The sequence below is a fragment of the Glycomyces sp. TRM65418 genome, assembly GCF_019710475.1.
Classification (GTDB): domain Bacteria; phylum Actinomycetota; class Actinomycetes; order Mycobacteriales; family Micromonosporaceae; genus Glycomyces.
Genome location: NZ_JAJFAX010000002.1, coordinates 171,521 through 285,945 on the forward strand (window position 1 = coordinate 171,521; position 114,425 = coordinate 285,945).

Here is a 114,425-nt window from a genome sequence, read left to right on the forward strand (position 1 = left end):
CCGCGCAGTTCTCGAAGCCGAGAGCGGCAACCCGGCCTCGAACCTCGGCGATCTGGTCCTTCGTGTTGCCGAGTTGCGTGAGGAGTTCGCGGGAGCGGTCGATCATGGACCGGATCGTGGTGATGAGGGTGTCGATGGAGGGCATGGCGGGGATTCCCTGCGTAAGTCGCGCGGCTTGATCGCCTAGGAGCGGGTCACGGCGTGGTTCCTTCGAGCGCTCGTGTGGCAGGACTCGCTGGCGAAGGACGATCCGGTCCGGCCAATTCGTGCAAGGTGTGTCGCCCTTCTTCCGCGATGTCTTCGAGGCCGCGGACGCCGGTAGCGACGCGAATGACTCGCTGAATTTGCTGCGGCAGGCGGCAGGCTCTGGCAGCAGTGATCGCCTCGGGCAGGAGTCGCGCGGCGTCGGCCGTCTCCCCGGTGGCGGCGAGGGCTTCGCAGGTCGTGATCAGAGCTATCGCCTGCCATTGCGGCGCGGAATTTGGGGCTCGTTCGCTCTGGCGCCACAAGGCGTTTGCGGCTTCGGACCGGCGGCCGAGGTGCAGCAGTCCACGTAGGCGTACTTCGGCCACGATCTCCTCGTTGAACAGCGGAGAGGGAGCCGCGATGGCGGCGAGCTGTTGGGCATCGGTCACGGTGGTATCGAAGAGATCATCAGCGCCTGCGTCAGCTGCGGCGCGGGCGAGGGCGACCAGCACCGTCGGTCGCATGCCATCTCCAGCGATTGCCGCGCTTTGTCGCAGCCTGCGCACCGCTCCGTCGAGGTCGCCTGCTTTGCGGAGCTCGTTGCCGTGCGAGCGTAGTGCTTGGGCGTGGAGATCAGCATCCGCTAGATGCTCGGTCAGCTGCAGCGCCCGACCGGTCCATTGCGCCGAGATCGAGAGGGCCTGGACGGGCAGGATGTCGCCGAGGTACACCCCGAGGGCGCTGCGGGCCCGAGCCAGGAGCGAGATCATGGCAGGCTCCACGTGGCCTCGCTGCACCCGGTCTTCCAGGCGCAGGACCAGCGGCCACAATTCGTTGAGGGCCGCGGCGGGGCGACCGGCGTTGCGGGCGATGCCGGCCAATCGCAGGGTCGACTCGCCGAAGGCGAGCATGCCGCGGTAGTCGGCGTCCTCTTGGTCGGTGACGCCGAGGACGTGCGGTGCGATCCCGAGGTATTCGGCGATGCGGCGGCGTTCACCGACGTTGGTGATGTCGCGGCGACTGTGCTCGATCTGGGAGATGTAGCTGTCGGTGTAGCCCAGGTCGTTGGCGACCTCGGCCTGTGTCGCGCCGGTGATTTTCCTCCAGGCCGTGAGGATGCGCGAGAGGTGGCCGGTCGCGAGCGCGGCTTGGGCGTCGGGGCGCAGCCACGGCAGAATGGTGATGCGGCTCGCTGAAGTCCCTGGGAGGTCGAGGGGCTGGCCGCCTGAAGCCCGGCAGGCGACGCATGGCGAGCCGTCGTGGAGTTCGGTGCCGCAGGTGCCGCAGACCAGCGCCATGGGGCCTCACTCCAGGCCCAGCTCGGTGCACCACTTGGCGATCGCCGTCTTGTAGTCCTCGGGCATGTTCAGCCCAGGCACCTCGGACGGCTTCCAGAGCTGGGCGCGCTTGTGCTCGTTGCTGACCTGGGGCGGCTGATCGGACAGCACCGGGCAGCCGTAGACGACTACGAAGACATCAACGGCGGGCCGGTCTGCGGGCTCAATGTGGTAGAGCCAGCTATGCAGGATGCTCCCAACCGCCGTGCTCCAGCCGGTCTCCTCGTAGATCTCCCGGATCAGACATGCCTCCGGAGTCTCGCCGACTTCGAGCTTCCCGCCGGGCAACTCCCACTCGTGTCGCTCGTTCTCCAGCAGCAAGACCTGGTCATTCCAGATCGTCACGCCCTTCACCGACACCGGGAAACGCGCTGGCTGCCAGCTGAAGTCGTCAGATTCGCTCGCCATGAGCACTCCCAGATCGTGGTGGAATCAGGTCATTCGGACGCTAACACGCGCCCCCGCACAGCGGTACCTCCGAGAACCCCAGCGGAGTTGACAGTTTGTCAAGTTGCCCGAGCCCTGACAGGAGCCTGGTTGACAGATCGTCAAGTTGCGCCTCTTGCCCTGTCCTGTACTGACCCCCGAGAGTGGAGCGAGGAGGTGTTGCCCATGTTGGACTTCGACTTCGAGGTCTTCCGCGTCGATCCCTGGGACCCGAGCGCCGTAACCACCGCGTTGCGCACGCACGGCATCGCGACGGTCGAAGGGATCGTTGATCGCGACGACCTCACCACCGCCGCGGCCGCGCACATGCGCACACGGACGCACCGAGACGCCGAACTCGACAGCATCACCGACATCCGCCCCGATACGCGGCTCCAGGCGCAGGCCGCTGGGATCGGCTTCAGCCGCGAAGGGGTCGCGCCGCACACGGAAGGCACGAGCCTGCCGCGCCCGCCGCAACTGCTGTTTCTGGTCTGCGCCCGGCCCGCGCCGCGCGGAGGTGAGACAATCCTCGTCAACGGCGACGCCGTCCGGCGAGACCTCGCGACCACCGACCCTGGAGCGCTCGCCGTCCTGAGCCGCCCCGAGGCGGTCGGCTTCGGAATAGCCGGCCAGCGCGCCCCGGTCTTCGAGGAAACGACTCCCGGCTCGATCACCTTGCGATACCGCGATGACGACCTAGTCCATCTCGAACCGGCAGACCGGTGGGCATGGGAGCGGCTGCGTGCCGCGGTCGCGAGGCGCCAGCAGCGCTACATGCTCCGGCAGGGCCAAGGCGTGCTGGTGGACAACATGCGCTGGCTCCACGGTCGCACCGGTTTCAATGGTGAACGGCTCATGTACCGCCTCATAGGCGATCGCCTCGATCCACCTGAATCCGCCCTGCAAGCAATCCACACCGCAAGACAGTCTGTCAAGAGGGCGTGAGATGCCTGAGTTGCGGAGCAAGAAACAAGGGCGCGCCCTAACGGCACGCCCGCAACGTCTAGGGGAGGAGACTAGCCAGCCTCGACGTCGCCATCACCCGTGGAAAGCAGTGCGAGAAAGTCGGGCTCAGCCAGGTCAAGGACCGGCGACTCCTGGCCCAGCTTCGAGTCGCGCACCTGGAACCCTGTGTGGCTCTTGCGGGCCTCGACGCAGTCACCGTTACCGGAGCTGGAACTCCGGGTGCTCTTGCGCCAACCCCCCTGGTCAGCGGCCATCGGGTTCATTTCGGTTTCACGTCCTTCAATTCTTTGGCGATACGCTTCGTGCTGACCTCAGCGCTAAGGGCGACGTCGGCCATGAGCGCATCAAAGGTGTCCTTGAACAATCCTATGTCAGGGTCTTCCTCGTAAATCGCGGCGGCGGAGCTGTCGATGTACACCACGGAGGGCAGCGGTTCGGGCAGGTGGAACACGGTATACCCAACAACGATCCCGGCGGCAAGATGCGCCCAGCTCTCGCGAGGCAGCAGTCGCAGAGTGACATTTGGCAGCCCCGAAACGGCCAGCAAACGTTCGAGCTGTTCGGCCGTGACCTCATCACCACCGACGCGCTGATCGAGGATGCTTTCGTGCATCAGCAGCTCGACTTCGGGTGCGTTCGGAGACTCCAAGATCCTGCTCCGCAGCAACCTGGCTTCCACCTGACGCTTCACGGCCGTGGGGTCATGTTTGTTCGGGCCGTTACTGATCAGGGCATGAGCGTAATTCCGAGTTTGGGTGATGCCGGGTGCCACCACGAGTTCGAGGATCTGAACCTTCGTGGCTTCGCCTTCCATCCAGACGTTGTTGGCGAGGTTATGGATGTATGGCTTGAACCCGTCGACCCATCCTCGCTTTGGAGCGTCCTCGTTCATCTCGATCAGGCTCGCCCGCTCGATGGGATCGTCGATGCCGTAGAGGTCGAGAAGATCGATGAAGGTGTCACCGGGTATGGGGTATTCCCCAGACTCATACCGGCTGATGGTGGCCGCCGTCTTGCCGAGGTGGTCGGCGACGCCAGCAGCCTTAAGCTTCCGCTTCTCGCGAGTTTCCCTCATGAGGCTCGCGATATAGCGAGCTCGGGTGGTCGGCGGATTGGATTTGACCACAACGTTCTCCCTGGTAAAAGCATGGTTGCTGTTGCGACATGGTGGCCCCGACATCATCCCCGAAGGCTGCCGATCAGAAGGCAGGCGGGGTGCAGCGTAACGCTCGGCGTAGACCCAGAGCCTACTTGCTTTTTTATGTAACTTGTGTGAGAGTGTAATCATGACAACCCTCACTCCTCGCATCACTGATGTGAAGGTTGTGGTTGCCACAGTTGCCTACAGGCAGGGTCGCGTGTTGAGCGGTGCTGATGACTCGCAGTCCGGCAGGGTTCTGTCGGTCCACCGCGAGCGGCCCGGGGCTCGTCCGAAACATGCGGAAGGTGGGACGGGCGGGCCCTACAACTTCATTCCCACCACATAAAACTGGTGGCCCGACCTGCGATGGGATCTTCTTGGCGGAGGATCATCGCGGTCGGGCCACCTCAGAAACCATGGAGGTATGAGCTCCGATGGCTGCATCCATGCTACGCGCGGAAGTCCTCGCGCACCAAGCTCAGATCAGACTCGACTACCACTCCCAGTACTCCCGAGGACTCTGGGGATTCGGCAGAAAGCGCTGCTGGAGCTGCGATGCGCTCTGGCACGAGGCCGGCTGTCCCGGCCGCTTGGCGGCTATGGCCGACTTCCTTGCACACGCCAGCGAGACGGTGGTGGTCGCGGCGGTCGCAGCCAAGCTCATCACGGCCCCTGAAGCCGATCGAGCCTCCTGCCGTTCCAAGAAGAGCGCCGCACCCGAACCGGAAACCGCCCCGAACTCTCCACCACCGTATCGAGGGCAAGCGACCGTAGTCGAGCCAGGCGCGCAGCCCACCAACCCGATCGAGCGGGAGCTGGTGAGGAGCATGACCGCAGAGGAACCATATTCCACTGCCGGTCGGGCACCGCTGGAGGTTTCGCTGTGGTCCGCACGCTAACCGCCGATGCGCCGCCGGTCGAGCAGGTGCACGGCGTCCGCCTGCCCGGCGGCGGTGTGGTCCGGCTGGCGTTTCGCACCCGGCCGGGCATCGATCTGGTCACCGTCCACACTGCCTACAGGGACGATCGCCTGGTCTGCGAAGTGCGCAGGTTCGACGCTCCGAGGCCGGTCGTCTGGTTTGCCAACGGGTTCGGCTCGCTGCTGTCCCGGCGCTGCAACACCCTCAGGAGGTGTGCCAGGAGGCTGCACTTCCTCACCGCTGATCCTGATGCGCTGTCGTTGGTGCCGCGTCTACCGGGTCCCGAGTCTGAGTGGTTCAACGTCCGGGGCACGCAGGTCGCGTTCACGCCGAACGCGGCGGCCCGGTGGGTCACGCTCTACACGATCGTGGCCGGCGAGCCGGTGTTCGTCGCCCAGGTCGCTCGAATCGAGGACACCGGTCGCGCGGTGCTGCGCTTGGCCGAGGCATGGGTCGAGCGGGTCGATGCGGCAACCGGCGACCTGATGGTTGCTGCGGGGGTCCATGTCTGGGATGTGGCGGTGGCTGCTCGCGCCGAGGAGGTGCGCACGTGGTGACGCGGATTCACATCGGTGGCCTGGATCTGGAGTTCGGGGACCGCGTCCGGCGCTATCGGGTCTACGCCGTACCTGAGGTCGATGCCGTGGCCGTCTCCAGGGTCTATCCCGATCCCGAGCACGGCCGGGACATCGCCTCGGCCTCCGGCCTCGATTCGGGACGACCTCGCTTCGATCTGCCGTCGAACTGGAACGACACCCAATCGAGCGTCGCAGTAGACGAGATCGTGCTGCTCTACCTCGCCTGGAAGGCGCGTGTCGTCGAGGAGGAGCACCGGAACGCCTCCCGAGATTGGCAGGGACCAGCCGATGCCCAGTGACCTATCACCCGCCGGGCTCTCGAGTGAGGACGAGCGATCGCGCCAGAGCGGCGCGGACCGGCCCACGCTGAAGGCCACCATCGCCGGGTTGGACCTGGTGGGCACGCGGTACAGCCCGAGCCTGGTCACCATCACCGAAGAGGCGACCGGGCACTGGGTGGCGAACGTCGCCCGGCTCCCCAGCGGCACGCGCGTTGTCTCCCACAACTACCGCTACCGGGACCAGTTCGGCGTCAATGCGTTCGACCCGAACGGATGCGACGCACGCGAGGCGCTCAGCGACCACGCCACGAAGCTCTGGAACTAGAAGACCGCCGAGACGCCACCCGGCCGCACCACAAGCGGGGTGCGGCGACGACCCCGATCACGGCGACCTACTCCCAGCAGGTCCCGAGTCGTCGCCGCACCCTCCCACCAACGTCATCGACAGGAACACCACACCCATGCAGCAACTCCAGGACGCACCGACCACCGTCCGTCAACCGCAGACCATCGATACCCGCGCCCGCATCGCCAGCATCGAACTGGGCCACTACCGCTTCTGCGTCGACTACGCCGCCGACGACGACGGCACGCAGCACTTCGACCTTGACGTCGACGGCGTGCATTGCTCGAACACCCCGATCTGCTGCATCAGCGTCCACGCCGACGGACGCATCACCTGCACGTTCAACACCGATGCCGAGACGATCGGCGTCCGCCCCGGCTCAGACCTGACCCTGGCGCTGCGCGATGCGATCGAAACGCTGGCATCGCTGATCAACAGAGCCGCCGTCCTCGGTGACCACGGCGTGAAACTGACCGGAGCTGGGCACTCGCTCCTGCGCGCCGTCGCTGCCCGCCCCATCTCCCTGCACCCGCCCAAGGCCAGCGCCGCGCCGTTGTGCCACTTCTCGCTGGAGGCGCTATGAAACCCGCCAGCGTCTCCCGCCTGGTCACCGTCATCAGCTTCGCCCTGCCGGTCCTGACCGCAGCCACGCTGGTGTGGCTCGGCATCACCGCCGCCCTCGGCGGCCTCGACGGTTCGATCGATCGACCGCTGGCACTGGCCGGCGTCGCCGTCTGCGCCCTCGGCATCACCGGATGCGCCCTGTGGGCCGGCGCCCTCGTCCGCGAGCGCCGCCGCCCACCCATCGGCAACCGCCCTATGTAGGACCACTGGAAACGAACCCACCCACATGACCATGCAGCAGCTCCACACCGACCTCCTGGCCGTCCCTGGCGCCATCCTCGGCGTCGCCCTGGTCCTCATCGCGATCGCTCGCTTCGGGACGGTCAACCGCGCCAAGATCCGCATCCGGCTCAACAAACTCGCCTGGATCGCCCTCGGCGTCGGCACCGTCGGCCTCTGCACCTGGGGCTACCTCGCCTCACTTCTTCCCTGACCCGCAACCCGAAAGGCACACACCCATGCTGCGCCGCACCTCTCGCACCCTCCCGGCGATCAACCTCGTGCTCCGGCTCTTCCAGCGCCGCACCGACCCCGGGGCGGCCTATGACCGGCTCCTGGACCGCCATGACATCGACGAGGCCGCCGACCCCGGCTTCCACGCGGGGATGCGGGTCCTGCTGGGCCAGGCCGCCGCCGTCGACAACTTGTCACCGTTGGGCTGGTTCTCCTTCTACTCCGATGTCGAAGGGCGGTTGCGCAACCGCGCCCGCATCCGCGGCCTGCTCGACCAGTACCCCGAGATCCGTCGCACCCCGATCAGGGCACCGATCATCGTCGTCGGCCTGCCGCGGACCGCCACGACGTTGACCCACCACATCCTCGCTGGCGTTAAAGGGGTGCGGGGCCCGCAGCTGTGGGAGTTGATGCACACCAGCCTGGCCCTGCCCGATCACGAACGCCGCCAGGTGATCCGCAGCGTCGACGCTGCGATGAGCATGGTCACCCGGCTGGCTCCGGCCATGCGTGTCATCCACCCCCAGCGGGCGACCCTGCCCGATGAATGCGCGTTCTTCCTGCCCCACGGGGAGCAGCACCTCGCCCGCGCCCCCATGCCCGCCTACGAGCACTGGCTGCGCACCGAGCACGACTTCGCGCCCGACTACGCCTACCTGAAGGAAGGATTGCAGGTCCTCCAGTACGGGCGGCCTGCGACGCGGTGGGTCCTGAAGTGCCCCACACACCTCGGCCGCTTGCCACTGCTCATGTCGCAGTTCCCCGACGCGACGATCGTGTGGACGCACCGCGACCCGGTCACCGTCATGGGCTCGATCTGCTCCCTGGTGGAGACCAGTAGGGCGATGCACCTGCGCCGGCTCGGGGACGCCGACCGCCGCGATATCGGGCGCATGGCCTTGACCACGATGTCCGGGCTGGTCGAGCGCGCCCGCACCGACCGCCTCACGATCCCTCCAGCGCAGATCATCGACGTGCCCTACCCGCTCCTGACCGCCGACCCGCTCGCCGTGATCGAGCAGTTGTACGGCCTGCTCGGGCTGCGATGGACCGACACCGACGCCGAGCGTGTCGCCTCCGTCGAGCGGCGTGGCACCGGCCGCCGCCACGAATACGGCCTGGACCAGTACGGCGTCACCGAAGCCGACATCGCCGCCGCCTTCGGCGACTACGCCGGCCTCGCCGACCGCAACCGCATCGGCTGACCCCCAAGCCTCGCCGGAACACCCGACGCCGCGCCGCGCCCCTGGACCTCCGTCGCTTACCCCGCAGCCCCGGGCCCCACCTCCCGACCGTTCCGATCAGAAAGACCCAGATGTGACCACCGACCATCGGCCAACCAGTCAGCGAACCGCCACGACACCGCTGGTGATCGAGGCCTTCGGCGAATCCCTCACACTCCGCACATGGCTCACCCACCCCAAATGTGGCACCACCCGCGAGGAGGTGATCCGCGCGCGGCTGCGGCGCGGCTGGACGCCGGAGGAGGCCATCAGTCGCCCCAGCCAGAACCAACGCCTGCTCGTCACCGCATTTGGTGACACGCGCCCCGCCAAGGCATGGATCCGAGATGACCGCTGCGTCGTCCCCTATTCCACCCTGCTGTTTCGCCTGCACGCCGGGGAGATGACTCCTGAGCAAGCCATGACCACGCCACCGCGCGGAGGAAGCGGGACAACCATGCCGCGTCTGGTGACGGCGTGGGGCGAGACGCGGACCTGCGGCCAGTGGTCGAAAGACCGGCGCTGCACCGTGCGACGCCAGGTGATCTACCAGCGGGTCCGGAAGGGATGGACTGCGGAGGACGCCATTTCGCTCCCTCTGCGGACGAGGAACGCCTCCACCCGCTACACCGTCTTCGGCGAGACGAAAACCCTCCGTGAATGGGCCCAGGATCGCCGCTGCCACGTCTCGCTGTCGACCATCCGGAGACGGCTCGCCGAAGGCCTCAACTTCAAACACGCGCTCACCGCCCCCGGTCGAGCGGGAACCTCGCGCGCCACGGTCAGGACCGTGACATGAGCGGCCCTGACATCACCACCCGCTCCGGCCAACCGGAGATCGCACTCCCGTCCCTTGATGAGGCGATGGTCAGCAGCGGCCAACTCGCGCCCGTTGTCGGCTCCGCTGCCGCCCCGCAACCGGAGGCACCCTCGTGCCGGGCATGGTTCCGACCCGCCACCGCGATTGGTCTGATGAAGCGCCCCCTCCCGCGCAGGGTGAAGTTGGCCCTTCGCCTGGTCGCGATCGCTCTCGTGCTCACGATCGCGCTCGCCGCTGGCATCGCGGCGGGGGCGCTCCTCATCGCCTGGATCGCGGCGCAGCTACAAGGTGCTCCCTCCACTGACGCCGTTCGCATTCCAATCTCGACCGGCACCATCATCATCGCCGTAGTCGCGCTCGGCTTCGGCAGCCGCTACGGCGCGGCGAAGTTCAGCGAGCACAAGTACCCGCATTTCTCGTGCGAAGCGTGCAAAGGCGGAGGCAAGGACTTCGAGCCCCGCTGGTTGCAGTTGATGCGCTGGGGCCGTCGACGGGCCTGGCGAAAGTGCCCCGCCTGCGATGGCAACCCGATCGAGAACCGATGACTTCCTTCATACCGGGGCCGCCGCGCTCAGATGGAGCGGGCGTAGCGGCCAACGCCCTTCGAAACAGGAGAACGACATGCACCAACTCATCGCCGCCCCGTTCATGGGCAAACACCTTCTGCTGCGCCCAGGCCGGAAGGGAGGTGTCACCCTCCCCAAGGGCCATTACAACGAACTGCTCGCCACTCCCGGAGACGAACCGGTCCCGGCATGGCTGGCAGAAGCGGCCCGGAGCTTCGGGCTCGACCTCGAGGATGCGCCCCTGGAACCGACCGTCCTGGTCCGCCGCCCCTCGAAGTACGGCTACGTCCGCGCCTCCTACGAGCTGAACTTGGGCTGCAACTACGACTGCGAGCACTGCTACCTCGCCCAGAAGAAGTTCGAGGGCCTGGAATGGTCCGACCGGGCGAAGCTGCTGCGGATCATGCGCGACGCCGGTGTGGTGTTCATCCAGCTGACCGGCGGTGAGCCGATGATCGACCGGCTCTTCATCGAGACCTACGAGCGCGCGTACGCGCTCGGGATGATGATCTCGGTGTCCTCCAACGGCTCACGGCTCCACGAGCCGCGCATCCTCGACCTGCTCAAGCGCTGCCCGCCGTATTCGATCACGCTCTCGGTGTACGGGGCCACCGCCGAGTCCTACGACAAACTGACCCGGCAGAAGGGCGCGTTCGCTCGGTTCATCAAGGGGCTGGAGGCCGGCGTCGCGGCCGGGCTCCCGATCAAGCCCAACAACATCGTCACCTCGACCAACGACCACGAGGTCGAGGCGATGGAGACCCTGGCACGCTCCTACGGGCTCCCCTTCCACACCTTCGTGAACATGTCCCCGACCATCTACGGCGGGGGTGAGCCCTTGCAGGTCCAGTCCGCCGAGTACCTGCGCAAACGGGAGCCCTTCAAGGGTTGCAACGCCGGACACACCTTCTTCCACTCCGACCCGTTCGGGAAAGCCTCGATCTGCAAGATCGGCCGCGACGACGCGATCCCGCTCATGGCTGAGGGTATCGAGGGCCTGACCCGGCTCGGGGCCGTCGCCGACAAGCTCATGCTCCGCACCGGAGGCTGCTCCGGGTGCGCGATCTCCGGTACCTGCTGGACCTGTCGCCCCCTGGCGAAGCAGTACCAGGAGTCCAAAGCCCCCATGGGGATGTACTGCCAGCACGGAGAACCGAAGGGAGGTGAATAAGACATGGCTGCTATGCCCATCACGTTGGAGCGCAAGCCGTTCGCCAAGGACAGCGAGGACGACCAGGAACAGACGACGATCGAATTCGTCGCTGACATGGACACCCTCGTGGAGTCCGCGGCGTGCTCGTGCAACGCCGGTGACGACAACCCCTACTAGAAGAAGATGACCGATCCCCATCCGTACACAGGGCTCCGGTGTCGCCTACACGCCGGGGCCCCTCCCCTGCCGATAGCATCCCTGAAATGACCCACACGGATCTCGCCGACCGCATCACCGCCACCAGCTACCTCCCCACGCTCGGCCCGATCCACCCCCACGAGCGCCGCCCCGAACTGTGGCAGCAGGTGCTGGACAACAACGGCACCGGCGGGTTCCTGCCGTTCGATAAGGCTCGCGTGTGGGGCGGGCTCAAGCAGGACGCGATCCTCACCGACCGCATCACCGCGGGCGACGACTTCGCTCTGGTGCCGGTGCTCGACCGGAGCGGACCCGGCACCGTGGACGTGTACTGCTACGGCAACCTCGACCAGGCGAAGCCGCGCGGTGCCGACCTCGCGGCGAAGGCCGCCGCCGATCACGGCACCGACCGCGCCCGCCTGAAATGGTTCACCACCGACACCGCCGAGACGGCAGCTGACCGTGCGGTGCGCATCCAGCTCAAGACCTTCGAACCCGACACTGAACCCCCCTTCCCGGGCTGGGGCGTCGACGCCCTCACTGACCAGCCCCCGGGTGCCCGCGCTTCATTCGCCGGATTCGCCGCCCGCGCAAAAGACGGCTTCCCCTTCCTCGCCTCACGACTCGTCGAAGGCCTAAATGACGGCCCGATCCTCACCGTCCGGGACCTTGCACAGATCGTCGGCGCGATCGGCCCCATGCGGATCCTCCCCGACTCACTCGGCGTTCCCCGCCTGCTCCCGCAGTACTTCACGGTGCTCCCCGAGCACCGCGGCAACGGCTACGGCCGCTCCCTCTGGAACGCAGCAATGGCCTGGGGCCACGAACACGGCGCGGCCTACCAGCTCTTGCAGACCGAAATCGGTGGAGCCTCCGACCGGCTGTGCCAGTCAGACGGCCTAGCTTCGCTCAGCGTTCTTCACACTCACAAAGTCGCCTTCTGACCGAATAAGGGCCGGGCCCGGCCGCGTACGCGACCCCGAAGTGTTGATAGACACGCAATCTTTGCCGAGACGAGGAGTCGTAAAGCAGTCACAAGCACCGGCAGGTGATGCTCGCTGAGGATCACCGGCGGTTCGGGACGCTCACCTAGATGCAGTCTGGAGTGTGTCCTGTAAGGGTCAGCTTGTCCTCCTCGAATGGAACCGCCGACAGGGTCAGCGATCGAGCGTGCCCTGCGCTCGGTATCGGGCCGCCGACATCGACCCGCAGCGGCGCCTCCTCGCCCGCATGAACCCGCCGGTCTTACGGCGCGAACACTGCAAAGGGCCATTCACGACGGGTCGGTCAGGCCCGCTTCGTACGCGGTGATCGCCGCCTGGACCCGGTTCCTTGCGCCGAGCCGGACGAGGACGGCGCTCACGTGCGCTTTCACCGTTCCTTCGGAGATGTTCAGCTCCCGGGCGATCTCCTGGTTCGACAGGCCCCGACCCACGCCCGCCAGGACGTCCCGCTCCCGAGGGGTCAACGCGGCGACCCGCTCGCGGGCCGGTTCGATCCGGTCGAGCCTCCCGCTGTGCAGCTGCGCGATCACCCGCCGGGCGATCCCCGGCGACAGGTACGCGGCCCCGTCGGCGACGGCCTTCACCCCGATGATGAGCTCGCGCGGATCGGCGGCCTTCAGCAGGAACCCGCTCGCGCCCAACGCGAGCGCCCTCGCGACGTAGGCGTCCTCGTCGAAGGTCGTCAGCATGATCACCGCGGTCTCTGGAACCGCGCGGCGCAGCTCGGCGGCCGCCGCGAGACCGTCCATGCCGGGCATGCGGATGTCAAGCATGGCCACGTCCGGGCGGTGCGCGCGGGCGAGTCCGACGGCCCCGGCGCCGTTCCCGGCCTCGGCCACCACCGCGATCTCCGGATCAGTGGCGAGGATGGCGGCCACCCCGCCGCGGATCATGGCCTCGTCGTCGGCCAGCAGTACCCGGATCATCGCCCCTCCTCCACGAGCCCGCCCGCCTCGGCGAGCGGCAGCACCGCCTCCACCGCGAACCCGCCGCCGCGGGGCCCGGCCTCAAAGGCGCCACCCAGCAGCCGCACCCGTTCCGCCAGGCCCATCAGGCCGCTCCCGGTGCCGTCCGCACCGGCCGCCGCCGCGCCCGCGCCATTGCGCACCACGATCCTCACCCTCCCCTCCCGCACCTCGACCCTGACGGTCACCGCCGCGCCGGGGGCGTGCCGGGTGGCGTTGGTCAGCGCTTCCTGGACCACTCGGTGCGCCGCCTGCGCCGCCAAGGGCGGCAAGCGGACCGGCTCGGTCTCCAGCGCCACCGTCATGCCCGCCGCCACGACGCGATCGACCAGTGCCTCGACCGTCTCGTCCGCGGGATCGGTCGGAGCCGGGCCCTGCCGCAGCACGCCGATGGTCCGGCGGAGCCGGTCGGTCGCGTCGACCGCGTTGCGCCGCAGTGCCGCCGCGGCCTCGCGGTTCGCCTCGACCAGGTCCGGCGCCAGTTCCAGGGCGCCCGCACGGAGCGCGATCAGGGCCAGCTCGTGCCCGAGGGAGTCGTGCATGTCGGTGGCGATGCGGGCGCGCTCGCGGGCCTGGGCCCGGTCGGCCACGAGTTCGCGTTCACGTTCGAGCTGCGCGACCCGCGCCTCCCGCGCCTGGAGGAGGTCGGCCTGCTGGCGGCGGAACCGACCGATCAGCCACGGCAGCACCACGAACGATCCGAACGTCATCAGCGTGATGAACGGGTCCCGGTCGGCGACCAGACCGAGTGAAGCCCCCACGGCCGCGACGGCCCCGAGGATCCACCAGCCGTGGCGAGCCTGCAGCCGCCAGCCGTGGAGGTACGCAGCGGCGGCCACCGCGACGAGGAGGGCCTGCCGCGACATGGGCAGCGCGAACGTCGCCACCCCGTCGACCAGGCCGACCAGTGCGATGGCCGCCAAGAGCGCCGCGCCTCTCACGCGGCCGAGCCTACCGACCGCAGCCGGAGCAGGCGCGCGATCGCCGTCGCGGCTCCCGCGAGCGCCGCGCACAGCAGCGCGAGCGTGAGCGGCAGCGCGAAATAGCACACCGAAGACCAGGTCACGGTGCGCCCGCCCGAGGCGAGCGAGACCAGCGACGGGTAAGAGAGGAACAACGCCAGGGGGATCAGGACGGGAACGAGGCGCAGCCCGATCCGCCAGGCCGCCGTGCCGGCGCGCTTCGCCGCCCAACGGCGGGAGCGCGCGATCCCGGTGGCGCCGAGCGCGATCGCCGCCGCAGTCGCCGCGGCCAGGATCGACTGGGCGAGGGCGTCGCCACCGGGCTCGGCCGGGGTCTCACCGCGGGTCAGCGCGGCTAGCCCTTCCATGGCCGTCCAGGTGGCGTCAGCCATGCCGGCGCCGTTGGTGAGCACCGCGATGCCGTACCCGCTGTCGGGGTCGATCCATTGGACAGCGTTGTAGGTCATGAGGTTCCCGGAGTGGACGAGCGTGCCGTCGTCTTCGACACTCCAGCCCATCCCGTATTCCTCGACCGCCGAGGCCGTGTGCATCTCCCGCAGGCCGGCCTCGTTGACCAGTTGCGGGCCGTGGCCGTTCTGGCTGATGAGCCACTGGCCCATGTCGGCGGCGCTGGTGATGATGCCGCCAGAGCCGGAGTTGTCGAGCATGACGTCGTCCTCTTCGCGGGCGATCCATAGGCCGAACAGGGAGTTGTGGCCGAGGGCCGGTCGCACGAGCTCATCGCGGGTGGCGCTGTGGTCCATGCCGAGGGGCGCGAAGACGCGTTCGCGCATGAACGCCTCGAACGGTTGGCCGCTCGCGACCTCGACCAGTCGCGCGGCGACGTTGAAGTTGGCGTTGCAGTAGGCGTACGCGGTGCCGGGGTCGGCGGCGAGGGCGTCGTCGCCGAGCTTCGCCACATAGTCCTCGAGGGACTCGGCGTCTTCGAGTTCGCGGACGTCGATCGTGGTGTCCTTGAGCCCGGAGGTCTGGTTCACGAGCTGGCGCACGGTCACCTCCTCGGCTCGGGGGTCGGCCATCGTGAAGCCCGGGAGCTGGTCGGCGACCGGTTCGTCGAGCGCGATCGCGCCCTCCTCGGCGAGGATCATGACGGCCATGGCGGTGAACGACTTCGACACCGAGGCGACCCGCATCGGGGTGTCGGCGCTGACCTCGGTGCCGTCGGCGTCGTGGCCGTACCCGGCGGCGTGGACGATCTGGTCGTCGCGGGTCACGACGGCCGAGATGCCGGGGACGCCGGTGGCCTCGTATACGTCGCTCATGTAGGCGTCGATGGCCTCGGGGGTCGGCTCGATCGCGGGGGCGGCGGGCACCGGGGCAGCGAAACCGACCGCTGCGGTCGCAGCGATCGCGGTGGCGGTGAGGGCTCGGAGGAGTCGTGGGGCGACGGGTCGATGCGGCGTGCTCGGTTGCATGCTTTGAACCGTATGGATTCTCGGGCGCCGTGACCTCGGCCCGAAGACCCAAACGGCCGCGGCGCACCCCTGACGAAAGTCAGGGGTCGCCGCGCAGGCAGTGCGGGTCCGCGCAGGAAGCCCGAACCGCTCCCGGACCCGGGCTGGCCCAAGCCCTCGGGGGACGATCAGCCGACACGCGGTCGGCGCGGTGTGGCACGGGTCCGCCGCCGCGGTGCTGAACGCCCGAGCAGCCCGCTTCAGTCCGACCCCCGTCCAGGTCCGTCCACCGGCGGCGCGCTTGACGCGGCCTGGACGAGTTCGACCGGGCAGGCCTTCATGCCGGCCGTCAGATTGCGATGTTCTCCCGTCGCGATCGCCACATCGAAGACCGGGAGGCCGCCGACCGGCTCCGTGTAGGCGAGATTGGCGACATGCCAGCCGTCCTCGGCCTCCCACCAGACCGGAGAGGAGGCCACGATGCCGGCCCGGCCGAGATCGTGGACGGACCCAGTCTCCGGGTCCAGCAGGGAAAGCTGCGGCTCGAGCGCGCCGGGGTCCAATTCGGGCGTCGGCCAGGAGATGACTGCGAGCGGTCCGCCGTCCGGGCGCTGCGCGACCGCGGTGGCATGGTCCTGCCCAAGCGTCCTGACCGCTCCGTTCTCCAGGTCGAGTACCCGCAGCCGCCTTGGGTGCAGGCTCTCGCTCCCGATCCGGACGCCCTCGACTGCGGCCGTGTCCTCGGCGAGGAAGACGACCGCGTTCGTCAGCGGCAGATGGTCCGAGACCGCCCCGTCCCAGGCGGTCAGCGTCTCCGACTCGCTCTCGGCGATCCGGCACAGCTGCCCTTCGCGCAGGAAGTACATGGTGGCCGAATCCGGCGACCAGCGCGGCGAGGCGCCTTCGGCCAGTTTTCGGGGCGGGACGCTTCCGTCAGCGGCCGCGAGCCATAGTTCCTCGGCGCCTCTCGCGACCGATCTGACCGTATAGGCCCCCCAGCGGCCGTCCGGCGACAGCGCGAGTTGGGACGGGACGCGGAGATCGACGACAAAGATTGAGGACACCCCTCGGTCGGGCCACATCACCACCGATCCCCACTGCGGACACCGCCGCCGACGGGAGTGAGGTTAAAAATCAAGCTAAGAATGTGTCTTGGTTGGGGAGCTGCTTGGAGCAGAGGCCTGACTTGAACGAACACCACCGGTCCTGATACATGTGAAGCAAGGAACGAAGACCGCCCAGAAGCATTGCCGCCCATGACACCGGCGGGTTGAACTCCCTGCAGTCAGAGTTGTCGAAGCGCTCGAGATATCGGGATGGCAAGCACGCCAATAAAACCTGCATGTGCAAAAAGGGCACCCTGTTCCACGACTGTCGGTAAGCTCGGTAAGACTGTTCCTCATGAAGGAGCGCAGACGCGCAGCGAGGATCCGTTGGTCCTGCTTGATCGCCGGTGGGGTGTTGTTCGTGGCCGCCGGTGGCCTGATCGTGTTCAGGGCCATCGTGCCGCAGGCAGAGGGCGACCCGGCAGCTCAGCGGGATGCGATCCGGTTGGCCTGGGTGATCACCTTTGGTCTGGCGACGTTTGTCAGTAGTGTCATAGGGCCCCCGCTGTGGATTCAGTGGAAGGCGCTCCGTTTCCAGGAGGAGTCCAAGGAGCTGCAGGCCAAGTCGCTGGAGCTCCAGCGCGAGCAGCATGCGTTCCAGGTCAAGAAGGACGAGTTCGACCGTGTCGAGGCCCGCCAGCGGCAGGTGAACGACCAATTCGAGCAAGCGTGCGCGATGCTCAGTTCCGACAGCGTCGCTGCCCGAATCGCCGGGGTCAAGGCGTTGGATCGGCTCGGACGCGAGCACCTCGATCTACGCGAGGACATCGTCGAAGTCTGGTGTTCGCTGCTGCGCATGCGCGTAGGCGACCCTGCTGAGCAGGACGACGTCCGCGCCCTCGTCCAGCGCCTCCTCCTGGAACACCTGCGGGCCCCCTATGAAGGAACGCCGACCACCGCGGTGGGCAGCGGAAACCCGGAGTACTGGGAGCTGCGGCGCATTGACCTGAGCGGAGCTGACTTGGTCGATGCCGATTTCACCGACTGCCTCCTCCCGAACTTCTGTGCCCGCCGGGCTCGATTCTGGGGCACCACCCACTTCACGAAGGCGCGCTTCGCCGGTCCGGCAACCTTCACCGGCGCGCAGGGCAAGGGGCCGGTCGACTTCACCGGCGTGTTCTTCGCCGACGAGTGCACCATGGACTCACTCACCATCGAGGTCAGCGCCGACTTCGCCAAGACGGTCTTCCAAGGCCCCTTCGAAAGCTCCTCGTCGACCTTCACCGGACCGGTCACCTTCACCCACGCCAAATTCCTGAACACCGCCCGGTTCAGCAAGAGCAACTTCGGCAGCACCGCCGATTTCACGAACTCGAAGTGGGTGTTCAAGGCCGAATTCACCTCGGCGACCTTCGAAGACTATGCGGGCTTCAGCCATACCAGCTTCATCGACCGGGCAGTGTTCGGGCGCGCCTCGTTCGGCGCAGCAGTCTCCTTCGAGGGCGCCCAGTTCGGCCGAAACGCCCTCTTCACCGGTATCACATGCTGCGGTTCGGCCTCGTTCAACGATGCGTACTTCGATGAGGACGTGGCCTTCGACGACGCACAGTTCGCCGAAATCGCCGGCTTCCGACGCATCAAGGTCTGGGGCCAGATGACCTGCTGCGGTGCCCGCTTCGACGCCCTGGCGGCCTTCAGAGGTGCGAAGTTCACTGGCCGGGTCGACTTCTCCTCGACCGTCCTCGGTAAGAACGCCGCCGTCGACTGCACCGACGCGACCGCTGCACTCGGGGACTACCTGCCCTCGGACAGGATCTGGCCTACCGGATGGACCACCATCAACGAGTTGACCACCCTGCGACTCATCCCGCTTCCTGACCCCAAGACCGACCTCGCCCCTACGTCTCACGCTCCAACCACTTGACACCGAAGCTGACGTGGCGCGAACGCATGGTCGGGGTCAGGACATCCAGAACTCCGAGGCGAGCCGCGCAAGCGTGTGACGTTGAGGCCAAGTCAAGCGATCCTCGTACTTGTGGCTGACGCGGATCACGGGCGGTTCAGCATCGATACGAAAGACCGTACTGATCCACATGCTGGGGTGCCCCTCCTCAAGCTCCCAGAGCGCCACGGTCGTTTCTCCAGGGGTGATCGTCATCCTGATGCGAAGGCCGAAAATCTCCAGGTCCTTGAGACGAAACCGGCCGACCTTCTCTGCATCGGGGTACCTCTCAGGTAGCGGACGCGTCGTTCCAGGCATCGCGGGCAGCCGTCCCATCCAGCAGTTCACATTCCTCTCCATCATCGCAAACGCGCTGCGCTGGGGAACCCTCACCCAGGCGATGCTGGCCATCTCGACACGTCTGGTGGACTTGGCTGGGCACCAGCGGGCATCGATGGTGCTAGCCTGCGCCTCAATAGAGGACTCGCTGACCGGCCCGCACACGGTTGATCGCGAGACGTCGGGCTCAAAGGTCCAGGTTCTGACCGAGCGGAACAGCCCGCCGTCGGCCCTGCTCATCCCGGCGGCGAACCTCGAGCGAGACGGGCACCTACTCGCCCTGTTCCTCGCCTTGGCCGCTGCCATCATCTGCTACAAGAAACCCGCCAACTGAGGCAAGCATTTAGTCCTGCGGTGGACCGTGGCGGACCTCGAATTCGATGAGCGGGCCGTCGAGTATCGGGATCAGTCGGGCTGCTGCGCGGTACAAGTGCGTAGTGAGCCGTACGCTTTCGGACTCGAGGTTGCGCCGCCATACCGATGTTGTCAGAGCGATCCGGTCGTTGGTACGGGGTCCGGTGTGGACCAAGAGTGCGAGACAGGATCCGACAGTGCAGTATTGGCCTTCGGCCACGAACAGCCGTCCGGGCTCGCGTACCAGGAGCGGCTCCAGCTCGTCGGCGCTTGTCGGCGTCAGACTGGTGAACCGCGGCATGCCGTGGCGTGCGAGGTAGCGTTCGCGCTGGTCCTGGTCGAGCCACGTGAGTACGGCTTGTCCGCTGGCAGTGGCGTGGGCGGCGTCGGCTCCGATGTCCTCCAGCAGGGACTCCTGGCCGGGAGCTCGATGGAGATGGGAGAGGATCAGGCCTTGCTCCTGTGACAGGTGCACGAGCGCAGCGTCGTGCCCGCTTTCGGCGGTGAACTCCTTCAGGACGGCGCCGATGTCTTCGTCCGAGGCCGTGCACGGCGGCAGCAGCAATCCATCCGGGCGCAGTCTGAAGGTGCCCGTTTCTTCGGCGATGCAGCCGAACTCGATGCCGACGTCCAATGCCGCCTGCACAGCGTGAGGCGCTGCATCGAGCACCGCGACGATGTCCTCGATGCCGAGACCGGGCCGGGCGGGAGGCAGGATGCGAGTCAACTGCTGGAAGAGACGGATTGCCTCGACTCCGCCGGATCCGGCCTTCGGCCCGGGCACGAGACGGCCACCCGGGGACCGGTGCACCCAATGGCTCGTGATCAGCACCCGCAGGTGATCGCGGAGCGTGTGCTCGGGGACCGCATCCCCCATCAGCCGGACCAGTTGCTTCACCGTGCGGCCGGGGTGGGCGATGACCGCGTCGAGGATCCGGAACGTGCGCTCGGAGGACTGCACGCGGTGGCCGCGCGTTCGGGGATGATCGAGCTCATCCATGACTCACTCCCTCGGGCCCGCGCCTCTAGCGCCCGTGCCTTGATCGGCAATGGGAGCTGCGAGTCGAAACGTCGCAGTTTTTGGGTGGTCCCCAAAATGAGCGTCGATGATGACCCTTCCATAACTGTCGGTCATCCGACAGCATTGTTTGCGTGACTGCTTATGCTACCTCGTTGAACCTGGTACGACTCCCCGTTCTTGGCTTCGCTGCCGTCTTCGTGGCAGCCACTGCCTGCACGAACACCGGCGACGCCTCCGATGGCCCGACCGATCCGACCACTCCGGCCACCGCGCCGACCCCCGCCCCCGAGCAGATCGATGATCCTGAAGAGGCCGCTATCGCCGCCTACACCCGCTACTGGGACACCGTGATGGCGGCTTTCGCGGCCCCGGACGGCGACTTCTCCGACTTCGAGGCCATCGCCTCGGGACAAGCCCTCGAACAAGCCCAGGCAATCGAGCAGCGCGGGCTCGACGAGGGCGTCCACGGTGCCGGAACCCTCAGGCACAACATCACGATCAAGGACAGCCTGCTCACAGATGAGGTCCAGCAGGTCGTCGTCACCGACTGCGCCGATTCGACCGACACGCAGGTCCTCGACGCCGAGGGCAACCCGGTGGCCGGCGAGGAGTACGGATACCAGGAGGTGCAAGCGCGCATGGAGTTCGTCGATCAGCGTTGGATGGTCACCGTAATGGCAGTGCAGGACTTCGGATCATGCTCGCCCGATCCGTAAAGCGATTCGCCGTCGTCGTTTTCGCAGCGGCATTCTGCATCGCGGTGCTGCCGCAGTCCGCTCTGGCGGGCCCATTGGGCCCGGACTGCTCGGACGATGCGGATGCCTGCGAAGTCGAAGTGGAGGTCCCTGGGAGTCCCGGCGGATCCGATGGCGGCTCAGGTGAGGATGTCACCGGCGGGAACGGTAGCGGCGGTGCTTCCGGTGAGGATGCGGGCGGATTGACCGACTGCACCTCCAAGATCGTCGACACGGATGCCGATTCGCACCCTCTGGCTGGCCCCCGGCCGGAGGGCGGTGTGTATGTGCTGGTGGTCGAGACCTGCACGACCGAGTCCGGCTCGACCATCCAGTCGGGCGAGTGGTTGGAGCAAGGCGCGGACGGCCAGGTGCAGATCCGTCCCGAGCTCCTCGCGCAGCGGGCAATCGACCGGCTCAGCCTGCCGAGTCCGGTCATGAACGCCTCGCCCGAGTCGATGCAACTGGTGCAGCTGCCGGTCTGGCTCGCGGTCACTGAGTCCTCGTGGGCGGAGCAGAGCGCGAGCGCGTCCGTTCCCGGATTGACGGTGACGGCGACCGCGACGCCGGTATCAGCGTCGTGGTCGATGGGCAACGGCGACACCGAAACATGCACCGGACCGGGTACGGCGTGGACGCCAGCCTCGGGGGAGACCGAGGCGTCGCCGGACTGCGGCTACGTCTATGAGCATGCTTCCGAGTCAGATCTGCGGATCGCGGTGACCGTGGTCTGGCAGATCCGCTGGTCAGGGGGCGGGGCGTCGGGCACGGCCCCGGATATGACCACGACATCGTCGGCCACCTGGCCGGTGATCGAGTCGCAATCGCTGGTCCAGCGCTAGCGCAAAACGAACGGGGGATAAGGAACAACATGGATGAATCGTCGACTTCAGGATCACCGCCGCGGGCGCAAAAGCGCATGTCCCGCAGGGCACTGGTGCTCAGCGTGAGCATCGTCGCCGCGCTCGCTTCCGCGACGGTCTTCGGCCTCCTGGCCTTCACGACCGAGGAAGAACAGGTGCAAGTCCTCGTGACCGCCGCACCGCTGGCAGCGGGCCAGACCGTATCCGGCGCTGATCTGGCCGAGGTGACCGTTGACGCGGATGCCGTGCTGCGGCTCCGCGCGATGTCGGCCGAGGAAGCTGATGCCGTGGTCGGCCAGACGGTGGCGATCCCGCTCGCGGCCGGAGCGCTCGTCACCGCCGAGGTGATCGGCAAGGCCCGTACTCCCTCCTCCGGGCAAGTGGAGGCGACCGTGCTGGCCGCGGACGGGCGGTGGCCCGAGACCTTGCAGGCGGGCCAGTCGGTCTCGGTCATGGCGACCGCCGCCGACGGCACGATCTGGCAAGCCAGCGCTGTCGCGCACCGCGTCACCGTGCCCGACACCGGGGGCGCGCTCATCACAGTGGCCTTGGCCGAAGCTGACGCGGTCGGTCTGGCCGGCGTCGAGCCGACCTCGCTGCTCGTCGTCGTCACGGCCCCTGCTGTGACCGGTGGCCAGGCCTCGGCGGAAGGTGGTGGGAACTGATGGGCCTCATCGCCATCGCGAGCCTGAGCGGCTCCCCGGGGGTCACAACCGCTGCACTGGCGCTGGCTGTGACCTGGCCCCAGGTGCCCGGCCCGACGGTGGTGGAGTGCGATCCGTCCGGAGGCGATATCGCCGCCTACTGGCACCTTCACTCCCGGCCCGGGCTCACGGATGTGGCCGCGGCTGCCGCCGAGTTCGGGACCAGTGAGCCCGAAGCGCTCGAGGAGGGCGTGCAGACGATTCAGGTTGCCGGCGCCGAGGTGCGGGTGGTGTGCGCAGCTCCGGGGGGTGCGGGGGTCCGCTCGGCGCTGCCGACGATCGCCGCTCCGGGGGCGAAGGTCTTGGACCGGCCGGGGGTGTGGACGATCGCCGATGTGGGACGGCTCGACTGGGGTTCGGTCGCCTGGCCGCTGGTCACCGCTGCCGATGCCACGCTCGTGGTGGTCAAAGGTTCCCTCGCCGGGGCCGCCCATCTGCGTTCGCGCCTGGGCGATCTGCGCCAGGCCGAAGCGTTCGGTGCCCGTGTCGCGGTCGCGGTCGCACCCGGGGAGTACTCGTCCGGCGAAGTCGCCGACCTGCTTCTGGCCGCCGATGTGCATTTGCCGGTCATCGGCGCGCTCGGCCGGGTCGAGCCGATCGCCCCGGACCCGCTGACGTGGCGGGGTCGGCGGGCCATGGCCGAATGGAAGCAGTTGGCCGCCGTGCTGCTTTCGGGAGCTGCGATGCCGTCGCGGCCCGAGCTGCCTGTGGGCACTGCCGGAACCGAAGCAGGTGGGCTGGCATGACCGACTTGATCGATGCCGCAGCAGAGCAGGCCGGGGGCAACGAGGCGCTGGTCGCTGAGTTGTTCGCCAAGGCGAACACCAGACTGGCCCAGTCCACCCAGTTGGACGAAGCGAGCCGCGCCGGGGCCATCACTGGTGCGGTCGCCGCGGCCATGCGAGAGCTCAACGAGACCCGTATGCGGGAGCGGGGCCAGGCTCCGATCACTGGTGCGGCGCAGGGGCGGCTGCGCCAAAGCGTCGAGGCGCGGCTGGGTCGGCTCGGCGCACTGGCTCCGCTCTTGGCCGATCGAACGATCGAGGACGTCGTCGCCAACGGCTGCGACAACGTCTGGATCACCCGAGCCGGGTCCCGGCCCGTCCAAGGCGCGCCGATTGCGGCGACTGACGAGGCGCTCGTCGCGCTGGTGCGCTCGCTGGCCTCGGCCGCTGGGCGCCGCTTCGACCACGCTGCCCCAGAGCTCAGTCTCGAGTTGCCGGACGGGTCACGCCTGCACGCGATCATGGACGTCGCCGACCGGCCATCGGTCTCCATCCGCCGCCACCGCATTATCAGCGCCGACCTGGAGGACCTGGCCGCGAATGGCATGGTCAGCGGTGAGATCGCCGATTTCCTGCGCGCGATCGTCTTGGCCCGCTGCAACGCGATCGTCGCTGGTCCTTTCGCCTCGGGCAAGACCACGCTGCTGTCGGCCATGGCCGGGCTCGTCCCTCCCTGGGAGCGCATCGTGACGATCGAGGATGCCAGGGAACTGGGTTTGCACAGGGACGATCGGCACGGCAACGTCGTCTCGCTGCAGACCAGGGACGCGAACATTGAAGGCCAAGGTGCGGTCACGGCCGCGGACCTGTTCCGGGCCAGCTTGCGGATGACGCCTGACCGGGTGATCGTCGGTGAGGTCCGCGGCGCTGAGGCGTCGGTGATGTTGGAGGCCATGTCCAACGGCAAGGACGGCAGCCTTTCGACGATCCACACCTCTTCCAGCGCCGGCGTGGTCGCCAAGCTCAAGTCCTACGCGCGCGCTGCCGGGGATGATCCGGAGACGACCGCCGAGCGCATCGCGATCGCGCTCGACTTCATCGTTCAGCTGCGGCACACCCCGCAGCACGGCCGCCATATCGCTTCGATCCGCGAAGTCCGCGGTGCCGACGGGGCCATGGTCGCCACGAACGAGTTGTGGACGCCGGTCCCCGGTGGGGCGCACTGGGCCGGGTCGATCAGCGATGAGCGGGCCGAGCGGCTCATCGAGGCTGGATGGACCCGGCCGCGCGCAGGGCGGTGGACGACATGAGCCCGGTGCTCGCCACACTCCTGGGGGCGGTCTTCGGGCTGGCCCTGGTCGGCCTCGTGCTGGCGGCCACTGGCCGCCTGCAGCCAGTCGATGCGGCTGCACCTGGCGGGGCCGGGGCCGACGCCGCGCCGAAGGCCCGCCATCGCCTGCCGCTCGCCCGTACGGCCGCGACGGGGGCCGCCATCGCGGCCGTGTGGGCCGCGACCGGATGGCCGGTCGCGGCGATCGGCGCGGGGGCGCTGATCTGGTTCGGCCCCGTCCTGTTCGGCGGGGACGCCGCCTACCGGGCCGAACTGGTGAAGATCGACGCGATCGCCTCCTGGGTAGAGGGCCTGCGCGACAATCTGGCCGCCGCAGCCGGCCTGGAGCAGACCATCACCTCCTCGGCCCGATTCGCACCACCGGCACTCGAAGAGGCCATCACCGATCTGGTGACCGACCTCCATGCAGGCGTGGGCCTGGAGACCGCGCTGCGAACTTTCGCCGCCCGCGTCGACGATGAGACCTGCGACCTGACGGTCATGGCGCTGGTTGAGGCCGCCCAGCGGGCCGGGAACCTCGCCGAGGTCCTCGACAACCTCGCTACCGCCGCCAGGGAAGAGGCCGCGATGCGGATGCGCATCCACACCTCACGCGCCCGCATCCGCACCTCGGCGCGCGTCGTCACTGGCATCACGGTCGCCATGGCCGCCGGGCTCATCGCCTTCGGCGGCGACTTCCTCGCCGCCTACGACACCCCCATGGGGCAGGTGGTGATGGCGATCGCCTTCGGCTGCACCGGTCTCGGGCTCGCATGGATCCACCAGCTCGTCGCCGAGGAACAGCCCCCTTCCTTCCTCAGGCACGACATCGAACCAGGAGCGCTGTCATGACGCTTTCCCTCGCCATCGCGCTCGGTGCCGTTTTCGGCCTCGGCATCTCCGGCGTCTGGACCGCGCTGCGCCCCGCCCGGCCCGCCCTCGCCACCGCCATCGAGCACCTGGAGCATGTCGGCGCCCAGGCGCACACACCCGCCGGGTCCGCAATGGAACGCACTGCGGGACGCCTGGGCGTGCCCTCAGTGCGGATCCGCGCCGACTTGATCATCACGGGCCTGCCCGAGCGCATCTACCTGCGACGACTCGCGATCGCGGTCGCCTGCCCATTCGCGGTGGCGGCGCTGCTCATCGCGTTCGGCCTCTCGCCGATCCTCACGCTCGCCGGAGCCTGCTGCCTGGCGTTCCTCGGTGCAAGTCTCGTGGGCGCCGCCGTCCGGTCGGCCGCGAACGACCAGCGCCGCCGCTACCTCCGGGCACTGGCGATCTACCTCCACTTGTGCGCGCTGAACTTGACCGGCGGGGCCGGCATCGAATCCGCGCTCCACTCCGCCGCCAGCGCCGGGCGAGGCAAGGAGTTCGCGGCCATCAGCACCGCGCTGGATCGGGCCGCAGTCCTGCACCAGACACCGTGGGAAGCCCTCGGGGCCTTGGGGCAGAGGATCGGCGTCCCCGCGTACCAGCAGCTCGCCGCGACCACCGGCCTCGCTGGTACCGAAGGCGCCCGCATTCGAAAAAGTCTGACCGACCGGTCCCGAGCCCTGCGCACCGCCCGCATGGCCGACGACGAAGCGCTGAGCAACACCCGGACCGAGCAGATGAGCTTGCCCTCGGTCCTGACCGCGCTCGGTTTCATCATCCTGATCGTCTACGCCGCCATCGCCAACGTCCTCAACGGACTTTGAGCGACCGCATCTGCCTATCACTATTGCAACGGGGGAATTCGAAATGAGCACGCATTGGACGCTGGCGCTCCTGCAGGTGCGCATCTGGATCGCCGAGCTGCGGTCGGCACCGGCGCGCGGCGGGATGCCCGACGAGGTCGGCTACACCGCAGCCATGGTGGTCGGCGCACTCGCTGCCGCCGCCATCATCACCGGAGCCGTGCTCGCCGCCGCCGGAGCCATCAGCTTCTGAGCTGGTGAACCGATATGGAATCCACACCGCTGTGGGAACGGCAGCGCCCCGACCGCGGCTCGGCCACCATCCAGGGCGTCATCGCCGCGAGCGTGATGATGCTGCTGGTCCTCGCCGTCATGCAGGTCAGTATCTGGGCACACGCGCATCATGTCGCCGCCGCGGCCGCGCAGACCGCGCTGGCGACCGGCCGGGCCGAGGACGGCTCCGTGGCGGCGGCGTCCGGCGAAGGGTCGGCGTCGCTGGGCCGCAACGCCGGTGGCTCGCTCACCATCGCCGCGATCACGGTCGACCAGGGCGCGGAGACGGTCACCGTCACCGTCACCGGCGAAGCCCCCTCCCTGATCCCGGGCTTGGCATGGCCGGTCGAAGCATCGGCGACAGGACCGCGCGAACGCTTCGTCCCCGCAGGAGGCGATTGACATGGCCGCCTACGACCCCTATCTGCTGGGACCCTGGGCCGGGGCCGGCCTCGGCCAGCGCGCCCTGCCGCCCCAAGCCGGTTCGGCCATGCTTCAGGCGGTCATCATGGCCCCGGTCTTGGTGCTGGTAATGATGTTCGCCTTCGGCGGCGGCAAGCTCGCTCTGGCCCAGATCGACGTCGACGGTGCCGCGCACGCCGCCGTCCGCGCCGCGACCATCGAGCGGACCATGGCCGAGGCCGAAGCCGCCGCGCAGGCTGCCGCCGCGGCCGGTTCCGCCGCCCACTGCTCGGGGGTCGCCATCGGCATCAGTGGCGACCTGACGCCCGGCGGCACCCTCACTGCCACCCTCACCTGCACGGTCACCGGCACCGGGATCCCGCTCCTGGACGGGCGCACGCTCACCGCCGAGGCGTCCTCGCCGGTCGACCAATGGCGAAGTGAAACACCATGAGGAACACCGACCTGCTCAGCAGACCAGGCCCGCACCGTTTGCTGCAGCCGGAGCGACGCGACCAGGGATTCGCCACCGCGTTCTCCGTGGCGCTGCTGGTGGCGCTCCTCGCGGCGGTGGGCCTGTCGATCGACGGCGGGGGCGCGGCAGCGGCCAAAGCCCGCGTCGCGACTGCCGCAGCCGAATCCGCGCGGGCCGGGGCCGACGCGATCGACGTCAGTTACTTCCGCCAGTCCGGGATCGTCCGGCTCGACCCACCCGAGGCTGAAGCCGCCGCCCGCGCCTGGCTCACCGCCACCGGCATGGACGGCACTGTCACCGCCACCGGGGCCGACGTCACGGTCACCGCCGAGACGACCTACGACACGCAGATCCTTTCGGCCGTCGGCTTCAGCGCCTTCACCGTCACCGCGACCGCCACCGCCGAGCCCGACCAGGGCGACACACCCGCCGCCTTCGCCGGTCAACCGATGCAAGGAAGGAACGGGCTATGACCAGAATCGCCACCGAAGGACACCGCAGGCACCGGGCCGAACCCGTCCGGCTGCCCTCACTGGCCGCCCGCACCGCCTGGGGCATCGTCGCCGGTCTCGGCCTCGCCGCACTGCTGCTCGGCGTCCCGTTCATCTTGCTGGCCGCGTTCGGGTGGCCGCCGCCGTTCCCCAGCGAGTCGGCATGGAAGTATCCGCACCTGTTCACCAACGAGTTCCTCACCAGCGCCCTCGCCCTCGCGGGTTGGGCGGCCTGGGGTTGGCTGGCCTTGATCGTCCTGCGCGAAGCCGTCCACGCGCTCCGCTGGGGCATCGATCCCGCCCACCTTAAGGACGCGGCCAGCCCGGTCCGCTGGCTCGCCGGAGCCCTCATCGGCGCGGTCGCTGCCCTCTGGCCCGCCACTACCCAGGCGGCCGCCGCCACACCTGCGGAAGCGACCACCAGCCTCGAACTCGACGACACCGAGCCCGCCGGCGACGGCCGCGTCCGGCCACTCGTCTGGCGCATCGACACGGTCGCAGCTCCGAGCGCCAACGCCGAACCGGCGGCCCACACCGAGCCCGCGACCGACCACGGGACGGGGCTGCGAGTAGTGACCGTCGGACCCGAGCACCCGACCCTGTGGGACATCGCCGAGCAATACCTGGGTGACGGCACCCGGTACATGGAGATCTTCGACCTCAACCGGGGCCGCGACCTTGGCGGCGGTGCTCGGTTGACCCGGCCGGGGATGGTCCTCGACGGATGGGCGCTGCTCGTTCCCGACATCGGGACCACGCCTGCGGTCGACGAAGTGACCGGACTGCGCGTGGTGACTGTAGGACCGCAGAACCCGACCTTGTGGGACATTGCCGCGACGCACCTGGGCGACCCGACGCGCTATATGGAGATCTTCGAACTGAACAAGGACCGCACCTTCGAAGGCGGGCACTTCGCCGACCCTGACGAGATCCACGACGGCTGGCAACTCCTCATCCCGAACACCGAGACCGAAGATCGTCCCCCCGAGGACGAGGCGCCGCCCGCACCCCCGGACGGCGAGGGCGAGGTCTACGAACCACCACCGAGCGAACCGGCCGAACCCGACGAAGGCGACACCGAAGCGAGCGTTGAGGAGTCGAGCCCGCCTCCAGCTTTGACCGACCCCCAAACGACCGAATCGGAACCTTCACCCGAGTCGGGGACATCGCTCACCACCATGGTGCCGTTCGGGGTGTGGCTGACGGCCGGCACGTGCCTGGCTGCCGGAACCGTGGTCGCCATTGCACACCGCCTGCGCCGCCGCCGCAACGCCCGGGGCGAGCGCGACTCGGCCCCGCTGGCAGACGAGGTGATGACCGGTCGCCTCTCCGACCTCGAAGCGATCATCGAAACCGAAGCGCGCAAACTCGCCCAGCCCCACCCCGAGCCGAGCGAGGCCCTGGAATTCGCGGACCCGGTCGTCGCCGTCGACACTGACCGGGCACCGGTCGCATTGAGCGACCTGGCCGCCGAGGGAGTGGGACTGCGCGGGCCCGGCCAGCGCGGAGCCGCACGAGCCGCGATCCTCACCGCCGTCAGCGCCGGCGCCCGTGTCCTGGTCACTGAAGCCGCCGACCTGCGCCTGGAACTGGGCACCGGGGCAGCTTCACAGCAGCTGCAGTTCACCGCCGGGCTCGACGACGCACTCGACACCGCCGACGACGCTGACACGGTAATCGTGTGCGCCGACACCGATTTGGACGAGTCCACCGGGCCGATGCTTGAGCGGTTCCTCAACGCCGAGTGCCGCAGCGCCTTCATCCTCGGCCACTGGACCCCTTCCAGTCTCGTCCTGGAAGCCGACGGCACGATCAAGGTTGCGCACGGCCGATCCGCCGACGCCAACCTCCGCACGCTCCACATCGCCGACCAAAGCACCACCGCAGCAGCCCTAGTCGGCCTCGCCGTACGCGACACCGAGCTGGAGGACGGCTCCCTCCACGAGCCCGCCGAGCACTTCGACAGCCTTGAGGACGTTGCCGGAGCAGCCGCTCCTACGCGGCCAGAGACTGATCCAGTGCTGCGGTTGTGCCTGTTCGGCCAACCCGACGCCTACCTCGACGACCACCCGGTCCCGCTTAAGAAGGGCCGCCGGTCCCGCGCCTTCCTGACCGTCCTCGCCTGCGCTGACGGCCCCATAAGCCGAGACGAACTCCTCGAAGGCGTCGTCGGCGACATGGTCGAGATCGATCGCGCCAAGAACAACTTCTCCGCCGTCGCCATCGACACCCGCCGCGCCCTGCGCGAGGCCACCGGCGACACCGAAGCCGAGTTCTACACCTACGACCGCGCTACCGAGACCTACGAGCTCGAACGTCACCGCTTCACCATCGACCTTGACGAGTTCAACGACGCGGAACAGGCCGCTGCGCTCGCTACTGACCCCGACGAAACCGCCGCTTATCGTGAGCAAGCCCTCGCGCTTTACACTGCCGACCTCGCCCCTGACGTCGACACCGACGCGGTCCGCGCGCTCCGCGACCAGTACCGTGACGCCGCTGTGCGGCTGTGTGAACAACTCGCCGAGTTCTACGCGATGAATAGTGACAAGGCTTCCAGCCAGCACTTCCGTGACCGAGGCGCACGCATCGCAGCCGTAATCGACCCCTCAGCGCAACACCAAACTGGCAATGGGACTCTCCAACAGCCCGAACCTCAGGGGCCCGGTGTGAACCTCGCCGTCTTCGGTAAATCTGATTGGGCCTAGGAAGATTTCCAGATTGTTGGTAGTGCGGCCGTGAAGTGAGGGCTGGGTTGACGCAAGGGCCTGACGATGGTGGAGTTTGCGGACAGTTGTCCTATTCGTGGCTCAGTTCGACACGCCCGGCTACGTGTTGTCGGGCGGTGGCCGCTTCTGGGTTCCTCAGAAGTTCGTCGGTGGTTGTGAGCTGGTTTTTCTGCTTCTGAATCAGAAATCGCACATCCTGTGCGACACCATCCTAGGATTTTTTTCAAAGGCGATTAGGGCAGCGAGCACCAAGTAGACCGCGACCAAAGTTCGGTCACCAGTGCTGGAACTGAATGTCCCTGCAAGCACTGGAATCGCAGCAGTCACTGCCGCAAAGAGAATGGTCCGGTTCATGGGCCCAGTATACGAGAGTCCGCGTTGTTCACGTTGGGTTGATACCCGGGGGACAGCGTTGGTGGTTCGATTGCTAGCGTTCGCGCCTCACCCGGCGTCTGGGCGTCGCGGCAAGGGGTGCAGGGGGCCCTTGGCTGTTAGCGAGGGTGTGGCCCTGCCTTCAGCGGCGGAGCCGCACTGGTCGGCGATCATGGCGGGTCGTTGTCGGTAGGTGCGGTCAGCAGCGCACCTCATCAAGCTGGATCAGGACCAACTGCGATGTTGCTTGTGCAGGGACTCGGACTTATCCAGTTTGTCCGCCCAGTCGTCACACAGCGGCTCAACGCCTGACTCGATCAAGCGTTTCACGACTGACTCGAATGTCACTCTCCCAGTAGGGATGTGCTGTTTACTGGTGAGTACAGCGTCCTGGCTGAGCTGTGCTTCACCGATGTGCAAGTGAGGGCTGGTTTCGTGTGACTCGCCTTCAGGGTGCCAGTGGAAATCCAAGACTGCACGCCCATCAGCCAGCTGGATCGAGTAGTCGTACCAACAGGTCGTCACGCGGTACTTGCCGGCCCCAGGGCGCTCGCTCAGGATGATTCGGTACTTCATGCGCGCCCGTAGTTCCAGGTTGATGCGGTCGTTCACGCTCAACGGCAGGTATTCGCGGCCTCCGCGCGTGCCGATGTAAAGATGGTGGACAACTCCGAGGTCGCGTTTGCCGCCCTGGCTGCAGATGATCTTGGCGCGGGAAACCGTCGCCAGAGCTGTAGCAAGCGGCGTAGAGAACGCCTGGTAGGCGTCATAGGGGGTGCGTCCGGGCATGGACTAGTGGAGCCAGAACGCCACGCTGGTGACCTTTGGGTCCGGATTGCCCCGGTATTCTCCGGCGCGCCAGCGGCGCTTGAACTCCTCGAAGCTGATGCCCAGGTTTCGCTGAGACTCTTCCTCTGCGATCTGCTGCTCTTCTTCGAGACTGATCTCATCAGGTTCACAGGCTGCGGGTGGTGTCTGGAGTTGTCGCATCGCGCTGCCCTCCTCTTGGGGTGAGGTGACACGCTCCCCGTTTGCGTGCATGATTCCGTATCACCTCCACGATACGGCAGTCAGGCGCCCATTGCGCATCATCCGAACGGACGAGTTCTAGCAGGTCATCACGTCAGCCACATTCAGGACAGCTGTCTCATACGAAAGGCTAGTTGCGAGCGTTCTCGGCGTGGTGGATCTCCAACGCTCTGCTGTGGCCCTGCTTCCTGCGGGTGGGTTCGTAGTCACCGAAGCTCTGGATGCCGGCCCCCGTCGGGGGAGTCGCGATGACCCGGTTAACTCCGCCTGGCATCGGTTCGATCCACACCGATGTCCCCCCATCGACCCCACCCCGGCGGCCCCTCCCGAAGACAAGTCGGGGTCCCGGGCTACGAACACTTTCTGCAGTACTGGTTTGTAACGTCCGCCAACTACGGTCTTCGATCCCGAAGATTCACCCTATATTCGTTCAGCAGGAGGCCGACCTGACGGCCGTGGGACCAGGAAGTTAGGGAGCGAAGCGGCTGCAACAGCTCGCCTCGGCGTCGATTGTCTTCGACTTGGGTCAGATGCGACGCAGGAAGTCGGCGTCGATGGTGATGTCTTCGACGGTGCGCAGGGTGGTGGTAACCCCGAGGCCGTAGTCCTTGAGCAGGTCACACAACTGCTCGCCGTCAATGAGGTCGATCGGCGGGGCGCCATCGCGAGTAGCCTCGGTGAGCGCGTCGGTGGTGAAGCGACCAGTGGTGATCAGCAGGCCCTTGTCGCCGCGTCCGACCATCGCGCCGCGGAAGTCGCGCACTGCTGGTGCACCGACGCTCCCTTTGTAGCGTTTGCACTGGAAATAGACCGGAAAGCTCACCAACGAGACCCGATAGACGCCTTGACCGTCGATTCCACCGTCGCCCGTGCGGCCGAGTACGGCGGTGTTGACGAAGCCCGCCCGGCGCAGCAGCCGCTCGGAGAGCCGCTCGAAACCGGTGGGGTCCATCGTCATGAGCTCGGTAAGCAACTCTGCCCGCCAGTCGTCGACCCCGTCTTCGGCAACAGCCTCAGCAAGCTCTTCAACGTGCTCGGACTTGGTTTCCTCCCTCCTGGAACGGTTCCGCTGCCGTTGCTCGCGCAGCTTCAGCTTGTACAAATGCGGGATCTCCGCCTCGGTGATCTCCCCGCCACGCCCGACTAGCTCCCAGGTACCGCGGCGACTGGAGTTGTCTAGCAAACCCATGATCTTTAGGTGGCTGAGCGTCCAAGCGCCTCGATACTCCAGGCGCGTCCTTGGACCGTCGTTGTGCATTTCAGCCAGCTGCTCGTCGGTGAACTGTTCAATCCGCGCGACCTCAGCCTGGATTTCCTTCACTGAGCCGCTCCCGCCCAGTGACCGGACCGCCAACAGGGTGGGCCAGAGCAATTGCGGCACTTTGGGAATCGTGTCCTGTTCTTCCATTCGCATCAGGGTACTTCGACTTGCCGACATTCGGGGCCGTCAGCCACGCCCTTGCTCTGTCGCCCGCTCCCTCTTGCGGGGTGGCCCCCACCCCATGCACACCCATCGCGCATTCGCGCCCACCCTTGGTCTTCCCTCGGAGCCTGGATCTATCGGTAGCCGGTGAGACGCTCTCTTGCCCAACCGCATACACCAACCGCCGCTGGCGATCGCCCGTTACGGCAGCCTGGACGTTCCATTGACTGTGTGGACCGTTAAGGACGCCGCCGACCTGGTCGACGGACTCCTCGACGAGCTCACTCCGACCGGGCGCATCATCGCTGTCGACCTGCAGGGCTGGCAGGCGATACCGCGCGCCGGTCGCCGCGCCCACGTCTACTACCGCCGCCGGGCCATCGTTACCCGCACGCTCGCGGGGCTGACTGCCGACCAGCAGCGCCGCACCGCCATCGAGGCCGCCTGCGAGTCCACGCTCGCGGTCAAGCTGCGCGAGCACCAGGCCGGAATGATCATCGCCTCGGCGTGGCTACTGCGCTGCCCCGGGGCACTGGAGAAGACCGCCGAGGCACTGCGGCCAGGCGGCATGCTCGTGCTCGCCGGCCGCAGCGAGCAGGACGCGGTCGACATCGCCACGCTCACCGACGTCCGCTTCCTGCCACTGTCGTTCACCGCCTATCTGGTCGCTGCCGCGGCAGCCGTGTTTGACACTGCGGCCAGTACACCGCCCGAGGCCGTGAGCGGCGCAGGTACGACGCCGGCCTCGCACTGGGGCATCGGCATCTGGCGCAAGACGGACGAAGGAGGTCGCGCCCATGTCTAAGCGCACACCGGGCCCGCTGCCGAGTATCTGGGCGACCGGCCAAGCCAAACCGCACCGCCAGCGCTCGGACGCCTACGTCGCCGGCAACGCCCACCCGGCGAAGATGTGGCCCCACATCGCCACCACCGCGATTGCGCGCTATTCGAAAGCTGGGGACACGATCCTGGACCCGATGTGCGGGGTCGGCACGTCCGTGATCGAGGCGATCCAGCAAGGCCGAAACGCCTACGGCGTCGATCTCGAACCAGAGTGGGTGGAGCTGGCACGCGCCAACATCGAAGCGGCCATGGCCGCTCACCCGGGTTCCTGGGGTGAGGTCGTCCAAGGCGACGCGGCGGACCTTGCCCTGCTCCTGGACGGTACGCGGCTGCGGGCTCCGGTCGACATGGTGCTCACCAGCCCGCCCTACGGCGCGGTCACCCACGGCCAGCCCGATACGTCACGAGTGACCGGCGGCAAGATCCGCAACCGCGCTCACCGATACAGCACCGGCAAGGCCAAACCGGAGTCGCTGGCGACCTCGTCGGCGTCGCGGCTACAGGCCGGTCTGGAAGCGGTGTTCGCGGGCTGCCTGCTCGCGCTAAAGCCCGGCGGGTTCGCGGTCGTCACCGCGCGCCCGTTCACCGAAGCCGGGGCACTGGTCGACTTTCCTTCCTTCGTGATCCGCGCCGGGCTCGCAGCCGGGCTCACCCTTGCTGAACGGCGCGTCGCGCTCCTCGCCCGCTGGGACGGGGCACTGCATCCGCATGTGACGTTCTTCCACCTGCACAACGTGCGCGAGGCCCGCCGCCAAGGCAAGAAGTTGTTCGCCCGCGCCCACGAGGACGTCCTCGTCTTCCGGAAGCCGTCATGAACGTGGCACGAAAGACGATTCCCTACTCCAGCCCGGTCCGCCGTACCGGTGCAGGCCGAGGCCGCATCCGGGCGCTTGAGCCGAGCTGGAAGTCGCCCTACGGTCCCAGCTCCCCGCGATGCGCGGGGTCCATCCGGCGCAACGGCCCGAACGGGGCGGGAAGCGCAGGTGGGGCATGAACGCGCGCGACCACTCCCGGCCCAAGGACCGGGAGTGGATGACTGTGTCGGAGATCCTCCGCATCTTCGCCGACGAGGACGGCCGGCCGCTGCCGCGCAGGACTTGGCAGCAATGGCGCGCCGAAAACAAAGCCCCGCCTGCTATCCGGCTCCCCAACGGGCAGTTGCGCATCCGGCGAGCCGACTTCGACACCTGGCTCGCCGGTCTTGCAGAACCTGAGGAGCAACCGTAGTGGAAATCGAGCCGTGCTGGGACGTCAGCCTGTACAAGATTGACGAGATCAAGTCCGCGACCAAGCGCCCGTGGCGCTTGCGCTGGCGGGTCGGCAAGCTGAAGCGGCCCCCGTTCACGCGGTACTTCACGTCCGAGAATCAGGCAGGCAACTTCAAGAAGAAACTCGAGGTCGCCATTATCGAAGGCCGGGCCTTCGACCTGTATGAAGGCCTGCCAGCCGACATGCTGCGTGCCAAACGCGAAGCCGAGGCCAAGACTCCAGCCGCCCTCGCTACGGTGAAGCGCCTCAGCCTCTACGACCACGCCCGCGATTACGCCGTCGCGAACTGGGCAGGTCGGGCGGCGAATACGAGGGTAGGGAACGCTGACGGGCTCCGCGACATTCTCATCGCTGTCCTGCCCGAACCTCCCAAACCGGTGGGGGAGTTGCGTCTGGCGCTGCGCAACTGGGCCCTCAACCCGTCCGCGGACATGAAAGCCGCGCCGCCAGCAGTCACCGATCTCCTGGCATGGGCCGCGGAGCATTCACCGGCCGTCGCCGACCTGGCCGATCTTGGAGCCCTCCACGACTTGCTCGAGGCGCTCACCCTCTGCCACAACGGCAAGAAAGCCTCCGCCCGGCACTTCGACAAACGCAAGGGCACGCTCGCGGCCCTTCTTAAACACGCCGTCGTTAAGGGCGAACTTGACGACAACCCCCTCCACAACCCGCGCCTGGCCTGGCACAGGCCCAGCGACTACCGCGGCGCATCCGCAGTCGACCCGCGCGAGGTCGGCACCCGTGAGCAGGTCGAGGCGCTCATCGCCGCTGTGTCTTACACCTGGCCCTCAGGCGGCAGCTACGTTGCCTTCCTCGGGTGCCTTTACTACGGGATGATGCGGCCCGAAGAAGCCGCCGCCCTCAAGCTCAACCAATGCGATCTGCCCGCCACTGGGTGGGGAACCGTCACACTTTCCCAAGCAGCCACCCAGGTCGGGCGGTTGTGGACCGACACCGGCACCTCCCACGAGGTCCGCGGACTCAAGCACCGCTCATCGAAGGACGTGCGGATCGTGCCGATCCCCCCGCGCCTGGTCGAGCTCATCAACACTCACGTCGATCGGTACGGCACCAGTCGCGGCGGAACGCTCTTCCGGTCAGCAACCGGGCGCAAGGTCAGCCCCGGAACGGTCTGGCTGCTCTCGCGGCAGGCTCGCGAGTACGCTTTCGGGCCCGCTGAGCGGCTGTCCAACCTGCTCAAGCGCCCCTACAGCCTGCGGCATTCGGGGATCTCCCTGCGGTTGTACGCGGGAGTCCCGCCGGTGCAGGTCGCCGCCTGGGCCGGGCACTCCGTCGAAGTGCTGCTGCGGATCTACGCGAACGTCATCGGCGGGTACGAGAACCGCTGGCAGGGCGAGATCGATAAATTCTTGGGGGAGTGAGCGTGCCGGCCGCCACGAGGGACCGGCTCGGACGGTTCCCGTGGCGGCCATGCCGTACCATCGATGCCGCAGCCGACTGCTCCAGCTCGGCAGCGCGCCGATACGGTATGGTCTCGGCAAGGGCCTCTAGCTCAATGGCAGAGCTGCGGACTTTTAATCCGTAGGTTCTCGGTTCGAGTCCGAGGGGGCCCACCACTTCGATCCTCTGACCAGCGGTTCTATTCTCATCGGGCAACTGGGAGCGATCTAGAAACCGCTTGCCATCCTGATTTTGTGGATGTCCTGTGGATGGGCTCGGTCCGTTGTCTATTTGGACAGTGGAGTTGAGCCACACTGCGGGCCCGGACCTACTAGCTTGATTTTTAACCTTTGGTGCTGGTCAGGCACCCCTGCCTGAACGTGAGCGAAGCCCTTGCTTGATGATTCTTGTTGCGACACAACGAATCTCAACAGCAAGGGCTTCGTTTGTCTATCCTTCCTGAACCCGGTCCCGACGCGGGAGCCGGGGCGCTGCGGGCCTTCCGGGCCCGCTTCCATCAGTGCCTGAGGGCCCGCTCGGATGCGTTGTTCAAGCTGGCCGACGCAGTGCTGTGCAGTTCCGGGCCCGTGGTTTCGCTGCCGGGCCTGTCACTGACCGGGGTGTTCACCCGCGGGCACGGCGCGCTCTACGACGCTCTGGCCGCGGGCCGGATCGACGCCGACCGGCTCCGCGACGCCCTGGCCACGCAGCCGCTGGGGCGCGTATCGGGCCGGATCGTGCTCGCGGTCAATACGACCGGGTGGCTGCGCCCGGACGCGAACTGCTCCCCAGGGCGCCTGTACTGCCACGGGTCCGGGCACGGCCGAGGCCAGGACCAGATGGTGCCCGGCTGGTCCTACTCCTTCGTCGCCGCCCTCGAACCCGGTGCGAGCTCGTGGACCCAGATCCTCGACGCCACCCGCATCGGTCCCGACGACGACCCTGCCGCGGTGACCGCCCTCCAACTGCGCGCGGTGATCGACCGCCTGACCAGTGCCGGGCAGCACCGCAGCGGCGACGCGCCGATCGCGGTCGTGACCGACGGCGGCTACGACGTCCCACGCCTGGCCTGGCAACTGCGCGACCTGCCGGTGATCATCGTCGGCCGCCTCAAGTCGGACCGGGTGCTCTACGGCAGGCCCGGCCCTTGGTCCGGCCGTGGTCGTCCGCCGAAACACGGCCGGGCCTGCCGCATGGCCGACCCCGACACCTGGGGCGGGCCTGACACCGCCAGCAGCACCGAGACCGCCCGCTACGGACGGCTCGAAGCCATGGCCTGGGAAAACCTCCACTCCCGACTGACCCACCGGGCCGCCTGGATCGGCCACGAGGGCGACCTGCCGATCATCGAGGCCACCCTCATCCGCCTGAAGACCGAACGGCTCCCGCACACCGGCAAGCCGACCCCGCTCTGGCTCTGGACCTCCCAGCAAGCCCTCGACACCGACCTGCTCAATGCGATCTGGTCGGCCTGGCTGCGCCGCTTCGACATCGAGCACACCTTCCGGTTCCTCAAACAGACCCTGGGATGGACCATCCCCCAGGTCCGCGACCCCGAAGCGGCCGACCGCTGGACCTGGCTGGTCATCGCCGCGTTCACCCAGCTTGGCCTGGCCCGCGCCCTCGCCGCCGACCGCCGCCTGCCCTGGGAGGCCCCCGCAGGGCCGGGCCGACTCACCCCCCCCCGCCCGCGTCCGCCGGGCTTTCCCGAACCTTCACGCGGCCCTGCCCCGACTCACTGCGGCGCTGAAACCCTCCAAACCCGGGCCCGGAAGGCCTGCCGGGCAACGCAATCGGCGCAAAGCACCGATCCGCGACCCGGGCAAGAAAGCCAAACGCGACAAGACCATAAGAGAACGAGAACAGCGCCTGACCAGCACCAAAGGTCAAAAATCAAGCTAAGGGCCGGGGAATGCGCTTGAGGTGCAGCGGCGGCGTGTTCTTGCTGGATTCGGCAAGGGCCGCTTCGGCGTCGGTGGCATCGACGGTGAGACCCGAGATGCTCAAGACGGCGAGGATCGCCTTCGCGCCACCGACGCCCATATGGGCTCCGGTCAGCACGGCGAGGTGGGCGACGGTGTCAGGGACCTCGAGCGGAATCTCGTCGGCGCTGCGGGGCTCGGTGTGGAAGGCCTGGACGACCTTCGCGAGGTCGGCCTTGCGCAGCGCGTCGTTGGCGGCGCGGGCGGTACGGGCGGCGCGGAGGATCTCCAGGACGCGGTCGCGGCCCCATCCCGGTCCGCCAGCGTAGGCGCCGAGGTTCGTCGCGATGGTGTTGGCGCCGAGGCCGTGTTCCATGTGCGCTTCGACTGCGGCGTGGAGGAGGAGGCGGCGCTGTTCCTCGAACGTGCGCGCCTGCGTCCTCACGGATTGGAGTGCTTCGGAAAGGTTCACGCCCTCGATAGTACGCCAGTTTTTTCGACCAGTCTATTATTCGACTGGTCGGATTTTCGATCAAATTCATCCCATGAATACGACACGCCCGGGGCCGAATTGCGGGAACCTTGCGCTTCTCGGTGGTAGCCACATGGGTTGATATGTCTGTTTCTGGGGCCACACAGTGCAGCTGATGAAGGCCCACAGCGTGCGCTGTGGGCCTTCGGGCACCTCGACGTCGGGTCCCGCGCGGGGGCGGCGGCTCGCCACCGCACGCGGCGGTCAGGTCATCGGTTCGGCCTCGGTGGTGATGGTGTCCTCGATGTGCTGGGTCAGCTCGGTGACCGCCTGTTCGACGCGCTGGAGTCCTTCATCGAGCAAGGCGCCGCGGGGTGGCGAGGCGGTGCGACGTCGGCGGTGCGATCGCTCGACGACGCGGTGCAGGCCCAGGACGGTGGCCCCCAGGGCGCTGAGGCCGATGAGCGCTGCGGCGGGTATGGGTTGGCCGGCGGCGAAGCTCAGCGCCCCGACCACCAGCCCGACGACGACTCCGGCCTGCAAGATCCCCAAGGTTCGTACTGAGAGCAGGCCTTCGGTCGGCGGCTCGTGGGGGGTCTCGTTCGGGTTCTTCATGGCAGCTCCTTCCGGTCTTGTGCTGCTATGAAGTTCCATGCCCGACTGGGCCCAGCTGCGCCCTTACGGCGCCATCGCGAAGATCCCAAAAAAACTTCGCCCTCCAGGGGCGCAACCGCGCCCCCGCCGGTCTAGAAGTCCGTACGCCTAACTCCGACCGATTTCCGGAGCACAACTGCACCCCACCTTTTGGAGACTTCCCCCGTGATCACACCAGGAGACTGTGAATGGACAGCCGCACCCCGCAAGTCATCGAGCACGCCACTAACGGACCATCTGACGGCCTTGACCACCTTGACGTACCGGAACCGGACGTGTCGTCGCTCCATGCGGATGCGGCAAAGGTCGCGCGGTTCGCTGCTGACGGCTTCACCGGGCCCGAGTTCACCTGCTGGTTCAAGGAGCTACTCGACACCGCGGCCCGGGTGCTCAACGCATGGATTCTCAGCGAGATGGTCTTCGCCAAGCTCCGTGGGATCGGCATCGACTTGGAAGCGTCAACGAGCGAACGACTTGCGCTTCGGCAGCAGGCTGCCGACCGCGCCGACCTGGTCCAGTACGCGGTCAGCGAAGCGGGCCGCACCCTCATCGACGCCCTGCGGAAGGGCGAGTGGCGACCCGACGGACGCGCGAGCGTGCAGACCTACTTCGTCCGCCGCACGCTTTACAAGTTCCCCACGGCCTTCAGGTCGTGGCGCCGCCGGCGGCGCGCCGATGCGCGGTGTGTCGACAGGCTGGTCGACAGTGGCGAACAGCTCGACGGCACCGAGTTCATCGAGAAGGTCGAGCGCGACGACCACTTCGAGCGGATGCTGCGCGGTGCCGAGTCCGACACCGATCGCGCCATCATGATCCTGGTCAAGGAAGAGTATTCCGAACGGGCCGTCGCCGAGCTGCTCAGCCTGCAGTCGACCAAACGCGTCCGGACCATCAAGAAGCGCATGGAGCAAGCCGACAGAGAGTTCGAGGGAGGGCACGATGCATGACTACGAGGAAGTCGACCCGTTCAAGGAGTTCGATGGGTGCGCCGACGACATCGACGTTCCCGAGCTGAGCGAAGCCACCATCGCCGAACTCCGCCGCGACGACGGCGTCAGCGACGACCTGCTCCAGCGCATCTTCGACGACGTGCTGGGCTCAGCCGAAACGTCCACTCCGCCCGATCGGGCGGACCACGCGGGGAGCGAGGGCGCTTCGGCGCCCTCGCCCCTGCGGGGCCCTTGGGTATATAACCCCACTCAGTTGATGGTCGATCTGCGCGACCGTTGGAGCAACGAGGCCGCAGAAGCTGTCCCCGACCACGGCATTGACGCTGTGAGCTTCGATCGGGAGCAGATGACCACCATTATCGTCCAGGTAAAACACGCTCCACTGACGCGGGATGCGCTCGCGCTCGGCGCTGCGTCCGCCCTGACGGCGAGGATCGACTCAATGCCGATCGTCGATGCGGTGCGGCGCGCGCTGGAATCGCTGTACGGCAGCATCGGTGATCCGCTTCCACCACCACCTTCGTGCTCGATGGCAAACCACCGGTGGCTTCTACCAACCGCTGGTGACCGCTTTACCAAGCCGGGAGGGGAGCATTCGGAGGCGCCGTCGTGCAGTGCCTTGTCGAATCCTCCCGGCGCCCCGAACACGGCACCGACATCGGATGACGCCCCCACCTCAACCGATCTGTTCACCTACTACCCGAAGGAGATCCCGAACCCCGACGGTTCAACACCGAAGCACCTCCCCCCTCTGGGTGCTCTCGTCTGGACATATCCCGTGACCGACGTCGACGTCGTCGTGTCCCTCCAGCAGGAACCGGAACCCCGTCTACCCAAGCTCGATCCCGAATCTGAACCCGACCCAGATATGGACGATGCCTCAGTCGAAGACGTCGACCAACTCCGACGCCCGATCCGCGAACTGGCGCGAGCAGTGAACGGCTTCGCCCGCACCCACCGCGCCACCACAGGCAACACGATCTACGCTGGCGACCCGAGCGCAGGCGACGAACCCGTTGTCGTGCTGACCGGCGAACTCCGGCCGTCCTAACTCAACCTCATTGCCCACCACGGCGCCGGCGGTCAACGACCGCCGGCGCTTCTCGCTCTCACGCAAGGACGACGAAGGCCCGGAACCCATCTTGGGGTTCCGGGCCTGGCGTCTCGGCCGGGTCGGCTACTTGGCGGTGCGGGCCTTGGCCGCTCGCCCCGGCAAGCGCGACGGACAGCGGCCTGAACAAGCCGCTGAGACTACCGAGAGCCCTTTAGTAACACCGCCTCAGAGCTTTGTCCACGTCGGCTCGGCGGGCCTGGATGGGCTATGAATGGGTTGACAGTCGCAAGGTGTAACCGCAGGTCACGGGCGCCTTTCGAACCGTAGGTTCTCGGTTCGAGTCCGAGGGGGCCCACAACTCCGATTCTCTGACCAGCGGTTCTATTCTCATCGGGCAACTGGGAGCGATCTAGAAATCGCTTGCCATCCTGATTTTGTGGATGTCCTGTGGATGGGCTAGGTCCGTTGTCTATTTGGACAGTAGAGCTGAGCCACGGCGCGGGCCCGGACCTGCTAGGAGTTCACTAGGTCGAGAACGAGCTTGTCATGGGTTGAGCGTTGCCTTGAACCGCACCGCCTCCAACGCCTGCGGGGCGATCTCGATGCCGGCGGCCGGTTGGCCCGGCACGGCGAGGGAACCGGAGTGCTCCAGCTGGTGCAAGGCGCCTTCGACGGCGGCTGAAAGCTCGGGTCCGCGGGCACGGGCGATGAGGGGGACGGTTTCGACTTGCTCGGATAGGAGCCCGGGTAGGTGGGACCAGCGTTCGGCGTCAAAGAGCGCCAGGCGGCGGTGATCGAGGCCGTAGGTGCGCGTGATGCCCTGGCCGTACCAAACCCCGAAGTGCCGGCCGGTTCCGAGTCGAACGAGTTGCGTGGCCGATGCGTGTGCCCATGCGGCGAATCCGAAGTTGTCTCGCTCGCGGGTCAGCCACCGGTGTGGGCTCATCGGCTGCAGCAGCCACGATTGCCCCTCGACTTCGACATGGTGTCCTGGGCTTGCTGCAAGCGACTCCGGAGCCGCACGAGTGATGTGGAGACCGACACGCGAACCATCGATCTTCTCGGTGATCAGGAACTGATCGTTGAAGTCGACATACCTGGACTGCCACGGCACCTCTCTTGGCGCTTCGCTGCCGGCTAGGGGCTCGCGGCTTGGATCTAGCTCGAGGCTGTTCCATAGGCTCTTCACGTAGTGCCTAACGAGCATTGGGGGCGACCGGGGCCGCACTCGCGGTGCAGCAGCGGGAGGTTTTCCTTCTGGCGTTTACGTCGTCCTATGCGGCGGGGGATAAGTGCGTGTCTCAGTAAGCGAGTTTCTTGTAGCAGGCGAAGCTGCGGCCAGGGCGAGGAATGCGGCGACGAGGGAGCCGTGGCGCTCATACCGAAGGGTTAGTCGGCGGTAGCCCGAGCCAGGCGATGGTGTGCTCGATGGCCCAGCCGCTGCTGGATCACCCTCGCGCTACTGGCAGCCTGCACGACCGCGATCGCCCACCACCGCGCCCGCGCCGCGGGCACCCGCCTCACCTTGACCGGCCTCTCCCGCCTCTACGGCCAGATCACCCGCACCCAACATGACCGAGACTTCCGCTACCAGTGGGCCGAATGGATCTGTGATCGGAACGACCGAGCCCGCCGATCCCACTCTCGCCGCAGAGGCGACTTTCGGCCACCGGCGCACATGACCGCCGCAGCGTTAGGGTCGATGCCATGTCTCCCAACGAATGGCAACCGCCGGAGCAGTGGGTCGCGGGCCTTCCCAAGCACCTCGCTTCGGCGGGCTCCCTGTTCACCGACTCTGCCGGCCGCATTCTGCTCGTCAAGCCGAACTACCGCGATCACTGGCTGCTCGTCGGTGGTCTCCTCAATGAGGGCGAGTCGCCCGAACAAGCCTGCCGCCGCGAGGTCAAGGAGGAGATCGGCATCGACCTACCTCCCGGCCGGCTGCTCCTGGTCGACTGGACGCCACCTTCCTCGGCACGGCCCCTGCCGCTGATCGAGTTCATCTTCGAGGGCGACACCATCGAGCCCCACCAGGTCAAACTGGACACCGGCGAACTCGATGAACACCGTTTCACTCCACCTGAGCAGGCGATGTCCCTGCTGTCCAACGACGGGCAACGACGGCTGACGGACGCACTTCGAGCCCAACAGACCGGCACCACGCTCTACCGGTCCGGAGTTAGATAACGAACTTCCCCCGCCGAACTAGCGGCAGTTGTCCAGGCCGGTCTCGTTGGACAGTCCTTTTCATAATCAACGGGGAGCCCGGGCGGGGGGACGTATGTCCGCGCAGGCAGGGTCCGAATGTGAGCAGGTGCCGCAGCGGTCGTGGGCCGAGGCGGCACGACTCAGCACAGCGGCAGGATCATCACGTTGCGCAAGTCATAGACCCACTCGGATCATCTCCAGATACGTGGAGGTGTTCCGCAGACGATGGCGCAGCCGGTCTACGCCACCTCGTGCTCTCCACGGACGTGGAGGGGGTCCGTCGCGAAGCATCGGAAGGCCGCCCAACCGTCCACCGCTTGCGAGACAATTGCAGTCGGCTTGGCGGCAGGTTCACCGCGTTGCCGCAGTAGCTTTCACCACCCTGAAGTGGCGCGGTGAGTTCGGGGCTGTCTGGGTTGTCTTGCTGGCTTATGATGGGCACCTCGAGGCGGCTGGTGAGAGTGGAGGCTTGGTGTTCGGTGAGGACACGATCGCACAGCAGCTCGCGGATGCACGCGCGAAGTTGGCCGGTGCCGTCCAGTCGCCGGACGCGACCCCCGTCGAGCCGGTCACGGTCGAAGGCGCCGAAGGCTTGGCGTCGGTGACGATCGGCATCGACGGCCGTATCGACCGATTCGACGCCGACCCCCGGGTGATGCGCTTGGGCTCCGAGGTGTTGTTCGAGGAATTGAAGCGAATGATCAACGCCGCGTTGGACGAGCGTGCCCAGGCGATGAGCGTCGACGTGCCGGTACCGGACCTTGAAGCGGTCAACGAGTCGGTTGCCGAGATCCAGGACCGGTCCCTGCGACAGTTCCAGGCTATGAGCGCCTCGATCAGCGAGGTCATGACGAAGATCCACGGAGGACGGTGACATGCCCGATCTCGAACTCGACCTAGAGACCTTCCGGCAGACCGCTGACCAGCTCGACGCCGCTAAGGACGAGGTTCAGGGACTTCTCGACCAGTTCACCGGTGCCCTGGAACAATTCGCTGACGCCTTCGGCGGTGACGAAATCGGGATGCTCGTCGGCTTGGCCCACCAAGCATGCGCGGACGGACTCACCGAGTGCTTCTCGACCAACATCGAAGAGCTGGCCGATTATGCCCAGAACCTGCGGGAAATGGCCGACGACCACGAAGCCGCCGACGCCGAGATCGCGCAGGCCTTCGACGGCATCGGCGGCGAGATCGGTACCTGACCACCACTCCTACCCCCGGAAGGCGTTACCCCTATGGGCTTGCAATTGCCCTCTGAGCTGACGGGTCTGCTGAGCATGCTCGGCTACGACTGGCCCGAGTCCGACGAGGAAAAGCTGTTCAACCTCGCCGGCGAGTGGACCGGCATGGCCGACCAGATCTCCGGCCGGATCGAGTCGTTGAACGCCGCGGCGCGGACGCTGTTGGAGAACAACATCGGTGCCGAGATCGACGCGTTCGGCCAGGAGTGGGAGGACGAGGAGTCGGCGCCGCGGAACCTCGCCGACGCCGCCGACCCGGCCAACATCATCAACATCGGGTTGACGATCGTCGCCGGGGTTGTGCTGACGCTGAAGATCCAGGTGATCGTGCAGCTGGTGATCCTGGCATTCCAGATCGCTCAAGCCATCGCGACCGCAGTGGTCACTTTTGGGGCCTCGCTCGCGCAGATACCGATCTTCAAGACCATTACCGGCATCATCGTCGACCAGCTCATCGGTATGGCCATCGAGATGGTGCTCAATGGCTAGGGTCCGCCGGAATCCGCCCCGCAAAGCGAAAGCGGCCGGGAGCCGAGCCGTGTCGAGGATCCTCGACGACGTCAAGATCTTCCGCACTGGCAAGGGCGGCGGCGGCAAGGGCGGAACGGGCGGTGGCTCCGGGAGCCCCTCGGGGCCGCGGCGCAAGACCGATGCCGAGCTGCGCCGCGACGCTGAGGCCATCCACGAGACCTTCCGCAAGGGCAAAACCCCTGAAGCCGCCGACAAGTCCTACAACCGCAAAACCGTAGCGACCGCGCAAGACGCCGATGGCAATCTCTACTACTCCGTCAGCTCCCGCGGCACCTCACCCGAATCACGCGAGCTTGCCGAACGACTCGGCTACCAAAGGGTCGACGGTCCTAGCTTCGTGAAAGACAACCCGAAACAGACCCACGCTGAGCACATTCTCGCCAATGCGACCGAGCAGGGGCATCTGAAGCCGCCGATCCGCATGGCGCCCTCTAGAAAGCCTTGCGACAGCTACAACAACCCCAGTAACCAAGGATGCGGAGAACGCGCAGAAAATAACCCCGATACCGACCTGGTAGGGTGGCCGTGAGCTTGATGAGGAGGACAGGAATTGTATCTTTGGGACTATGAAATGCGCCCGTACAAAGAAACGATTGACGGCCTCAGTGCGCTTCCCCGACTGAAGATCGCCGTCAATGCATTGTCCTGGACGATGCGGACCATGACTCCACCGATCGCCGACGAGTCGGTCGTCGCCTTCGTCGCCGATGTGCTGGAGCACCTGCAGCAGCAGATCCGACAGGGCAACGCCAGCCCGGACTTCATCACCGAGCTCGACGAGCGGCATGAAGCGCTCCTAGACGAGGAGATCGCTGAAGCCGGCGTCGACCCGATCCTCTCCGCGGTCACCGGCTGCTTCGGCTACGGCGAGCCCGAACTGCGCACCCAAGCGGTGTACGACACGCTCTCCTCCTGCTATGAAGCCCAGTTGCAGCGCATCGCACCCGACATGGCGGGTATCGAGTTCGAACGCGAAAGCGCCCGCTGCCTCGAAGTCATCGACTTCCAAAAGACGCTGATTGACCAAGGCGGCGACCTCGACGAATAGCCAGCATGTTACGCCGCGGTAGCGATAAGGCAGGGTTCTTACAAGATCGGGGAACCCTCATACGGTGTAAGCGGCTCCCGCCTCCGCCCACGAACCACCTTCCGCTGGCGTCTTCGCGTTGCCTGCGCGCGGCGGCCATGGAGTTGATCTGGGCGTTGGTCGAGCGTTGCCCGCAGGTGGTCCTGGAGGCGTACTTCCTGCCGCGCCACCCCGATACTCCGCCCCGCATCGATGCACTGGGCGCCAGGGGACCGGTTTGGACCGTGCACCGAGTGCCGGTCGAGCAGCAGATGGATCTTCTGGTCGACGTGGGCGATGAGCTTGATGAAGAACGCTATGCAGGTGGCGGCATCGAAGCGGCCTACGACGAGCGCGAAGGCTGCGGACAGCCGCGCCGTACGCGCCGACCTCTTCCGCCGACTGCTTGCAATGAACTTCAAGTGCAACAGCCAGTATTAAGGGGCCTTGAAGCGCCAAGATCTGAGAGTTTCACTAATTTCCCGCATGCCTCCCGGGAATGTGTTAGAACAACAGTCTCGAGCCGATTCAGAGGCCATGCTGTTTTCCGGAGTTTCGGTCCGGCTTTCACCTGCGGTACCGCAGGTGCCGCAGCGTCTTGCAGGGGCGATCCAAATGCGTGCACTACTGCTCAGCAGACGGCGCCGCCTCGGCGCAGTTGTCGCAGCCTTGCTGACAGCCACTGCCCTCAGCTGTACCTCCAGCGGGAGCGACGACGAAGGGACACCGGAGGAGGGAGGTGCAGCTTCGGGCACGAGCCCGGAGGATCCGTATCCGCCTGGCTCCGAAGTTGAAGTAGCGGATTGGAGCGTGAAGCTCAGTGACCTCCGGTTCGGCGTGAGCGAAGAAATCCTCCAGTCCGACCCATATGGTATTGCTCCCTCACCGGACAACCAGTTCGCGACGTTCACCATCGAAGGTACCTACAACGGGTCCACGTCCAGCGCGCTTTGGCTCGACTTCACCTTCGGCATGTGGGCTGACGGTGCGTTCTATCTCCCGTGCCCCGCTTCGACCCCGCAGGACATCTACTTCACCCCGGAAGTTTCAGGCGGCAACGCGGTCTCGGGCACGGTCTGCACCGAAATCCCCACCGACGTCGAGAACGTCGTTGCCTACCTTGAACAAGTCAACGGCAAGCAGACCCGCACGTTCATCGCGGTTGACGCCAACGCGCCCGAAGAGATACCGACTAACGGCACGCGCTCGAAGGCGCCGCTTCCTGCCGGATCGGCGGCTCAGGTCGGCGACTGGATGATCACACCCTCACAACTTCAGTTTGACGCGGTGCAGAAGGGAGACGGCAGCTTGTATGGGGTTATCACTCCCGGCCGACAGATCGTTTCGTACAACGTCAGTGGGACCTACTCCGGGCCCGGCATCGGTTCGTTGTCACTAGAGGTGGAGGTCGGCATCTGGGTCGACGGGGCGTTCTACCCGGAAGGCTGCGAAGCGACGTTCCCGGACTACTGGGCAGATGCTCCTGACGTGGAAGCTGGCGGTACCGCATCGGGGACGGCTTGCGCTGAAATCCCTGAGGATCTCGCTGACACCTCCGACCTGCTGTTTTATGTGGGACCTGCTGATGGTTTCGGTAGTTCGGTCTACTTCATCGAAGTCGATTAAGAAGGTGCCTCAGTTGGCGAGTTTCTTGTAGCAGGTGATAGCTGCCGTGAGGGCTAGAAATGCGTCGAAGAGGTGTCCGTGGCCGGGTATAGGCAGGATTGTGTTATATCTGGTTTGTGAGGCCAGGCCCGTCTGGGCCGCATCGCAAGTCCAGGCCCGGGGATGCCAGGTCGGGACCCCTCCCGGGACGGTCCAGGTATACCTGTGGCATGGCGGTTTTGGGATTGCGGTCCGCGCGCGGACTGATCAAACAAGGGCAGCGGCGAGCGGCCAAGGGCGACATAGCGGGAGCGACCGAGGCCTTCCAGCGGGCCATGACCGCCCGGCAGATTCGCGGCATCGACAACCTCTTTGCGGCGCTGCACCTCTGGATCTTGCGCTCCGAGGCTGAAGACCAGTCGGGCGCACACTCGGCTTTCATGCGTGCCGCCGAGCTTCACGGCAAAAGTCATGAATGGAGAACCCAGGGCAAGCCGTCCGGAAACAAGAGTTTGGCGCTGGGCACGGGCATTGCCGCCTACTGGACCGAGTTCAACCAGCCCGCGCGAACGGCACTCCACCGTTGCATCGAGATCGGCGACCAGGAACAAGCCTCCCACGCTCTCCTGGCTCTCGCCGGATTGGAACTGCAGACCATGGAGGAGATGCACGGCATGATCGACACGCGCGATTCCGTCTTCGCCTCATTGCGCCGTGTGGTCGGCTTGGGCCATCCCGAATGCGCCCCGGTCGCTGCCGAATGGCTCCGCGAGCGCTGATCACCGCCATGTGCACAGCCAGCCAGCGAGAAGGACGAGAGTCGTTGATGGCGGATTCTCGTGGGAGAGACGGGTTGGGGTGCAGTGAGAGCGCAGGCACGGCTTGGGTGATCATTCGGGTGCTGAATCCGTTTGAGCGCCAAGGAGAGCCGTGCCTGCTCCGCTATCTTCTGCCATCGCCGTTGCCTTCGTGAAGCTGAGCGAGATCAATCTCGACGAGGTCTCTGACCTTCGCCGCTATCTCTCCTGGGTGCCCGACCCGCGTGGGCGGTGCGGCCGCTGGTACTCCCTGTCGAGCCTGCTCGCACGGTGCGCGGCAGCGGTCGTGGCCGGAGCGGTCACGGTCGAGGCGGTCTGTGAATGGGCTGCCGACACCCCGACCGAGGTCCTGGCCGCACTCGGCATCCGCCGACACCCGCTGGGCCTCAGAAGATCACCCTCGCGCCGGTGCCTGACCTTGCTCCTGGCCCGGATCGACGGCGACGCCCTGGACCGGGCCGTCTGCGCCTGGCTCGCCGCTCGCCGCATCACTGCGGCCTGCAAGAAGCCGGCGGGTCTGCGGACGGTCGCGGTCGACGGCAAGACCCTCCGCGGCTCCAAGAGCACCGAGGGGAAACGCGTCCACCTGCTCTCGGCGGTCGACCATGCCGCGGCGGTCTGCCTGGCCTAACGCGATGTCGGGTCGAAGACGAATGAGACCGGCGAGTTCATCCCGCTCCTGGCCTGGATGCACCTCCAGGACACGGTCGTGACCTTCGATGCGCTGCACACGGTCATGGCCCAAGCCTCGTGGCTGGTCGAGACGAAGCGCGCCGACTACATCGCGATCGTGAAGGCGAATCAGAAGCACCTCTACCGCCCGTTGCACAGCCTGCCCTGAGCCGAGGTCAAGCGCGGGGCCTTCACGGCCGGGACCGGGCACGGCCGGACCGAGTCGCGCTCTATCAAGGCATGCGGCATCGACCTGGCCGCCGGAGGCCTGCCCTTCCCCGGCGCGGTCACCGCCATCAGGCTCCACCGCCGCAGGCAGGTCAAAGGAAAGAAGCAGTCCCGCGAGACCGTCTACGCAGTCACCACACTCGAAGCCCACCGGGCTTCACCGGCCGACATCGCCGCGCTCGTCCGCCGGCATTGGGTGATCGAGAACCGCCACCATCTGGTCAGAGACACCACGTTCCGCGAAGACGCCTCCCGGCTCAGAACCGGCAGCGCGCCCCGCGCCATGGCCGCGTTCCGCAACCTCGCCATCGGCGCGCTCCGCCTGTCCGGAGTCGACAACCTCGCCAAAGCCACCCGACACAACGCCCGGAACCCTTACAGGCCACTGCCATTCATCGGAATCACACCATAACCAGCACTCGCCCACGCCCTGGGCGGGTGCCGCCGGTAAGGATCACCGCTAGCGGCAGGCCGTTCGCGTCGGTGGCCAGGTGGTGTTTGGAGCCGGTGCGGTCACGGTCTACCGGGCTCCGACCGGTTTTGGGCCGCCTCCGAGCGCGAGCAGGTGCGCCGCGTCCACCACCGCCCGGTCCAGATCGAGATCGCCGAACTCGTTGAGCTCATCGAGCAGCACCCGATGGAGGGGCTTCCCACACGCCGGCCTCCTGCCAGTCGCGCAGCCGTCGCCAGCACGTCATCCCGCACTCGAAGCCGAGCTCTTGGGGCAGCCACTGCCACTGGATGCCGGTGTAGAGCACGAACAGGATGCCGCACAACGCTTTCCGGTCATCGAGCGGCTTCCTGCCCGGGGTGCCCGGCTTCCGCTCGCGCTTGGGGATGAGCGGCTCGATCCTGGCCCACAGGGCGTCATCGAAAATGCACGGCCCACGGCTTCGACGCTGCTGCGGGCCACGCTTCCCACGTTTCACACCAGCAGAAACGAACCACAAACGAAATAGTTACGACCTTTAAATCCTATCGCTGCGTGATTCGACACATTTTGAGGTCAGCTGCCCCACCACATTGCCCTGTAACTCAGCTCGGCCTTCTTCATTACCACACGTATCGTCAGATGTGTATCGATATTGCTGTTAGGGGAGAGTAGTCGGTCTGGCCGCACTGTGTAAGTCGTAATACGATTGTCGTTGTCCAGCAAGCACAGCAGTGGATCGGGCCCATAGGGGGAATTCCAATTGTCGGGGAGTTCCCCCTTCTTTTGAGGGCGTTGAAGGGCATCGAACAGGGTTTTGATCCTGTTGTCCACGTCCCCCCGGTCCGGTGTGTATGACCGGCCTGTGTAAGGCAAAAGCATCGTGATGTCCAACTCTGCCAAGGTGCCTGTGTTTGGGTGGACCAATCCCGCGAAGGGATTCCCATCCACGTACCTGACCAAAGTTTCGTCTCCTGAGGTGATGGATCCGTCAACGTACTGGGTACGGTCGACCATCCAAGGATGAATCTCGAGGAGACGCTTGAGTTGGGGGTGGAAGTGCTCGCGAACGCGTTGCTTGATGGCACGCTTGTCCGGTCTGCTGTTTCCAGTCGGTTCAAGGGGACCGCTGTAGGTCAGGGTAAACTCCATCGACTCACCGTAGCGGGCGGCATCTTGGAGTAAGTGGCGTGTAGCTTCCTCTCTGCACCGCCTGCTCAGGTACGTGGCGGATACGGACCATGTTGGGCCGTTGAGTGGCGAGCGGGAGGTACTAGCAGTCGGTCATCGCTGGATCAGTCCGTCATCAACCCTGCTGCCACCGTCTCAAGCTGGTCGCACCGGTCTACGAAGGGCACGGCAATCCACCATACTCACTTGCATGGCCCTGAAACACAGTTGCAGACCCTGTCGGACATCGATGAAGCACTCATGTGGTACCCGCAGCGCCAAGCGGGAGCAACGAGCTGCACCAACTGGCAACCAGTTCTTAATGAGAGCGTCTACGTTTCGCCGGTGTAGGAGGTGAGGAGGGCCTGTTGGCAGTCGAGGATGTCGCGCATCCGCTCGCTGCGTTCTTCGAAGGCGCGGGTGACGATCGGGTCGGGGCAGATGCGGACGAGTTCGAACTCGTAGCACTGGCTGAGGACTTCGAGGGTGCGGCCGGGGGTGAGGGCGGTGTCGAGTTCGTCGAAGCACAACCCGAGCGCGAGCACGATCCCCATCGTCCCCGGTGCTTCGGCTCGGTTCTGCTGGTCCGTCAGTTCAGAGAGCACTTCGGGGGTCGCTTCGGCGAGAGCCCGGCCCTGTTGGAGGGCTGCGCGGAGGGCGGCGAGGGTGCGGTCGACATAGGCGCTGAGACCGGGGTCTTCGATGGGACGCTCGGTGGTGGCCATGGACCAGCCGAGGACGTCGACGGCGATAAAGAACGGCTCCTACGCACTCAGAGTGAGCGTGAGCCTTGAGGCCCCGCCGTCCACCTCTCTGCTCACGTTCACCAGGTCAAGCTCGCGCGGGGAAGCGAATAAATTGCCGGCTCTCAACTGAGTTCATTGTGCTGCAGTGGATCTGTGTCCAGCCTTGAAGATCTTCCTGCAATCGCAAGTGAGGCAAGGGTGTTCGTTATCGAATTGTGATGTCTTTTAGTGTCGGGTGGTGCTCGAGATCGGTCGTCTCAGGCGGGGGACTCGATAGATGGCGCCCCTGAACTGGCGGTGCGTGCCGATTGGCGGTAGTCGGTTGCGACCTCGGCTGAGTGGCTTCGTAGGATTTCCGCTGGATCAGGCGCGGATTTTGTCCCTTTTGGTGTCGTCGCTGCGCGTGGCTTGGGCTTGACAGGCCGAAGCGGCAACCGATAACTTTCCGAATCGTTGCGGTCGGTGCGCGGCTGCTTGCCCATCTCATAACTGGAAAGCAGTGCCCCTCGTGAAGCCCCTCCCCCCTACGGTGCCCTCATGTCTCATATGGAAAACCCTCGCTCTGCTCCCTGTTCCGTCGATGCCGCGGGTGCGTGATCTGGTCGGTGCCCGTTCGCTGACGACGCTGGCCCTGGGCGCGCTCGTCGGAGCGGGGTTGGCGGTCCCGGCTGCGGCACAGGATCCCGCGTCGATGGAGTGCACGATCGACACCGGTGAGGTCGCCGAGCTCGAGGGCGAACTCGATGCATTGGGTCAGGCCGCAGCATGCGGTCGCCCGGTCGAGGTCGTCGATCAGCGCAATGAGTTCGGCACCGTGGTGGCGATGCCTTCAGGTGAACTCAAGGCTGAGATAGGTGTGGAGCCGATCCAGGCGCAGGATGAGTCAGGCCAGTGGGCGCCGATCGACACCACGCTCGAGGTCGCAGCCGACGGGTCGGTCCGGCCGGTGAACATCACTGAGGACGTGTCCTTCTCGGCGGGCGGCATCGCACCCTTGGCGGCTGTGGATTACGGCGCGGAGGGCGGCTTCACGCTCTCGTGGCCGGGCGAACTGCCCGAGCCGGCCCTTGATGGGCCGCAGGCGATCTACGACGAGGTCCTAGCTGGGGTCGACCTGGTGGTCGAGGCGACCGCGCAGGGCTTCAGGTATGACCTGGTCGTAGCCGACGCCGAGGCCGCTCAGCACCCCGACCTCGAAGCGATCGCCTTCGCGGTCGAGGCCTCGGGCGTTGCGGTAGTGGAGAGCGCGACCGGCTCGGTCGAGGTCGAGGTCGCCGGCCAGGCCGAGATGGCCTCGGGCGAGGCGCTCATGTGGGAGGCGCCCTCGTCCCATGATGGGAGCGAGACCGTCCCAGATTTGACGGCGATTACTGACACCCCCAAGGATTCGGACCAGGAAATCGCGCCGGTCGAGGTGACCCTTGAGTCCGACGACGTAGTGCTGCGTCCGGATCTGGAGCTGTTGCGCGGCGAGGACACCCGCTACCCAGTGGTCATCGACCCGCAGTGGAACGGCGGGATCCAGGACAACCTGTGGGGCCTGGTGAACACCAAATTCCCCAACTCGGCCTTTTACCGCGGCAAGAACTCCTCGGGTTCGTACTTCATGAACAACACCGGCACCCTCGGCAATGCCGGGGCCGGTCAGACCTGCGACTCCTGGAACAACCTGGACTGCTACTCCAGCACCTACGACATGCGGTCGATGTTCCGGATGGACACCGACACCATCACCCAGAACGACTACAAGATCCCCAACAAGGGCCTCTTCAAAATCATCCAGAATCATTCGGCGTCGTGCTCGAACGGTACGGCGAGGATCTACCGCACCGGCGGCTACAACGCCAACGACACCTGGAACACCCAGCCGGCGTGGCACGAGTCGGTGTCGATCTCCTCGGCGAACAACGGTGCGACGTGCGACGGCTCGGCATACGTGTCGTTCAACGTCACCTCGATGGTCAAGACGGCCGACGACAACGGCTGGGCGAACCTCACCCTCGGCCTGCGCGCCCCTGACGAATCACCCTCACCGGAACTGCTGCAATGGAACCGATTCGACTCCTTTTCAGCGGTCTTGGAGATCTACTACGACGTGATGCCCTACGCGGTGTCGAACCGGAAGCTCAACGGCGTCTTCTGCACGACCTCGGTGGAGAACGCGCCGTGGACGAACAGCCGCACTCCAAGAATGAGCGCACTGTACCGGTCGCAGGACACCTCGCTCCTGTACCAGGCGCGGCTGCGCTCCTCGACACCGGTCGACGCGATCGTCTACGACTACACCACCTCTGAGCCGCTGACCTCCAACAAGGAGTACTCGAACACGCTGCCGTCGAGATACGCGCTTGGGGACGGGCTGTACTACTGGCTGGCCCGAAGTTTCTCCAGCACTAACACCGGCCTGGCCTCGGCCTGGTCGCCGCCATGCCGATTCAAAGTCGACGGAACGAAACCCTCGACACCGACCGTCACCCCTGGAAGTGAAGGCCCGTACCAGGCCGACGGCACGCTGAGTCTGACATTGGCATCGGAGGATCCGGTCGTGAACGGCATCGCCTCCGGGATCGATCATTTCGAATACTCCTGGCAGTCCAATAGTTTCGACAAGCACGTGGATTCGACCGGGACTGCCACGATCAGCAGGACACTGTCGGCCGGCAGGCACGTGCTGTATGTCCGCGCAGTCGACAAGGCCGGGAACGAGTCCGATCAACGGGCCTACACCTTCTTCGTAGGCCGGGACATCCTTGCGACGCCGATGGCGACGTGGCGGTTCGAAGGCGACACGCTGGATGACACCGGCCACGGCCACAACCTTGAGCTCGCCGATGGCGCATCGATCGCCTACACCGCCGACCGTGACGGCCGCACGGACGCGGCCCTGGCCTTGGACGGTTCGACCTGCCTGTCCGTACAGGATCCGATCATGCGCACCGATGCGGCCTATTCACTGTCGGCATGGGTGCGCATGGACGCGGTCGACGAGGCCACCGAGCGACCCATCGCCCAACTGAACGATTCGCACTCGGCCTTCCAAGTCTGGTACTCGGCGACCGCCGACCTCTGGTACTTCTCAGTGCTCGACCAGAACAAGAACTGGAACAGCATCGGCGCGGCCCCGACTGTCGCCCTAGGAGCGTGGGAGCACATCGGGGCGGTCTATGACCCGGACAAGAGCGTGATCCGCCTCTACCTCGGCGGTTTCCTGGTCGGAGAGAAGAGCATCAACTTCACCCCTTGGAACGCCGACAAGGTCTTCAGCCTCGGATGCCTGATGACCGCCGGTACGCCGGTTCATCACGTCTCAGGCGCGATCGACCAGGTCGGCCTCTGGCAGGGCGTGCTGAGCCAAGCCGACATCCAGGCCGCGATGACCGACCTACCCACCGCGAGCGTCCAAGCGCAGTGGACCTTCCGCAATGACGGCACCGACGACTCCGGGCACGGCCGTGACCTGAACACCGACGGCCTGCCGGTCGGCACCGACCCCTACCACCGGCCTTCCGGCGCAATCGAGCTCGACGGCACTACCTGCCTCGAATACCCCGAACCGGTCGTCGATACCACCCAGTCGTTCACCGTTGCGGCCTGGGCGAAGCTCGACTCGACCAGCGCGAACGCGACGGTGGTGGCCACTTCGGGTCAGAACACGTCTGCGGTGCGGCTGCGATATGTTGAGTCGATCGGGAAGTGGGCCTTCGTCTTCACCGACCAGGACAGCGCCACAGCAGCCTGGCCACAAGTGCAGTCAACGGAGATCGTCGAGGCCGACCGCTGGTACCACCTGGTAGGCGTCTTCGACGCCCCAACCAAAGAGCTGAAGCTCTACGTCGATGGCGTTTTGCAGGGCACACGCACCAACGTCACCTCAGTCTGGAATGCGACCGGTCCGACCATTCTCGGCTGCGCCGGACATGAATCCGGACCGGCCCGCTGGGACCGATTGGACGGTTCGCTTCACGGCGTTAGCCTGTGGCGCGGTGCCGTCGATACCTCTGCGATTGCCGGCATGATGGGCAATCCGCCGGTCGAGACCGCCGCGCGGTGGGACTTCAACAACTTCCCAGAAGACCTCACCGTCACGCCCACGCCGGGAGCAGATCTCACCGGCAACGGCAACGACCTCACCGTCACCGGCAGCGAATCGTACGACTTCGGCTACAACAACGCACTGGACAACGCGCTGCTGGTCGATGGCACCAACCATGTACGAACCATCGGTCCTGTGATCGCGACCGACGAGTCGTTCACGATCGCGACCTGGATGAGGGCCGACGACCTCACCCGCGATGGCGTGGCAGTGAGTATTCCCGGCGCCGACCGCAGCACCATCGTCGTCAAGTACTCCACCGCGAAGGCCCACTGGGAGTTCGCCGCCCCGCCCGCAGCCGGGGGCACCTGGCACACCGCAGGCGCCGCGGCCACACCGTCAGATACCCATGTCGGGTACATCTTCCTCGTCGGCGTGTACGACCTGCCCTCCAACGAACTGCGGCTGTACATCGACGGTGCCCTCATTGCGACCGCCACCGACGTCGTCATGCCCTCCTCGACCGGCTCGGTCGTGATCGGGGCCGAAGGCAACGCCGACGGCACCATCAGGGACGGGCTGATCGGTGCGGTCGACGACACCATCATCTGGCAAGGCGCCCTCGACTGCGCGACCATCGCCAGCATCTACGACCCCGAACTGCCTGCGCAGGTGTGCGGATCGTGACCCGACGCTTCCCCATCGCCCTCGACTCGAACCCCCTTGGGAGCCTCCACGTGCACACCCTCCCGCGGCGGCCCCGCCTCCGCTCCTTGCTTGCCATGACCGCTGCCGCAGTGGTGACCATGGCCGGGTTGACCACCGGACCTGCGTGGGCCGCTGATTTCCAGCGTGGAGCGCAGACGTTCGCCTCGAGCCCCGTCTCGGCCGTGGGTGCGGCCGAGTCCGCATTCGATGACAACGCCGCCGACTGGTCGGGCGCTCCCGCCGAAACGGGGGAAGGCGCAGGGCAGTGGACGGCGACGGATCTGTCATCGGCAGGGTCGTGGTCGCAGGGCGGCTCGTCCGGGGCGTACTCGTACTCCTACTCGATGCGTGTGCCTCCGGCTGCCGGTCCGACTCCCGCCTTGGCGTTGTCGTATTCCTCGGCTGCGCACGATGGTTTGACATCCGGCACGAACAACCAGGCGTCGTGGTTCGGGGATGGATGGGGGTACTCACCCGGGTTCATCGAACGGACCTATACCGGCTGTGCCTCCGAAGCCGAACAGGACGGCAACAACGGCACCGACCAGACCGGGGACCTGTGCTGGGACGGAAGCTCGCCCTCCGTCACCATGGCCTTGGGGGGCATCAACACCGCGCTGGTTCTGGACGATGACTCCGGGGTCTGGCACGCCGCGGGCGATGCGAACTGGCGGATTGAGAAGCTCGGATCGCCGGCTTCGGCTTCCGCGCCGACTTCGGAGCGGTGGAAGGTCACCGGGACCGACGGTACGCAGTACTACTTCGCCGCCGAACCGGCCACGACCGGCTCTCGGTGGACGGTTCCGGTGTTCGGCAACCACTCCGGTGAGGCCTGCTACAAATCGGGTGACTTCGCGGGTTCTCGTTGCACTCAGGCCTATCGGTGGATGCTTGACAAGGTGGTCGACCTCAACGGGAACATGACCCGTTACCTCTACGGCACCGAGACCGGCTATTATTCCCCAGCGGCTGACAGCGCGAAGGACGCGGTCGCGTTCACCCGTTCGGGCTGGCTCAAGCGCATCGAGTACGGCTTGCGGTCGGACGATCCTGCAGTGCCGGCGACCGGCCGAGTCCAACTTGTCGCCGGAGACCGGTGCCTGTCGGACTGCTACGACACCGCAGGAGACCCGAAGACCAACAAGTGGCCCGACACGCCATGGGACTTGAACTGCGAAGCCGGGACCGGTTGTGAGCAGTACGCGCCGGTGTTCTTCTCCACTAAGCGGCTCGCCGAGGTCAAGACCGAAGTCCGAATCGCTGCGACAGGTCTGTTCGACACTGTCGACACCTGGAAGCTGACCCATGAGTTCAAAGACTACGGGGACAAATCCCAGGTAGTGATGTGGCTGGCTGCGATCCGGCACACCGGGCACGTGGGCGACGGCATGCAATCCACGCCCGCGATCGAATTCGGCGGCACGTTCATGCCCAACCGGGTCGAGGACGGCTCGGCCGACCCGATGATCCAACGGCCCCGCTTGACCTCCATCAAGAACGAGACCGGTGGTGTCACCACGGTCAACTACTCCGCACCCGACTGCGGCGTCGGCGATCTGCCGACCGTCGGTGAGTCGAACACTCAGCGGTGCTACCCCGCCAAATGGATCCCTGAAGGCACTTACAACGCTGTTGACGCCTACTTCCACAAATACGTGGTCACCTCGGTTGCCGAGACCGACACCACTGCCGGTGCCGACACGGTCTGGACCTTCTACGAGTACTCCACAGTCGGAGGCGGCACCAACGTCCTCTGGGCCTGGAACGACTCCGAATTCACTCCTGAAGATCTTCGGACCTACAACCAATGGCGCGGTTACACGCAGGTGGCGACCCTCGTCGGTGACCCGGCCGATCCCGGCCCGCAACTGCGGACCGCTTCCCGCTACTACCGGGGCATGGACGGCGAACCACTCCCTGACGGCACCGAACGCGACATCATGCTCACCAGCACCCAGGGCGATACCGTCGCCGACCATGAGGCGCTCGCCGGACAGGTCTGGGAGCAGATCACCTACGACAACACCACTGTCATCGGCTCCACCATCACCCGATACTGGACGAAGAACACCGCCGCCCGCGCCTACGATGGTGGTGAGCTCAAAGCTTGGATGACCGGCCCCAGCCAAACCCTGGCGCGCGCCAAACTCTCCGACACCTCGTGGCAGACCGTCCGCGCCGACACCACCTACGACGCCCGCGGCCGTGTGGCGACCCTCAGCAACCACGGTGACGTCAGCAGGTCCGGTGACGAGATGTGCACCACGACCGAATACATCGACAACACCGAAAAATGGATCCTCAAGGCCCCCTCGCGGATCGAGACCGTCGCCGTTGTTTGCGGTAAACCGGTGTCCAGACCCGACCAGGTCTTGAGCGACGTCCGCGCTTACTACGACGGGCATGATTTCGGCGCGGTGCCTACGTACGCCCGGATGACGAAGTCCGAGACCATCGACGGCTGGGACGCAGGACCGAAGTATGCGACCCTTGCCGAATCCACCTACGACGCGCTAGGCCGGGAGATCACCACGACCGACGCGCTCGGTGCGGTCACCACGACCGCCTACACCCCGACGGGCGCCGGTCCGGTCACCGCGGTGTCGACGACGAACCCGCTCGGCCACATCGAGACCATTACCATCGCCCCTGCCTGGGGGTCGACCACCTCAGCTACTAGCGCGGCGGGCCGTAAGACCACGCTCACCTATGACGAGCTCGGTCGCGCGACGGCCGTCTGGTACCCCGGTCAGGACGCGCCGACCGAGGTCCCGAACCTGAAGTTCTCGTACACCGTTTCCGATACGGCCCCCAGCACCACGACCACCGAGACGATGATCTGGAATCAGTCCTATCTGACCGAGATCAAGATCTTCGACGCGCTCATGCGGCCACGCCAGACTCAGGCCGAGACCTACGGCGGGCGCTTGATCAACCAGAGCGAGTACAACTCCTACGGTCAGCTTGTCTACTCCTCCGGCGCGAATTTCAACAACGAGTCAGGGCCCACCGGTGACCTCGTGCGGATCTCCCGCTCCAACGACGTCGCCCGCACCGAGTACGTCTACGACACGGTCGGGCGGGTCACCGCCGAGCTCTTCGTCGTCAAAGACGAGGAACAGTGGCGCACCACCACCGCCTACGGCGGCAACGACGACTATTGGCAGACGACCGTCACACCGCCCGAAGGGACGTCAGCCTCCGGCACGCTCACCGACGCCCGCGGCCTCGTAGTCCAGGCGCTCCAGTACCACGGCAACACACCCACTGGCGAGCCAGACCGGACACGCTACACCTACACGCCTGCAGGATTGCTGGAAACCGCGACCGACCCGGCCGGACACCAGTGGACCTTCGGATACGACCTGCGCGGCCGCCAAATCACCGCGAACGACCCCGACACCGGGACCACCAGCGTCACCTACGACGACGCTGGACAGCTGCTCTCGACCACCGCCAACGCCGGGACTAGCGCCGAGTCCACACTGTCATACGAGTACGATGCGCTTGGCCGCCAGACCGCGAAATGGGAAGGCGCAGTAGACAGCGGTAAGCGTCTATCAGAGTGGACGTACGACACTGCCTCCGCGTACGGTAAAGGCGCGCTGCACAAGTCGATCAACTACGTCGACAACCAGGCCTGGACCACCGAGTACCGCCGCTATGACATCAGCGGACAACCCACTCAGGTCCTGACCACGTTGCCTTCCGCCGCAGGCAGCCTCGCCGGCTCCTACTACGAGGCGTTCACCTACCACCCCGACGGCAGCATGAAGACCTCCGTTGCCAACGCCACCGCCGGACTCACCTCCGAGACCATGACCTACGGCTACGACTCCATGGGGCAGCCCTCGCGGGTGACAGGCAACAGCTCTACCTTCGGCGCGACCCAGATCTACGTTGACGAGGCTCTCTACTCCCCATACGGGCAACTGCTGCAGCTGCGCCTGGGCGATCCCGCCGACGTCGGAGGCACCTCTGGGCAGACCTGGCAGACCTGGATCTACGAGGAAGAGACCGGCCGCCTCGCTGAGTTCTATTTCGACAAGGTCACCGCCGGAGAGTTCGACGGCACCAACTACGGCATCGCCGCCCTCTCGTACGAATACGACCAGGCCGGGAAGATCACCTCGATCACCGACCAGCCCGTCCACACCTCCGACGCCCTCCAGCCTGAAACCCAGTGCTTCCAATATGACTACCTGAACCGTCTCACCGAAGCATGGGCACAATCAGGGGCGGACGCCTGCGCCGCCATCCCAACTGAAGAAGCTGTCGGGGGGCCCGGTGCGTATTGGTCCTCGTACGAATACGACCTCACAGGCAACCGCACCGCCGAAACCCGGTGGACTGTCGCGGGACGCTTCACCGACACCTACACCTACGAGACCGACAGCCACGCCCTCACCTCGATAGCCACCACCGAGAACGGGCCAGAACGAACCAATTACACCTATAACGAAACCGGATACGCGACCTCGATATCCCGCGCAGGCGACCTCTCGATCTTGAAGTGGAACAGCTCTGGCCGCCTGGAGACCGTCACCAATGGCGAGAACACCACTCGGTTCTACGACGACGCCGAGGGCAACCGGCTCGTCCGCAAGGATCCTGACGGCAGCATCACCGCCTGGGTTGCCGGCTACGAACTCCACTACAACGCCGCCGCCAACACCAAACAAGCCATCCGTTACTACACCCACGCTGGCACCGTCATCGCCCAACGAACCGGTCTTGGCGCCATCCTCTTCGTCGCTAGCGACCACCACGGCACCGGCCAATGGATCGTCAACGGCAACACCCTCACCGCCACCGTTCGGCGCCATGACCCCTTCGGCAACACCAGAGGCCTTACCCAAGGAACCTGGCCCGACGACCGCGGCTTCGTCGGCGGTATCGACAACACCACTGTCGGCCTGACCACCCTCGGCGCTCGAGAGTACGACCCCACCACAGGCAGGTTCGTCTCCGTCGACCCCATCGCCGACTACACCAACCCCCAACAGCTCAACGGCTACGCCTACGCCAACAACGACCCCATCAACATGATCGACGCCACCGGCCTGTGCATGACAGGGCCCGGCGACACGTACTACTACCCGGGCGAATGCACTAGCAGCGGCGGTGGCGGCAGCGAACCGAGCGGAGGTCCCTCCAGCGACCCCGTCGCCAGTGCGACCAGCGGCGGCGGGACGGTCTACGGCGAACAGTACTCATCCGACGAAGGCGGCTGCGTCTACGTCATGCAAGGCGCCGTCGGCGTCCCCTGCGACATGTGGGAAGGCGACCTCCAAGACCTTGTCGACGAAGTCGAGGAATATTTGTACGATGTCGGCGATGTCGTCGACCCCGTTACCGGCATGTACGACCCGGTAACGCTCTCGAGAGCGGTAACCGACCTCTGCTTCGGCGGCGACTACTACGCAAGTGTCGTGGACAACTGTCAGATGGACTACCTCGAGGTCCTCGACGACCAGCGGATGGCCATTGACCAAGCATGGACGGCCGAAGCTGCCGAACGGAACAATTTGGTGGGGGCACTCATCGCCGACCTCTCCGGCGGTCCTCTTCAAGCAGGAAGCGCAGGCTTCACTGCACCATGGATGACCGGCAGCATCGGCCTCCAGTCGTTCTTCCGCAACAAGAACTTCCTTAAAAGTTGCAAATCCTTCGAAGCCGGAACACTCGTGGTCATGCCCGACGGCAGCACCAAGCCCATCGAGCAAATCATGACAGGGGAATCAGTCCTCGCTGCAGACCCCACCACCGGAGATATCGGTGCCGCAACGGTATCGGCCACGCATACCACGCTCGAACAACCCCGCAGCCTTGTTACCATCGGTATCGACACAAATCATGACGGCGAGCCCGACGCCGACATTACTGCCACGGCAGGCCACGCCTTCTGGGCTGCTGAGCGAGAGGCTCGTCATGGAATTAGCGCCCTGCCAGGATGGATCACTGCTGAGAATCTGACGGAAGGAGCCTGGCTCCAGGCTGCGGCTAATAGCCAAGTTCAGGTGGTTTCCACCCAGCAAGACATTGAAGTAACGACTACATACAACCTGAGCGTCGCGAATGCACATACGTACTTCGTCGCTGCCGGTGATGTTGATATCCTGACCCACAACTGCGGCGGCAGTGGTTCGGGGCACTCAGCATCCTGTACCTGTACCCCAGCGGGGAGCCTCCCCTCAATTCTTAGAGGTACGAATCCGCGATCGACAAATAATGGAAAGGGCACGACCTATGACATCAATCCTTCGGCCTATGGATTCGACTCCAGGGTTGTTTCCATGAGGGTTATGTCCAGCACTAGCCGTTATCCGAATGGCTACGTTGTCTTCATGAATAAATCCGGTCAGACTGTTAATCCTCTCACCGGGAGGACGACTACAGGCAAGGCTGACCCATGGGGGCACATTCCCCTGTACCCGGGAGGCTGATCTCCTTGACACCTGAATCACTGATGAACTCATTCGCGGGAGAGCCACAGGCTCGAGATGAGGGCGGCATTGCGATGCGATCGCCGATTGATCTTGAGCGCTTCACGGAGTTTCAACTGCTAGATTTCCGAATGAATTGCAGGAGGCAAATCGCGGGAATTCTATTCGAAGGCAGAATGGCTTTGGATCTCGATGAAGGCGATACCGGAGTATTGGTCGCTCGGGAAGTGGTTGAGTTTCAATGGGAATCCGAGGTTCGAGTAAGTTCAAGTACGGCATGGAATAGCATAACTGCAGAAATTAGCGATTCCGGCGACCTTTTGGCGCTTGAGATGGAGTTTATGCCTGTGGCAAAGCTTCGAATCCTTGCGCGAGCGCTTGGTTTCTTCGAGGTGAAGGCCGATAGACTTTCAGGTATTGGGATTCCAGATTATGCTGCTTCGGAAAATGAGATCAAATCTGCACTCGTGGATTGGGAAACTCCAGTTGCTGTCGTGCGAAAATACGAGCTATTGAGTAGAAGCTTAGCTTGCGTTTTAATCTCTGGGCCGTTCCGGTGTGAGACGACCCCGGCGGCCATGATCCGGGCCCGGTGGTCGGCCTGGAGCCCATGACGCCTGGCTCCGAGTTGCAGTCTTCCGCCCGGTGGAGCGACCATCGCGAGCTGACGAGTTCGCGGACCGATTCAGGAGGGTCATGTGGAGGACGAAGAGCTCATACGGTTCTCCAAAATCGATATGGACGACGTCGACTATGTGGTCAAGATGTTGACGATGGATGAACTTGTTGCGGCTCATGAGCTTGCGAAGGAGCGGCGTTGGGGAGCCGCTTGGAGTTCAACTGATGCTCTGCGAGCGGAGGTAGATCCGTCCTCCCCGAAGTTCCTCCTCCCTGCCATGAGAAATGCAGCTGGTGACATGGAGGTCGAGTCCTTGCGTTGCCATCTCTGGTTTCTCCCTCGCCAGGAACCAAAGCTCGGTCGCGCAACGACCTTCGATATCGAGCCCACTCGCTTTCGAGGACTTCGCGAAGTTCCCCAGGACAAGGCCTCCGCCGCTTTGAGACTCCTGATCGCCTGGCACCCTCTTTCTGCCACCAGTTAGCTCAACAGGTCAGCTTGCGTCTTTGGCCTTTGGCGACTGTTGCGGCCACGCGCGGTTGCCGCGGCCCAGGCCGTTGGTTCCGGGGCGTTTCGTCTGCTTGCCCGGGTCATGGCGGGCGGCTCGGTGACGGTTCTTGGCGCCTTTGGGCCGGCCGGGGCCGGGCCGGGCGGGTTTCGCGACACTGGCGGGGCGGGTGAGTGCGCCGCGGAGGTTGCGCAATCCTCGGCGGACGCGCCGGGGCGAGCACTGCCCGGGCAGTGCGGGCCGTTCCCAAGGCAGGCGATGGTCGGCGACGAGGCTGCGGGCCAACCATAGTTGCAGGTAGACGGCCATCACGATCACTGTCCAGGCGTCGGCGGCGCGCGGGTCGCGGACGGCCGGAACAGTCCAGCCCAGGTCCTGCTTGATGTAGCGGTGGAGGTGCTCCTGGTCGAAGCGGCGCAGCCAAGCGAACCAGACCGTGTTGATCACGGCCGCTTCGAGATCGGCCCGCGAAATCCACAAGTTCACCGGATCGGGCCTGCTCTGGCGGGGCAGGTGGTCGACCTCCAGCCGCGCCACGGTCCCTTCGACGACCGGCAGCGGCCCCTCGTGGCCGACCCGCGCCGACCTTCCGGTGAGCTTCGGGTGCAGGAACCGCCAGAACCGCGACCGGACCTGCCCGTACCGGGCCGAAGACACTGTCACCGCGCCGTCGGGGACCGCCCAGGAGGCCTCGTTGGCGCATTCGTGCCGCCACCCGTGCCTGGGGTCGGGGCCCGACCGCGCCGGGAGCCTTCGGCTCGCCCCGGCCGTAGTAGACCCGGTCGGATCGCACGCGCGAGCACACCACCACCGGCAGGTCGCCAAGCTGCCATGCCAGCCGGGCCGGGTCGTAGCCCGCATCGGTCACCAGGATGATCGGCCGGTCGCCTTCGGTCCCCTGGCCGGCAGCGACAAGGTCGACCACCACTGCCCGGACCTGCGCCACGGTCGCCTCCTGCACGTCGTCATCAGGGCCGAGACGGCGCGCTCAGCGGCACTACCCACGAAGAAGCGCCCGGTGTCAGCGACACGACGAACGAGTACGGCCATCCCGGAATCGTCTGGTCGCTGCCCCGCCCCCGCCCATAGACGCGGCAGAACAACCGCTCCGGGCTGCATGCCGCGTCCGGACGCAGCCACGGCGAGACATCCACCGCCAACACGATATGGCCCCGCATCCGCGGCAGCGGCTCGGCCAACGCCGCCGACCGGACCGCCTCGGGATCGATCCGGCCGGCATTGACCGCCGTGTACACCGACCCGTGGCCCCGCGTGAACGCATTCTCGAGCGACATCCCGGGGAGGGAATCGACCTTCCCCTCATGCTCAAGGACGGCATCGGACAGTTCGAACACCGCATCAGCCCGACCACCGATCGCAGCATAGAACGCATCACGAAACGCCGACAAAGCTGACAGGTCGCCGGCCGTCCTGGCTTGCCCCGGCTCAGTAGCGGATGCAGTCGCGAACTCTTGTGGCACAACGACGATGATGAACCATCGACCTCAGGATGCTTTCAAACACCCTGCAGCGCAAGTTAAGCAGGTTAAAACGCAAGCTGAGTCTCCGAGATCACGTGACCGATACGATCCGGCCCGCTCCCCACCACGGGCACCACTGGGTGCGGTGGGAGAGCGGGGGACCATGCCGACGTCTAGAGACTGTGCAGGTTCGGCGTACGTCCACGGTCCGAGATTCATGGCCGCAGGCTCAGTTGCCAAGTGGACGTAACGCGGACGATCTCCAATCGTTACTGCTCTGAATGACGTTTCGACAGATGCTCTGTGACGCCACTTCGTCCAGGCGCATGGTGCTGTCACGCGTGAACGGAGCCTTGACATGAGCCAGCAGCAGCGGCGCCGTGCGGTCGCCTACTACCGTGTCTCCACCACCCGGCAAGCCCAGACCGGCAGCCAAGCCGAGGAGTTCGGTTCCTCGATCGCCAGTCAGCAAGCCGCATGCCATCGGTATGCGAGCCAACACGAACTCGACATCATCGAGGAGTACGCCGAGCCCGGCGGCACCGCAACCGCCATCGATCGCAGGCCCAAGTTCCGCCAGCTCCTGGACCGCGTGCTGCACCAGCGCGATGTCGACGTCGTGCTGGTCTACACCCGTTCCCGCGCCTTCCGGAATGCCTTCGAGGCCATGGTCATCCGCGAGGAGTTCCGGAAAATCGATGTTGAACTGCTTTCGGTACAAGAACCGTGCGAGAACGGCCCCGAGGGCGACCTCGTGACGCTCATCCTCGACGGCGTCAACGAGTACCAGTCCCGCAAGCTCGGCATCGACGTTGCTTTCAAGATGGCGGCCACCGCCGCCCGCGGCAGCACCCCCGGACGCGCGAAACTCGGGTACCGCAACGCCCGAACCTACGTGGACGGGCGCTCGACACCCACGATCGAAATCGACCCCGACCGCGCCCCCTATATCGGCACCGCCTTCCGCCTGTTCGCCTCCGGGCAGTACACGCTGCGGCGACTGCGCGATGAACTGTCCAACGCCGGCCTCCGCACTCGACCGACCAAGTCGCATCCTGCAGGGGCACCGGTCACCATCACGCAGCTGACCAAGCTCCTGCGCGATCGCACCTACCTCGGCCTCGTGCAATGGTGCGGCGAGGAGTATCCCGGCAATCATCCCGCCCTGATCGACCAAGACCTCTTCGACCGTGTGCAGCGGGTGCTCAACGATCGATGCCGCAGGACCCGCGACCGCAAATGGGACCACCACCTCAAAGGCCTGCTGCAATGCGCTCGCTGTGGAGACAGACTCCACCTCGAGGTCACCCGGAACCGGCACGGGTGGCGCTATTGCTACTTCGTCTGCGCCGGCAGGCAACCGCGCACCTGCGACCTGCCACGCCTGCCGCTCCCTGCCGTCGAGGCGGCAGTTGAAGCCCACTGGGCTACAGTCACATTCAGCCGCGACGAGAAGACCGCGATAGGTCAAGACCTGCACCGGGCGGCCCAAAGCCAGCGGGCCGCAACCGAAGCCCTGCGACGCCGGCTCCGCAGCGAACGAACTCGACTTAACAGACTCGAAGACCAGTGCCTCGAAGTCCTCGGCCAGCCAGACTGGCCGACGGCGAAACTCACTGCACGGCTCGAACAGGTCCGCCAGCAAAGACTCGACATCAAGCGGCGTCTCGACGAACTCAAGCAACGCACCGGCGATGGACAGGCTGTCATCGACATTGCCGGTGCCACGATCGCTACCCTCGACAACCCTCGCGACCTGTTTCGCAGGCTGCCGCCGAAGCTGCGAAAAACCCTCGGTCGCCTGTGCTTCGACCACATCTCCCTCGACGTCCACAACCCCTGCAAGGAATTCCTCGGGCCCGCTCAGCCTGGAAACCGAGGCGGCATTCCAGCCACGCGAATCAATGCCGGCGACCTGGTCGTCACAGGTGAGCGGCGTGTAGAGCTCAATGTGTGCGCGATCGCCGACCTCATTATTGCTGCCACCAGAGTCAATCCGGAGGCACCAAAACGCGAACACGGTCGAGATGTCACCGTCTGGGAGATCCCGAGCTACGCCTAAGGTGGCTTGCTGTCCAGATCAGCTCGATTTCGTGTGCGCTAGGAGTTGTTTCGCGACCTGGAACTGCTCTGATGCAAAGGTTGCTTTAGATGCGCCGGGAATCGGATAGGACCCCGCTCCCCGGCCGCTGCGCTAAGTTAGCCGCCGGTGTCGTGTTCGCTGCTGAGTATCGCGGACAGTCGAGTGCGAAGCGCCTCGACGTCCTCCATGTGAGGGCCAAAGACAGGGGGCTCTGCCGCCACGAGCTCTCGGTACAGTTTGATTGAAGAGGATTACCTGCACATCACCGATTCCTGGCCACACCAGCAACGGTCGGCCTCGGTGATCATGTCGCATTAGGTCAAAATGTCGAGCCCGGTCGCTGAATGTCCCTGGCTACAACCAAGATTTTGCTGTAACCAGCCTGGTTGGATCCATGGTAAAATTGACCCAGCCGAAGACTCCATGCCGCGAATCCTCCCGAAGTCTCATGGCCCAAAAGGGTTGAGATCCTCCACAATTCCTTTCCAATCCGACCCGGGGGTCGGCCAAGGTCAGGTGTGACCCAACGGATGATACTCGGACGAGGCTGCACCTACATCGCGCTGCGTGCGGTGCCGATCTGGTGACCTTGGAATCGACTGGGGTCCGGGTGTCGACGCGCTCTGCCTGGTTTGTCCGGGCAGCCTCTAGCCGCCCGAGCATGAATCCCAGGTGCATAGATGTTGCAATCCCTCCCTCATCGAGAGGACGGCGACTCGACCTCCTCCAACCCATTCCCTGGTGCTGACAAACAGGTGTGGTCCCGGAACTTCTCCAATGCCCTCCATGTCGCCACTGGTCTTCCCTTGGCGATCACCGATACCGTCGCCGTCTACGTAGTCCACCCCAAGACCTACCTGACTCGCGCTCGTGCGTCCCAGGCTTTTGAATACCAGCTGAGGGACGACGTTGTCGCTGTCGACCTATACGGCCACAAGATCATCGAAGTCACTGTCCACGGATTTGCCGGAGGTCCCGGAGAGTACAACGAGCGCATCCGCTCCGCGTTCGATGCCCCGATCCGCCGCAACGCTGTCGACGCGCGGACGCTCCCGGCCCTTGTAACAGGCGTAGACGAAAATGGGAAGCCGTCTGCCTACCTAACCACCAGCCAGTCGGTCGACAGCACCAAGCTCAGCAATCTTATCGACATCACCGACGAAGCGCTCCGGCGCGCCGACGGACGGCGTGGTTACAGCCTCCAAGACGATCTCGCGACCTTCGGCCAGCACGAGACGACCCTGCACGCAGTTCTCGACAGGCACCTCCGCGAAACCGACGATGCCGGTCACACACAGGTACGGCATGTCATCGACCTGACGGCGATCAAGGGTGCCAACCGATCCCGAGCCCGGCAACTCCTATTCGACCTGAGCATGAAAGATGTCGTCTACGGCGTCGAGCGCAACCGCCTCGGGCTCGAGGGCCACGGCCGGATCGCCGACCCGACCGTCTGGGTACCGGCCTTCGCCAACCAGATCAAACTTGCCTTCGAACAGTCCCAACACCCCTTGCACCAGACCGCAGTCAAGGCCGCAGCGGTCGCGACCGTCAAGATGCAGATCATCGTCGGCACCGAAAGCGGCGATGATTTCCACAACCAGGTCTTCGACCCCAACCGCGTCGACCATCGCCGGCCGCCGCTCGACTACGACGTCCTGGATAAGTCTGAATCCGACATGCGCGCAGTCCTCCGGGAACTGAAACAACGCGGATGGCTGACCGAGGCAGCGCGCGCCTGGCTCGCTGGCGAAGGGCCCGATCCGCAAAGCTATCCGGATGAGGACTTCGTCTCTGCGCGGGATCGCCGCGACTGTGAGCTCTACGCGGCAGCATTCCCGCAGGATCCAGACAAGGCAGCCGCCGTCCGGCACGTGCTCGGCGAACCCGCCAGGACACATACGACCCAGGACCACATGCGAAACCGCCTGCGCATGCTGTCCTCAGCGATCAGCGCGGGCTACCGCCACCGCTGGAACCCCCGGGTAATCGATGGCCTCCGACCTGCGAAATTTCTCAAACAGGGTGGGAATCTCACCGAGGTCCCCGCATGGAGGTCGGTGCTCGACGAACTCCAGCACACCCCGAAGGACGACCTTCTTCACGAATTCCTGACCACCCGCGGCATTCACTGGTTGGCCGAATTCGAGATCATCGAGGCTGACCGCGGCTCGATGGAGGCACAGAGCAGGGAAGGCGAGGACGTCAACGGCGATACTCTCACGGACAAGAAAGTCCGCCGCAGCGCTATCAACGCCCGCGCGGCGATGCTCGCCAACCCCACCCGGGCGATCGCCCTCTTGCGCGAACTCGCCCGCGCGGCGAACGAAGGTGACCGTCCACGACAGATAGATACCGATGGGCAGGTATCCCCAGGCACGGTAGCCGACAAATGGTGGTTCGACCAGACCTTCCCCAAGTTCAAAGGAAGACGTCGGCCGAAACTGGACTGGGAGACCAGCACCGACCCGACCGAACCCCAAGCCCCGCCTCCCAATCCGCTTGCGAACCTCATGCAAGCCCGGAGCGACCTGTACACGATGGTGACCGACGTGCTGCCCAATGACATGGTCGACGGCTTCAAACGCGTGCAGGAAGTGCTGAATAATGCTACGAACGCTGAGCGCATTCCCCTCGCCGACGCCCCCGAGGAGGAGTTCAGCGCACTGCTCGAAGCCCTCAGTGTGCTCAGCACCGATCTGCAAACGCTCACCTCAGCGGTTACCAGTATGCGGTTCACTGGCCTGGAGCTAAAGGATTCGGCCTGCGAACGGTACCTAACCCGAGGGGCCGACCAGGAGTGACCGCAACACTGCCCACCGGGCCCATCTTGACCGTCGGTCGCCTTGGATCGCTACCAGGCGCCGCAGGCAGGTACTTCCACCAATCACTTTTCGAAGCAATCCCATGGTCACGGCGCTGGATCTTCGACGACGCGGACATCGTCACCGCGATCTACCTGATTTCGGACAGTCAAGACCGGCTGCGCTGGCTCGGCCAAGTCAACCGCAACGATGGCCTGCCCGGACGGCTCGCACAGCATCACACCAGCCCTACAAAGCGAGCAGTGTTCGCCAAGATCAGGATCCTGCACCTTGCTGATTGGACGCCACCAGAAGCCATCGACACGATAGAGGGCCGGTGTGCCGACCTCCTGCAGATTCGCCAGTCGATGCGCCCGCGTGTGTGGCCCTCAGCAAGTGCCTGGCCAGAGCTAGTGGTCTGATTCGGCCGCATTTGACCTTGAAATCGTGCAAGAAGTATTACCATGATTATGGCCGAGATGTCAGCACCGCGCCGCTCCTCAGTTGCCGGTGCCAACGAGTTTGGAGCTCCGCAGGCGTAAAATTATGCAGCCGAAGGTGAAGCGGTGCTAGTCGCCCCGAGGCTGGCTGGGTAATCGAGTCCCCGGCGATCTAGCGAGTACGTCTGAGCCTGATGACCTTGTCTCCTGGATGGGCGGGGGAGCGACCTTATTGCGGCGGTGGAGCCGAGTCGCACCGGGGAGGGCCGTCCGTATGTCACTGCCTGGCCGAAGGGTTACTTGCATTTCGGTTGACTCCTCGCCATGGGAGTGGACTACCTTGAGCCCCAAAACGAGGGCGGGGTACTAGGCATTCAGCGCTCAGTACGACTTCCCGTGTGCGCCGCGGCGAACGATCCCGACCTCCCGGGAGCGCCTAATCCGAGGCGCTGGACTTGCTTCTCCTCCTAGCCTGATGGTCTGACCCTGACGCCGGCATGTCCTGGGGTGATTGCGGTAAAGGCGACCGCTGGGGCAAAGCATCAGTAGACTCGATCAGATGAGAAGCGCCCATCTGGCAAATCAAGGTCGCGCTGACTTAGTGAGGTTGTGCAGGAAAGTGATGACAGCAGATAAAAATACCGAAATCCCGTACGGTCCCTTTAGTATCACCGAGGCTGAGCACATCAGCCTACTGTTCGTCCGATATTGGTCGGAATCGGTGCGCGAGCAAGTTGCGACAGTCAGGGACTTGCAGTTGGAACTCGCTCAGATTAATGATGAGATTTCCGGGGTATATCGTGATGAAGAAAGGAATATCGGCGAGCCATATAACTATACCGGACTGATAAGTGGCTTGAGTGAAACTCTCGATAGGCTGCTATCAAAGCGGATAGTGCACGAACATCTCCTTGCCTCGTCCGCTTGGCAGATGGAGGAATGGAAAAGTAGTTTCGAGCGCGCGAGACGACGCAAGCAATACAATTCGAAGAAGATCGATCGAGACCCGGAATTTGACTCCCAGTACGGGCCTTGGTATTACGCCTCATCCGAGTGGAAGAATGGTAAACCTGCGTATATCCAGCACCTCAAGGCGTTGCGTGATGCGATGGAACATTTGAGTGAAGCTGAAAATCTTGCAGAGTTTCACGTCTCCACTGACCCGGATAAGACCGATAGGAAGCGCCGATCTCTGCGCATGTTTCCCGGTTCGCAGTTTGAAGTTGGAAGGTCTCTGTTCGAAATCTTCCCAGACCTTGACGTCGATAAACTCGAGAAACGTGCCGAAGTCGTCGCCTCGTGGATGAGTGAAATCAACTCGGAAGTTGAGGAGGCTCTCGCTGCCGGGTATCGCGACGACGAGGACATACATGATGAGGAGTTAAGCGCCTACTGCTATTCGGCAATTCGTGCGAGGAGGCAGCCGACGTGGATCATGACTTTTCGGTAGGCCATCCGATGGACTTGGGAGTTCCAACTTTATCAGCGCCAGGGTTTACCCGGATTTCGGAATCTGATTCGCCCTCCCAAGTTATTCGGGCGCCGCACGGATATGTGCAGCGCCCTGACACCTCGAAACAAGGACTAGCCCCTCGGCTAAGAACAGACTGTCCGCCTGGCGGATTCTTAGAGATGAAATGCGATTGGTCCGATGATGGAGTAGCGAGGAAACAGCGGATGCATGGATAGGTTCCTCGGAGGTCGCCGACTTTTCATCATCGTCCAGGGTTGGCCATCTGGCTGTGACGGATTGAAACAGCTCAGCCGGGATTCCAGTTTGTTGCAGGATCGCGGATTCTCCTGGCCCTTCATCTGACACGAGTTCAAGAGCTCTCGGTATGAGAGAGGGGGCCTCAAGTGTTGTTATCAGGCCGGGTTCCTTGCGTCTCCAGCCTCGATTTGTAACGGTGGTCATCGCATTTCTATAACTCGATGCGCTGAGCTTTCCGACCTGACGTGCCCTATAAAGCAAGGCCTGAATACTGATTCCCCAATGCTCCTTGAGCTCGCCCAATTGACTCCAGGCATAGCCGCTCATTACAGAGGGAAGATAGGCTTGAATTGCATCTATCGGGGCAAGAAACTCTGCCGCAAAACGGTTCGCTTGTTCCTCGATTGCACGACTCCCCGGCTCCGAATCCTCATGCATTACTAGATGACCGAGCTCATGGGCTACATCGAATCGCTGCCGATAGTAATCATTCTTGAGTGGGCTTAGAATGATAACTGACCTCGAACTCATTGCAAATGAGTATGCATCGACTGCTGCCGCACGCGCTGGACTGAAAACCACCAAGATTCCTTGGTTTTCAACCAGTCTGATCGTATTCTTAATCCGATCAAGGCCAAGTGACCACGACTCACGCACAAAACGGGCAGCCGCTTCCGGCCCGTCCCCTGCATCGTCTTCGCTGACCGGACACGAAGGTATTGCAGGCTTGGGAAACTCTACATAGGTTTCGAATACCTCTGCGACGTCATTGGCGAGCTCGCCATAAGCACTTGCTTGATCACGCGCTACCTGTGTTGTAGAACGCAGCGAACGGAAATGCGGGCGAAGTTCGCTCCCCCGCTTCCGCCCGACAAAGAAGCCTGGAGACACCTGCAAGACCATCGCCAGTTGAGCGACGGTCTGTGGTGTAGGACGCTTCGTACCGAGCTCCCACGCGCTGACGGCGGCAGGGCTCTTACCCACCGCCTCGGCGAGTTGGCTCTTCTTCCAGCCGGCTAGGTGTCGGGCGATGGTAAGCCGATGGCCCTCGAACAGTGCGGCAGCGTCTGAAGCGCGGTACCTATTTGGTGTGTGATGAGTCATGTTCCCTCCATGCGTATCTAGGCAGCTTTGCGGTCAGCTCCGCTCGGGCGCAGGCGAACGGGTGCATCCGCGGATCGAACATCGTCGTTGCTGATCGGCTCCCAATCTCCGATGGTCTTCTCGTCCATGTCGCGGATGATCGTAGACGTGAGCTCCACCCGCCAGACCCACGGCGACCCTCCGCCTCGGTTCATACGGGAGCGCCCGAGGGCAAGGCTGAAGTCGTTCAGGTCGTGGTCCAACCAGTAGGCGACGATGAAGGTGGTGACCTGAGTGAAGGCGGGAACCTCAAGGGAAGGGATCAAGATCGAGGGGTTGGAGCCGAACAAGGAGGGGACGTCCCCGTCGACGGGAATCTGGCCGATGCTGGATTCGGCAACGCGCTGTTTGGTCGGACTCCTCTCCGCCCAGCGAATGTGGTCGATTCCGTCGGGAGCCGAGGCGAGAAGGAATTGAACGTTGCCCTGACGCCATCCAGGGCTCCCGTTCAGGTTGTCCCGAATGACCAGCCCTGGCGGGAGCTGGGGCATCGTGGTGGCGTCAAAACCGCTGAGTTCGGCCACGAGTTGCTGACGATCGGCCTCGGTCGGGGCGGTGCCGTCCGGAAGCGCGAATTTCTCGCAAGAGAAGACCCGGTCGTAACGGTCGCAAAGAAGGGTGTGGGCGGTGGTGCCCAAGAGGCTTCGGCTATGCCCGGCTTCCGGCTTGTGCTCATTCAGGGCGGTCCGGAGGGCCGAGCGAGCTCCCCAGAGGACTCCCGAGAGGGTCTGGGTCTCCTCAAGGGTACCGATAGCAAGGTCTCGCTCGTTCATGCACAAGACTCTACCATGAGCAAACTATCATGCATCAAACTGAACTAAGGGTATGATTTCATGAGGACATCTGTACTGTTCCGTGAGGTCTCGGACCGTTCCCCGGAGCTTATACCGACGGTGTGACATCGATGGCCGCGAACAGGGCGAGGAGCTTCGTGTCCGCCCCTCGTTGGTGTTGGAGGTCGGCCCAGTGCTCAGCGGGCGACGCTTGGTGTCGATCTTCGTGTTGCTGAGGGCGGCCGGCAGCGCGCTGCAGTACGGACGCCGCCGCCGAGGGCGGTTGGCCGGAGGTTGTGGATGTCCTGTGGATAAGTTGGCCGCGGTTTTGGTTACGCCGCAGGTGAAGGGCTGCTTTCGAAACCGTAGGTTCTCGGTTCGAGTCCGAGGGGGCCCACCATCGTAACCGCCTCAAGCAGCGTTATCGCTGTTCGCGGCAGTTTTGTGTTTTCCGGCCATGGTAGTCGGCAGCCGGCTTCCGCATGTATTCGTGGATGGGCTGTGGATGCGGTCAGCTCAGTGTCTTTGTGGACTTGTTGCCCTCGGCCGCCGCGCGGCGGAGACAGGCCGATCGCGTTCGTTTGACGAAGTCCACTGTGGGGCTGGATTTGGCACCGCGAGCAGGTCCTGCGATGTGCCGATGAAAGGCGCCACTGGCACGCCCACGACTACGATCCGCGTCAAGCCTAAACCCAGGCCCGCGGTAACCGATCGCATGTGCCCCGAGTGCTGGCGCGTCGCTGGCGAGCCCTGCCGTCGCGTCATCGGATAAGGCAGACACGGCAGCATCAAGCGGGGCGCCCTCCTGGTCGAGATTCACTCCGCCCGGCGCAACCGCACCGGTCACGGTGACCCCGGACCGCTGCCGAAGAAGTAGGTCGAACCCGAACGCACCTGACCCCGTCACCTGCCCGCGGCACCCGCTCCTCATACAACGAGGGCACCATCAAGCAGGTCGCCGCCGCTATCGGCGCCAAGCCCCGCAATCACCACACCGAGGCGAGCTGAAAAGCGCCCGCACTGGTGGGCGTAGGGCGCCCGAGGCGGCGACGAGGAGAGGCTCGCGCGCGCTCCCTTTCAGAGGTATGCCGAGACCGGGGCTGCTGACCGCGGGTCCTGTCGCGGTGTCAGCGTCGCGACAGGGCCGTGTCAGGCCACGGGGCGAGAGTGGTCCTCATGAGCGGGGAACACTCCCCGCGACCCGTACATGAAGGAGTGCACGATGCACACGCACACCGCCCCCTGGACCGGCATGATCGCCACTGAAGACACCGCTCTGGCCTGCACCGACACTGGTGGCGACGGTACCGCGGTCATCTACCTCAACGGCCAGTTCGCGACCCAGGGGTACTGGCGCAAGACCATCGCCGAGCTCGGTCCGCAGTGGCGCCACATCACCTTCGACGAGCGCGGCCGCGGCCGCAAGTCCAAGACCTCCTCGGACTACTCCGTGGAGGCCGCGATCCGCGACGTCGACGCCGTCCTGGCCGCCCGCGGCGTGGAGCGGGCCGTGGTCGTGGGCTGGTCCTACGGCGCGGTCGTGGCGGCCATGTGGGCCCACCGCAACCCCGAGCGCGCCCTGGGCGTGGTGCTGGTCGACGGGTGCTTCCCGTACGACTGGATGGACGAGGCGATGGAGCAGCGGATCCGCAAGCTGTTCAAGCGGATGCGACCGGTCATGGCCCTGCTGCGCCCGACCGGTCTCACCCCGCGTCTCAACGCCGAGGAGCAGGCCCGGAGCAACATCGAACTGGGCTGGCTCTCCCGTGCGGACACGCTCGGCCCGGTCCTGGACGCCATCGCCGTCCCCACCCGGTACGTGGTCGCCTCGGGCACCTCCCTGGGCAGCAAGGGCGATGAGCAGGAGCGGATCCGCACCAGCCTGGCGGGTGTGACGGCCCGCAACGCCAACATCGAGGTCGCCGCGAAAGTGGCGAGCAACCACGGCGCGATCCTCAGCAAGGACTTCGGTGCCGTCGCCGAGGCCACCCGCGAGGTCGCCGCCCTCGGCGGCGGGGCCAGTCAGGACCGTGGCCCGCGACGGGGACGAGTCACGGGCGCCCGTGCCTGTGCCGCCGGTCGGTGACCGCCCGCGGTCACCGACCGCGCCACCAGTCGGCCCACTGCCGCTCCAGCTCCGCGAACTCCTCGACCGGGAGTCCGAAGGTGCTCAGGACGACCTTCGACGCGCCGGTGGAGCCGGTGCCGGAGGCCTGCGCCCCTACGACCACTAGGAGGCCCGCGCCCCACTCGTCCACCGTCACGCCGAGCTGGTGCTCCGAACGGAACCAGACCTCGCCGGCGATGTCCTGGGCCGCCACCGTCGCGGTGTAACGCGTGCCCGGCGGCGCTCCGACCGGACCGTCGAGGCGGAGCCGCCCGGTGACGGCCTCCAGGGCGGCATCGGGGCCGCTGAACAGCAGCGTACGGCGCGTCGCGCCGGGCTGGCGTTCGACGGCGAACCGCAGTTGGTGCATGAACGTCGTCCAGCCCTCGGTGACCTCGTCGTAATAGGCGTCCCAGTCCGGGTTCCCGGACAGCGGCGCGCGAGTGAGCGTGACCCGGGCCCCGGAGCCGTGCGGTCGGACCTCGAACCGGTCCCCACCGTTGGCGATCAGCGTGCGCCGCTCGGCGTCCTCGACGACGTCGGTGAAGTAGATCGAGTCGATCTCGGCATCGAGCTCGGCGGCATCCCAGCCGTGCCACTGCCGGATGACACCCCGGTCGCGCAGCGACCGCCATACCTCGTCGGCGGGGGCCGCCACGGTGACCTGAATCCGCGGCGTCGCGGAAGTGCCGTCGTCATTCATCGTTCTGCTCCTCTTCGGCTGGATCGGTTGCGGTGGCGGGGGCAGGGTGCCCGCCGATCACCACGCGGTAGGGGCGACCCGCAGGGTCGTCGAAATCGTCGGCGGCGCGGCGCAGGGCATCGGTCAGGTGCTCGGTGAACCGGTGCACGTCCGCCGCGCTCGCGAAGCGGAGATCGGCCTCGATCGTGAACGTGAGCAGGCGCTTGCCCTGCTCTTCCGCCTTGACCTGCATGCGGGCGACGTCCCGCACGGTGGTGGCGGCGACTCCGACGAGGTGCTCCGCCGCGAACTGGTCCTGAAGGCGCGTCGCCTGATCGGGCGACGCGGGTTCCCCGTCGAGCACGGTGGGATCGACGACGAACGCCCCCGGCTTGGCTCGGACGATCCGTTCGACGCACCCGCGGCGGCGCCGCTCTTCGACCAGTTCCACGAGCTCGACCGCCTCCAGGGCCCGCAGATGGTAGTTCACCCGCTGGCGGGGCAGGTCGAGCGCGGCGGCGAGCTGCGTCGCCGAGGCGGGCTCGCGCAGGTGGCGCAGCAGTCGTCTGCGCAGCGGAGACAGCGCCGCCATCACCCGCTCGGGGTCCTCGACGAAGGTCATAGCGTGGCCCATGGGTTCCAGTATCCATTTGACAGTTATATTTGTCAAATAGGCGAGCACCGCCCGCGTCATCAACGACCCGGGCCTCAACAGGGAAGGCCGCCATGCCCTCCACCGGCACGTGCGCGCCCCGTCACGCGGATGAAGCGCTGGAATATGCCGCCGTCGCGGTTGGGATGCGGCTGAAGCGAAGGCGGGAAGCCCATGCAGAAGTCTCGTTCGAGTGAGGTCGTGTCGTCCTTGCCCTGGTGACGCATAGTGAGCGGCAGCGGGCTCGTGGATTCCTCGAGGGGTGACCACTCAGAGCATCAAAGAGCGACCGCTGCCGCGCCTCGAACATAGGACCGGCCTGGACACCGAGCAGCTGCTGCATGTCGAAGCTCCGGAACCGGTGGTCTCGACCTGCCTCGACCGCCTGGCGTCGAAGCTGCGCGAGCAGACGGTCCGCTCCGACCTGGTGGTCGACGGGTTCCTCATCCCCACCCGCGACCTCATCACTCCGGCAGGGCTCTTCTCCGGCAAACGCCACCGGCCGGGCCTGAACGCGCACGTCATCACCGATCGTCGCGGGCGAGTGATCGACGACGGGCGCATCGTGGTCGACTCGGTCCACGATGCCAAGGCTCAAGGAGTCAGGGCTGGCGAAAGCCTTCGAGATTCACACACGACCGGGGACGGGCCGCGCCTGATCGGCGACCTCGGCCCTCTCTGCGTCGTGCCGCTCACCCCGTACCCGAAACCGGACTACCGCGAGCTGACCGCCGCCGAACCGCTGTTCAACCGGCAGGTCAATCGCCGCCGCTGGTCGTCGAGCAGGGCATCGCACCTCTTCACTCGTGAAAGGTCCTCGCCACCGGCTTCCGCCGGCCGCTCCCGAAAGCCGACCGGACCCTCCAGCCCGCGATCAAACTCCAAATGTACCGACGTCACTCAGAAGTGGCTTTCGCATGAGCTTGCGGCCCTGGCCGCCAGGTGCAGCCCCGTCTCTCGGGCGAGAGGCGGGGGCTTCTGCTTGTCAGACCGGGCTGTCGACGCCCAGGGTGATGCTGGAGCCGTCGGGGAACTCCAGGAGGTGGAAGACGCCCTCAACGGATCCCTTGGGCTTGCGCCGGTCCCGGCCGCGGTCCCAGTACCGGTCGGCGGTCAGCTCGAACGCCGGGGCGGTCGTCACCGGGCCGAGCCGCCGGTCCTGTTGGCCGGGGGACCATTTGCTCGGCAGGTCGAAGTCCATCTTCAGCAGGCCGAGGCGGTCCTCGGTCGATTCGGGGGCCGTCTCCCGCTGGTCGTGGTCGCGCACCTCGACGAAGGCGAAGCGCCGGTCGGTGAGGATCCAGACGCCGGTCTTCCCGCGCGCCGCGTCGGCGAGCGACGGCGCCCGGCAGTCGGATCGCGGACCGGAGACGGTCACCGGCACGACGCTTCTTGGGCTCAACTCTGGAAAGAAATTCGGGTGCAGGTAGATCTCGATCAGCTTGGCGGCCGCCCTGGTCGTGGTGACCAGGGTCGTCTTCAACGCGGACAGGACGAAGCGCTTCGGGCTCCCGTCGCGCTCTCGTCCCCGCACGTCGTAGGCGGTGTTCGCGGGCGAGACCCCGACCGCGAACAGGACCTCCTCGCCGGGGCGCAGGTATTGCGAGTGCATCACCGACCGTGCGTCGAGGTCGGGATCGAAGCCGCGGTACTGCGTCTGCTCCATGGGGATTCGTCCTTCGGTTCCGGCCGCGGGGCGCTGGGGGAGCGGCATCCCGAACGTTAGCGGTCGGCCACCTGCAGCGGGGTACCGTCGTCCCGCGCCGGCAGTGGCCTGAAGGGGGCTCTGACGTGCGGTGCTGTCCGCCGACGGCGTCGTCTCCTGCCGGAGTCCCGCCGGTGTCCCGCCTCCTGTGAGAGGGCGGGTCACTGCGCGGGTTCGGCCGCGGCGAAGGCGTGTTCGAGGCCGGGGTGGACGGCCGGCGGCGTCTTCGCATCCGCGCCGGGCTCCGCAGTGCCCACCGCCCACGCCTGGGCTCACCGGGCAAGCTCGGTCGCGACCATCGTCCGGGAGCAAAGGAAGCTGCACGGTCGTGGACCAGTGACGACTGGACATGGCCAGACCGCCTTCGCGCCGATCGACCGTGTGCCAGGTGCGCAGCGGCCCTATAGCGGTCCCGGCTAGCGTCGTCATCGATGATTCGGAGAGTTTTCACAGGTAGAATGCCTGATCTCAGGCGGACGCGCATACGTCTGAGAAGCGGAGGACCGTCATCGGCGCACCAGTCCGGCCGTGGATGACAGGTGGACAGGTTGCCGAGAATGGTTAACCCGCAGGTCAAGAGCAGCTTTCGAAACCATAGGTTCTCGGTTCGAGTCCGAGGGGGCCTACCAACACAAACCCCTGACCTGTAGTTTCATTTCTTCACGCGCCTGTCTAGCTATGTGAAAGCGCTTTCCTACGATCCTCCGTGGATGTGGTGTGGATGGGCCAGAGGCCTTCTCTTTGTGGACAGTCGTTGGCCGGGCCGCGCCCGGCGAACTGGTTCATAATATTGCCCATCTTTGTCGGCAGTATCTACGGCTCGACACGCTGGTCACTGAGGGACGATGGCATCCAGGGGCCTGATCCGATGCTCACCATCGAAGGTCTCGGGCGCCTCGACCCCGCCCCGATCGCCGAGTGGCGCAAGGGTCGGATCGATGAGCATGACGCCCGGGCCCGGGCCATATACGGCAACATGATCGGCATCGTCCGCCAGTCCCGTTCGCGTCGCGCCGACAGCTGCGATGAAACCGGGCCCCTGAGCGCCTGCGGTTGACGCCTGCCAGTCTCGTCACCAATGGAGCTTCCCAGGATTCTGTGACCGTGGTAACTTCCACGGAACGTCTTCGATGGGAACCCCTCCATGCCAAAGACACCTTCGCCGCGACCGGTCGACCGCTACTGCGTGCAGTGTGAGGCCCTGGTGCTGTTCCCCGACTGGACTGCCTGCAAATACTGCGGCGGCAGATTGACCGCGAACAAACCGCTGCGCGGAGCCTCGTCTCGGGCGCGCACGCTTAAGCGGAAGCAGCGCGCCGCGCGCGAACGGAGCCCGGAGAGCGGAGCAAAGTCGGTCCCAACCCAGCCGCGCGGTCGGGTCTCCGCGGTAGCTGGACGGATGCCCAATGGCTCAGCCTCGCCGTTCTGCGAGGTCTGCGGGAAATACGCGAAGAAGAACAGCACGCGCTGTCGGCCCTGCGAAGGCGAGCCAAAGGCGGCGAAGCAGCCCCAGTCCAATGATGTCGCTCGACCGGCGAGTCGGAAGCAGCGAGCTAAAGCGCGGAAGACCGCGCAGCAAGCCAAGACCGAGCGTGAGATCCGGGCATCGGGTCGGTGCGAGTGCTGCGGACTCAACGCCAAGACCGAACGGCAGTACTGCGCAAGATGTACTGAGTTGCTCCGCCCCGGAGTTCGCGCCATCGCGATCCAGGTGGTTCCGGCCCCGCGGAAGCCGCCGCGGTCGGAGCGTAGGACTACAGGTCCCCTCAAGACCCGCACCTATACCCCGCCTGAGAACGATCCCCGGATCACCAATGACTACGCGAAGGGGATGCGGGGCAGGCCCGCCGGCGAGTTCGGGGATTGAACTCCGTTCCGCGCTGCTCCGGTATTGCGCTTGGACCGCGCCCACCAGGAGCGACTCCGTCCAAGGGGCTCCCGGCATCAGTTCTATAAAGGCCGTTTTCTGATGCAACCGATATCCACCGCTGCACGTGTTGCTTTCCGGAGCCGGATCGCTGGGTCCTGTTCCACCCCCTGAGGCAGCGACAATCGAATCGGAAACCCATGACCCATAAGATCCCCTTCGCCAAGCGCGGCGCGCTCCGCGCGGGTGCGGTCCTCGCCGCGACCGCGTTCGGCACCGCCGTTGCGCTCCCGGCCCAGGCCCAGAGCGAGTTTGAGCTCGACGGATACGCCTTCCCTGTGGAAGACACCTTCTACACCGGCTGGACCGAAGAGACCCGGAGCCAGGCCGGCCAGTTCTACGCCTCGGCTTACGGCGACGACGAAACCGAGCTCGGTAACGTCCACGTCGTCTTCGGCCTCTCCGACGACCTCGGCGGCCTCGCCCTTGAGACCTCCGACGAGCACTGCACCGCCGAAGGCATCACCATCACCTGCGACTTCACTGACGTGACCACGTACATGGACACGGTCTGGGTCGACTTCAACCTGCTCGTATCCGAGACTGTCCACGCCTATGACACCGTCGACTGGTCCGTCAGCGTCCAGCCCACCTCGGCAGAGGCGCCGGCCGTCTTCGGCGGCACCTGGGAGTTCTCCCCGACCGAAGACGACTACGCCCAGTACCTCGTCTCCGGCTCCACCCACGAAGGTGTCGTCCCCGGCTCCTCCCTCACCCCCGACGTGGCCTTCATGAAGGCCAACGAAGGCACCTACAACGACGTCTACTTCTACATCAGCGACGGCAACCCCCTCCTCCAGACCGCCGCTGAGTACAGCAACTGCGGCCTGGTCGAATGGGGCGGCGTCATGTGCGTCCTTGAAGGCCTCGCTCCCGAACCGGGCGTCGTCTACGAGCTCTCCGCGGACACTCCGCTCACGGTGACCCTGGACGCGAATGCCCCGGGTCCGTTCGAATACAACGCCTGGTACAGCGTCGAAGCCTTCGACATGTGGAACCGTGACGAGATCGACAGCCTCGACTACTTCGACGCCGACACCGAACTCGTCTTCGAAGCGACCGACCGCGCCGCCATCGAGGACAACCCGGTCACGGTCGTCTCCACTGAGAACCCGTACAACCTCGCCATCACCGCGAACGACATCGACGTCGCGAAGGGCGAGACCGCGGTTGTCGACATCACCGTCGAGAACTCGGGCCCGGCCGATGCAGTTGCCCAGCCCCACCCGGGCAGCGGCGAAGGCAGCTTCCTTTACGCGATCCAGCTTCCCGCAGGGGTGGAGACCGACGCCGAGCTCCAGGAGAACGGGTATTTCACGACCGCCGGAGACAACCACTGCACGGTGGCCGCCGAGAACGAATGGCTCGCCGAAACCGACCCGGCGCTCTACCGCCTTGAGCGCCTTGACGTGGTGTGCTCGATCTGGGGCGACATCGAGTCCGGCGCGACGCTGACCCTCGACCTCCCGGTCAAGGTCACCGGTGACCCCGGCGCCGAAGGCACCGCCGTGGTCCTCGAATCCGCCGAACTCTGGACCGATGAGGAACTCGCATACTGGGACTTGACCACCGAGGACTTCCCGATCCTCGACGGCGACCTCGACGACAACAGCGGCTCCTTCAGCCTGAAGGGCGGCAACGGCTCCGGACAGCTGCCGGTGACCGGTATGCCCCTCGCCGTCATCGGTAGCGCGGCCGTCGTTGCGCTCGCCGCAGGTGCGGTCGTGTTCGTGCTCATGCGCCGCCGCAAGGCCGCCGCCGAGTGGTAGACCCCTCCGGGCACTGACCGCGTTTCGGGCCCGGCCCTACGGCCGGGCCCGAAACCGCAACTGCCAGTACGTTCGCCTCTGGTGGCGAACCAAGCCTGAAAGTGCCTACTGAAGCGCGTCGAATTTCGCCAACATCACGAGTCTGGTCTTCTCGACCGTCGACTCGCCGCTGGTGAAGGCCGCCGCATTCGGCTTCGGCCTCCGGGCGGCCGTGAAGAAGCGCAACCGTGACGTCGACGAGCAGCAGGTGCACCGCATGATCGAGGCCTCCCACCAGAGCAAGCGCCGAAGCCGCCGATTCAATGAAACCTGAAACCAGTTCTTACGCTTCGCCGGTGTAGGAGGTGAGCAGGGCCTGTTGGTAGTCCAGGATGTCGCGCATCCGCTCACTGCGTTCTTCGAACGCGCGGGTGACGATCGGGTCGGGGCAGATGCGGACGAGTTCGAACTCGTAGCACTGGCTGAGGACTTCGAGGGTGCGGCTGGGGGTGAGGACGGTGTCGAGCTCGTCGAAGCACAACCCGAGCGCGAGCACGATCCCCATCGTCCCCGGCGCTTCGGCCCGGTTCTGCTGGACCGTCAACTCGGAGAGCACTTCGGGGGTCGCTCCGGCGAGGGTCCGGCCCTGTTGGAGGGCGGCGCGGAGGGTGGCGAGGGTGCGGTCGACGTAGGCGCTGAGACCGGGGTCTTCGATGGGGCGCTCGGTGGTGGCCATGGACCAGCCGAGGACGTCGACGGCGATGCGGAAGCGGTCCCGAGCCGACACGTCCTCGAGAGGCTCCTCGAAGCGGCTCATCTCCGCGTCCCACAACTCCATACTCGAATCCCCTCAGCAACTGGTCGCAATACGCGCATGCGACGCTGTTTTCCCTGGTTAGGGCCACCCTACCAGGTTGATCAAACCGTTCGTTTTCTGCGTCTCGGCGCGGCAGTTCTGCGCGTTCGCCGGCGGCGTCGCCGCGTCGTCGCAGGGTTTCCTGGACGGGCTGATGTTCATCGGCGGCTCCGGCAGACTGGCATAGGGCTCCTGCCCGATCGTCCCGTCCTTGACCGCCTGGGTGCGCAGCTCGTGAATGTTCAACGCGATCCGCTCGGCATGGTTGGCCTCCGGTGTGGACGTGCCGGGCCCCATGAGCCGCTTGTACCCCAGACTGTCGGCCAGGTCCCGCGCGTCTCTGGAAGTGGTGTTGCGGTTCATGACATAGAACAGGTTCCCGTTCTTGTCCTGAATCGTCGCCACCGTCAGGCCCTGCGAGGCGCGCTCGCCGTACTGCTTCTCGTACGCCTTGTGGATGTCTTCGGCGTCCTTGCGCAACTCCGGGCCGGTCTTCATCGTCACGCCGTCGTTGGGCGAGACGGTCGTGTCGACCTGCTTGGCCGTCCCGTCCGGGTGCGGTTTCTTCACCCGCGGGTTCGGGACCTTGATCTTCTTGATCGCCGGTTTGGCGATCTTCTTGGCGGCAGCGCCGAGCGCGGCGTTCTTGGGGGCTTTCGGCATGAGGAGCGCAGCGGCCCTTCTACATCAGGAGCCGCATGACGGCTTCTTGGACGAGGCTCATCAAGATCTCGCGGCCCACCGCATAAATGGCCGGCAGTGCCGCCGCCGCGATGCCCATCGTCGCCGCTGCCGCGGCTATGGCGGCCGCGATCTGGACGGCGAGGATCGCCAGTTGGACGATGCAGGCGATCTTCAGCGCCAAGACGATCGCGGCGCAGACCATCATCCCGGCCCCGGTCAGAAACATCCCGATCGTGCCCTCGGCAAGGACCGTCGCCGGGCCGTCCTCTCCGTTCCACCACGTCGTGAACGCCTCGACCGCTTCGCCGATGTTCTCGTCCCAGACTTTGGCGCCCTGCTCGTTGACGCCGGACAGCACCTGATCGACCGAATCGGGCAGGCTCATCCAGGCGTTGCCGATCTCGAAGAGCATGTCCTCGTTCGACATCGGCCAGTCGACGCCGCACATGTTCAGGATCTCGCCCAGCGCGGGCGGCAGGTTGATGACCATGCCCTAGCCGCCCAGACCGTTCAGCAGCTCCTCGAAGATCTTCGCCGCCGACTCGTCGGCCTCCACGTGCGCGGTGGCCCATTCCTTCAAGTCGGCGCCGGCGTTGGCGAGCTCGTCGGCGCAGACGGTGATCGACTCGTCGAACGCCCCCAAGATCACGTTGTGGATCTCCATGATCAGCCCGCCGATCTCATCCCCGCCCGAGGCCTCGGTGATCGACTCGACCTGGCCTTTGAAGCTCTCCCAGACGGCGCCGAGGTCCTCGCCGCGGGACTGCAGCCCAGAGGCGGCTTCCTCGAACTTCTCCGGCTGTACGTCGAACCCCGGTGCCACGGTTACCGGTCCTCCCGCTGCTCGGCCCTGGAGTGGGCGGACATGATCCCGTCCAGGAACGACGACAAACGCGCGGCGCTGTCACGCTGGATCTCGGCCAGCTGCTCGTTCAACTCCTCCAAGTCCACCGCCGCACCGGCGCCGGCCTGCTCCCGAAGGGCCGCATACGCCTCGTTGACCGCCAGGGAGACCTGCTCGGACAGGGCCTCGGACCCCAGTCGCATCGCCGCCGGTCGAATCGACACCTCGGCGGTGCCCGGGGCCTTCACCGTCACGCTCACCGTGCCCTCGGCCGCTTCCACCGTGATCGGCTCGGCCTCGGACTGCCCCTGTTGGATGTCCTGGACGCGTCTGGCCGCGGCCATGACCTCATCGAGCGGACCGGTCAGGCCGCGAGGGTCAGGGATGGTCATCAAATGCTCCTTGTCCGAGCCAGGGTGCGTGGGGTAGCAACAACCTTACAACTCGGACACACTTGCCGCTCTCCCCAAGAGCGGCTCCTCCGCGCTCAGAGTGCGTGCGGGCCTTGAGGCCCCGCCGTGCATCACCCTGCGCAGGTTCACGAGGCCAAGCTCGCGCGGGCACGCACACTCGCCGAGGTGGTCGACCACCTCGACGAGCGTGCGTAAGTCGGCGTCATCGACTACACCGAGATCCGCTTTCGCAGATCAGCAGAGGGGCAGCCCGAATCGGGGACCGGTTTATCCCTGGCAGGACCAAACAGAACGTTGTCGGCGCTGGCTCTGGGCGAAGCTCCGCCGAGCCGCACTAGAGCAGCTCGACGCCGGCAGCGACCTCGACCGGCCGCCGGCGAGGCGCGGGTGCCGTGGTCGCCCGTCGGGTCGCCGAGACGCGACGCCTCCCCGACCTTGAGCCAAGGCAGGTCAATGGATGGTTCAGGGCAGGGCGTTAGGCCGTGTGCCGGTTTTGCATCTCGTCGGCGAGGTTGGCGACCTGCTGGAGTATCGACTGCGGCGATGCGGCGAGACGGAGCGGGTACCGGATCAAGCGGATCGGGGAATTTCGGATTCGTAGCCGCTCCGGTTCGGTTGCGGCGCAGACGGTGAGGAAGGCCTGGGCGAGCCGGCCTCGAAGGCGCCACCGTGGCAACGCCTTCACGCATCGTTCGCGTACTTTCTCGAGTTTCAGTTCAGGCGGCCGCCCATCGCGATGTCGACGAGGCCCAGGCTGCGGTCGGTGTGGGTCGGCGCGCCGTAGTCTTCGTAGAGTCGTCGTGCCCGCTCGCGTTCGCGTTCGGCCCCCTCGAGGTCGCCCATGGCCGTCCTGGTCGCGGAAAGGAGGTCGCGGACCTTGGCGACGCTCGACTCCATCTCGTTCGAGGAGAAGACCTTGATCGCGGTGTCGTACTGGACGATCGCCGCGTCGTACTCACCGTTGAGATGTGCGACATGACCCAGGCCGAGATGAGCGAGAGCCTCGCCGCGCGCGGACTCAGTGGCGGTCGCGCGAGAGGCGTCTCGCAGGTGCTCGAAGCACTCGTGTGCCTCGGCGAGGTTTCCCAGGCGCGCATGCTGCCAACCGAAGGCGTAGCGGGCCCGGTGCCCCCAGAGCGCGTCTCCGGCTTCGAAAAAGTACGCCAGCGCTCGGCGGCAGTAAGAGAGCGCCTCCTCGCTGTCGCCGCAATGGCCCGAGTAAATGCTCATCGTGAAGTGGGCGAAGCCCTTCGCCCACGGCTGCCCCGTCTCCTCGGCCAGTGCCATACCTCGGGCCAGGGTCTCGCGGCATGCGTCACCGTCGCCGCAGAGCAGCAGGCCGGCTCCCTGGTAGCCGTGCGAAATGATCTGCTTGACGACGTCGCCGCTCCGCGCGGCCACCGCGAGCGCCGTGGTCTGGGCGTCGGCGAGCTCGCGGCCGCGGTACATGGCGATCATCTCCTCGGCGAGGCACCAGGCCAGCTCCCACCGCCGCCGGTCGTGCTCGGGATCGGCCTCGCGATGCAGCAGGTTGACCAGCACGGGATACTCAGCGGTGCACCAGGCCGAGGCCGCGCGCGGGCTGTGAAGCGGCTCGGGAGCCGCGAGGTGTTCGCGCTCGCCGAGGTCGATCCGTTCGCGGGTGGTGCTCAGAATCCGCTCGGCGCTGTAGGCGGTGGAGACGTAGTGGTCGAACATGCGCCGGAGCGACTGCGCGCGTGCGGGTTCGGGAACTTCGTCGTCAAGTCGGTCCACGGCGTAGGCGCGCAGCAGGTCGTGCATCGTGTACCTGCCGGATTTGTGCTCGTGAACGAGCTGCACATCGGCCAGTTCGCGCATCGCCGCGGCGGCCTCGTCCTGTGCGAAGCCCGCGAGACTGGCCATCGCGGCGGCGGTGACATCGGGGCCGGGGTGCAGGCCCAGCAGCCGGAAGGCCGCGGCGGCCTTGCCACCGAGTTCCTGGTAGGAGCACTGGAACACCTTGCGCGGGTCCATGGCGGCGTCTTTGGCGGTGAGCGCGTTGAGGACGTTGCCGGTGGATTCCAGCCGGTCGGCGAGGGCCCGTAGCGGCACGTCCGGATTGGCGGCCGCTCTGGCGCCCACAAGGGACAGTGCCAGGGGCAGCCCGGCGCAGACGGCGGTGATGCGCGCGGTGGCGCGGTCGTCGGCGAGGTCGTCGACGAAGCGGCTGAGCATCGTCGTCGACTCCTCGTCGCTCATCGGTGTGAGCCGGACAGTGTCGGCCCCTGCGGCGATGAGGCTTTCGAGCGGATCGCGACTGGTGACGACGGCGAAGGTGCCCGCCGATACGGGCAGGAGCGGCCGTGCCTGCAGGGAGTCGCGGGCGTTGTCGAGCACGACCAGGACGCGGCGTCCGGCCAGGAGCGTCCGGTAGAGGTCGGTCTGCTCGTCGATGTCGGCGGGGAGGTCGTGCAGGTCGACTCCGAGGCGGCGAAGCGCCTTGGCGAGGGCGGGGCCTGCGCTGGTCTCCGGGGCGACGGGGTCGAAGCCGCGCAGGTCGAAGTAGTGGCAGCCGTCGGGGAAACGGTCGGCGACCCGGTGGGCCCAGTGGACGGCCAGCGCGGTCTTGCCGACCCCGCCCATGCCGCTGACCACGGCGAGTCCGGCTCGGCCGGCCGATGCGTCGAGTACGCCGTCCAGTCGGCGCAGCTCCTCCTCCCGCCCGGTGAAGCGGGCGGTGGTCGGCGGAAGCGTGAAGAGCGGGCGCGTCGGCGCCGGGGAGGGCTGCGGCGTGCGGGGTGGGCCCAGCGCCGAGTCGGCGCGCAGGATCGCGGTGTGGAGTTCGAGCAGTTCGGGGTTGGGGTCGATGCCGAGTTCGTCGGCGACCCGCTTCCGCACCTCTTCGTAGACCGTCAGGGCCGCTTCAGTGTCCCCGCAGCGGTACAGGGCGAGCATGTACTGCGCCGCGAACCGCTGGCTCCGGGCGTGGACGGTGCACACCTCGCGCAGCTCACCGAGCAGTTCCCCGTGCATGCCGAGGTCGAGTTCGATGTCGTATCGCTGCTCGCGCAGGGTGAGGCGGTACTCGTCGAGACGCCTGCCGGCCGATTCGGCCATTGGTCCGGGAACGCCGGCGAGGGCCGGGCCGCGCCATTCCTCGAGGGCGGCGCGGAGCTCGGCGGCGGCCTCGGCGAGCCGCCCCGTGCGGCGCAGTTCGCGGGCGTGCCGCTCCCGCGACCGGCAGCGCAGGACGTCGACCTCGGTGTCGGCGAGCCGGAACCGGTAGTTGCCGTTGACCAGTTCGATGCGGTCCCGCGCGGGTCCGAGCCGATCCCGGAGGACGCCGACGATATTGCGCACCTGCACTGTCGGATGCTTCGGCTCCACGTCGCCGTAAACGCCCGCCACGAGTCGGTGCAGTTGCACGACCTTGTTCGCGTCATCCGCGAGCAGCGCGAAAACCTTGGCCGCATTGCCCTGCGGAATCGCCACGTCCACACCGTCGACGCGGAGTTCCAGCGGCCCGAGCAGACGCACGTCGAGTTCGGTCATGATCGCCGCCTTTGGTCACCGGATGCGGGAAAATCATTGTCACACAAGCGGGTCCGGACGGCCTCAACCGTTCTGCAGGGAAGGGCCGCTTCGTCTCCGGTTCCGCGCCGTTCACCATCGCCTCCGGCCTGCCCGAGCCCGCCAGGGCGTGGTGACCGAACTGGACGGCCACGTCGTCGCCGACGAGGGCGTCCCGCTCCGCGACATCGCCGCCTCCAGTGCCCGCACCCGTGAGCTCCTCGGCTGGGAGCCGGTCCACCCGGGCCTGATCGAGGACCTCGACAGGGCCACTACTTCCAGTCCACTTGACCGCGAGGGCGTCGATATCGCGTCGGACGGCACGGGGCCCGCGGTCTCCGTGCTCGGTACAGGTCGCCCCGACTCGGCCGCTGCGGCGAGCGTTCAGATCCGCTGAGCGCGTCGAGGGACCCGTGGAGGGCAGGCGCCAGGCCGGCGAGTTTTCCGCTTTCTCCGTCGAGGACCCGTGCGCTATACGTCCGTCGGCGCGCTGACGATCCGGCGCACGATGAAGGCGGTCCCGGCCGTTGGGGCCGGGACCGCCTGGTATTCGCTCGCCTGTCGGCCGAGGGCGCCGGCAGGTCCGGAGCGGTATCCGAGTCGCCGTGAGGGGGGTCGAGCCTGAACGAAGCGGGCTGCCCGGACCCGAGCGGGTCGTCGTGCCATGCGCCGGTCGCGGTGACCGGTGATCCGGACTGGTTCAGCGTCACTGACCGGTCGTTGGCGACGGTGCATTCGCCGTCGGCCGACGGGTCGGCCGGTGCGGGCTACGAGCGGCCGCCGAACCACACGTCCGAGCAGGAGTAGAAGGTCTGGTCGAAGTGGCTGGCCTGCCAGACGACGTAGACCACGTGGTGCCCTGTCCTGCCGGGCGCGCTCACCGGGATGTCGACCGCCTGGCCCGGCTGGTAGACGCCCGTCTGGACGACGCGCTCGAGGTCGCCCCAGTCGAGCGCGTCGGTGGCGGCGTTGTATCCCTGGCGGGTCACGTACACCCAGTAGTAGTCGGCGCCGTGCCTCGCCTGGTCGTCGTAGTGGAGTGTGAAGTTGTTGCCGAGTGAGGTGGTGTGCCAGGCGCCCGGCTTGTCGAGCGAAGCGTATTCGGCGTTGCCCCCCGAGCAGAGCTGGTTGTCCGGGATGCGTTGTTCGTGCTGCCCCTGCATGCCCTCGCGGAGCAGGCTCATCCAGCTCCACATGGTGTTGGGGTTGGTCTGGAAGGCCTGGTAGCACATGGGGTCCTCGGTGGCCATGCCCGGATCCATGTGGTTGCTGCCCCAGCGTTCCCAGCAGCTGTACTGCCGCGCGGCCGGCGAGGTCGCCGTGCCGTGCGCCGAAGCGCTCTGGGCGGTGAAGAACAGCGCCGAAGCGCTGGCCATGACCACCGCCGCGAACGCGAGGAGGAGTCTTCTGATGCGATGCTTTCTCGATCTAACCATGGTATCGCTCCCATAAATGGAGACATTGACAAATGCAAATATATCTGACATATCCTCGCAATGTAAATACCTGTCAGGCCGGAAGTGGGAGCGATGACTCTCCGTTCGCACGTGACCGCCGCCGACGCCGCGGGACGCGGCGGCTCCTTCTCGACCGTGCGGCCATGGACGCCGCGGGCCGGGTGCAGTTGCCGTTTCGGGTGCCCCCGCCGGCCGCTCCCGCTAGGCTCACGGGCATGTCAGATCCCTCCCAATGTGCTTGAGGGTGCTGCGGGCGGCGCATCATTTCGCGACGGAAGGGTAACCGCGAGCGCATGACGTACATACCCGAAGGCGAACAGCGCCCGTCGACCGGCGGGGAGATCGACCCGCGCCTCGACGGCGGCGGCTGGCGCGCAGCGATGGACGACCGCACCGTCGAAGCGGTGGGCAAGCTGACCGAGGCGCTCGAGACCGTGGAGATCGCCAGGGGGCACCTGTACGCCTTCCACCAGCTCACCGGCTCCGCCGACTTCAAGGTCGAGGACGCCGTCGAGCTGCTGGAGGCCGCGGGGCACCCGGAACTGGCGCAGCGGATCGCACGCGAACTGCTCGGCCGCAACGTGCTCCCCGGACGATGGACCTTCCAGGTCGTCGAGGACTACGAGAACACCTACTACAACGTGTTCCGGGACATCGAGCGAGAGACGCGCAGGCTCACCGACGGCCTGCCGCACGTCCACGAGGCCGACCTGAAACGCCGCCGCCGCTCGGTGGGCGAACCGGGGCACGAGGTCGTGGCGAAGGAAGGCCTCATCGACCGATGAGCCGCAAGAAGGAAGCAGGGGACATGACCACGTACACGCACACCGCAGAGGCCGACGTCAACGCCGAGACGCTGTTCGGCTTCCTCGCCGACCCGCGGAACCTGCCGCGCTACTTTCCCCAGATGACGGCCGCCGAGCCCGAAGGCGGGGAGACGGTCCACGTCGAGGCGGACGTGCACGGGGAGCACGTCGAGGGCGAGGCCTGGCTCCACTCGGACGCCGCCGGGCGCCGGCTCGAGTGGGGCGCCCGGGGCCCCGACGACTACCACGGCGAGCTCCAGGTGGAGGAGGTCGATCCGGGCCACAGCCGCATCACCGTCAGCCTGCACAGCGTGCGCGACGCCGAGGAGGGCGAGGTGCAGCAGAGCCTCGAACAGGCGGTGGCCGCCATGGCCCAGGCGGCGACGGCGGACGACCGGCCGTGGGAGCCGGGCGGCGCTTCGACGCTCTGACCGGAGGCGACGGAACGACGGCCGGGCACGCCTTCCCGGGAGTGCCCGGCCTGCTCGGCTGTCCCGCCAGGCCGGCGCCGCCTGCGCGGCCGTGCCGGCGAGACTGCCCATGAACCGCCGGACCGGGAACCGCCATGCCGACGGCCTCGGGCGGACGCATAGCGGCCGGCACGAGGCCTTCTCGATCCCGAACGCGTCCCAGTCCCTGTGCCCGCCTTGGGCGGGGACATGCGAGCGCCCGGGTCGGTGAACGGGACGCCGGCGCTACAAGTCGACAACCGCCTCGATCGTCACCGCATCGGTCTCCACGCGCGCCCCCGCCTGGTCGAGAAGGCGGCGAGCGGCGGTGTTCTCGGGGGTGGTGGAGGCGAGCATCTGCGTGTACCCCCGCTCGCGGGCTATGACGGCGAGCGAGGTGAGGACTTCGCCGCCGATGCCGCGCCCACGGTGGGAGCGGCCCGGCCACAGGCCTATCTCGACGCCCTCGGGCTTCGGCTCCAGTCGGGCGGCACCGACGACTCGGCCATCGACTTGGACCGCATATGTCGTCTCCACCGGGTCGGTTGCGTCCAGCGACCGCGACCGGTGAAAGTCGAGGAAGGCCGTCCTGCGCCCGTCAGTCCAACCCGGAGGGGCTTCCACCGGGGGCATGACCTCCAGCGGATCGGCGTCGGCGACCGCGGCATCGAGGAGTGCCGGCAGGTTCCGGTGACTCAGTGCTCGCAGCCTCATCCTGGTCCTCTCTGCGCGATATCGCTGCCGGTGGCCTCTCGGCCGCGGGCGCCGACAGGCTGACACCGGGCCCCGAGCTGGTGCCTCCCGAAAACGGCGGCCCGCCGAGGCCGAGCCGCAGGCGACCGAAGCCGAGGACCGGCTCCCGCGGACGCTTCGAGGATCGGGCCCGACGCCGCGATCGCGCGGGTGGACGAGGACGGCCCCGCTCTGCGGCGGTCGAACTCAGGCCCGCGCCGCATTCGCGCGGATCGCGGCCTGGAGCCATTCGGCGGCACCGGGCCGCGTGTGCTCCTCGATCCCGGCCCGAAAGCGCGGATCTTCGACGTACAGCACGCTTTTCTGCACATGGAACCGGTGGTCCATCGGGTAGAACCAGCGGCTGATGTGGAGGCGCTGCGCCTCCGCGACGTCCATGGCCTCCTGGCTCGCGGGGTGGCATCCCGCGTCCATGAGCTCGGCGATGCGCTGCTCGATCGCCGCGTTGCCCGCGTTGATCTCCTCCCAGTCGCTCTTGCCGTACGTCGCTACACGCCGCGCCGACTCCGAGTAGGCGGGGCTGTCGCCCCATCGGGCCTCGACTTCGTCGAGGAGCTCGTCCTCCTGGTCGGCGAAGTCGCCCCAGACTTCGCGTTTCTCCTGCTCGGACAGGGGCGACTGCATGGTTCTCCTGCTCATGGAACGGACGCTACAAGGTGACGCAGCGTCAACGTCAAGTCGAAGAGCGAATCGCCCCGTGAAAACCGGCCTCGGTCGACCTCTTCCGGCGCGAGAGGTTCAGCCGGCGTCCCGCGTTCGCCGCGACGGTCGCGCGTCGGGGGCGGTCGCGTGGTGGTCGTCGATCGATTGCGCGATGTCGGCGAGGGCCTCGAGCTGCCGTTCGCTCAGGGCGTCGGCGAAGTGCCGCCCGACGGCGTCCCCGTGGATTCGAGCGGCCGCATGCAGGGCGCTCGTGCCGGCGGCGGTGAAGACGACGTCGTCTCCCCTGCCGTCCAGGTCGCAGGGCTCTCGGTCGATGAGCCCGCGGCGCTGCATCCGGCCGAGCTGCCTGGACAGCCGGCTGTGCGCCCATCCCATCCGGTCGGCCAAGGCGCCCACCCGGATGCACTGGTCCCCGAGGTCGTCCATCGCCGCGAGCACTTCGTAATCGGGCAGCGAGAGGTCGCATTCGCGTTCGAGGTCGCGGGCGACCGCGGCGTCCAGCACCTGACGCATCCTGCGGTACCGCGCCCAGGCGGTCGCGCCTCGGACCGGTCGGTCGGTGTCGGTCATGTCCCCAGCCTAGAGCAGTTGTTGACATGTAACCAATCTTGCCTTAGGTTGATTTCAGTTACATGTAACGAATACTTCGAGAAGGGAACCGGCCATGGCCTCCAATGAGAAGATCCACACCGTCGACGGCGTCGACCTGTGCACCGAGACGTTCGGCGATCCCCGCGAGCCGGCGGTCCTGCTCGTCCACGGCGCAGGGCACTCCATGACCGCCTGGCCGGAGGCGCTGTGCCGACGCATCGCCGCGGGGTCGCGGTTCGTCATCCGCTACGACGGCCGCGACGCCGGCCGCTCGACCGGTGACGAGGCGGGCGCCCCGGCGTACACGCTGCGGGATCTGGTGGACGACGCCGCCGGTCTGATCGACGTCCTGGGCCTGTCGGCCGTCCACGTCGTCGGCATGTCCCAGGGGGCGGCGGTCGCGCAACTGCTCGCGCTCGACCACCGCGCCGCAGTGGCGACCCTCACCCTCGCCTCAGGGACGCCGGGAGGCCCGGGCCACTCGTACCCGGACCTGCCGCCGCCGGCTCCTGAGATTCAAGCCCTCTTCACCGAAGACCCGCCTGAGGTCGACTGGTCGGACCGCGCTGCCGCCATAGAGGCCATCGTCGAAGGCGAACGCCCCTATGCGGCGCGGACGCGTCCGTTCGACGAGGCCGCGATGCGCGAGTCGGCAGGGCGCACGTTCGACCGCTCCGCCGACCTGGCGGCTCAGATGACCAATCCCTTCCTGCTGGATCCGGGGAAGCCGTGGCGCGACCGCCTGGGCGAGATCCAAGCGCCGACCTTGGTGCTGCACGGGACCGAAGACCCCATGTTCCCCTTCGGCCACGGTGAGGCCCTGGCCTCCGAGATCCCGGGCGCGCGGTTGATCGCGATGGAGCGGACCGGCCACGAGATCGTCCCGCCGCCGCTGTGGGACGACGTGGTCGCCGCGCTCCTCGCGCACACCGCCGAGCGGTGAACACCGCGGCACCGTCGCCGCTGAGGACCGGATGCCTTTCGCCCCCGCAGCCCGATGGCCGGCCTGAAGGGCGAGGCGACGGCGCCGTCGCCGGCCTCCCCGCTGCCGGCGACCCCCTTACAGCGGTCGCGGCGGGGACGGTTCGCCCGGTATCGGGCGCGTCGGGTCGGGCTCACCGGGTTCAGGGTATGGACGCATCGGGTCGGGCCGGTTCGGCTCCGGAATCGGCTGCATCGGGTCGGGCTCGTTGGGTCTGCGGACCGGCTGTACCGGGTCGGGCGCGTTCGGATCGCCCGGGTTGGGGCCGCCCAGCGCGCCGCCGTCATGAGTCGTGCGTCGATCAGACATGTCTCTCCCTCTGCTCGCGGATCAGGGGATACCCGGCCGGTGGCCGCCCATGCGGCAGGCGGCGGTTCGCCGATGGCCTTTCCGGCGTCCATCGACTCCGCCTGCACGGCGGAGGTACCCGCTTCCTGGGAGAACACCGATGCAAGGCACGGGGAACCCGGCCGGGGCTCCGTCAACCTGAGGCTGCGGGCCGAGCACGGCGGGAACTCCGGTGACGTCGAATGGCGTCGCGCCCCGCTCGATCCCGGTGCGGCGCGGTGCTACGCCGATCTCGACCACCGGCGCGGCGCCTTGCCGGTAGCGCCGTGATGGGGACGCGTCGGCCGCCGCACCGAAGGGCTGGTCCGCCGTGGGCGCCCTCCACGAGCAGACCTGACGACCGAAACGCCCTGCGACGCTCCGCCGATTCGCGAATCGGCCGGGCCCCCAACGGTTGTGACGTGGTGCATCATCGGCACCTCGGTGTTCACCAGGCTTGCCCGAGGGTTTTCTGCGGCGTAATGAGCCGGAGACACTGAGCGGTCAGAGTAGTCGGCGAGGCCCGGGAACCATCCGCGCCGCCGGACATCCATTCCGGCCGTTCTCGTCAACGCGGAACGGGCCTCACCGCCGCACCGGCGCGGCACGCATTCGCATCACCGCCCGGAAGGAACACCGATGGACCCTTACGCGTTCTTGGCCATTCAGTTCGTGAACTCCGAAGCACGGTCGGCCCTGCCCGACGCTCCGGTCGTTCCCGACCGTCCCACGCTGCTCAGCCGGATCGCGGGCGGCATCACCGCCGTTCGCGGCGGCTTCATCGCCCGCGACCTGCGGGCGTCCTCCGGAGCCGCGCTCCCGAAGCGGGCCGACGTCCGCCGAGCCGCCTGAACGACCGAATGAGACAGGCTCAGGGCCGGGAAGCGCGCGCTTCCCGGCCCTGAACCGTGCCCGCCCAGTCGTCCGGGGCGGCGACCCCGCCTCCACAGCGCCGCCGTCCCGGACTCCGACCGCCATGCCGTCGGCGCCGGTCGGGCCGGGGTCTCAGGCGACCTGCCTGCCTTCGATGTAAGCCCGCTCCACCGTCGAGTAGATGTCCAGCGGGTCTCCCGACCACACGCAGAGATCCGCGTCCTTGCCCGCTTCGAGCGAGCCGAGGCGGTCGTCGACGCCCATGATCTTCGCGGGGTTGATGGTCACCGACCGCAGCGCCGTGTCGCGGTCGAGGCCGGCCTTGACCGCCAGCATCACCTGGATGACGAGGTGCTCGATCGGGACCACCGGGTGGTCGGTCGTGATCGCCAGCGTCACGCCCGCGGCGGCGAGCTTCGCGGCGTTCTCCGGCCACCGGTTGACTGTCTCCACTTTGGAGCGCGAGCACAGCAGCGGCCCGAAGATCACCGGAATGCCCCGCTCGGCGATGACGTCGGCGAGCAGGTGCGCCTCGGTCCCGTGGTCGAGCACGAGGTCGTAGCCGAACTCCTCGGCCACGCGCATCGCCGTGGCGATGTCGTCGGCGCGGTGGCAGTGCTGCCGCCACGGGATCTCGCGGTCGAGGACCTTGCCCAGGACCTCGAGCTTCAGATCGCGGGCGGGCGCGTCGCCGGCGCGGTGGTTCTCGGCCTCCACGAACGCCTGCCGCAGCACCCCGGCCGTGCCGAGGCGCGTGGACGGGGTCTTCTTCTGCTCGCCGTAGACCCGCTTCGGGTTCTCGCCGAGCGCCGACTTCACGCCCGACGGCGAGCGCAGCACCATCTCGTCCACGTAGCGCCCGACGGTCTTGATCGCGACGGTCTCACCGCCGATCACGTTGCCCGAACCGGGGTTCACGTTCACGGCGAGCACGCCGCCCTGCAGGGCCTCGGCGAAGCCGCGCTCGGCCGGGTTGATGCCGTCCAGGGCCCGCACGTACGCGGTGTTGGGGTCGGTCATCTCGTTGGTGTCCTGCCCGGCCCAGCCCTCGGCGATCTCGTGGACGCCCAGGTGCGTGTGGGCGTCGATCAGGCCGGGCAGGATCCACTTGCCGGTCGCGTCGACGACGTCGACGCCGTCGGGGACGGGCAGGTCGGCGCCGCCGACGGCGCTGATGCGGCCGTCCTCGACGATGATCGTGCCGTTCTCGACGGGAGCTGCGGTGATGGGAACGATCTGGGCGCCGCGGAGCGCGAAGGACTCGGACATGGACCCGCTTTCAGGATCGACTGCTGCTTGCCGCACCATCCTGCCTCATCGACTAGCCGACCGGCTAGTGCTCGGTCGCTTGGGCGGCGTTCAACTCGACCAACGGATGATCTCCTTCGTCACCGTCTCCGGCGTCTCCTGCTGCGGGAAGTGCCCGATGCCGTCGAGGAGCTTCCACTCGTAGCGGCCGTGGATGTACCGGCCCGAGCCCTGCGCGGTGCGCGGCAGCACGCAGGAGTCGAGCGCGCCGTGCAGTTGGAGCGTCGGCACCGGCGTCGGGCGCTGCAGGAGCTTCACGAACCGCCGCCCGGCCAGCCCGACCGCGGTGCGGAACGGCCACCGGAACGCCTCCAGTGCGCAGAACGCGGCCTGCGGGATCTGGATGACGTCGCGGCACGCCCGCACGTACTCCTGGAAGTCCCGGGTGCCCCGCCAGCCCGGACCCGACCAGGCGTACATGAGGTCGGCGACTTTCCTCGCGTCCCAACTGGTCAGCTTGTGCTCGTAGCGGGGCATCTGGAAGGCGAACAGGTGCCGCGAGGCCGCCAGCTGGCCTTTCGGGTCGACCGCGAGCGCGGCGCGCTGGCGCAGCGGGTGGGCGGCGCCGAGGACGATCAGGGATCGGAACTGGCGGGGGTGGAACGCGGCGGCGGCGAAGCCGAGGATGCCGCCGAGGTCGTGGCCGACGACGGTGGCCTCGCGCTCGCCGAGGGCGCGCACGAGCCCGACGACGTCGGCGGCCATCGTGTAGGCGTCGTAGCCGCGCGGCGGCTTGTCGGAGGCGCCGTAGCCGCGCAGGTCGACGGCGACGACGCGGAAGCCGGCGTCGGCGAGGGCCGGGATCTGGTGGCGCCAGGCCCACCAGAACTCCGGGAAGCCGTGCAGCAGCAGGATGAGCGGGCCTTCGCCCGACTCCACGACGTGGAAGCGCGAGCCGTTGGCGTCGATGTGCCGGTGCGTCCAGGGGCCTTGCTTGATGGCGGCGCTGTCGGCGAAGGTCTTACGGATCACGGGCACAGCGTACGAGGTCACCGCCTGGCCACGGTGCGGCGGAGCCCGGGCCGGGCCGCCGGTCACCGCCGAGGCGCGCAGGGGAGTGGCGGCTGGGGTGGGTCTGGCCCACGAGGTCGGGAGTGTCGGGATTGGGCGCCCCCGAGGCGACTACGGCGCAGGGGCGCGACAGTCGAGGGCGGCCTGAGGCGGATGCCGGGCGGGAGCGATCCTCGACAAGCGTCGCGGTCGGAGATCGCGGGGAGCCCCGCCCCCCGCGGTCGGGCGCGGCGGCGTTGCGCGCCCCGGACACAAGGGTGCACGGCGGGGCCGACAATTCGTCGAGTGCGGGGTGCGGGGTGCGGGGTGCGGGGTGCGGGGTGCGGGGTGCGGGGTGCGGGACAGACGAGGGGCGCCGAGGCGGGTCGAACGACCCGCCTCGGCGCCCTTGCCGTCGTCTAGTCTTCCTTGCCGCTCTGCAGGCCGGTCTTGATGCGGCTCATGACCGTGCTGTCGGCGAGCGTGGTGACGTCGCCGATCTCGCGGTCTTCGGCGATGTCGCGCAGCAGCCGGCGCATGATCTTGCCCGAGCGGGTCTTGGGCAGCTCGGCCACCACGATCACCTGCCGCGGCTTCGCGATGGGCCCCAACGTGTTCGACACGTGAGCGCGCAGCTCCTTGAGGTGCTCCTCGCTCGACTCCATGCCGCCGCGCAGGATCACGAACGCCACGATCCCCTGCCCCGTCACCGGGTCCGACGCCCCCACGACCGCCGCCTCGGCCACGGTCTCGTGGCTCACCAGCGCGCTCTCGACCTCCGTGGTGGAGATGTTGTGCCCGCTCACGAGCATGATGTCGTCCACGCGGCCGAGCAGCCACAGGTCGCCGTCGTCGTCCTTCTTCGCGCCGTCCCCGGCGAAGTACATCTTGTCGAAGTGCGCCCAGTACGTGTCGAGGAACCGCTGGTCGTCGCCCCAGATGGTGCGCAGCATCGACGGCCACGGGTCGCGGATGACCAGGAACCCGCCGCCGCCGTCCGGCACCGACTCGCCCTGCTCGTCCACGACGTCGACCGTGATCCCCGGCAGCGGCCGCTGGGCCGAGCCCGGCTTGGTCGCAGTGACGCCCGGCAGCGGCGAGACCATGATCGCGCCGGTCTCCGTCTGCCACCACGTGTCGACGATCGGGCAGGTCCCGCCGCCGATGTGCTCGCGGTACCACATCCACGCCTCGGGGTTGATCGGCTCGCCGACCGACCCGAGGACCCGCAGGCTCGACAGGTCGAACTTGGCGGGGATGTCGTCGCCCCACTTCATGAACGTGCGGATCGCCGTCGGCGCGGTGTAGAGGATCGACACCCGGTACTTCTCGACGATCTCCCAGAAGCGCCCCGTGTGCGGCGTGTCCGGCGTGCCCTCGTACATGACCTGCGTGGCCCCGTTCGACATGGGGCCGTAGACGATGTAGGAGTGCCCGGTGACCCAGCCGATGTCGGCGGTGCACCAGTACACGTCGGACTCGGGCTTGAGGTCGAACACCGCGTGGTGCGTGTAGGACGCCTGCGTCAGGTACCCGCCGGAGGTGTGCAGGATGCCCTTGGGCCTCCCCGTGGTCCCCGAGGTGTACAGGATGAACAGCGGGTGCTCGGCGTCGAACGGCTGCGCCTCATGGACGTTCGAGGCGGTGCCGACCGTCTCCTCCCAGCGGACGTCCTTGTCGGTCCACTCGACCTCTTGACCGGTGCGGGTGACCACCAGGACCTTCTCGACCGACGGGCACCGCTCCAGCGCCGCGTCCACCGTCGCCTTGAGCGGCAACGGCCTGCCTTTGCGGAAGCCGCCGTCCGCGCAGATCACGAGCTTCGCGCCCGCGTCGTCGATGCGGCTCGACAGCGCGTCGACGCTGAAGCCGCCGAAGACCACCGAGTGGGGCGCGCCGATGCGCGCGCACGCCAGCATCGCCACCGCGGCCTCGGGGATCATCGGCATGTAGATGACCACCCGGTCGCCCGCCTCGACACCGAGGTCGGTGAGCGTGTTCGCGGCGCGCTTGACCTCGTCGAGCAGCTCGGCGTAGGTCACGGCCCGGCTGTCGCCCGGCTCGCCCTCGAAGTGGATCGCGACCCGGTCGCCGAGCCCGGCCTCCACGTGGCGGTCCAGGCAGTTCGCGGCGACGTTGAGCTCACCCCCGGTGAACCACTTCGCGAACGGCGGGTCGTCCCAGTCCAGGACCCGGTCCCAGTCCTTCGACCAGTCGAGCCTGCGGGCCTGCCGCTCCCAGAAGGCCAGCCGGTCTGCCGCGGCCTCCTCATAAGCGGCCGCGCCGACGTTCGCCGTCTCGGAGAACTCGGGGGAAGGCGGGAACGTCCGCTTCTCCGAGAGCAGATTGGCGAGAGTCTCTTGCGGGGTTGATGCCACGGGTATTCGCTCCTTACAGATCTACGCGCCGATGCGCGACTGTGAGGCGGGTCTATGTTCCGCAACACTACCGTGAAACGGGCCGCGCAAATACGGCCGGAGGCCGTGGCACCGGCATCTGGGAGCGCCCCTCGCCGAACGGCCCGCGGACGGTCGGCGGACGGCCGCCGAAAGGCAGATCGTTCATGTTTCGTTCGCTTCGGGGGCCCGGCTGAACCGTTTCGGGAGGTATCGTCGGACCGGTGCACGACCGCGAACTCCTATACGATTCTGTGACTGCCCTCTAGCCCGCCCGGTGCGCCGTATCAGTGCCCCACGCAAAAGGTAAGGTTCCGCCCGTGGATCCTCTCGCGCCTCTCCTCGAACTCTCCGAGGTTGCCGACGCCCTTGAGAACGCCAGAGCCAACGTGGACCGGATGCTCTGGCACGAGGCCCTCCGCAGCGGTGACGAACTCGTCGCGACGGAAGTGGCCCTGCACAGCGCGTCGGCGACATTGGCGCTGGACGGATACGACTGCGACGTCGAACGCCTGCGCGACAGGGACTTCGACGACCCCGTCGTCAGCGGCGTCCTCCGCGTCTCCGAAGCCCTGCCGGGCCTCGCCGCCGTCTGGGCGATCTCCCCGCGCTTCGTGCTCGCGAAGCTGCACCTCCTCGCCACCCGCGACTTCCGCGACGCCGGCAGCGGCTTCGAGCCCGGCCGCATCGAGGTGGACCAGTCCGGTTCGATGCGCATCAACGCGCTCTGCGCCCTGATCACCAACCCGACCAAGGAGATCCCGGCCGCGATGGCCGCCGCGGTCGTCCACGGCGAACTCCTCGCGGTGCAGCCGTTCCCGGTCGCCAACAACGTGATCGCCCGCGCCGCCGCCCGGCTCGCCCTCGCCAGCAAGGGACTCGACCCGAAGCTGCTCATCACCGTCGACGCCGGGCACCTCGAACGCCAGCCCGAGTACGTCGGCGCGCAGCGCGCCTGGTCCACCGGCACGCCCGACGGCGTGCGCTCGTGGCTCAAGCACTACGGCAAGGCCCTCGAAGCGGGCGCCGCCGAGACGCTCCAGATCTGTACCGAGCTGATGAAGGACGTCGGCTGAAGCGACGCCGCTAGAGCGCGCTCGCTCGCGGCCTCCGGCCGGTGAAGGCCCCGGCCGCGAGCGGGGTCAGGCGTCGTCGCCCGCGAGTTCGGCGCGCAGCCGCTGCTTCTCTTCCCTGCGGCGCTTGACGCCCTCGTCGACGTGGTCGATCATGGCCTCGCGCTGGCCCTTCAGCAGCACGAAACCGAGCAGCATCGAGCCGATGAGGCCGATCGCGAGCGCCAGCAGCGCGTTGATGAGGAACATCAGCGGCACCGCGACGGCGGCGAGCAGGCCCAGGCGGGCCAGGAAGTACTTGGCGACCGGGTTCACGCGGACCGCTCCTCTCCGAATGCTTTGATTCCTGCGTACCACAAGGCGCCGTAGACGAGCGCGGCCGCGAGGCCGCCCAGGCCGCCCGAGTACATCGGCAGCCACGTCGCGGGCGCGACGATCGTCACGGCCAGCCCGGCGGCCAGCCCGAGCAGGACCCCGACCGCCATGAGGCCCCAGCGGGCCGCGCCCGCGTAGCGCCGGAACTGCTCGGTGTACACCCACACGGTCGGCAGCGCCGCGATCCAGCCCGAGGTCTGCCCGAAGCCGCGCCCGCTCGGGATCACGAACACCAGGTCGATGACGACCAGGACCGCCGCGCCCATCACGAAGTAGGCCAGGACCGTGCCCATGAGCTGCCCGAAGTGCTCGACCTTGGGCTGCTGTTCGGCGGGGCTGCGCTCTACCACTGGGATGCCACCGCCATTAGAACTTCACCGACTGCGGCTCGGCCCGGCGCTCGCCGATCGGCTGGGGCCCTTCGTACTCGCGCACCACGTCGTAGCGGGTGTTGCGCTCGACGGGGCGGAACCCGGCGTCGCGGATGAGTTCGAGGAGGTCCTCGCGGGTCATCTTGTCGGGCGTGCCGTACTCGTCGGCGTCGTGGGTGATCTTGTACTCGACCACCGAGCCGTCCAGGTCGTCGGCGCCGAAGGAGAGCGACAGCTGCGCGACGTCCAGGCCGTGCATGACCCAGAAGCACTTCACGTGGTCGAAGTTGTCGAGCAGCAGCCGCGAGACCGCGAAGACCTTGAGCGACTCGGCCGGGCTCGCCATGGTGGTGCGGGCCTGCAGCTTGTTGCGGACCTTGCCGTCCTTGGAGTCGTGGAAGTCGTGCTGGTAGCGCAGCGGGATGAACACGGCGAACCCGCCGGTCTCGTCCTGGAGCTCGCGCAGGCGCAGCACGTGGTCGACGCGGTGGCGGGGCTCCTCGATGTGGCCGTAGAGCATCGTCGCCGGGGTGCGCAGGCCCTTCTGGTGGGCGAGGCGGTGGATCCTCGACCAGTCCTCCCAGTGGCAGTCGTGGTCGACGATGTGCTGGCGGATCTCCCAGTCGAAGATCTCCGCGCCGCCGCCGGTGAGCGATTCGAGGCCGGCCTCGATGAGCTCGTCGAGGATCTCGTCGGCGCCGAGGCCGGAGATCTTCTCGAACCACTGGACCTCGGTCGCGGTGAAGGCCTTGAGGTTGACCTCGGGCAGGGTCTCCTTGAGCGCCTTGAGGACCCGCGGGTAGTAGCGCCAGGGGAGCGTCGGGTGGAGGCCGTTGACGATGTGCAGCTCGGTGGGGGCGTCGCCCTTCATCTGCTCGGCGAGGGCCACGGCCTGCTCGACGCGCATCGTGTACGCGTCGGCCTCGCCGGGCTTGCGCTGGAAGGAGCAGTAGGCGCAGGAGGCGGAGCAGACGTTGGTGAGGTTGAGGTGCCGGTTGACGTTGAACATGGTCCGGTCGCCGTTCTTGGCGGTGCGGACCCCGTGCGCGAGGCGGCCGAGCCAGGCGAGGTCGTCGATCTCGTAGAGGCCCACGCCGTCCTCGAAGGTCAGCCGCTCGCCGGCCGCGAGCTTCTCTTCGATGCCGGCCTTGAACTCGGCGTTGTCGTCCATGGCGCTCCCAACTTCTTGCGGTCGCTCCCGGCGACGCTGGCGGGCCGAAACTCGGCACCGCCAGCGTAACGCCGCGGCGACGCGGTGGACCGGGGCACGTTGCGGGGTGTGAGGCCGTGAACGTGATCGCGAGTGTCGGAGTGTCGCGGCGTGTCCCGGCAGAACGGCCGTCGGCAGGCGCCCCCGACGGCAAACCTGCGCGGCAGGTGCGACACGGACCGGAAGGCCGGTCGAGGGACCGGGCGCTCGAACGATGCTCGACCGGCACCCGCCGTGCCCGAGCCGCGCTCGACCGCGACTCCTGCTGCGGGAGTGGCGGTCGGCACGTTGCCGCTGGGGCGGGCAACCGCGGATGCGAGGCTTGCGTGTCTTCGGTACAGTAATCGTGGCTTCCCCCACAGAAGGACACCTCACATGCGCGTTTCACGGTTCGGTGCCCGAGTGATCGCCGCCGCCGGCGCGGCCGCCGTCGTCTTCAGTGGCGCACTGCCGTCGTTCGCCGAACCCGGCGTCACCGTTCCCGACGACGGAAGCCGTCCCGCGGGCGGGACGATCGACGACACCCCCGTGACGACCCCCACGACCCCGGACGGCCCCCTCGCCTCCCAGATCAACGCCGCGCAGATCGCGCTCGCGCAGCTCGCGGAGGAGACCACCGCCGCCGAAGCCGAATGGCTGTCGCGCGAGGACCGCCGCGTCGCCGCCGAGACCGCGTGGACCGAAGCGTCCGCCGATCTCGAGATCGCGCAGGCCGCCCTCGACCACGCCGCCGGAGAGGCCTACGCCGAGCTGGCCGGCGTCCCCGACACCGAGCTGCCCGACCTCACCGGCCTCACCCCGCTCGGCGGCGAATGGGACCTGCCGAGCCTCAACGCCGACCTCGAGGAGGCCGAGACCGCCGAGGCCGTCGCCCACGCCGCCTACGACGCCGCGGTCCTCTCCGCCGCCCGCGCCGAAGGCCGCTACACCGCCCTCGACGCCGAGTTCGACCAGGCCCAGCGGGACGTCGACGAGCTCATCGCCGACAACCGCGAGGAGCTCGAGCAGCTCGAAGACCAACGCGAGACCGAGGCCGCCCAGCACTCCGACGACTTCTCCTCCGAAGTCGACGGCTGGGACGCCGCCCCCGAGGCGAAGAAGGCGGTCGAGTACGCGCTCGCCCAGCTCGGCAAGCCCTACGTGTGGGGCGCCGAGGGCCCGGACTCCTTCGACTGCTCCGGCCTGGTCCAGTCGGCGTACGCCCACGCGGGCGTCTCGCTCCCGCGCGTGGCCGCCGACCAGTACAACGCCACCCGCGACAAGCCCGTCGACACCGAGAAGCTCCTCCCCGGCGACCTCCTGTACTGGTGGGACGACCCGGGCAACTGGCGCTCGGTCTACCACACGGGCATGTACCTCGGCGACGGCAAGATGGTCGTGGCCCCCCGCACGGGTGACGTCGTGAAGATCAGCTCGATCTGGTTCGACAACTTCGCGGGCGCGCACCGCGTGGTCGACGCGGTCCAGACCGACCCGAACGCCGAGAACCCGACCCAGAGCCCCGGCGGCGGCGGGGGGACCACCGATCCGGATCCGACCGATCCCGACCCGACCGAGCCCCGGCCCACCGAGCCCCGGCCGACGCCGAGCAAGCCGAGCGACACCGAGTCGCCCACGCCGCCGCGGACCACGCCCTCGCCTTCGCCGAGCACTCCGGGCTCGCCGTCCCCGACGCCGTCGGACACCCCGTCCAAGGACCCAGAGACGCCCACCGAAGACGAGCAGCAGACCCCCGCGCCCACGACGGCCGACGCCGACTCCGGCACCACGACGCGTGAACCGGAGGAGTAGCGGGCACCGCCCCGGAAGTGGGAAGGCGCTCACGGGATGCCACCGGTTGATGGCACGATGGTTGTTGAGTTGCCCGATTGACGACGCTCCAGCCCCAAGGAGGCCCCGTGGACGGAAACAGCTGTAGCTCTTGCGGCCAGCGACTGACGTCCGGGCAGCGCCGCTGCCCGCAGTGCGGGGCGCCGCTGCCGCCGCCGCTCGGGGGCTTCCCGGCCGAACCCCAGTACGGCTCGTACGCCGCCCCGGCGGCCCCCGCGTACGGCGCGGCGGCCGTCCCCCAGTACCCGCCGCCCGGCGGCGACAACGGCTACGCGCCGCCGCCCGCCCCGAACCAGGCCTACGGCGCCGCCCCGGTCCCCGAACCGTCCTATGCGCCTCCGGGCGCCTACCAGGGCGGCTACGGCGCGCACCAGGGCCAGGCCGCCGTCCCGCCGCAGTACGGCAGCCCCGGCCGGCCCGGCGCGAATCCGCCGCCCGGCTCGCCCTCGGCCCCGAGCTACGCCGCGCCCGGCGGATGGGCCCCGCAGGCCGCGACTCCGGGCATGCCGCCGCAGGGTTCGGCCCCCGTGCCCTCGTACGGCGCGATGCCGCCGAACTCCGGTTCGGCCCAGGTCCCCGCGTACCAGCCGCACGGTCCGGCCTCGGGCTCGGCCGCGGTCCCGCAGCCGATGCAGTCGCAGTACCCGCCGCATGGCGGACCGATCGACGGCCCGCAGGCCCCGTCGCGACCGCCGCAGCCGTTCCAGTCGGCGCAGTCGCTGCCGCCGGTGGCCGCGATGCCGCCTTCGGCCGCGCCGTACTCGCCGCCCGTGGCGGAGCAGTACGCGGCCCCGCCGGTCCCCGACGCCCAGTACACGGCGCCGCCCGCGGCGGGGGCGTCGTTCGCCGAGCCGCCGCTCGCCTCCACGCCCGTGACCGGGGCGCCCTTCGCGGCCCCGGACCCCGGCTTCAGCCTGCCGTCCGAATCGGGCGCCTCCGGAGCGGCCCAGCAGGGCCTCCCGGAGCCGGTGCCCGACGGGACCCAGATCCTGCGGATCAAGCCGAACGGATCGGCGCAGGCCGCCGCCGCGTCGGCGCCGTTCGCCGACGCGGTCCCCGAGCCGCCCGCGCCGCCCGCCGCCCCCGCCGGTTTCAGCGTCCCGCCCGCCGACAACGTGCCCGGCGCGGCCTACGCCCCGCCGAACCCGGACACCGCGAGCGCGTCGAGTGCGGTCCGGGAGGCGAGCGCCGCCCCCGGTGCGGTGCAGGACGCCGGCGTCGTGGACGCCGCCGTCCCGAGTTCGGCGCCGAGCTTCAGCGTGCCGTCCGCCGAGGTCGGCGAGCCGGTGGCCGCGATGCCCTCCGAGCCCGTCATGACCTTCAGCACGCCCGAGATCCCGAACGAGCCGGCATCGGCCGCCGAGAGCGCCGCCGCACCGGCCGCTTCGGGACCGACCGCGGTCGAGGTCGTCGAGGACGACGACGGCCCGATGTGGGACGAGATCCCCGACCCCGAGGAAGGCGACGAGGACGTCGAACTGTCGGCCGAGGAGGAATCGTCGCTCGCCGGACTGGGCGACGACGTCCCCGGCGAGTCGCTGCCGCCCGCTCCAGTCGCTTCGTCCGATGAGGACGGCGCGGCGGAGCCGGAAGCCTCCGCGGTCGGACCGGAACTGAACGCCGCGCTCGCCGAGACGGCGGTCGTGGAGCCCCCGAGCCCCGGCGCCGACCTGGAGGAGGCGGCCGAGGTCGCGGAGGAGGTCGCCGAAGCGGTCGGCATCGACGTGCCGGAGCCCGCGCCTCCCGCGGTGGACGTTCCCGAACCGGTGATCGAGCTGGACGCCGATACGGCCGAGTCCGCGTCGGACGCTGACGAGGCGATCGCCGCTGAGTCGAGCACCGCCGGCTCGAACGCCGCATCGGCCGAAGCGGAAGTCGAGAACGAATCCGCCGAACCGGCGGCGGCCGAGGACGCGAGCGACGCCGCCGAACCGGCCGAGGCCGACCCGTCGGCGTCCGGAGCGCCCGCCGAGGCGGAGGCGTCCGCGACAGCGGAACCCGCTTCGGACACGGCCGCAGCGGCGTCCGCGGACGATGCGGAACCCGCGGGCGACTCCGCCTCGCTGGAGGCGGGCATGACGGTCCAGGAGTCCACGACCGCCGCGAACGACGTCGCCGCGCCGTCGCTCACCGACTCCGAGCCGACGCCGCCCGGGCCGATGCCGCCGCTGCCCGATCCGCTGCCCGGCCCCGAGCCGACCCCGCCGCAGCCGCCGCAGCCCGAACCGCTCCCGGAGCCGTCGCCGCCGCGTATGCCCACACCGCCGCAGCCGGAACCGACGCCGCGCCCCGACCCGACGCCGCCGCGGCCGAGCCCGCGGCCGGAGCCCGTGCCGGATCCGGAACCGACGCCGCCGCATCCCAGCCCTCAGCCGCCGACGCCGGAACCGCAGCCGGACCCCGCGCCCGCGCCGCCGTTCCCGCAGCCCGATCCGGCCCCGCTGCCGCAGCCGGAGCCGGTGCCGCACCCCGAACCCGGTCGGCCGTTCCCGAGCGCGAGCGACAGCCCGTTCTCGGACGCGGCCCCGTTCGAGAGCCCGTTCGCCGACGCGGCCCCGATCGAGCCGCTGCCGGAGCCGACCCCCGAACGGAAGACCGAGGCCCCGGAGGAGGGGCCGAAGTCGGAGATCGAGGCGGCGCGCAAGAAGATCGTGAACGCGCCGGACATCAGCCTGTTCGAGGAGCCGCCGACGAAGCGGTCCGGGGCGATCCCGCTCCCGCCGCCGTCGCTCGAGCCCGCGGACGACGAGGGCTTCCGGCCCGGCCGCGCCCGGGTCCAGAACCTGCTCGACCGCTCCGAGCTGCCCGAGCACATCCCGCTGCCGCGCCCGACGGTCTACGGCGCCAAGTCCGACGAGAGCGACGACCGGGCCTGACGGTCCGCGTCGCCGAGCCGGACGAGGGCAGCGGCGGCTCACACGACCGGGTGACACCGCCGCCGCGCGAGCCGGTTTTCGTCGTCCCCGCGAGGAAGGACTGCGGCCACCTTTCCCCGGGCGAGTGGAGGCTCGGGACGGCAGCCGTCCCCGTGCCTCTCGACCGTTCGGGCTTCCCTGCCTTGGTGTACCGCTTTTCGTTGCAATAGCCGAAAACGCGCCCGCCGTCCCCTGCGTCGGTTCATCCTGGTGCTGACGGGCCGCTCGGCGGCCCGCAGGCTTCGCGGGGACGGACCGTTCGGCGGTCCGCGTCCCCGCGCGATCGGGAAAGGTGAGCAGCATGGCGAAACGCCGTGTCACAGTGAGCACGGAGGTCGGGATCCAGGCCCGGCCCGCGACGGTCTTCGTCGACACCGCGTCCGAGTCCCGCGCCGACGTGACGATCGCGAAACCCGGCGGCGACGCGCACGACGCCAAGTCGATCCTGCAGGTGCTGACCCTCGACGTGCGCTCCGGCGACGAGATCGTCCTCGCCGGGGAGGACGAGGAGATCCTCGACCGGCTCGTCGCCCTGGTCACCGGGGCCGCCGACACCGGCGGCGTCGACATCTCGGACATCGATGAGCAGTAGCGCCGCCCCGTAGACCGACCGACCACGGCGACGCGCGCGGCCACGCCGCCGCACTCCGCCTCCGGTGATGTCGGCGACGCCGCCCCTGCTGGGGCCGCCGCTTGCCGCGCGACAGGCTACGGTCGAAACCGTGAACACCGCACGGCGCCCCAGGGTCGGCCACATCGCGTTCCTCAACTGCCTGCCCATCTACTGGGGTCTGGCACGCACCGGCGCGCTGCTCGACATCGACCTCCACCGCGCCCCGCCCGACGAACTCAGCCGCCGCCTCGTCGCCGGCGACCTCGACATCGGCCCGATCACCCTGGTCGAATACCTCCGCCACGCCGACGACCTCCTGCTCGTCCCCGACCCGGCCGTGGCCGCCGACGGACCGGTCCTCAGCGTCAACCTCATCACCCGGACCCCCCTCGCCGACCTCCCCGCCGCCCCGCGCGTCTCGCTCGCCTCCACCTCCCGCACCGGCGTCCTCCTCGGGCGGATGCTCCTCGAGGACCGCTACGGCCGCAAACCCGTCTACACCGTCACCGAGCCCGACCTCGACACCGCGCTGGACGGCGCCGACGCGGCCGTCCTCATCGGCGACGAGGCCCTCCGCGTGCACCACGACCCGCAGGGCCACCACGTGCTCGACCTCGCCGCCGAATGGCGCGACTGGACCGGCCTGCCGATGGTCTTCGCCGTCTGGGCCGTGCGCCGCGAGTACGCCGAAGCCCACCCCGGCCTCGTCAAGGACGTCCACCTCGCCTTCTGCGAGTCGGTGCGGCGCAGCCGCGAGGAGATCGACGAGGTCGTCGCCTCCGCCGCCCGCTGGGAGCCGTTCCCGCCCGCCGCGCTCGCCGAGTACTTCGAGCGCCTCCAGTTCGGCCTGAGTGAGCGGCACCTCGCCGGCCTCCGGGAATTCGCGTCGCGTGCGTCCCGTTACACCGAGATGGCCCCCCTCCCGGAAGGCGGGCCGGAGTTCTTCGCCGACCTCGGCGAAGCCGGCGAGCCGGAGACCGCGTCAGGGCGCGACGTCCGGCGCTGAACTCCGAGAGACGACGAAGGGACGCCGCAGTGGCCGTCGAGCTGAAGAAGCCCCGCAAGAACCGGCCCGTGTGGCACAAGCTCACCGTGAGCCGCGTCCGGTCGCTCACCGAGGACGCCGTCGAGGTCACCCTCGCCGTCCCCGAGGAGCTGCGGCCGGCGTTCGACTTCAAGCCCGGCCAGCACCTCACCTTCCAGCGCGTCGGATCCGACGGCTCCGAAGTGCGCCGCTCCTACTCGCTCGCCTCCACGCCGCGCGAACTCGCCGAGCACGGCACGCTGCGCCTCGGCATCCGCTCGATCCCCAAGGGCTCGTTCTCCGGGTACGCGAACCGGCAGCTCCTCCCGGGCGACGTGCTCGAAGTCCTCCCGCCGCTGGGCCACTTCTGGGCCGAGATCCGGTCCGACCGCCACTACGGGTCCGTCGTCGCCGGCTCCGGCATCACCCCGATCATCGGCATCGCGACCGCCGCCCTCGAAGCGGGCGCGACCGTGACGCTCCTCTACTCCAACCGCACCGAGGAGTCGACCATGTTCGCCGCGGAGCTGCGCGACCTCCGACGCGACCACGGCGAACGGTTCCGCCTGCACCACATCCGCACCCGCGCGACCGGCGACTCGCCGCTGCTCACCGGGCGGCTGACGCCGGAGCGGCTCCGCGAAGTCCTCGCCGCCGGGCTCGTCGACCCCCGCGACGTCGACGAGTGGTTCCTCTGCGGCCCCTACGAGATGGTCATCGGCGTCAAGGACGTCCTCGAAGCCGCCGGCGCGCAGCGCGTCCGCACGGAGCTGTACACGGTCTAGCGGCACGGCACGCGGCCTCGCCGCGGCCCGTCCTGTGGGGGAGATCCACGAGTCACTGCGATCGGGCGCACTGTCCCCGAACGCGTTCCGGCGTTACGCTTCGTGCATGGCCGAGATTGACGATGTCCTCGCCCGCGCCGCCGACGGCGGCGCCATCGGCGCCGAGGAAGCCCTGCTGCTCTACACCGAAGCGCCCTTCCACCCCCTGGCCGAGGCCGCCGACACGGCCCGCCGCCGCCTCATCGGCGACAACATCGTCACCTACCTCATCGACCGCAACATCAACTACACGAACGTGTGCGTCACCGCGTGCAAGTTCTGCGCCTTCTACCGCGCCCCCAAGCACGACGAGGGCTGGGCGCACCCGATGGAAGAGGTCCTGCGCCGCTGCGGCGAGGCCGTGAGCCTGGGCGCCACGCAGGTCATGCTCCAGGGCGGGCACCACCCCGACTTCGGCGTCGAGTACTACGAGGAGCTGTTCTCCTCGGTCAAGCGCGAATACCCCGAGCTGGTGATCCACTCGATCGGGCCCTCGGAGATCGCGCACATGTCGAAGGTCTCCGGCGTCCCGATCGACGAGGCCATCCGGCGCATCAAGGCCGCCGGACTCGACTCGATCGCCGGGGCCGGCGCCGAGATGCTCCCGGCGCGGCCGCGCACGGCGCTCGCGCCGCTGAAGGAGTCGGGGGAGCGCTGGCTGGAGATCATGGAGGCCGCGCACCGGCAGGGCCTGGAGTCGACGGCCACCATGATGATGGGCACCGGCGAGACCGCGGCCGAGCGGATCGAGCACCTGCGGATGATCCGCGACGTGCAGGACCGCACCGGCGGGTTCCGCTCGTTCATCCCGTGGACCTACCAGCCGGAGAACAACCACCTCAAGGGCCGGACGCAGGCGACCGCGATGGAGTACCTGCGGCTGCTGGCGACCGCGCGGCTGTTCTTCCACAACGTGCGCCACCTCCAGTCGTCGTGGCTGACGACCGGGAAGGCCGCGGGCCAGGTGAGCATGCACCTCGGCGTGGACGACCTGGGGTCGATCATGCTGGAGGAGAACGTGATCTCCTCGGCCGGTGCGCGGCACCGCTCGCGCCTGTCGGAGCTCGTCGACCTGATCCGCACGGCCGACCGCATCCCCGCGCAGCGCAACACCCTGTACGAGCGGATGGCGATCCACTGGACCCCCGCCGACGACCCGACCGACGACCGGATCCGGTCCCACTTCTCGACGATCGTCGAGAGCATGAGCTAGAGCTCGACCATTGTGGCGGAGCTGCGGGCGAACTGAAGGCGAGCGGCGGGTCCCTGCGAAAGGGGCGCTCCGCCACGGTACGGCCCGCAGGCTTCGCCGAAGCCCGGGCATCCCGATCCGAATCGGCGCGGCGCCGGTGACCTCGAGTCGCGTGGCGGAAAGGTGAGCGGAGTGTCCCGGCAAATCGGGCGTTCGCAAGCGCCCCCGACGCCATGATGCGCTCGGGGCACGACATCACGTCTGAACGGTCGGGGCGGCGATCCGCATGGATCGCCGCCCCGACCGTTCACTGTGGATCCGTCAGATCAGGTGGCCGATCTCGGCCTTGATCAGCTGGGCGTTCACGCCCGAGTTCGGGCAGCCGCCGAAGTGGTGCAGGGCGATCACCTCGTGCGTGTCCCGCGACAGCACCGGCGAGCCCGAGGACCCGAACTCGGTGTCGCAGTAGTACGCGATGTCGCTGCCGGCCACGTAACCGTCGTAGACCGCCTGCTTGACCACGCAGTTGCCGCCGTCCACCGCGGAGTCCATCGCGATCTCCGTGGGCCGGCCCGCCGGGTGCTGCGGGATGTAGATCGCCTCGCCCCGCCGGGCCGCCCCCTTGGCCAGCTCCAGGTGCCCGAACCGCTCGATCCGGTCGAAGTCGTCCACGGTGAACAGCGTGTAGTCCAACGACTTCGACGTCGCCAGGACCTGCGCGCCCGTC

Annotated in this window: 110 protein-coding genes, 1 tRNA gene and 5 pseudogenes (2 of these 116 running past the window's edge); 70 read left to right on the forward strand and 46 right to left on the reverse strand. The window is 67.1% G+C overall.

The genetic code is table 11. The features are described 5' to 3' along the window. The 3 genes in view from K3N28_RS05820 to K3N28_RS05830 are tightly spaced (at most 49 nt apart) and all read right to left on the reverse strand, a layout consistent with a single transcriptional unit that may run on beyond the window. Nucleotides 1-145 carry the start of a DddA-like double-stranded DNA deaminase toxin gene (locus tag K3N28_RS05820; protein ID WP_228091545.1) on the reverse strand. The gene continues 656 nt to the left of window position 1, outside the view, so the window shows 145 of its 801 coding nt (coding positions 1-145); its start codon is at nt 143-145; its stop codon lies beyond the left edge, outside the window. Between the two features lie 49 nt (nt 146-194). Then, a complete protein-coding gene (locus tag K3N28_RS05825) occupies nt 195-1,484 on the reverse strand; it encodes a helix-turn-helix domain-containing protein (protein ID WP_228091546.1) in 1,290 nt (429 codons plus the stop codon). A 6-nt stretch (nt 1,485-1,490) separates the two neighbouring features. After that, nucleotides 1,491-1,931: an NUDIX domain-containing protein gene (locus K3N28_RS05830; protein ID WP_228091547.1), complete on the reverse strand. Its 441-nt coding sequence runs from the start codon at nt 1,929-1,931 to the stop codon at nt 1,491-1,493. A gap of 204 nt (nt 1,932-2,135) precedes the next feature. Between K3N28_RS05830 and K3N28_RS05835 the strand changes: the two genes are divergently transcribed. Next, on the forward strand, nt 2,136-2,897 hold the full coding sequence (locus tag K3N28_RS05835) for a TauD/TfdA family dioxygenase (RefSeq protein WP_228091548.1): 762 nt from the start codon (nt 2,136-2,138) through the stop codon (nt 2,895-2,897). Between the two features lie 71 nt (nt 2,898-2,968). Here the strand turns inward: K3N28_RS05835 and K3N28_RS05840 are convergent, their stop codons facing one another. Further along, complete coding sequence (locus tag K3N28_RS05840) at nt 2,969-3,181, reverse strand: DUF397 domain-containing protein (RefSeq protein ID WP_308062108.1); 213 nt, start codon at nt 3,179-3,181, stop codon at nt 2,969-2,971. After that, nucleotides 3,178-4,044: a helix-turn-helix transcriptional regulator gene (locus K3N28_RS05845; RefSeq protein ID WP_228091550.1), complete on the reverse strand. Its 867-nt coding sequence runs from the start codon at nt 4,042-4,044 to the stop codon at nt 3,178-3,180. Before K3N28_RS05845 ends, K3N28_RS05840 begins: the two co-directional genes overlap by 4 nt. Nucleotides 4,045-4,942: 898 nt before the next feature. On the opposite strand from K3N28_RS05845, the gene K3N28_RS05850 reads away from it, so the two are divergent. The 12 genes from K3N28_RS05850 (at nt 4,943) to K3N28_RS05905 (ending at nt 12,165) form a co-directional block, all read left to right on the forward strand. Then, a complete protein-coding gene (locus K3N28_RS05850; protein ID WP_228091551.1) occupies nt 4,943-5,536 on the forward strand; it encodes a hypothetical protein in 594 nt (197 codons plus the stop codon). Next, on the forward strand, nt 5,530-5,856 hold the full coding sequence (locus tag K3N28_RS05855) for a hypothetical protein (protein ID WP_228091552.1): 327 nt from the start codon (nt 5,530-5,532) through the stop codon (nt 5,854-5,856). Before K3N28_RS05850 ends, K3N28_RS05855 begins: the two co-directional genes overlap by 7 nt. Next, a complete protein-coding gene (locus tag K3N28_RS05860) occupies nt 5,846-6,163 on the forward strand; it encodes a hypothetical protein (protein WP_228091553.1) in 318 nt (105 codons plus the stop codon). Before K3N28_RS05855 ends, K3N28_RS05860 begins: the two co-directional genes overlap by 11 nt. A 136-nt stretch (nt 6,164-6,299) precedes the next feature. Beyond that, a complete protein-coding gene (locus tag K3N28_RS05865; RefSeq protein WP_228091554.1) occupies nt 6,300-6,767 on the forward strand; it encodes a hypothetical protein in 468 nt (155 codons plus the stop codon). After that, complete coding sequence (locus tag K3N28_RS05870) at nt 6,764-7,009, forward strand: hypothetical protein (RefSeq protein ID WP_228091555.1); 246 nt, start codon at nt 6,764-6,766, stop codon at nt 7,007-7,009. Before K3N28_RS05865 ends, K3N28_RS05870 begins: the two co-directional genes overlap by 4 nt. Nucleotides 7,010-7,034: 25 nt before the next feature. Then, the gene (locus K3N28_RS05875) at nt 7,035-7,241 is read left to right on the forward strand and encodes a hypothetical protein (RefSeq protein WP_228091556.1); all 207 of its coding nucleotides are present in this window, start codon (nt 7,035-7,037) and stop codon (nt 7,239-7,241) included. Between the two features lie 25 nt (nt 7,242-7,266). After that, nucleotides 7,267-8,466, forward strand: a complete 1,200-nt coding sequence (locus K3N28_RS05880) for a sulfotransferase (RefSeq protein ID WP_228091557.1) — start codon at nt 7,267-7,269, stop codon at nt 8,464-8,466. Nucleotides 8,467-8,578: 112 nt separating this feature from the next. Beyond that, entirely contained in the window at nt 8,579-9,283 is a 705-nt protein-coding gene (locus K3N28_RS05885) for a hypothetical protein (RefSeq protein ID WP_228091558.1), read from the forward strand. Next, nucleotides 9,280-9,849 carry a hypothetical protein gene (locus tag K3N28_RS05890; protein WP_228091559.1) on the forward strand — a complete coding sequence of 190 codons (570 nt, stop codon included), beginning with the start codon at nt 9,280-9,282 and terminating at the stop codon, nt 9,847-9,849. Before K3N28_RS05885 ends, K3N28_RS05890 begins: the two co-directional genes overlap by 4 nt. A gap of 76 nt (nt 9,850-9,925) precedes the next feature. Then, on the forward strand, nt 9,926-11,041 hold the full coding sequence (locus tag K3N28_RS05895; RefSeq protein ID WP_228091560.1) for a radical SAM protein: 1,116 nt from the start codon (nt 9,926-9,928) through the stop codon (nt 11,039-11,041). Nucleotides 11,042-11,044: 3 nt separating this feature from the next. Continuing rightward, nucleotides 11,045-11,200: a hypothetical protein gene (locus K3N28_RS05900; RefSeq protein ID WP_228091561.1), complete on the forward strand. Its 156-nt coding sequence runs from the start codon at nt 11,045-11,047 to the stop codon at nt 11,198-11,200. A gap of 86 nt (nt 11,201-11,286) precedes the next feature. After that, the gene (locus K3N28_RS05905; protein WP_228091562.1) at nt 11,287-12,165 is read left to right on the forward strand and encodes a GNAT family N-acetyltransferase; all 879 of its coding nucleotides are present in this window, start codon (nt 11,287-11,289) and stop codon (nt 12,163-12,165) included. Between the two features lie 329 nt (nt 12,166-12,494). Here K3N28_RS05905 and K3N28_RS05910 read toward each other — a convergent pair whose 3' ends face one another. The 4 genes from K3N28_RS05910 to K3N28_RS05925 all read right to left on the reverse strand — a co-directional run bounded on the left by K3N28_RS05910 (nt 12,495) and on the right by K3N28_RS05925 (nt 16,631). Continuing rightward, nucleotides 12,495-13,151, reverse strand: coding sequence for a response regulator transcription factor (locus K3N28_RS05910; protein WP_228091563.1), 657 nt, complete (start codon nt 13,149-13,151; stop codon nt 12,495-12,497). Then, entirely contained in the window at nt 13,148-14,131 is a 984-nt protein-coding gene (locus tag K3N28_RS05915) for a sensor histidine kinase (RefSeq protein ID WP_228091564.1), read from the reverse strand. The genes K3N28_RS05910 and K3N28_RS05915 overlap by 4 nt, the downstream gene beginning before the upstream one ends. Continuing rightward, the gene (locus tag K3N28_RS05920) at nt 14,128-15,588 is read right to left on the reverse strand and encodes a serine hydrolase (protein ID WP_228091565.1); all 1,461 of its coding nucleotides are present in this window, start codon (nt 15,586-15,588) and stop codon (nt 14,128-14,130) included. Before K3N28_RS05920 ends, K3N28_RS05915 begins: the two co-directional genes overlap by 4 nt. Nucleotides 15,589-15,827: 239 nt before the next feature. Continuing rightward, nucleotides 15,828-16,631 carry a hypothetical protein gene (locus tag K3N28_RS05925; protein WP_228091566.1) on the reverse strand — a complete coding sequence of 268 codons (804 nt, stop codon included), beginning with the start codon at nt 16,629-16,631 and terminating at the stop codon, nt 15,828-15,830. Between the two features lie 337 nt (nt 16,632-16,968). Between K3N28_RS05925 and K3N28_RS05930 the strand changes: the two genes are divergently transcribed. Further along, entirely contained in the window at nt 16,969-18,537 is a 1,569-nt protein-coding gene (locus K3N28_RS05930) for a pentapeptide repeat-containing protein (RefSeq protein ID WP_228091567.1), read from the forward strand. A gap of 36 nt (nt 18,538-18,573) precedes the next feature. On the opposite strand, the gene K3N28_RS05935 is transcribed toward K3N28_RS05930, so the two are convergent. Then, nucleotides 18,574-19,134 carry a hypothetical protein gene (locus K3N28_RS05935; protein WP_228091568.1) on the reverse strand — a complete coding sequence of 187 codons (561 nt, stop codon included), beginning with the start codon at nt 19,132-19,134 and terminating at the stop codon, nt 18,574-18,576. Nucleotides 19,135-19,237: 103 nt separating this feature from the next. Further along, nucleotides 19,238-20,248, reverse strand: a complete 1,011-nt coding sequence (locus K3N28_RS05940; protein ID WP_228091569.1) for an IclR family transcriptional regulator C-terminal domain-containing protein — start codon at nt 20,246-20,248, stop codon at nt 19,238-19,240. 173 nt (nt 20,249-20,421) lie between these two features. Here K3N28_RS05940 and K3N28_RS05945 point away from each other — a divergent pair, with 173 nt between their 5' ends. The 13 genes from K3N28_RS05945 (at nt 20,422) to K3N28_RS06005 (ending at nt 30,930) form a co-directional block, all read left to right on the forward strand. Then, entirely contained in the window at nt 20,422-20,985 is a 564-nt protein-coding gene (locus tag K3N28_RS05945) for a hypothetical protein (protein WP_228091570.1), read from the forward strand. After that, nucleotides 20,967-21,845, forward strand: a complete 879-nt coding sequence (locus tag K3N28_RS05950; protein WP_228091571.1) for a hypothetical protein — start codon at nt 20,967-20,969, stop codon at nt 21,843-21,845. Before K3N28_RS05945 ends, K3N28_RS05950 begins: the two co-directional genes overlap by 19 nt. A 29-nt stretch (nt 21,846-21,874) precedes the next feature. Further along, a complete protein-coding gene (locus tag K3N28_RS05955; RefSeq protein ID WP_228091572.1) occupies nt 21,875-22,531 on the forward strand; it encodes an SAF domain-containing protein in 657 nt (218 codons plus the stop codon). Beyond that, a complete protein-coding gene (locus K3N28_RS05960) occupies nt 22,531-23,316 on the forward strand; it encodes a hypothetical protein (protein ID WP_228091573.1) in 786 nt (261 codons plus the stop codon). The genes K3N28_RS05955 and K3N28_RS05960 overlap by 1 nt, the downstream gene beginning before the upstream one ends. Beyond that, nucleotides 23,313-24,605, forward strand: a complete 1,293-nt coding sequence (locus tag K3N28_RS05965; protein WP_228091574.1) for a CpaF family protein — start codon at nt 23,313-23,315, stop codon at nt 24,603-24,605. Before K3N28_RS05960 ends, K3N28_RS05965 begins: the two co-directional genes overlap by 4 nt. Further along, the gene (locus K3N28_RS05970) at nt 24,569-25,477 is read left to right on the forward strand and encodes a type II secretion system F family protein (protein WP_228091575.1); all 909 of its coding nucleotides are present in this window, start codon (nt 24,569-24,571) and stop codon (nt 25,475-25,477) included. The genes K3N28_RS05965 and K3N28_RS05970 overlap by 37 nt, the downstream gene beginning before the upstream one ends. Further along, entirely contained in the window at nt 25,474-26,325 is an 852-nt protein-coding gene (locus K3N28_RS05975; RefSeq protein WP_228091576.1) for a hypothetical protein, read from the forward strand. Before K3N28_RS05970 ends, K3N28_RS05975 begins: the two co-directional genes overlap by 4 nt. Nucleotides 26,326-26,368: 43 nt before the next feature. Beyond that, nucleotides 26,369-26,557 carry a hypothetical protein gene (locus K3N28_RS05980; RefSeq protein WP_228091577.1) on the forward strand — a complete coding sequence of 63 codons (189 nt, stop codon included), beginning with the start codon at nt 26,369-26,371 and terminating at the stop codon, nt 26,555-26,557. A 14-nt stretch (nt 26,558-26,571) separates the two neighbouring features. Further along, nucleotides 26,572-26,979 carry a TadE/TadG family type IV pilus assembly protein gene (locus tag K3N28_RS05985; protein ID WP_228091578.1) on the forward strand — a complete coding sequence of 136 codons (408 nt, stop codon included), beginning with the start codon at nt 26,572-26,574 and terminating at the stop codon, nt 26,977-26,979. Nucleotide 26,980: 1 nt separating this feature from the next. After that, on the forward strand, nt 26,981-27,433 hold the full coding sequence (locus K3N28_RS05990) for a TadE/TadG family type IV pilus assembly protein (RefSeq protein ID WP_228091579.1): 453 nt from the start codon (nt 26,981-26,983) through the stop codon (nt 27,431-27,433). Further along, entirely contained in the window at nt 27,430-27,927 is a 498-nt protein-coding gene (locus tag K3N28_RS05995; RefSeq protein WP_228091580.1) for a hypothetical protein, read from the forward strand. The genes K3N28_RS05990 and K3N28_RS05995 overlap by 4 nt, the downstream gene beginning before the upstream one ends. Next, nucleotides 27,924-30,653 carry a LysM peptidoglycan-binding domain-containing protein gene (locus K3N28_RS06000; protein ID WP_228091581.1) on the forward strand — a complete coding sequence of 910 codons (2,730 nt, stop codon included), beginning with the start codon at nt 27,924-27,926 and terminating at the stop codon, nt 30,651-30,653. The genes K3N28_RS05995 and K3N28_RS06000 overlap by 4 nt, the downstream gene beginning before the upstream one ends. Before the next feature lie 97 nt (nt 30,654-30,750). After that, nucleotides 30,751-30,930: a hypothetical protein gene (locus K3N28_RS06005; RefSeq protein ID WP_228091582.1), complete on the forward strand. Its 180-nt coding sequence runs from the start codon at nt 30,751-30,753 to the stop codon at nt 30,928-30,930. A gap of 341 nt (nt 30,931-31,271) precedes the next feature. Here K3N28_RS06005 and K3N28_RS06010 read toward each other — a convergent pair whose 3' ends face one another. The 4 genes from K3N28_RS06010 to K3N28_RS06025 form a co-directional block, all read right to left on the reverse strand. Further along, nucleotides 31,272-31,835: a hypothetical protein gene (locus K3N28_RS06010; RefSeq protein WP_228091583.1), complete on the reverse strand. Its 564-nt coding sequence runs from the start codon at nt 31,833-31,835 to the stop codon at nt 31,272-31,274. A 3-nt stretch (nt 31,836-31,838) separates the two neighbouring features. Further along, nucleotides 31,839-32,036, reverse strand: coding sequence for a hypothetical protein (locus tag K3N28_RS06015; protein WP_228091584.1), 198 nt, complete (start codon nt 32,034-32,036; stop codon nt 31,839-31,841). Nucleotides 32,037-32,205: 169 nt separating this feature from the next. Then, on the reverse strand, nt 32,206-32,349 hold the full coding sequence (locus tag K3N28_RS06020; protein ID WP_228091585.1) for a hypothetical protein: 144 nt from the start codon (nt 32,347-32,349) through the stop codon (nt 32,206-32,208). Nucleotides 32,350-32,601: 252 nt separating this feature from the next. Next, nucleotides 32,602-33,483: a restriction endonuclease gene (locus K3N28_RS06025; RefSeq protein ID WP_228091586.1), complete on the reverse strand. Its 882-nt coding sequence runs from the start codon at nt 33,481-33,483 to the stop codon at nt 32,602-32,604. Nucleotides 33,484-33,658: 175 nt separating this feature from the next. Here K3N28_RS06025 and K3N28_RS06030 point away from each other — a divergent pair, with 175 nt between their 5' ends. The 6 genes and pseudogenes from K3N28_RS06030 (at nt 33,659) to K3N28_RS06055 (ending at nt 38,913) form a co-directional block, all read left to right on the forward strand. Further along, the gene (locus tag K3N28_RS06030; protein WP_228091587.1) at nt 33,659-34,303 is read left to right on the forward strand and encodes a hypothetical protein; all 645 of its coding nucleotides are present in this window, start codon (nt 33,659-33,661) and stop codon (nt 34,301-34,303) included. Beyond that, nucleotides 34,296-35,156 carry a TRM11 family methyltransferase gene (locus tag K3N28_RS06035; RefSeq protein WP_228091588.1) on the forward strand — a complete coding sequence of 287 codons (861 nt, stop codon included), beginning with the start codon at nt 34,296-34,298 and terminating at the stop codon, nt 35,154-35,156. The genes K3N28_RS06030 and K3N28_RS06035 overlap by 8 nt, the downstream gene beginning before the upstream one ends. 175 nt (nt 35,157-35,331) lie before the next feature. Beyond that, nucleotides 35,332-35,568 carry an AlpA family transcriptional regulator gene (locus K3N28_RS06040; RefSeq protein ID WP_228091589.1) on the forward strand — a complete coding sequence of 79 codons (237 nt, stop codon included), beginning with the start codon at nt 35,332-35,334 and terminating at the stop codon, nt 35,566-35,568. After that, the gene (locus tag K3N28_RS06045) at nt 35,568-36,992 is read left to right on the forward strand and encodes a tyrosine-type recombinase/integrase (RefSeq protein WP_228091590.1); all 1,425 of its coding nucleotides are present in this window, start codon (nt 35,568-35,570) and stop codon (nt 36,990-36,992) included. Before K3N28_RS06040 ends, K3N28_RS06045 begins: the two co-directional genes overlap by 1 nt. 120 nt (nt 36,993-37,112) lie before the next feature. Continuing rightward, nucleotides 37,113-37,187 (forward strand) — tRNA-Lys (locus tag K3N28_RS06050). Nucleotides 37,188-37,457: 270 nt separating this feature from the next. Then, nucleotides 37,458-38,913 (forward strand): annotated as a pseudogene (locus tag K3N28_RS06055) (NF041680 family putative transposase). On the opposite strand, the gene K3N28_RS06060 reads toward K3N28_RS06055, so the two are convergent. After that, on the reverse strand, nt 38,905-39,405 hold the full coding sequence (locus K3N28_RS06060; protein ID WP_228091592.1) for a hypothetical protein: 501 nt from the start codon (nt 39,403-39,405) through the stop codon (nt 38,905-38,907). The pseudogene K3N28_RS06055 and the gene K3N28_RS06060 overlap by 9 nt on opposite strands. A 264-nt stretch (nt 39,406-39,669) precedes the next feature. Continuing rightward, nucleotides 39,670-40,020 carry a hypothetical protein gene (locus K3N28_RS06065; protein ID WP_228091593.1) on the reverse strand — a complete coding sequence of 117 codons (351 nt, stop codon included), beginning with the start codon at nt 40,018-40,020 and terminating at the stop codon, nt 39,670-39,672. Nucleotides 40,021-40,247: 227 nt separating this feature from the next. On the opposite strand from K3N28_RS06065, the gene K3N28_RS06070 reads away from it, so the two are divergent. After that, entirely contained in the window at nt 40,248-41,006 is a 759-nt protein-coding gene (locus tag K3N28_RS06070; RefSeq protein ID WP_228091594.1) for a hypothetical protein, read from the forward strand. Beyond that, the gene (locus tag K3N28_RS06075; RefSeq protein WP_228091595.1) at nt 40,999-42,060 is read left to right on the forward strand and encodes a hypothetical protein; all 1,062 of its coding nucleotides are present in this window, start codon (nt 40,999-41,001) and stop codon (nt 42,058-42,060) included. The genes K3N28_RS06070 and K3N28_RS06075 overlap by 8 nt, the downstream gene beginning before the upstream one ends. Nucleotides 42,061-42,607: 547 nt before the next feature. Here K3N28_RS06075 and K3N28_RS06080 read toward each other — a convergent pair. Both K3N28_RS06080 and K3N28_RS23495 read right to left on the reverse strand, forming a co-directional pair. Continuing rightward, nucleotides 42,608-43,252, reverse strand: coding sequence for an RNA ligase family protein (locus K3N28_RS06080; RefSeq protein ID WP_228091596.1), 645 nt, complete (start codon nt 43,250-43,252; stop codon nt 42,608-42,610). A gap of 112 nt (nt 43,253-43,364) precedes the next feature. Next, a pseudogene (locus K3N28_RS23495) lies at nt 43,365-43,499 on the reverse strand (IS5/IS1182 family transposase); the annotation flags it as partial. Nucleotides 43,500-43,770: 271 nt separating this feature from the next. Between K3N28_RS23495 and K3N28_RS06085 the strand changes: the two are divergent. The 11 genes and pseudogenes from K3N28_RS06085 to K3N28_RS23500 all read left to right on the forward strand — a co-directional run. Beyond that, nucleotides 43,771-44,250: an NUDIX hydrolase gene (locus K3N28_RS06085; RefSeq protein ID WP_228091597.1), complete on the forward strand. Its 480-nt coding sequence runs from the start codon at nt 43,771-43,773 to the stop codon at nt 44,248-44,250. Between the two features lie 490 nt (nt 44,251-44,740). Then, on the forward strand, nt 44,741-45,145 hold the full coding sequence (locus K3N28_RS06090) for a hypothetical protein (protein WP_228091598.1): 405 nt from the start codon (nt 44,741-44,743) through the stop codon (nt 45,143-45,145). 1 nt (nt 45,146) lies between these two features. Then, nucleotides 45,147-45,473 carry a WXG100 family type VII secretion target gene (locus tag K3N28_RS06095; RefSeq protein ID WP_228091599.1) on the forward strand — a complete coding sequence of 109 codons (327 nt, stop codon included), beginning with the start codon at nt 45,147-45,149 and terminating at the stop codon, nt 45,471-45,473. 33 nt (nt 45,474-45,506) lie between these two features. Continuing rightward, complete coding sequence (locus K3N28_RS06100; protein WP_228091600.1) at nt 45,507-46,001, forward strand: hypothetical protein; 495 nt, start codon at nt 45,507-45,509, stop codon at nt 45,999-46,001. Nucleotides 46,002-46,050: 49 nt separating this feature from the next. Then, nucleotides 46,051-46,572: a hypothetical protein gene (locus K3N28_RS06105; protein WP_228091601.1), complete on the forward strand. Its 522-nt coding sequence runs from the start codon at nt 46,051-46,053 to the stop codon at nt 46,570-46,572. A gap of 21 nt (nt 46,573-46,593) precedes the next feature. Then, nucleotides 46,594-47,091: a hypothetical protein gene (locus K3N28_RS06110; RefSeq protein ID WP_228091602.1), complete on the forward strand. Its 498-nt coding sequence runs from the start codon at nt 46,594-46,596 to the stop codon at nt 47,089-47,091. An 828-nt stretch (nt 47,092-47,919) separates the two neighbouring features. Beyond that, a complete protein-coding gene (locus tag K3N28_RS06115; protein WP_228091603.1) occupies nt 47,920-48,735 on the forward strand; it encodes a hypothetical protein in 816 nt (271 codons plus the stop codon). A 209-nt stretch (nt 48,736-48,944) separates the two neighbouring features. Then, on the forward strand, nt 48,945-49,493 hold the full coding sequence (locus tag K3N28_RS06120; RefSeq protein WP_228091604.1) for a hypothetical protein: 549 nt from the start codon (nt 48,945-48,947) through the stop codon (nt 49,491-49,493). Between the two features lie 151 nt (nt 49,494-49,644). Further along, nucleotides 49,645-50,163 (forward strand): transposase family protein, encoded by a 519-nt coding sequence (locus K3N28_RS06125; RefSeq protein WP_228091605.1) that lies wholly within the window; start codon nt 49,645-49,647, stop codon nt 50,161-50,163. 57 nt (nt 50,164-50,220) lie between these two features. Beyond that, complete coding sequence (locus K3N28_RS06130; RefSeq protein ID WP_228091606.1) at nt 50,221-50,373, forward strand: hypothetical protein; 153 nt, start codon at nt 50,221-50,223, stop codon at nt 50,371-50,373. A 36-nt stretch (nt 50,374-50,409) separates the two neighbouring features. Continuing rightward, a pseudogene (locus tag K3N28_RS23500) lies at nt 50,410-50,844 on the forward strand (ISAs1 family transposase); the annotation flags it as partial. A gap of 22 nt (nt 50,845-50,866) precedes the next feature. Here the strand turns inward: K3N28_RS23500 and K3N28_RS23505 are convergent. The 3 genes and pseudogenes from K3N28_RS23505 to K3N28_RS06145 form a co-directional block, all read right to left on the reverse strand. After that, nucleotides 50,867-51,310 (reverse strand): annotated as a pseudogene (locus tag K3N28_RS23505) (IS5 family transposase); the annotation flags it as partial. A 128-nt stretch (nt 51,311-51,438) separates the two neighbouring features. Then, nucleotides 51,439-52,014, reverse strand: coding sequence for a hypothetical protein (locus K3N28_RS06140; protein WP_228091608.1), 576 nt, complete (start codon nt 52,012-52,014; stop codon nt 51,439-51,441). A 350-nt stretch (nt 52,015-52,364) separates the two neighbouring features. Next, complete coding sequence (locus K3N28_RS06145) at nt 52,365-52,757, reverse strand: hypothetical protein (protein ID WP_228091609.1); 393 nt, start codon at nt 52,755-52,757, stop codon at nt 52,365-52,367. 610 nt (nt 52,758-53,367) lie between these two features. Here K3N28_RS06145 and K3N28_RS06150 point away from each other — a divergent pair. The 4 genes from K3N28_RS06150 (at nt 53,368) to K3N28_RS06170 (ending at nt 65,068) form a co-directional block, all read left to right on the forward strand. Then, nucleotides 53,368-57,498, forward strand: coding sequence for a LamG-like jellyroll fold domain-containing protein (locus tag K3N28_RS06150; RefSeq protein WP_228091610.1), 4,131 nt, complete (start codon nt 53,368-53,370; stop codon nt 57,496-57,498). Nucleotides 57,499-57,593: 95 nt separating this feature from the next. Further along, entirely contained in the window at nt 57,594-63,965 is a 6,372-nt protein-coding gene (locus K3N28_RS23330; RefSeq protein WP_304608692.1) for an RHS repeat-associated core domain-containing protein, read from the forward strand. Between the two features lie 5 nt (nt 63,966-63,970). Beyond that, the gene (locus tag K3N28_RS06165) at nt 63,971-64,579 is read left to right on the forward strand and encodes a hypothetical protein (protein ID WP_228091611.1); all 609 of its coding nucleotides are present in this window, start codon (nt 63,971-63,973) and stop codon (nt 64,577-64,579) included. Between the two features lie 84 nt (nt 64,580-64,663). Next, nucleotides 64,664-65,068: a hypothetical protein gene (locus K3N28_RS06170; protein WP_228091612.1), complete on the forward strand. Its 405-nt coding sequence runs from the start codon at nt 64,664-64,666 to the stop codon at nt 65,066-65,068. Nucleotides 65,069-65,077: 9 nt separating this feature from the next. Here K3N28_RS06170 and K3N28_RS06175 read toward each other — a convergent pair whose 3' ends face one another. Beyond that, nucleotides 65,078-65,755 (reverse strand): hypothetical protein, encoded by a 678-nt coding sequence (locus K3N28_RS06175; protein WP_228091956.1) that lies wholly within the window; start codon nt 65,753-65,755, stop codon nt 65,078-65,080. Nucleotides 65,756-65,867: 112 nt separating this feature from the next. Then, nucleotides 65,868-66,573, reverse strand: a pseudogene (locus K3N28_RS06180) (transposase); the annotation flags it as partial. A gap of 358 nt (nt 66,574-66,931) precedes the next feature. On the opposite strand from K3N28_RS06180, the gene K3N28_RS06185 reads away from it, so the two are divergent. The 4 genes from K3N28_RS06185 to K3N28_RS06200 all read left to right on the forward strand — a co-directional run bounded on the left by K3N28_RS06185 (nt 66,932) and on the right by K3N28_RS06200 (nt 73,350). After that, nucleotides 66,932-68,635, forward strand: a complete 1,704-nt coding sequence (locus K3N28_RS06185) for a recombinase family protein (protein ID WP_228091613.1) — start codon at nt 66,932-66,934, stop codon at nt 68,633-68,635. A gap of 701 nt (nt 68,636-69,336) precedes the next feature. Continuing rightward, nucleotides 69,337-71,460 carry a hypothetical protein gene (locus tag K3N28_RS06190; protein ID WP_228091614.1) on the forward strand — a complete coding sequence of 708 codons (2,124 nt, stop codon included), beginning with the start codon at nt 69,337-69,339 and terminating at the stop codon, nt 71,458-71,460. Continuing rightward, nucleotides 71,457-71,882: a hypothetical protein gene (locus K3N28_RS06195; RefSeq protein ID WP_228091615.1), complete on the forward strand. Its 426-nt coding sequence runs from the start codon at nt 71,457-71,459 to the stop codon at nt 71,880-71,882. Before K3N28_RS06190 ends, K3N28_RS06195 begins: the two co-directional genes overlap by 4 nt. Before the next feature lie 577 nt (nt 71,883-72,459). Beyond that, on the forward strand, nt 72,460-73,350 hold the full coding sequence (locus tag K3N28_RS06200) for a hypothetical protein (protein WP_228091616.1): 891 nt from the start codon (nt 72,460-72,462) through the stop codon (nt 73,348-73,350). A gap of 81 nt (nt 73,351-73,431) precedes the next feature. On the opposite strand, the gene K3N28_RS06205 is transcribed toward K3N28_RS06200, so the two are convergent. Continuing rightward, entirely contained in the window at nt 73,432-74,715 is a 1,284-nt protein-coding gene (locus K3N28_RS06205) for an ImmA/IrrE family metallo-endopeptidase (protein ID WP_228091617.1), read from the reverse strand. Between the two features lie 17 nt (nt 74,716-74,732). Beyond that, nucleotides 74,733-75,527: a hypothetical protein gene (locus K3N28_RS06210; protein ID WP_228091618.1), complete on the reverse strand. Its 795-nt coding sequence runs from the start codon at nt 75,525-75,527 to the stop codon at nt 74,733-74,735. 1,222 nt (nt 75,528-76,749) lie between these two features. On the opposite strand from K3N28_RS06210, the gene K3N28_RS06215 reads away from it, so the two are divergent. Beyond that, nucleotides 76,750-77,613, forward strand: a complete 864-nt coding sequence (locus K3N28_RS06215) for an alpha/beta fold hydrolase (protein ID WP_228091619.1) — start codon at nt 76,750-76,752, stop codon at nt 77,611-77,613. A 10-nt stretch (nt 77,614-77,623) separates the two neighbouring features. Here K3N28_RS06215 and K3N28_RS06220 read toward each other — a convergent pair whose 3' ends face one another. From K3N28_RS06220 to K3N28_RS06230, 3 genes are all read right to left on the reverse strand, one after another. Continuing rightward, entirely contained in the window at nt 77,624-78,337 is a 714-nt protein-coding gene (locus K3N28_RS06220; protein WP_228091620.1) for an SRPBCC domain-containing protein, read from the reverse strand. Beyond that, nucleotides 78,330-78,950, reverse strand: coding sequence for a helix-turn-helix domain-containing protein (locus K3N28_RS06225; RefSeq protein ID WP_228091621.1), 621 nt, complete (start codon nt 78,948-78,950; stop codon nt 78,330-78,332). Before K3N28_RS06225 ends, K3N28_RS06220 begins: the two co-directional genes overlap by 8 nt. Nucleotides 78,951-79,953: 1,003 nt before the next feature. Beyond that, nucleotides 79,954-80,634 carry a hypothetical protein gene (locus tag K3N28_RS06230; protein ID WP_228091622.1) on the reverse strand — a complete coding sequence of 227 codons (681 nt, stop codon included), beginning with the start codon at nt 80,632-80,634 and terminating at the stop codon, nt 79,954-79,956. A gap of 907 nt (nt 80,635-81,541) precedes the next feature. On the opposite strand from K3N28_RS06230, the gene K3N28_RS06235 reads away from it, so the two are divergent. The 3 genes from K3N28_RS06235 to K3N28_RS06245 all read left to right on the forward strand — a co-directional run bounded on the left by K3N28_RS06235 (nt 81,542) and on the right by K3N28_RS06245 (nt 84,682). Then, entirely contained in the window at nt 81,542-81,730 is a 189-nt protein-coding gene (locus K3N28_RS06235) for a hypothetical protein (RefSeq protein ID WP_228091623.1), read from the forward strand. 1,010 nt (nt 81,731-82,740) lie between these two features. Next, nucleotides 82,741-84,369 carry a hypothetical protein gene (locus tag K3N28_RS06240; RefSeq protein ID WP_228091624.1) on the forward strand — a complete coding sequence of 543 codons (1,629 nt, stop codon included), beginning with the start codon at nt 82,741-82,743 and terminating at the stop codon, nt 84,367-84,369. A gap of 172 nt (nt 84,370-84,541) precedes the next feature. Further along, the gene (locus K3N28_RS06245) at nt 84,542-84,682 is read left to right on the forward strand and encodes a hypothetical protein (protein ID WP_228091625.1); all 141 of its coding nucleotides are present in this window, start codon (nt 84,542-84,544) and stop codon (nt 84,680-84,682) included. Between the two features lie 9 nt (nt 84,683-84,691). Here K3N28_RS06245 and K3N28_RS06250 read toward each other — a convergent pair whose 3' ends face one another. The 6 genes from K3N28_RS06250 to K3N28_RS06275 all read right to left on the reverse strand — a co-directional run bounded on the left by K3N28_RS06250 (nt 84,692) and on the right by K3N28_RS06275 (nt 90,658). Then, entirely contained in the window at nt 84,692-85,186 is a 495-nt protein-coding gene (locus K3N28_RS06250; protein WP_228091626.1) for a hypothetical protein, read from the reverse strand. Nucleotides 85,187-85,243: 57 nt separating this feature from the next. Beyond that, nucleotides 85,244-85,867: a hypothetical protein gene (locus K3N28_RS06255; protein ID WP_228091627.1), complete on the reverse strand. Its 624-nt coding sequence runs from the start codon at nt 85,865-85,867 to the stop codon at nt 85,244-85,246. A gap of 19 nt (nt 85,868-85,886) precedes the next feature. Further along, nucleotides 85,887-86,378 (reverse strand): hypothetical protein, encoded by a 492-nt coding sequence (locus K3N28_RS06260; RefSeq protein WP_228091628.1) that lies wholly within the window; start codon nt 86,376-86,378, stop codon nt 85,887-85,889. Between the two features lie 3 nt (nt 86,379-86,381). Further along, nucleotides 86,382-86,711, reverse strand: coding sequence for a hypothetical protein (locus K3N28_RS06265; protein WP_228091629.1), 330 nt, complete (start codon nt 86,709-86,711; stop codon nt 86,382-86,384). A gap of 2 nt (nt 86,712-86,713) precedes the next feature. Beyond that, nucleotides 86,714-87,124, reverse strand: coding sequence for a YbaB/EbfC family nucleoid-associated protein (locus tag K3N28_RS06270; protein ID WP_228091630.1), 411 nt, complete (start codon nt 87,122-87,124; stop codon nt 86,714-86,716). A 732-nt stretch (nt 87,125-87,856) separates the two neighbouring features. Next, on the reverse strand, nt 87,857-90,658 hold the full coding sequence (locus K3N28_RS06275) for a BTAD domain-containing putative transcriptional regulator (protein ID WP_228091631.1): 2,802 nt from the start codon (nt 90,656-90,658) through the stop codon (nt 87,857-87,859). A 151-nt stretch (nt 90,659-90,809) separates the two neighbouring features. Between K3N28_RS06275 and K3N28_RS06280 the strand changes: the two genes are divergently transcribed. Then, the gene (locus K3N28_RS06280) at nt 90,810-91,073 is read left to right on the forward strand and encodes a hypothetical protein (RefSeq protein ID WP_228091632.1); all 264 of its coding nucleotides are present in this window, start codon (nt 90,810-90,812) and stop codon (nt 91,071-91,073) included. A gap of 370 nt (nt 91,074-91,443) precedes the next feature. Here K3N28_RS06280 and K3N28_RS06285 read toward each other — a convergent pair whose 3' ends face one another. Continuing rightward, a complete protein-coding gene (locus tag K3N28_RS06285) occupies nt 91,444-92,112 on the reverse strand; it encodes a lytic polysaccharide monooxygenase (protein ID WP_228091633.1) in 669 nt (222 codons plus the stop codon). Nucleotides 92,113-92,513: 401 nt separating this feature from the next. On the opposite strand from K3N28_RS06285, the gene K3N28_RS06290 reads away from it, so the two are divergent. After that, nucleotides 92,514-92,918, forward strand: coding sequence for a hypothetical protein (locus K3N28_RS06290; RefSeq protein WP_374209711.1), 405 nt, complete (start codon nt 92,514-92,516; stop codon nt 92,916-92,918). Beyond that, the gene (locus K3N28_RS06295) at nt 92,915-93,370 is read left to right on the forward strand and encodes an SRPBCC family protein (protein WP_228091635.1); all 456 of its coding nucleotides are present in this window, start codon (nt 92,915-92,917) and stop codon (nt 93,368-93,370) included. Before K3N28_RS06290 ends, K3N28_RS06295 begins: the two co-directional genes overlap by 4 nt. A gap of 264 nt (nt 93,371-93,634) precedes the next feature. On the opposite strand, the gene K3N28_RS06300 is transcribed toward K3N28_RS06295, so the two are convergent. From K3N28_RS06300 to K3N28_RS06310, 3 genes are all read right to left on the reverse strand, one after another. Beyond that, entirely contained in the window at nt 93,635-94,102 is a 468-nt protein-coding gene (locus K3N28_RS06300) for a GNAT family N-acetyltransferase (RefSeq protein ID WP_228091636.1), read from the reverse strand. A 225-nt stretch (nt 94,103-94,327) separates the two neighbouring features. Continuing rightward, on the reverse strand, nt 94,328-94,780 hold the full coding sequence (locus K3N28_RS06305) for a TipAS antibiotic-recognition domain-containing protein (RefSeq protein WP_228091637.1): 453 nt from the start codon (nt 94,778-94,780) through the stop codon (nt 94,328-94,330). A gap of 99 nt (nt 94,781-94,879) precedes the next feature. Continuing rightward, nucleotides 94,880-95,374 carry a MarR family winged helix-turn-helix transcriptional regulator gene (locus K3N28_RS06310; protein ID WP_228091638.1) on the reverse strand — a complete coding sequence of 165 codons (495 nt, stop codon included), beginning with the start codon at nt 95,372-95,374 and terminating at the stop codon, nt 94,880-94,882. A 94-nt stretch (nt 95,375-95,468) separates the two neighbouring features. On the opposite strand from K3N28_RS06310, the gene K3N28_RS06315 reads away from it, so the two are divergent. Beyond that, a complete protein-coding gene (locus K3N28_RS06315; protein ID WP_228091639.1) occupies nt 95,469-96,338 on the forward strand; it encodes an alpha/beta fold hydrolase in 870 nt (289 codons plus the stop codon). Between the two features lie 1,005 nt (nt 96,339-97,343). Further along, a complete protein-coding gene (locus K3N28_RS06320; protein ID WP_228091640.1) occupies nt 97,344-97,556 on the forward strand; it encodes a hypothetical protein in 213 nt (70 codons plus the stop codon). A 153-nt stretch (nt 97,557-97,709) separates the two neighbouring features. On the opposite strand, the gene K3N28_RS06325 is transcribed toward K3N28_RS06320, so the two are convergent. The 3 genes from K3N28_RS06325 to acs form a co-directional block, all read right to left on the reverse strand. Beyond that, the gene (locus K3N28_RS06325; RefSeq protein ID WP_228091641.1) at nt 97,710-98,846 is read right to left on the reverse strand and encodes an amidohydrolase; all 1,137 of its coding nucleotides are present in this window, start codon (nt 98,844-98,846) and stop codon (nt 97,710-97,712) included. A gap of 90 nt (nt 98,847-98,936) precedes the next feature. After that, complete coding sequence (locus tag K3N28_RS06330; RefSeq protein ID WP_228091642.1) at nt 98,937-99,857, reverse strand: alpha/beta fold hydrolase; 921 nt, start codon at nt 99,855-99,857, stop codon at nt 98,937-98,939. 437 nt (nt 99,858-100,294) lie between these two features. After that, nucleotides 100,295-102,253 carry an acetate--CoA ligase gene (gene acs, locus K3N28_RS06335; RefSeq protein ID WP_228091643.1) on the reverse strand — a complete coding sequence of 653 codons (1,959 nt, stop codon included), beginning with the start codon at nt 102,251-102,253 and terminating at the stop codon, nt 100,295-100,297. A gap of 338 nt (nt 102,254-102,591) precedes the next feature. Here acs and K3N28_RS06340 point away from each other — a divergent pair, with 338 nt between their 5' ends. Further along, nucleotides 102,592-103,347 carry an oxidoreductase gene (locus K3N28_RS06340; protein ID WP_228091644.1) on the forward strand — a complete coding sequence of 252 codons (756 nt, stop codon included), beginning with the start codon at nt 102,592-102,594 and terminating at the stop codon, nt 103,345-103,347. 66 nt (nt 103,348-103,413) lie between these two features. Here K3N28_RS06340 and K3N28_RS06345 read toward each other — a convergent pair whose 3' ends face one another. The 3 genes from K3N28_RS06345 to mqnE are packed head-to-tail and all read right to left on the reverse strand — an operon-like array spanning nt 103,414 to nt 105,261. Then, on the reverse strand, nt 103,414-103,659 hold the full coding sequence (locus tag K3N28_RS06345) for a DUF4229 domain-containing protein (RefSeq protein WP_228091645.1): 246 nt from the start codon (nt 103,657-103,659) through the stop codon (nt 103,414-103,416). Continuing rightward, the gene (locus tag K3N28_RS06350) at nt 103,656-104,069 is read right to left on the reverse strand and encodes a hypothetical protein (RefSeq protein WP_228091646.1); all 414 of its coding nucleotides are present in this window, start codon (nt 104,067-104,069) and stop codon (nt 103,656-103,658) included. The genes K3N28_RS06345 and K3N28_RS06350 overlap by 4 nt, the downstream gene beginning before the upstream one ends. Nucleotides 104,070-104,085: 16 nt before the next feature. After that, a complete protein-coding gene (mqnE, locus tag K3N28_RS06355) occupies nt 104,086-105,261 on the reverse strand; it encodes an aminofutalosine synthase MqnE (protein ID WP_228091647.1) in 1,176 nt (391 codons plus the stop codon). 414 nt (nt 105,262-105,675) lie between these two features. On the opposite strand from mqnE, the gene K3N28_RS06360 reads away from it, so the two are divergent. From K3N28_RS06360 to mqnC, 6 genes are all read left to right on the forward strand, one after another. Further along, nucleotides 105,676-107,091 carry a C40 family peptidase gene (locus tag K3N28_RS06360; RefSeq protein WP_228091648.1) on the forward strand — a complete coding sequence of 472 codons (1,416 nt, stop codon included), beginning with the start codon at nt 105,676-105,678 and terminating at the stop codon, nt 107,089-107,091. A 107-nt stretch (nt 107,092-107,198) separates the two neighbouring features. Continuing rightward, nucleotides 107,199-110,006: a hypothetical protein gene (locus K3N28_RS06365; protein WP_228091649.1), complete on the forward strand. Its 2,808-nt coding sequence runs from the start codon at nt 107,199-107,201 to the stop codon at nt 110,004-110,006. A gap of 340 nt (nt 110,007-110,346) precedes the next feature. Continuing rightward, a complete protein-coding gene (locus tag K3N28_RS06370) occupies nt 110,347-110,637 on the forward strand; it encodes an HPr family phosphocarrier protein (protein WP_228091650.1) in 291 nt (96 codons plus the stop codon). A gap of 130 nt (nt 110,638-110,767) precedes the next feature. Further along, complete coding sequence (locus K3N28_RS06375; protein ID WP_228091651.1) at nt 110,768-111,664, forward strand: menaquinone biosynthetic enzyme MqnA/MqnD family protein; 897 nt, start codon at nt 110,768-110,770, stop codon at nt 111,662-111,664. Nucleotides 111,665-111,693: 29 nt separating this feature from the next. After that, nucleotides 111,694-112,467 (forward strand): FAD-binding oxidoreductase, encoded by a 774-nt coding sequence (locus K3N28_RS06380; protein WP_228091652.1) that lies wholly within the window; start codon nt 111,694-111,696, stop codon nt 112,465-112,467. A 106-nt stretch (nt 112,468-112,573) separates the two neighbouring features. Next, the gene (gene mqnC, locus K3N28_RS06385; RefSeq protein WP_228091653.1) at nt 112,574-113,719 is read left to right on the forward strand and encodes a cyclic dehypoxanthinyl futalosine synthase; all 1,146 of its coding nucleotides are present in this window, start codon (nt 112,574-112,576) and stop codon (nt 113,717-113,719) included. A 300-nt stretch (nt 113,720-114,019) separates the two neighbouring features. On the opposite strand, the gene K3N28_RS06390 is transcribed toward mqnC, so the two are convergent. Then, nucleotides 114,020-114,425 carry the 3' portion of a serine protease gene (locus K3N28_RS06390; RefSeq protein ID WP_228091654.1) on the reverse strand. The gene runs 848 nt beyond the window's last position, so only the last 406 of its 1,254 coding nucleotides appear in the window; the start codon falls outside the window, past its right edge; its stop codon occupies nt 114,020-114,022.

Coding starts and splice junctions, on each gene's coding strand:
- K3N28_RS06190 (WP_228091614.1), top strand. CDS start 69,337: ATGTTGCAATCCCTCCCTCATCGAGAGGACGGCGACTCGACCTCCTCC.
- K3N28_RS06070 (WP_228091594.1), top strand. CDS start 40,248: ATGGACAGCCGCACCCCGCAAGTCATCGAGCACGCCACTAACGGACCA.
- K3N28_RS05910 (WP_228091563.1), bottom strand. CDS start 13,151: ATGATCCGGGTACTGCTGGCCGACGACGAGGCCATGATCCGCGGCGGG.
- K3N28_RS06285 (WP_228091633.1), bottom strand. CDS start 92,112: ATGGTTAGATCGAGAAAGCATCGCATCAGAAGACTCCTCCTCGCGTTC.
- K3N28_RS06260 (WP_228091628.1), bottom strand. CDS start 86,378: ATGGTCATCAACCTGCCGCCCGCGCTGGGCGAGATCCTGAACATGTGC.
- K3N28_RS05835 (WP_228091548.1), top strand. CDS start 2,136: ATGTTGGACTTCGACTTCGAGGTCTTCCGCGTCGATCCCTGGGACCCG.
- K3N28_RS06075 (WP_228091595.1), top strand. CDS start 40,999: ATGCATGACTACGAGGAAGTCGACCCGTTCAAGGAGTTCGATGGGTGC.
- K3N28_RS05830 (WP_228091547.1), bottom strand. CDS start 1,931: ATGGCGAGCGAATCTGACGACTTCAGCTGGCAGCCAGCGCGTTTCCCG.
- K3N28_RS06120 (WP_228091604.1), top strand. CDS start 48,945: ATGGCGGTTTTGGGATTGCGGTCCGCGCGCGGACTGATCAAACAAGGG.
- K3N28_RS06255 (WP_228091627.1), bottom strand. CDS start 85,867: ATGCCGAAAGCCCCCAAGAACGCCGCGCTCGGCGCTGCCGCCAAGAAG.
- K3N28_RS06035 (WP_228091588.1), top strand. CDS start 34,296: ATGTCTAAGCGCACACCGGGCCCGCTGCCGAGTATCTGGGCGACCGGC.
- K3N28_RS06320 (WP_228091640.1), top strand. CDS start 97,344: ATGGACCCTTACGCGTTCTTGGCCATTCAGTTCGTGAACTCCGAAGCA.
- K3N28_RS05975 (WP_228091576.1), top strand. CDS start 25,474: ATGACGCTTTCCCTCGCCATCGCGCTCGGTGCCGTTTTCGGCCTCGGC.
- mqnC (WP_228091653.1), top strand. CDS start 112,574: ATGGCCGAGATTGACGATGTCCTCGCCCGCGCCGCCGACGGCGGCGCC.
- K3N28_RS06230 (WP_228091622.1), bottom strand. CDS start 80,634: ATGGAGCAGACGCAGTACCGCGGCTTCGATCCCGACCTCGACGCACGG.
- K3N28_RS06250 (WP_228091626.1), bottom strand. CDS start 85,186: ATGGAGTTGTGGGACGCGGAGATGAGCCGCTTCGAGGAGCCTCTCGAG.
- K3N28_RS06140 (WP_228091608.1), bottom strand. CDS start 52,014: ATGGAGTTTACCCTGACCTACAGCGGTCCCCTTGAACCGACTGGAAAC.
- K3N28_RS05965 (WP_228091574.1), top strand. CDS start 23,313: ATGACCGACTTGATCGATGCCGCAGCAGAGCAGGCCGGGGGCAACGAG.
- K3N28_RS06010 (WP_228091583.1), bottom strand. CDS start 31,835: ATGCCCGGACGCACCCCCTATGACGCCTACCAGGCGTTCTCTACGCCG.
- K3N28_RS06015 (WP_228091584.1), bottom strand. CDS start 32,036: ATGCGACAACTCCAGACACCACCCGCAGCCTGTGAACCTGATGAGATC.
- K3N28_RS05950 (WP_228091571.1), top strand. CDS start 20,967: ATGCTCGCCCGATCCGTAAAGCGATTCGCCGTCGTCGTTTTCGCAGCG.
- K3N28_RS05920 (WP_228091565.1), bottom strand. CDS start 15,588: ATGCAACCGAGCACGCCGCATCGACCCGTCGCCCCACGACTCCTCCGA.
- K3N28_RS06210 (WP_228091618.1), bottom strand. CDS start 75,527: ATGAACGAGCGAGACCTTGCTATCGGTACCCTTGAGGAGACCCAGACC.
- K3N28_RS05880 (WP_228091557.1), top strand. CDS start 7,267: ATGCTGCGCCGCACCTCTCGCACCCTCCCGGCGATCAACCTCGTGCTC.
- K3N28_RS05990 (WP_228091579.1), top strand. CDS start 26,981: ATGGCCGCCTACGACCCCTATCTGCTGGGACCCTGGGCCGGGGCCGGC.
- K3N28_RS05970 (WP_228091575.1), top strand. CDS start 24,569: ATGGACCCGGCCGCGCGCAGGGCGGTGGACGACATGAGCCCGGTGCTC.
- K3N28_RS06100 (WP_228091600.1), top strand. CDS start 45,507: ATGGGCTTGCAATTGCCCTCTGAGCTGACGGGTCTGCTGAGCATGCTC.
- K3N28_RS06290 (WP_374209711.1), top strand. CDS start 92,514: ATGGACGACCGCACCGTCGAAGCGGTGGGCAAGCTGACCGAGGCGCTC.
- K3N28_RS05935 (WP_228091568.1), bottom strand. CDS start 19,134: ATGAGCAGGGCCGACGGCGGGCTGTTCCGCTCGGTCAGAACCTGGACC.
- K3N28_RS06240 (WP_228091624.1), top strand. CDS start 82,741: ATGACCCATAAGATCCCCTTCGCCAAGCGCGGCGCGCTCCGCGCGGGT.
- K3N28_RS05865 (WP_228091554.1), top strand. CDS start 6,300: ATGCAGCAACTCCAGGACGCACCGACCACCGTCCGTCAACCGCAGACC.
- K3N28_RS06040 (WP_228091589.1), top strand. CDS start 35,332: ATGAACGCGCGCGACCACTCCCGGCCCAAGGACCGGGAGTGGATGACT.
- K3N28_RS23330 (WP_304608692.1), top strand. CDS start 57,594: ATGACCGCTGCCGCAGTGGTGACCATGGCCGGGTTGACCACCGGACCT.
- K3N28_RS06130 (WP_228091606.1), top strand. CDS start 50,221: ATGCACCTCCAGGACACGGTCGTGACCTTCGATGCGCTGCACACGGTC.
- K3N28_RS06310 (WP_228091638.1), bottom strand. CDS start 95,374: ATGACCGACACCGACCGACCGGTCCGAGGCGCGACCGCCTGGGCGCGG.
- K3N28_RS06220 (WP_228091620.1), bottom strand. CDS start 78,337: ATGAATGACGACGGCACTTCCGCGACGCCGCGGATTCAGGTCACCGTG.
- K3N28_RS06370 (WP_228091650.1), top strand. CDS start 110,347: ATGGCGAAACGCCGTGTCACAGTGAGCACGGAGGTCGGGATCCAGGCC.
- K3N28_RS06235 (WP_228091623.1), top strand. CDS start 81,542: ATGCTCACCATCGAAGGTCTCGGGCGCCTCGACCCCGCCCCGATCGCC.
- K3N28_RS06295 (WP_228091635.1), top strand. CDS start 92,915: ATGAGCCGCAAGAAGGAAGCAGGGGACATGACCACGTACACGCACACC.
- K3N28_RS06205 (WP_228091617.1), bottom strand. CDS start 74,715: ATGACTCATCACACACCAAATAGGTACCGCGCTTCAGACGCTGCCGCA.
- K3N28_RS06025 (WP_228091586.1), bottom strand. CDS start 33,483: ATGGAAGAACAGGACACGATTCCCAAAGTGCCGCAATTGCTCTGGCCC.
- K3N28_RS05840 (WP_308062108.1), bottom strand. CDS start 3,181: ATGAACCCGATGGCCGCTGACCAGGGGGGTTGGCGCAAGAGCACCCGG.
- K3N28_RS06360 (WP_228091648.1), top strand. CDS start 105,676: ATGCGCGTTTCACGGTTCGGTGCCCGAGTGATCGCCGCCGCCGGCGCG.
- K3N28_RS05905 (WP_228091562.1), top strand. CDS start 11,287: ATGACCCACACGGATCTCGCCGACCGCATCACCGCCACCAGCTACCTC.
- K3N28_RS06145 (WP_228091609.1), bottom strand. CDS start 52,757: ATGGCCACCACCGAGCGTCCCATCGAAGACCCCGGTCTCAGCGCCTAT.
- K3N28_RS05825 (WP_228091546.1), bottom strand. CDS start 1,484: ATGGCGCTGGTCTGCGGCACCTGCGGCACCGAACTCCACGACGGCTCG.
- K3N28_RS05890 (WP_228091559.1), top strand. CDS start 9,280: ATGAGCGGCCCTGACATCACCACCCGCTCCGGCCAACCGGAGATCGCA.
- K3N28_RS05895 (WP_228091560.1), top strand. CDS start 9,926: ATGCACCAACTCATCGCCGCCCCGTTCATGGGCAAACACCTTCTGCTG.
- K3N28_RS05985 (WP_228091578.1), top strand. CDS start 26,572: ATGGAATCCACACCGCTGTGGGAACGGCAGCGCCCCGACCGCGGCTCG.
- K3N28_RS06200 (WP_228091616.1), top strand. CDS start 72,460: ATGAGAAGCGCCCATCTGGCAAATCAAGGTCGCGCTGACTTAGTGAGG.
- K3N28_RS06270 (WP_228091630.1), bottom strand. CDS start 87,124: ATGACCATCCCTGACCCTCGCGGCCTGACCGGTCCGCTCGATGAGGTC.
- K3N28_RS06020 (WP_228091585.1), bottom strand. CDS start 32,349: ATGCCAGGCGGAGTTAACCGGGTCATCGCGACTCCCCCGACGGGGGCC.
- K3N28_RS05930 (WP_228091567.1), top strand. CDS start 16,969: ATGAAGGAGCGCAGACGCGCAGCGAGGATCCGTTGGTCCTGCTTGATC.
- K3N28_RS05860 (WP_228091553.1), top strand. CDS start 5,846: ATGCCCAGTGACCTATCACCCGCCGGGCTCTCGAGTGAGGACGAGCGA.
- K3N28_RS06065 (WP_228091593.1), bottom strand. CDS start 40,020: ATGAAGAACCCGAACGAGACCCCCCACGAGCCGCCGACCGAAGGCCTG.
- K3N28_RS05900 (WP_228091561.1), top strand. CDS start 11,045: ATGGCTGCTATGCCCATCACGTTGGAGCGCAAGCCGTTCGCCAAGGAC.
- K3N28_RS06275 (WP_228091631.1), bottom strand. CDS start 90,658: ATGACCGAACTCGACGTGCGTCTGCTCGGGCCGCTGGAACTCCGCGTC.
- mqnE (WP_228091647.1), bottom strand. CDS start 105,261: ATGGACGACAACGCCGAGTTCAAGGCCGGCATCGAAGAGAAGCTCGCG.
- K3N28_RS06315 (WP_228091639.1), top strand. CDS start 95,469: ATGGCCTCCAATGAGAAGATCCACACCGTCGACGGCGTCGACCTGTGC.
- K3N28_RS05875 (WP_228091556.1), top strand. CDS start 7,035: ATGACCATGCAGCAGCTCCACACCGACCTCCTGGCCGTCCCTGGCGCC.
- K3N28_RS06185 (WP_228091613.1), top strand. CDS start 66,932: ATGAGCCAGCAGCAGCGGCGCCGTGCGGTCGCCTACTACCGTGTCTCC.
- K3N28_RS06305 (WP_228091637.1), bottom strand. CDS start 94,780: ATGAGCAGGAGAACCATGCAGTCGCCCCTGTCCGAGCAGGAGAAACGC.
- K3N28_RS06325 (WP_228091641.1), bottom strand. CDS start 98,846: ATGTCCGAGTCCTTCGCGCTCCGCGGCGCCCAGATCGTTCCCATCACC.
- K3N28_RS06000 (WP_228091581.1), top strand. CDS start 27,924: ATGACCAGAATCGCCACCGAAGGACACCGCAGGCACCGGGCCGAACCC.
- K3N28_RS05960 (WP_228091573.1), top strand. CDS start 22,531: ATGGGCCTCATCGCCATCGCGAGCCTGAGCGGCTCCCCGGGGGTCACA.
- K3N28_RS06300 (WP_228091636.1), bottom strand. CDS start 94,102: ATGAGGCTGCGAGCACTGAGTCACCGGAACCTGCCGGCACTCCTCGAT.
- K3N28_RS05870 (WP_228091555.1), top strand. CDS start 6,764: ATGAAACCCGCCAGCGTCTCCCGCCTGGTCACCGTCATCAGCTTCGCC.
- K3N28_RS05955 (WP_228091572.1), top strand. CDS start 21,875: ATGGATGAATCGTCGACTTCAGGATCACCGCCGCGGGCGCAAAAGCGC.
- K3N28_RS06225 (WP_228091621.1), bottom strand. CDS start 78,950: ATGGGCCACGCTATGACCTTCGTCGAGGACCCCGAGCGGGTGATGGCG.
- K3N28_RS06095 (WP_228091599.1), top strand. CDS start 45,147: ATGCCCGATCTCGAACTCGACCTAGAGACCTTCCGGCAGACCGCTGAC.
- K3N28_RS05940 (WP_228091569.1), bottom strand. CDS start 20,248: ATGGATGAGCTCGATCATCCCCGAACGCGCGGCCACCGCGTGCAGTCC.
- K3N28_RS05995 (WP_228091580.1), top strand. CDS start 27,430: ATGAGGAACACCGACCTGCTCAGCAGACCAGGCCCGCACCGTTTGCTG.
- K3N28_RS06215 (WP_228091619.1), top strand. CDS start 76,750: ATGCACACGCACACCGCCCCCTGGACCGGCATGATCGCCACTGAAGAC.
- K3N28_RS05980 (WP_228091577.1), top strand. CDS start 26,369: ATGAGCACGCATTGGACGCTGGCGCTCCTGCAGGTGCGCATCTGGATC.
- K3N28_RS06085 (WP_228091597.1), top strand. CDS start 43,771: ATGTCTCCCAACGAATGGCAACCGCCGGAGCAGTGGGTCGCGGGCCTT.